The 113018-nt window shown below is 71.8% G+C and carries 101 protein-coding genes, 1 tRNA gene, 1 pseudogene and 1 riboswitch (1 of these 104 running past the window's edge); of the genes and pseudogenes, 43 read left to right on the plus strand and 60 right to left on the minus strand.

Features of this window, described 5'->3' with window-relative positions; genetic code table 11:
* Positions 1-462: 462 nt before the first annotated feature.
* Positions 463-1470 (minus strand): stage II sporulation protein M, encoded by a 1008-nt coding sequence (locus tag ACIRNI_RS22920; RefSeq protein ID WP_403553796.1) that lies wholly within the window; start codon positions 1468-1470, stop codon positions 463-465.
* 130 nt (positions 1471-1600) lie between these two features.
* Between ACIRNI_RS22920 and ACIRNI_RS22925 the strand changes: the two genes are divergently transcribed.
* Positions 1601-2482 carry an RDD family protein gene (locus tag ACIRNI_RS22925; RefSeq protein WP_403553798.1) on the plus strand — a complete coding sequence of 294 codons (882 nt, stop codon included), beginning with the start codon at positions 1601-1603 and terminating at the stop codon, positions 2480-2482.
* Positions 2483-2485: 3 nt separating this feature from the next.
* On the opposite strand, the gene ACIRNI_RS22930 is transcribed toward ACIRNI_RS22925, so the two are convergent.
* From ACIRNI_RS22930 to ACIRNI_RS22965, 8 genes are all read right to left on the minus strand, one after another.
* The gene (locus ACIRNI_RS22930; protein ID WP_403553800.1) at positions 2486-3100 is read right to left on the minus strand and encodes a hypothetical protein; all 615 of its coding nucleotides are present in this window, start codon (positions 3098-3100) and stop codon (positions 2486-2488) included.
* Between the two features lie 204 nt (positions 3101-3304).
* Positions 3305-4762, minus strand: a complete 1458-nt coding sequence (gene ahcY / locus ACIRNI_RS22935) for an adenosylhomocysteinase (RefSeq protein ID WP_403553802.1) — start codon at positions 4760-4762, stop codon at positions 3305-3307.
* Positions 4763-5076: 314 nt separating this feature from the next.
* Positions 5077-6048, minus strand: coding sequence for a cation diffusion facilitator family transporter (locus ACIRNI_RS22940; protein ID WP_403553804.1), 972 nt, complete (start codon positions 6046-6048; stop codon positions 5077-5079).
* Positions 6049-6147: 99 nt separating this feature from the next.
* Positions 6148-7329, minus strand: a complete 1182-nt coding sequence (gene manA / locus ACIRNI_RS22945; protein WP_403553806.1) for a mannose-6-phosphate isomerase, class I — start codon at positions 7327-7329, stop codon at positions 6148-6150.
* 50 nt (positions 7330-7379) lie between these two features.
* Positions 7380-8516, minus strand: coding sequence for an SIS domain-containing protein (locus ACIRNI_RS22950; RefSeq protein WP_403553808.1), 1137 nt, complete (start codon positions 8514-8516; stop codon positions 7380-7382).
* Between the two features lie 68 nt (positions 8517-8584).
* Positions 8585-8767, minus strand: coding sequence for a Trm112 family protein (locus ACIRNI_RS22955; RefSeq protein ID WP_355362308.1), 183 nt, complete (start codon positions 8765-8767; stop codon positions 8585-8587).
* Between the two features lie 250 nt (positions 8768-9017).
* Positions 9018-10385: a phosphomannomutase/phosphoglucomutase gene (locus tag ACIRNI_RS22960; RefSeq protein ID WP_403553810.1), complete on the minus strand. Its 1368-nt coding sequence runs from the start codon at positions 10383-10385 to the stop codon at positions 9018-9020.
* A 53-nt stretch (positions 10386-10438) separates the two neighbouring features.
* On the minus strand, positions 10439-10879 hold the full coding sequence (locus tag ACIRNI_RS22965; RefSeq protein WP_355362330.1) for a DUF3499 domain-containing protein: 441 nt from the start codon (positions 10877-10879) through the stop codon (positions 10439-10441).
* A gap of 242 nt (positions 10880-11121) precedes the next feature.
* On the opposite strand from ACIRNI_RS22965, the gene ACIRNI_RS22970 reads away from it, so the two are divergent.
* Complete coding sequence (locus tag ACIRNI_RS22970; RefSeq protein WP_355362304.1) at positions 11122-11529, plus strand: metallopeptidase family protein; 408 nt, start codon at positions 11122-11124, stop codon at positions 11527-11529.
* A gap of 16 nt (positions 11530-11545) precedes the next feature.
* On the opposite strand, the gene ACIRNI_RS22975 is transcribed toward ACIRNI_RS22970, so the two are convergent.
* The 3 genes from ACIRNI_RS22975 to ACIRNI_RS22985 form a co-directional block, all read right to left on the minus strand.
* The gene (locus ACIRNI_RS22975; RefSeq protein ID WP_403553812.1) at positions 11546-13087 is read right to left on the minus strand and encodes a DUF5719 family protein; all 1542 of its coding nucleotides are present in this window, start codon (positions 13085-13087) and stop codon (positions 11546-11548) included.
* The gene (locus ACIRNI_RS22980; protein WP_403553814.1) at positions 13084-16779 is read right to left on the minus strand and encodes a glycosyltransferase; all 3696 of its coding nucleotides are present in this window, start codon (positions 16777-16779) and stop codon (positions 13084-13086) included. The genes ACIRNI_RS22975 and ACIRNI_RS22980 overlap by 4 nt, the downstream gene beginning before the upstream one ends.
* A gap of 335 nt (positions 16780-17114) precedes the next feature.
* Positions 17115-17378: a WhiB family transcriptional regulator gene (locus tag ACIRNI_RS22985; protein WP_023588371.1), complete on the minus strand. Its 264-nt coding sequence runs from the start codon at positions 17376-17378 to the stop codon at positions 17115-17117.
* A gap of 684 nt (positions 17379-18062) precedes the next feature.
* Here ACIRNI_RS22985 and ACIRNI_RS22990 point away from each other — a divergent pair.
* From ACIRNI_RS22990 to ACIRNI_RS23000, 3 genes are read left to right on the plus strand one after another with little or no spacing between them, the layout of a single operon-like run.
* Positions 18063-18584 carry a cysteine dioxygenase gene (locus ACIRNI_RS22990; RefSeq protein WP_403553816.1) on the plus strand — a complete coding sequence of 174 codons (522 nt, stop codon included), beginning with the start codon at positions 18063-18065 and terminating at the stop codon, positions 18582-18584.
* Positions 18585-18597: 13 nt separating this feature from the next.
* Positions 18598-19554 carry a 2-phospho-L-lactate transferase gene (gene cofD / locus ACIRNI_RS22995; RefSeq protein ID WP_403553818.1) on the plus strand — a complete coding sequence of 319 codons (957 nt, stop codon included), beginning with the start codon at positions 18598-18600 and terminating at the stop codon, positions 19552-19554.
* Between the two features lie 2 nt (positions 19555-19556).
* The gene (locus tag ACIRNI_RS23000; RefSeq protein ID WP_403554116.1) at positions 19557-20870 is read left to right on the plus strand and encodes a coenzyme F420-0:L-glutamate ligase; all 1314 of its coding nucleotides are present in this window, start codon (positions 19557-19559) and stop codon (positions 20868-20870) included.
* Between the two features lie 47 nt (positions 20871-20917).
* Here the strand turns inward: ACIRNI_RS23000 and ACIRNI_RS23005 are convergent, their stop codons facing one another.
* The 3 genes from ACIRNI_RS23005 to ACIRNI_RS23015 all read right to left on the minus strand — a co-directional run bounded on the left by ACIRNI_RS23005 (position 20918) and on the right by ACIRNI_RS23015 (position 24595).
* Positions 20918-21889 carry a DNA-3-methyladenine glycosylase family protein gene (locus ACIRNI_RS23005; RefSeq protein WP_403553820.1) on the minus strand — a complete coding sequence of 324 codons (972 nt, stop codon included), beginning with the start codon at positions 21887-21889 and terminating at the stop codon, positions 20918-20920.
* A gap of 96 nt (positions 21890-21985) precedes the next feature.
* A complete protein-coding gene (locus ACIRNI_RS23010) occupies positions 21986-23068 on the minus strand; it encodes a sugar phosphate nucleotidyltransferase (protein WP_403553822.1) in 1083 nt (360 codons plus the stop codon).
* Between the two features lie 111 nt (positions 23069-23179).
* Positions 23180-24595 (minus strand): peptidoglycan recognition protein, encoded by a 1416-nt coding sequence (locus ACIRNI_RS23015; protein WP_403553824.1) that lies wholly within the window; start codon positions 24593-24595, stop codon positions 23180-23182.
* Between the two features lie 138 nt (positions 24596-24733).
* Between ACIRNI_RS23015 and ACIRNI_RS23020 the strand changes: the two genes are divergently transcribed.
* The 4 genes from ACIRNI_RS23020 (at position 24734) to ACIRNI_RS23035 (ending at position 30701) form a co-directional block, all read left to right on the plus strand.
* Positions 24734-25486 carry a TIGR03089 family protein gene (locus ACIRNI_RS23020; RefSeq protein ID WP_403553826.1) on the plus strand — a complete coding sequence of 251 codons (753 nt, stop codon included), beginning with the start codon at positions 24734-24736 and terminating at the stop codon, positions 25484-25486.
* A 168-nt stretch (positions 25487-25654) separates the two neighbouring features.
* Complete coding sequence (locus ACIRNI_RS23025; protein WP_403553828.1) at positions 25655-27007, plus strand: LCP family protein; 1353 nt, start codon at positions 25655-25657, stop codon at positions 27005-27007.
* 199 nt (positions 27008-27206) lie between these two features.
* The gene (locus tag ACIRNI_RS23030) at positions 27207-28964 is read left to right on the plus strand and encodes an LCP family protein (RefSeq protein WP_403553830.1); all 1758 of its coding nucleotides are present in this window, start codon (positions 27207-27209) and stop codon (positions 28962-28964) included.
* 30 nt (positions 28965-28994) lie between these two features.
* Positions 28995-30701, plus strand: coding sequence for an LCP family protein (locus ACIRNI_RS23035; protein WP_403553832.1), 1707 nt, complete (start codon positions 28995-28997; stop codon positions 30699-30701).
* A 69-nt stretch (positions 30702-30770) separates the two neighbouring features.
* On the opposite strand, the gene ACIRNI_RS23040 is transcribed toward ACIRNI_RS23035, so the two are convergent.
* On the minus strand, positions 30771-31811 hold the full coding sequence (locus tag ACIRNI_RS23040; RefSeq protein WP_355362277.1) for a glycosyltransferase family 2 protein: 1041 nt from the start codon (positions 31809-31811) through the stop codon (positions 30771-30773).
* 263 nt (positions 31812-32074) lie between these two features.
* Here ACIRNI_RS23040 and ACIRNI_RS23045 point away from each other — a divergent pair, with 263 nt between their 5' ends.
* Positions 32075-33442, plus strand: a complete 1368-nt coding sequence (locus ACIRNI_RS23045; RefSeq protein WP_403553834.1) for an LCP family protein — start codon at positions 32075-32077, stop codon at positions 33440-33442.
* A gap of 443 nt (positions 33443-33885) precedes the next feature.
* On the opposite strand, the gene ACIRNI_RS23050 is transcribed toward ACIRNI_RS23045, so the two are convergent.
* The 3 genes from ACIRNI_RS23050 to ACIRNI_RS23060 all read right to left on the minus strand — a co-directional run bounded on the left by ACIRNI_RS23050 (position 33886) and on the right by ACIRNI_RS23060 (position 37485).
* Positions 33886-36429: an ABC transporter substrate-binding protein gene (locus ACIRNI_RS23050; RefSeq protein ID WP_403553835.1), complete on the minus strand. Its 2544-nt coding sequence runs from the start codon at positions 36427-36429 to the stop codon at positions 33886-33888.
* 2 nt (positions 36430-36431) lie between these two features.
* Complete coding sequence (locus ACIRNI_RS23055; RefSeq protein WP_403553836.1) at positions 36432-36821, minus strand: hypothetical protein; 390 nt, start codon at positions 36819-36821, stop codon at positions 36432-36434.
* Between the two features lie 115 nt (positions 36822-36936).
* Positions 36937-37485, minus strand: a complete 549-nt coding sequence (locus ACIRNI_RS23060) for an acyl-CoA thioesterase (RefSeq protein ID WP_355362269.1) — start codon at positions 37483-37485, stop codon at positions 36937-36939.
* A gap of 118 nt (positions 37486-37603) precedes the next feature.
* Here ACIRNI_RS23060 and ACIRNI_RS23065 point away from each other — a divergent pair, with 118 nt between their 5' ends.
* Complete coding sequence (locus tag ACIRNI_RS23065) at positions 37604-38896, plus strand: LCP family protein (protein WP_403553837.1); 1293 nt, start codon at positions 37604-37606, stop codon at positions 38894-38896.
* 41 nt (positions 38897-38937) lie between these two features.
* Here the strand turns inward: ACIRNI_RS23065 and ACIRNI_RS23070 are convergent, their stop codons facing one another.
* Together ACIRNI_RS23070 and ACIRNI_RS23075 are read right to left on the minus strand one after the other, a co-directional pair.
* A complete protein-coding gene (locus ACIRNI_RS23070; protein WP_403553838.1) occupies positions 38938-39144 on the minus strand; it encodes a DUF397 domain-containing protein in 207 nt (68 codons plus the stop codon).
* Complete coding sequence (locus ACIRNI_RS23075) at positions 39141-39989, minus strand: helix-turn-helix transcriptional regulator (RefSeq protein ID WP_403553840.1); 849 nt, start codon at positions 39987-39989, stop codon at positions 39141-39143. Before ACIRNI_RS23075 ends, ACIRNI_RS23070 begins: the two co-directional genes overlap by 4 nt.
* A gap of 148 nt (positions 39990-40137) precedes the next feature.
* On the opposite strand from ACIRNI_RS23075, the gene ACIRNI_RS23080 reads away from it, so the two are divergent.
* The 3 genes from ACIRNI_RS23080 to ACIRNI_RS23090 all read left to right on the plus strand — a co-directional run bounded on the left by ACIRNI_RS23080 (position 40138) and on the right by ACIRNI_RS23090 (position 42369).
* A complete protein-coding gene (locus tag ACIRNI_RS23080) occupies positions 40138-40578 on the plus strand; it encodes an ATP-binding protein (RefSeq protein WP_403553842.1) in 441 nt (146 codons plus the stop codon).
* Between the two features lie 281 nt (positions 40579-40859).
* Positions 40860-41726, plus strand: coding sequence for a helix-turn-helix domain-containing protein (locus ACIRNI_RS23085; RefSeq protein WP_403553844.1), 867 nt, complete (start codon positions 40860-40862; stop codon positions 41724-41726).
* A gap of 49 nt (positions 41727-41775) precedes the next feature.
* The gene (locus ACIRNI_RS23090) at positions 41776-42369 is read left to right on the plus strand and encodes a Uma2 family endonuclease (protein WP_403553846.1); all 594 of its coding nucleotides are present in this window, start codon (positions 41776-41778) and stop codon (positions 42367-42369) included.
* Here the strand turns inward: ACIRNI_RS23090 and ACIRNI_RS23095 are convergent.
* Both ACIRNI_RS23095 and ACIRNI_RS23100 read right to left on the minus strand, forming a co-directional pair.
* Positions 42366-43817 (minus strand): hypothetical protein, encoded by a 1452-nt coding sequence (locus ACIRNI_RS23095; protein ID WP_403553848.1) that lies wholly within the window; start codon positions 43815-43817, stop codon positions 42366-42368. The genes ACIRNI_RS23090 and ACIRNI_RS23095 overlap by 4 nt on opposite strands.
* Before the next feature lie 133 nt (positions 43818-43950).
* A complete protein-coding gene (locus tag ACIRNI_RS23100) occupies positions 43951-44706 on the minus strand; it encodes a helix-turn-helix domain-containing protein (protein ID WP_403553850.1) in 756 nt (251 codons plus the stop codon).
* Positions 44707-44935: 229 nt separating this feature from the next.
* Between ACIRNI_RS23100 and ACIRNI_RS23105 the strand changes: the two genes are divergently transcribed.
* The 4 genes from ACIRNI_RS23105 (at position 44936) to ACIRNI_RS23120 (ending at position 48503) form a co-directional block, all read left to right on the plus strand.
* On the plus strand, positions 44936-45607 hold the full coding sequence (locus ACIRNI_RS23105) for a DUF4097 family beta strand repeat-containing protein (protein WP_403553852.1): 672 nt from the start codon (positions 44936-44938) through the stop codon (positions 45605-45607).
* 29 nt (positions 45608-45636) lie between these two features.
* The gene (locus ACIRNI_RS23110) at positions 45637-46599 is read left to right on the plus strand and encodes an ATP-binding cassette domain-containing protein (RefSeq protein WP_403553854.1); all 963 of its coding nucleotides are present in this window, start codon (positions 45637-45639) and stop codon (positions 46597-46599) included.
* Positions 46596-47393 carry an ABC transporter permease gene (locus tag ACIRNI_RS23115; RefSeq protein WP_403553856.1) on the plus strand — a complete coding sequence of 266 codons (798 nt, stop codon included), beginning with the start codon at positions 46596-46598 and terminating at the stop codon, positions 47391-47393. The genes ACIRNI_RS23110 and ACIRNI_RS23115 overlap by 4 nt, the downstream gene beginning before the upstream one ends.
* Before the next feature lie 144 nt (positions 47394-47537).
* Positions 47538-48503: an SUKH-3 domain-containing protein gene (locus ACIRNI_RS23120; RefSeq protein WP_403553858.1), complete on the plus strand. Its 966-nt coding sequence runs from the start codon at positions 47538-47540 to the stop codon at positions 48501-48503.
* A gap of 85 nt (positions 48504-48588) precedes the next feature.
* Here ACIRNI_RS23120 and ACIRNI_RS23125 read toward each other — a convergent pair whose 3' ends face one another.
* The 3 genes from ACIRNI_RS23125 to ACIRNI_RS23135 form a co-directional block, all read right to left on the minus strand.
* Complete coding sequence (locus tag ACIRNI_RS23125; RefSeq protein ID WP_403553860.1) at positions 48589-49182, minus strand: TetR/AcrR family transcriptional regulator; 594 nt, start codon at positions 49180-49182, stop codon at positions 48589-48591.
* Positions 49182-49502, minus strand: a complete 321-nt coding sequence (locus ACIRNI_RS23130; protein ID WP_403553862.1) for a DMT family transporter — start codon at positions 49500-49502, stop codon at positions 49182-49184. Before ACIRNI_RS23130 ends, ACIRNI_RS23125 begins: the two co-directional genes overlap by 1 nt.
* A 141-nt stretch (positions 49503-49643) precedes the next feature.
* Positions 49644-50801: an acyl-CoA dehydrogenase family protein gene (locus ACIRNI_RS23135; protein WP_355362221.1), complete on the minus strand. Its 1158-nt coding sequence runs from the start codon at positions 50799-50801 to the stop codon at positions 49644-49646.
* 179 nt (positions 50802-50980) lie between these two features.
* Between ACIRNI_RS23135 and ACIRNI_RS23140 the strand changes: the two genes are divergently transcribed.
* Together ACIRNI_RS23140 and ACIRNI_RS23145 are read left to right on the plus strand one after the other, a co-directional pair.
* Positions 50981-52324, plus strand: a complete 1344-nt coding sequence (locus ACIRNI_RS23140; protein WP_403553864.1) for a UDP-glucose dehydrogenase family protein — start codon at positions 50981-50983, stop codon at positions 52322-52324.
* A 141-nt stretch (positions 52325-52465) separates the two neighbouring features.
* Positions 52466-52840, plus strand: a complete 375-nt coding sequence (locus ACIRNI_RS23145) for a VOC family protein (RefSeq protein ID WP_403553866.1) — start codon at positions 52466-52468, stop codon at positions 52838-52840.
* A 16-nt stretch (positions 52841-52856) separates the two neighbouring features.
* On the opposite strand, the gene ACIRNI_RS23150 is transcribed toward ACIRNI_RS23145, so the two are convergent.
* The 4 genes from ACIRNI_RS23150 to ACIRNI_RS23165 all read right to left on the minus strand — a co-directional run bounded on the left by ACIRNI_RS23150 (position 52857) and on the right by ACIRNI_RS23165 (position 56954).
* Positions 52857-53945, minus strand: coding sequence for a dipeptidase (locus ACIRNI_RS23150; protein WP_403553867.1), 1089 nt, complete (start codon positions 53943-53945; stop codon positions 52857-52859).
* A 168-nt stretch (positions 53946-54113) separates the two neighbouring features.
* Positions 54114-55319 (minus strand): dipeptidase, encoded by a 1206-nt coding sequence (locus ACIRNI_RS23155; protein ID WP_403553869.1) that lies wholly within the window; start codon positions 55317-55319, stop codon positions 54114-54116.
* Positions 55316-55789: a 5-(carboxyamino)imidazole ribonucleotide mutase gene (gene purE / locus ACIRNI_RS23160; RefSeq protein WP_403554118.1), complete on the minus strand. Its 474-nt coding sequence runs from the start codon at positions 55787-55789 to the stop codon at positions 55316-55318. Before purE ends, ACIRNI_RS23155 begins: the two co-directional genes overlap by 4 nt.
* Before the next feature lie 46 nt (positions 55790-55835).
* Positions 55836-56954, minus strand: a complete 1119-nt coding sequence (locus ACIRNI_RS23165; RefSeq protein WP_403554120.1) for a 5-(carboxyamino)imidazole ribonucleotide synthase — start codon at positions 56952-56954, stop codon at positions 55836-55838.
* 158 nt (positions 56955-57112) lie between these two features.
* Between ACIRNI_RS23165 and ACIRNI_RS23170 the strand changes: the two genes are divergently transcribed.
* Complete coding sequence (locus tag ACIRNI_RS23170) at positions 57113-57640, plus strand: GtrA family protein (RefSeq protein WP_403553871.1); 528 nt, start codon at positions 57113-57115, stop codon at positions 57638-57640.
* 3 nt (positions 57641-57643) lie between these two features.
* On the opposite strand, the gene ACIRNI_RS23175 is transcribed toward ACIRNI_RS23170, so the two are convergent.
* A complete protein-coding gene (locus tag ACIRNI_RS23175; RefSeq protein ID WP_403553873.1) occupies positions 57644-58909 on the minus strand; it encodes an ATP-binding protein in 1266 nt (421 codons plus the stop codon).
* 23 nt (positions 58910-58932) lie between these two features.
* Positions 58933-59610 carry a response regulator transcription factor gene (locus ACIRNI_RS23180; RefSeq protein WP_355362203.1) on the minus strand — a complete coding sequence of 226 codons (678 nt, stop codon included), beginning with the start codon at positions 59608-59610 and terminating at the stop codon, positions 58933-58935.
* A 499-nt stretch (positions 59611-60109) separates the two neighbouring features.
* Between ACIRNI_RS23180 and ACIRNI_RS23185 the strand changes: the two genes are divergently transcribed.
* Positions 60110-61612 (plus strand): peptide MFS transporter, encoded by a 1503-nt coding sequence (locus ACIRNI_RS23185; RefSeq protein WP_403553875.1) that lies wholly within the window; start codon positions 60110-60112, stop codon positions 61610-61612.
* Between the two features lie 84 nt (positions 61613-61696).
* Here ACIRNI_RS23185 and ACIRNI_RS23190 read toward each other — a convergent pair whose 3' ends face one another.
* Together ACIRNI_RS23190 and ACIRNI_RS23195 are read right to left on the minus strand one after the other, a co-directional pair.
* Positions 61697-62089: an ATP-binding protein gene (locus ACIRNI_RS23190; protein WP_403554122.1), complete on the minus strand. Its 393-nt coding sequence runs from the start codon at positions 62087-62089 to the stop codon at positions 61697-61699.
* 572 nt (positions 62090-62661) lie between these two features.
* Entirely contained in the window at positions 62662-63030 is a 369-nt protein-coding gene (locus tag ACIRNI_RS23195; RefSeq protein WP_403553877.1) for an STAS domain-containing protein, read from the minus strand.
* Between the two features lie 231 nt (positions 63031-63261).
* Between ACIRNI_RS23195 and ACIRNI_RS23200 the strand changes: the two genes are divergently transcribed.
* Entirely contained in the window at positions 63262-64176 is a 915-nt protein-coding gene (locus ACIRNI_RS23200) for an RNA polymerase sigma factor SigF (RefSeq protein ID WP_403553879.1), read from the plus strand.
* A gap of 169 nt (positions 64177-64345) precedes the next feature.
* Here the strand turns inward: ACIRNI_RS23200 and ACIRNI_RS23205 are convergent.
* A pseudogene (locus ACIRNI_RS23205) lies at positions 64346-64541 on the minus strand (GNAT family N-acetyltransferase); the annotation flags it as partial.
* Positions 64542-64801: 260 nt separating this feature from the next.
* Here ACIRNI_RS23205 and ACIRNI_RS23210 point away from each other — a divergent pair.
* On the plus strand, positions 64802-65335 hold the full coding sequence (locus ACIRNI_RS23210; protein WP_403553881.1) for a hypothetical protein: 534 nt from the start codon (positions 64802-64804) through the stop codon (positions 65333-65335).
* Positions 65336-65688: 353 nt separating this feature from the next.
* On the opposite strand, the gene hutI is transcribed toward ACIRNI_RS23210, so the two are convergent.
* The 4 genes from hutI to hutU all read right to left on the minus strand — a co-directional run bounded on the left by hutI (position 65689) and on the right by hutU (position 71220).
* On the minus strand, positions 65689-66936 hold the full coding sequence (gene hutI, locus ACIRNI_RS23215; protein ID WP_403553883.1) for an imidazolonepropionase: 1248 nt from the start codon (positions 66934-66936) through the stop codon (positions 65689-65691).
* A gap of 86 nt (positions 66937-67022) precedes the next feature.
* On the minus strand, positions 67023-68363 hold the full coding sequence (locus tag ACIRNI_RS23220; protein WP_403553885.1) for a formimidoylglutamate deiminase: 1341 nt from the start codon (positions 68361-68363) through the stop codon (positions 67023-67025).
* On the minus strand, positions 68354-69544 hold the full coding sequence (locus ACIRNI_RS23225) for an allantoate amidohydrolase (protein WP_403554124.1): 1191 nt from the start codon (positions 69542-69544) through the stop codon (positions 68354-68356). The genes ACIRNI_RS23220 and ACIRNI_RS23225 overlap by 10 nt, the downstream gene beginning before the upstream one ends.
* A gap of 11 nt (positions 69545-69555) precedes the next feature.
* On the minus strand, positions 69556-71220 hold the full coding sequence (gene hutU / locus ACIRNI_RS23230; protein ID WP_403553887.1) for a urocanate hydratase: 1665 nt from the start codon (positions 71218-71220) through the stop codon (positions 69556-69558).
* Positions 71221-71344: 124 nt separating this feature from the next.
* Between hutU and ACIRNI_RS23235 the strand changes: the two genes are divergently transcribed.
* The 7 genes from ACIRNI_RS23235 to ACIRNI_RS23265 all read left to right on the plus strand — a co-directional run bounded on the left by ACIRNI_RS23235 (position 71345) and on the right by ACIRNI_RS23265 (position 76751).
* Entirely contained in the window at positions 71345-72727 is a 1383-nt protein-coding gene (locus ACIRNI_RS23235) for a diaminopimelate decarboxylase (protein ID WP_403553889.1), read from the plus strand.
* A gap of 39 nt (positions 72728-72766) precedes the next feature.
* Positions 72767-74128, plus strand: a complete 1362-nt coding sequence (locus ACIRNI_RS23240; RefSeq protein ID WP_403553891.1) for an APC family permease — start codon at positions 72767-72769, stop codon at positions 74126-74128.
* A gap of 142 nt (positions 74129-74270) precedes the next feature.
* Positions 74271-74702, plus strand: coding sequence for a hypothetical protein (locus tag ACIRNI_RS23245; protein WP_403553893.1), 432 nt, complete (start codon positions 74271-74273; stop codon positions 74700-74702).
* Positions 74699-75391, plus strand: coding sequence for a transcriptional regulator (locus ACIRNI_RS23250; protein WP_403553894.1), 693 nt, complete (start codon positions 74699-74701; stop codon positions 75389-75391). The genes ACIRNI_RS23245 and ACIRNI_RS23250 overlap by 4 nt, the downstream gene beginning before the upstream one ends.
* Positions 75388-75885, plus strand: a complete 498-nt coding sequence (locus tag ACIRNI_RS23255; protein ID WP_403553896.1) for a roadblock/LC7 domain-containing protein — start codon at positions 75388-75390, stop codon at positions 75883-75885. Before ACIRNI_RS23250 ends, ACIRNI_RS23255 begins: the two co-directional genes overlap by 4 nt.
* A gap of 2 nt (positions 75886-75887) precedes the next feature.
* Positions 75888-76259, plus strand: a complete 372-nt coding sequence (locus ACIRNI_RS23260) for a hypothetical protein (protein ID WP_403553898.1) — start codon at positions 75888-75890, stop codon at positions 76257-76259.
* A gap of 96 nt (positions 76260-76355) precedes the next feature.
* Entirely contained in the window at positions 76356-76751 is a 396-nt protein-coding gene (locus ACIRNI_RS23265) for a hypothetical protein (protein WP_403553900.1), read from the plus strand.
* Positions 76752-76760: 9 nt separating this feature from the next.
* Here ACIRNI_RS23265 and ACIRNI_RS23270 read toward each other — a convergent pair whose 3' ends face one another.
* Positions 76761-77324, minus strand: coding sequence for a hypothetical protein (locus ACIRNI_RS23270; RefSeq protein ID WP_403553902.1), 564 nt, complete (start codon positions 77322-77324; stop codon positions 76761-76763).
* Between the two features lie 90 nt (positions 77325-77414).
* A complete protein-coding gene (locus tag ACIRNI_RS23275; protein WP_403553903.1) occupies positions 77415-78254 on the minus strand; it encodes a MurR/RpiR family transcriptional regulator in 840 nt (279 codons plus the stop codon).
* A 264-nt stretch (positions 78255-78518) separates the two neighbouring features.
* On the opposite strand from ACIRNI_RS23275, the gene ACIRNI_RS23280 reads away from it, so the two are divergent.
* The 4 genes from ACIRNI_RS23280 to ACIRNI_RS23295 all read left to right on the plus strand — a co-directional run bounded on the left by ACIRNI_RS23280 (position 78519) and on the right by ACIRNI_RS23295 (position 81994).
* Complete coding sequence (locus ACIRNI_RS23280; protein ID WP_403553905.1) at positions 78519-78986, plus strand: hypothetical protein; 468 nt, start codon at positions 78519-78521, stop codon at positions 78984-78986.
* 94 nt (positions 78987-79080) lie between these two features.
* Entirely contained in the window at positions 79081-80502 is a 1422-nt protein-coding gene (locus tag ACIRNI_RS23285) for a hypothetical protein (protein ID WP_403553907.1), read from the plus strand.
* Positions 80503-80513: 11 nt separating this feature from the next.
* The gene (locus tag ACIRNI_RS23290; RefSeq protein WP_403553908.1) at positions 80514-81131 is read left to right on the plus strand and encodes a hypothetical protein; all 618 of its coding nucleotides are present in this window, start codon (positions 80514-80516) and stop codon (positions 81129-81131) included.
* A 23-nt stretch (positions 81132-81154) separates the two neighbouring features.
* Entirely contained in the window at positions 81155-81994 is an 840-nt protein-coding gene (locus ACIRNI_RS23295; RefSeq protein ID WP_403553910.1) for a histidine kinase, read from the plus strand.
* Positions 81995-82237: 243 nt separating this feature from the next.
* Here ACIRNI_RS23295 and ACIRNI_RS23300 read toward each other — a convergent pair whose 3' ends face one another.
* Complete coding sequence (locus tag ACIRNI_RS23300) at positions 82238-83626, minus strand: cystathionine beta-synthase (RefSeq protein ID WP_403553912.1); 1389 nt, start codon at positions 83624-83626, stop codon at positions 82238-82240.
* A 106-nt stretch (positions 83627-83732) separates the two neighbouring features.
* Here ACIRNI_RS23300 and ACIRNI_RS23305 point away from each other — a divergent pair, with 106 nt between their 5' ends.
* The 3 genes from ACIRNI_RS23305 (at position 83733) to ACIRNI_RS23315 (ending at position 87302) form a co-directional block, all read left to right on the plus strand.
* Positions 83733-84749 (plus strand): SGNH/GDSL hydrolase family protein, encoded by a 1017-nt coding sequence (locus tag ACIRNI_RS23305; RefSeq protein WP_403553914.1) that lies wholly within the window; start codon positions 83733-83735, stop codon positions 84747-84749.
* A gap of 142 nt (positions 84750-84891) precedes the next feature.
* A complete protein-coding gene (locus ACIRNI_RS23310) occupies positions 84892-86112 on the plus strand; it encodes an acetyl-CoA C-acetyltransferase (protein WP_356646085.1) in 1221 nt (406 codons plus the stop codon).
* A 344-nt stretch (positions 86113-86456) separates the two neighbouring features.
* Complete coding sequence (locus tag ACIRNI_RS23315) at positions 86457-87302, plus strand: hypothetical protein (RefSeq protein ID WP_403554126.1); 846 nt, start codon at positions 86457-86459, stop codon at positions 87300-87302.
* Here ACIRNI_RS23315 and ACIRNI_RS23320 read toward each other — a convergent pair.
* Positions 87286-87621 carry a hypothetical protein gene (locus ACIRNI_RS23320; protein ID WP_355362155.1) on the minus strand — a complete coding sequence of 112 codons (336 nt, stop codon included), beginning with the start codon at positions 87619-87621 and terminating at the stop codon, positions 87286-87288. The genes ACIRNI_RS23315 and ACIRNI_RS23320 overlap by 17 nt on opposite strands.
* 99 nt (positions 87622-87720) lie before the next feature.
* On the opposite strand from ACIRNI_RS23320, the gene ACIRNI_RS23325 reads away from it, so the two are divergent.
* A complete protein-coding gene (locus ACIRNI_RS23325; RefSeq protein ID WP_355362153.1) occupies positions 87721-87951 on the plus strand; it encodes a DUF4287 domain-containing protein in 231 nt (76 codons plus the stop codon).
* A 77-nt stretch (positions 87952-88028) separates the two neighbouring features.
* Here the strand turns inward: ACIRNI_RS23325 and ACIRNI_RS23330 are convergent, their stop codons facing one another.
* Entirely contained in the window at positions 88029-88907 is an 879-nt protein-coding gene (locus tag ACIRNI_RS23330; protein WP_403553916.1) for a Bax inhibitor-1/YccA family protein, read from the minus strand.
* A gap of 275 nt (positions 88908-89182) precedes the next feature.
* Positions 89183-89264 (minus strand) — tRNA-Leu (locus ACIRNI_RS23335).
* A gap of 396 nt (positions 89265-89660) precedes the next feature.
* On the opposite strand from ACIRNI_RS23335, the gene ACIRNI_RS23340 reads away from it, so the two are divergent.
* Together ACIRNI_RS23340 and ACIRNI_RS23345 are read left to right on the plus strand one after the other, a co-directional pair.
* Entirely contained in the window at positions 89661-90431 is a 771-nt protein-coding gene (locus ACIRNI_RS23340) for an ABC transporter ATP-binding protein (RefSeq protein WP_355362147.1), read from the plus strand.
* A gap of 71 nt (positions 90432-90502) precedes the next feature.
* Positions 90503-93043 (plus strand): ABC transporter permease, encoded by a 2541-nt coding sequence (locus ACIRNI_RS23345; protein ID WP_403553919.1) that lies wholly within the window; start codon positions 90503-90505, stop codon positions 93041-93043.
* 62 nt (positions 93044-93105) lie between these two features.
* Here ACIRNI_RS23345 and ACIRNI_RS23350 read toward each other — a convergent pair whose 3' ends face one another.
* The 15 genes from ACIRNI_RS23350 to ACIRNI_RS23420 all read right to left on the minus strand — a co-directional run bounded on the left by ACIRNI_RS23350 (position 93106) and on the right by ACIRNI_RS23420 (position 109673).
* Positions 93106-94401 carry a class I SAM-dependent methyltransferase gene (locus ACIRNI_RS23350; RefSeq protein WP_403553921.1) on the minus strand — a complete coding sequence of 432 codons (1296 nt, stop codon included), beginning with the start codon at positions 94399-94401 and terminating at the stop codon, positions 93106-93108.
* Between the two features lie 214 nt (positions 94402-94615).
* Positions 94616-95998, minus strand: coding sequence for an NAD(P)/FAD-dependent oxidoreductase (locus ACIRNI_RS23355; protein ID WP_403553923.1), 1383 nt, complete (start codon positions 95996-95998; stop codon positions 94616-94618).
* A 382-nt stretch (positions 95999-96380) separates the two neighbouring features.
* The gene (locus ACIRNI_RS23360; RefSeq protein ID WP_403553925.1) at positions 96381-97304 is read right to left on the minus strand and encodes an exopolyphosphatase; all 924 of its coding nucleotides are present in this window, start codon (positions 97302-97304) and stop codon (positions 96381-96383) included.
* Positions 97301-97831: a DUF501 domain-containing protein gene (locus tag ACIRNI_RS23365; protein ID WP_403553927.1), complete on the minus strand. Its 531-nt coding sequence runs from the start codon at positions 97829-97831 to the stop codon at positions 97301-97303. Before ACIRNI_RS23365 ends, ACIRNI_RS23360 begins: the two co-directional genes overlap by 4 nt.
* Before the next feature lie 14 nt (positions 97832-97845).
* Entirely contained in the window at positions 97846-98340 is a 495-nt protein-coding gene (locus ACIRNI_RS23370; protein WP_403553929.1) for a septum formation initiator family protein, read from the minus strand.
* A gap of 103 nt (positions 98341-98443) precedes the next feature.
* Positions 98444-99733, minus strand: a complete 1290-nt coding sequence (eno, locus tag ACIRNI_RS23375; protein WP_355361930.1) for a phosphopyruvate hydratase — start codon at positions 99731-99733, stop codon at positions 98444-98446.
* Positions 99734-99987: 254 nt separating this feature from the next.
* On the minus strand, positions 99988-100698 hold the full coding sequence (locus ACIRNI_RS23380; protein ID WP_356645331.1) for a transglycosylase family protein: 711 nt from the start codon (positions 100696-100698) through the stop codon (positions 99988-99990).
* Positions 100699-100701: 3 nt separating this feature from the next.
* Positions 100702-100872: riboswitch (cyclic di-AMP (ydaO/yuaA leader) on the minus strand.
* A 273-nt stretch (positions 100873-101145) separates the two neighbouring features.
* Complete coding sequence (locus ACIRNI_RS23385) at positions 101146-102084, minus strand: transglycosylase family protein (protein WP_403553931.1); 939 nt, start codon at positions 102082-102084, stop codon at positions 101146-101148.
* Between the two features lie 165 nt (positions 102085-102249).
* Entirely contained in the window at positions 102250-103539 is a 1290-nt protein-coding gene (locus ACIRNI_RS23390; protein WP_403553933.1) for a cytochrome P450, read from the minus strand.
* A complete protein-coding gene (locus ACIRNI_RS23395; RefSeq protein ID WP_403553935.1) occupies positions 103536-105416 on the minus strand; it encodes a hypothetical protein in 1881 nt (626 codons plus the stop codon). Before ACIRNI_RS23395 ends, ACIRNI_RS23390 begins: the two co-directional genes overlap by 4 nt.
* A gap of 31 nt (positions 105417-105447) precedes the next feature.
* On the minus strand, positions 105448-106407 hold the full coding sequence (locus ACIRNI_RS23400; RefSeq protein ID WP_403553936.1) for a nucleoside triphosphate pyrophosphohydrolase: 960 nt from the start codon (positions 106405-106407) through the stop codon (positions 105448-105450).
* Positions 106408-106416: 9 nt separating this feature from the next.
* Positions 106417-107052: a SurA N-terminal domain-containing protein gene (locus ACIRNI_RS23405; protein WP_403553938.1), complete on the minus strand. Its 636-nt coding sequence runs from the start codon at positions 107050-107052 to the stop codon at positions 106417-106419.
* Positions 107053-107416: 364 nt separating this feature from the next.
* Positions 107417-107947, minus strand: a complete 531-nt coding sequence (locus tag ACIRNI_RS23410; protein WP_403553940.1) for a hypothetical protein — start codon at positions 107945-107947, stop codon at positions 107417-107419.
* A gap of 275 nt (positions 107948-108222) precedes the next feature.
* Positions 108223-108681, minus strand: coding sequence for a GtrA family protein (locus tag ACIRNI_RS23415; protein ID WP_403553941.1), 459 nt, complete (start codon positions 108679-108681; stop codon positions 108223-108225).
* Positions 108678-109673, minus strand: a complete 996-nt coding sequence (locus tag ACIRNI_RS23420) for a glycosyltransferase family 2 protein (RefSeq protein WP_403553943.1) — start codon at positions 109671-109673, stop codon at positions 108678-108680. The genes ACIRNI_RS23415 and ACIRNI_RS23420 overlap by 4 nt, the downstream gene beginning before the upstream one ends.
* Before the next feature lie 138 nt (positions 109674-109811).
* On the opposite strand from ACIRNI_RS23420, the gene ACIRNI_RS23425 reads away from it, so the two are divergent.
* Together ACIRNI_RS23425 and ACIRNI_RS23430 are read left to right on the plus strand one after the other, a co-directional pair.
* Complete coding sequence (locus tag ACIRNI_RS23425; RefSeq protein ID WP_403553944.1) at positions 109812-112250, plus strand: YfhO family protein; 2439 nt, start codon at positions 109812-109814, stop codon at positions 112248-112250.
* A 10-nt stretch (positions 112251-112260) separates the two neighbouring features.
* On the plus strand, positions 112261-113018 hold the 5' portion of the coding sequence (locus tag ACIRNI_RS23430) for a class I SAM-dependent methyltransferase (RefSeq protein ID WP_403553946.1). 61 nt of this gene lie beyond the right edge of the window; 758 of the gene's 819 nt are visible here — the first part of the coding sequence; the start codon lies at positions 112261-112263; the stop codon falls past the right edge of the window.

Below are 113018 nucleotides of genomic sequence, written 5' to 3' on the forward strand. Positions count from 1 at the left end.
AAGGAACCTCGCCATCCGAAGATGGACGGGGTATCAACTAATCTGGCGTTGATTTTTGGCACGCTGTTGAGTTCTCAAGGAACGGACGCTTCCTTCGTACTCACCCTCTCGGGCTTTCCTTCGGGCGCTTCCCTTCGGTGTTTCCAACCTTACCAGATTCTTTTTCCGTTCCGTTTCCGGTCGGATTCAGTTTCCGGTGGCCGTTGGAGGGCCTTTGCCTTTCGGCTGTTCCGACTTTATCAGAATCATTTGGGCCGACCTAATCGGCTTCGTGATTCGAATGGGAATCGGAGTGGCTCCGCGGGAATCGCATTCCCGTAGTGGAGCGAGATCGAGATTAACTCCTGCGCTCGAGCTTGTCCAGCTCCACGCAACCGTTTAAATCTACCTCCCCACCAGCTCCGTGTCAACGGGTCCGGCGGGCGATGAGGAGACTAGCAGGTCAGAGGGGCTGCTCGCACATCAAGCGGCCGTCGGGAGTTCGGCGCTGCGTTCGGCGGCGTCCACGTCGCCCGTGTCGCCGGCTCGGGCCGCGCGGCCGCCGAGGACGTAGACGTACAGGAGAAACGCCAGCTCAGCGGCGATGCCGATGGTGATGCGGGCCCATGTCGGAAGGCCGGAAGGGGTAACGAAGCCTTCGATCACGCCGGATACGAAGAGGACCAGCGCCAGGCCGATGGCCATGCCGACCGCGGCGCGTCCCTGCTGGGCGAGGGCCGTGCGACGGGACTGGGGGCCCGGGTCGATGAGGGTCCAGCCGAGGCGGAGGCCGGTGCCGGCGGCGACGAAGACGGCGGTGAGTTCGAGCAGGCCGTGGGGGAGGACCAGGCCCAGGAAGGTGTCGAGGCGGCCGGCGGAGGACATCAGGCCAATGCCGATGCCGAGGTTCAGCATGTTCAGGAACAGGATTCCGAGCACCGGGAGGCAGAGGAAGGCCCCCAGGACCAGGCACAGGGCGGCGGCCTGGGCGTTGTTCGTCCAGACCTGGGCGGCGAAGGAGGCGGCCGGGTGGCTGGAGTAGTACGTCTCGTACTGGCCGCCGGGGCGGGTCATCTCCCGCAGTTCGGAGGGGGCGGCGATGGCTGACTGGACCTCGGGGTGGGTGCCGATCCACCAGCCGATGATCGCGGCGACGAGGGTGGAGAGGACGGCCGTCGGGATCCACCAGTGGCGGGAGCGGTAGACCGCGGCCGGGAACCCGGCCGTCAGGAAGCGGACGGCGTCGCGCCAGGACGCACGGCGGGTCCCGGTGACGGTCGCGCGGGCGCGGGCCACGAGCTGGGTGAGTCGGGCCGTGAGCATGGGGTCGGGCGCGCTCGACTGGATCAGGGAGAGATGGGTCGCCGTGCGCTGGTAGAGGGCGACGAGTTCGTCCGCCTCGGCGCCGGTGAGGTGGTTGCCGCGGCGCAGGAGCTGGTCCAGGCGGTCCCACTCGGCTTGGTGGGCGGTGACGTAGACGTCGAGGTCCATGATCGGCTGCTGCTCCAGGCACTCGGTGCGTACGGGCGTGCGTGCGGGTCCACTGCGGCGGCGCGCTGATGGTCAGCTTGGCAGACTGGGGTTCGAAGGGGTCGGGGAAGGGCGAAGAAGGGTGGGCGGCATGAGCGGGGTTGTGACGGGGGACGCCGTCGTACTCGGGTTGCAGCCCGCCAGGCTGCCGAGCCGGGCGCTCGCCCTGCTCATCGATCTGGTGGTGGTGTGGGCGGCGTATCTGCTCATATCCGTGGGGCTGGCGATCGCGACGGCGTCGCTGGACGAGGCGGCTGTCATGGCCGTGTCGATAGCAACGTTTCTGCTCGTACTGGTGGGTGCGCCGATCGCGGTGGAGACGCTGACGCATGGGCGCTCGCTGGGGAAAGCGGCGTGCGGGCTGCGCGTGGTGCGGGACGACGGGGGGCCGATCCGGTTCCGGCACGCGTTGGTGCGCGGGGCGATGGGGGTGGTGGAGATCCTGATGACCTTCGGGGTCGTCGCGTGTATCGCCTCGCTGGTGTCGGCGCGGGGGCGACGGATCGGCGATGTCTTCGCGGGGACGCTGGTGGTACGGGAGCGGGTTCCCGCGGCGCGGGCGACGGCTGTGCCTCCGCCGCCGCCTTGGCTGGTGGGGCGGTTCTCGCAGCTTGATCTGTCCGCGGTGCCGGACGACCTGTGGCTGGCGATCCGGCAGTACCTGACGCGGATGCGGCAGCTCGACCCGCAGGTGGGGCGCGAGCTGGCGGAGCGGCTCGCCGACGATCTGGTGGCGAGGACGGGGACGCCTCCGCCGGCGGGGGTACCCGCGGCGGACTATCTGGCCGGTGTGGTGAGCGAGCGGCAGGCGCGGGAAGCTCGGCGTGCTTTCTCGCCCGCTGGTACTGCTCCTGCTGCTGGTGGTGGTGCGGGCTCGGGTGTACGTGCCGTTACGGGCCCGGGGGCCGGCGGCGGTGTGGAGGGCGCCGGCGAGCGGAGCGCACGGGCGACGGGGTTCGCGCCGCCCGCGTAGGGCTCAGGAGAAGACCGACGGCGGGGTGTCGAGGTCTTCCAGCTCGATTCCGGGGGCTGCGAGCACGACGTCGCCGGCGATGTGGATCATGTGCTGTTCGCCTGTGTCGAGGGCGCTGACCTGGTACTCGTCCACGGTCAGGGGGCCGTTGTCAGTGGTGTGCGCTTCACTGTTCACCAGGGCCCACGACTGGTCGACGGTGAGCGGTGCGAGCACCGGGTCCGTGAACGCCAGGAGGCGGACGCGGGTCGCGGGGGAAGAGGGGGTGAGGCGCAGGAGACGCGAGATCGCGATGAGGAACGCCGGTGAGGTGCCGGTGAAGGCATGGGCGCGCACATTGCCTTCGGTGGCATGCGTGCCGGTGGGGTCGGTACGGACCCAGGTGACGCCGTCGAGGGCGGCGCCGCGGACCTGCCAGCTCGCGGCGTGCAGCTCCAGGCGGATGGGGCGGCCGAGTTCGTCGATGGCGAGGTCGACCGAGCCTGCATGAGTGCCGGAGGGGGTGGTGATCTGGGATACGTAGCGCCAGCCGGAAGGGCCTGGGGCGCAGTGGAAGTGCTCGTCGCCGAGGGGGGTGTGATCGTGCGGATCATGGAGCGAATAACGGCCGCGGGGCATGGGTCTTCGGGTCCTTGGGGTCGGCGTTAAGGAGCCCGCGTACGAGGCAAGCCCCCGACACGGGGGTGCGGGGGCCTGCCTTGGTGCGTGCTGCTGCTCTGACCGGCTGAGCCTGCTACTGCTCCCTGCTGCCTGCCCCGGCCGCTGCCGATGCACCAGTGCACGGGTGTCTTCGGCGGTGGCCGGTGGGCCGGCGCGTAGGGATCAGTAGCGGTAGTGGTCCGGCTTGAAGGGGCCGTCGACCTCGACGCCGATGTAGGCGGCCTGCTCGGGGCGGAGCTTGGTGAGCTTCACGCCGAGCGCGTCGAGGTGGAGACGGGCGACCTTCTCGTCAAGGTGCTTCGGCAGCACGTAGACGTCGGTCGGGTACTCCTCCGGCTTCGTGTACAGCTCGATCTGGGCCAGGGTCTGGTCCGCGAAGCTGTTGGACATCACGAAGGACGGGTGGCCGGTGGCATTGCCCAGGTTCAGCAGACGGCCCTCGGACAGCACGATGATCTTCTTGCCGTCCGGGAAGGTCCAGGTGTGGACCTGCGGCTTGACCTCGTCCTTGACGATGCCCGGGACCTTCGCGAGGCCGGCCATGTCGATCTCGTTGTCGAAGTGACCGATGTTGCCGACGATCGCCTGGTGCTTCATCTTGGCCATGTCCGAGGCCATGATGATGTCCTTGTTGCCGGTCGTGGTGATGAAGATGTCGGCCTGGTCGACGACCTCGTCGAGGGTGGTGACCTGGTAGCCGTCCATCGCCGCCTGGAGCGCGCAGATCGGGTCGATCTCCGTGACGATCACACGGGCGCCTTGGCCGCGCAGGGACTCCGCGCAGCCCTTGCCGACGTCGCCGTAGCCGCAGACGACCGCGACCTTGCCGCCGATCAGGACGTCGGTGGCGCGGTTGATGCCGTCGACGAGCGAGTGGCGGCAGCCGTACTTGTTGTCGAACTTCGACTTGGTGACCGCGTCGTTGACGTTGATCGCCGGGAACAGCAGGGTGCCGTCGCGGTGCATCTCGTACAGGCGGTGGACACCGGTCGTGGTCTCCTCCGTCACGCCGCGGATCTCCGAGGCGAGACGGGTCCACTTCTGCGGGCTCTCCGCCAGGGTGCGGTTCAGCAGACGCAGGATGCAGGCGTACTCCTCGCTGTCCGCGGTGGACGGGTCCGGGGCCTCGCCGGCCTTCTCGAACTCGACGCCCTTGTGGACCAGGAGGGTGGCGTCACCACCGTCGTCCAGGATCATGTTCGGGCCGCCGGTCGGGGTGTCCGGCCAGGTCAGCGCCTGCTCTGTGCACCACCAGTACTCCTCCAGCGTCTCGCCCTTCCAGGCGAAGACCGGGATGCCCTGGGGGTTGTCCGGGGTGCCGTTCGGGCCGACCGCGATGGCGGCGGCGGCGTGGTCCTGGGTGGAGAAGATGTTGCAGGACGCCCAGCGGACCTGCGCGCCCAGGGCGACCAGGGTCTCGATGAGCACGGCGGTCTGCACGGTCATGTGCAGCGAGCCGGTGATGCGGGCGCCCGCCAGCGGCTGGGCCTCGGCGTACTCCTCACGGATCGCCATCAGCCCCGGCATCTCGTGCTCGGCGAGGGTGATCTCCTTGCGGCCGAACTCGGCCAGGGAGAGGTCGGCGACCTTGAAGTCCTGTCGGTTGGCGACAGTCGTCATTGTTGAGCTGCTCCTCGTGTTGGGTCGAGGGTGGGTACGGCTGGCTCTGCGTGTGACGGGCACAAGGATGCCCGGGCACGCGCAGTGCAGTCGTCGGAGGCCCTCTCTCCCTCGGCCGGTCCGTCGGGGACCGCCCGACCGCCATCAGCAGCGACGTCTGGCTGTGTCACGAATCTACACCGATCGGTCCGGCGTCCCACAGTCCGGCCGGGTGTGGGATTCGGCCACTTCCGGCCGTGAGCGCGGCGCGAAGGCCCCCGCGCGCGGCTGCGTGCGGGGGCCTTCCGGGGGTTTCGGGGCTTTCGGGGCGACGATCAGTGGGCGGTGCCCGGGCCGCCGGGGGCATTGACGGGGTCGGCGCCCGCCGCCGCGGCGGTCTCGTTGTAGATGTCCGGCTCCAGGTAGATCACGCGCGCGATCGGGACGGCGGCGCGGATCCGCTCCTCGGCGGCGTCGATGGCCGCCGCGACCTCGGCGGCGGTGTTGTCGTGCCGGACGGCGATCTTCGCCGCGACCAGCAGCTCCTCGGGGCCGAGGTGGAGCGTACGCATGTGGATGATGCCGGTGACGGTGGTGCCGTCGACCAGCGACTCCTCGATCTTCTTCACCTCGTCGACGCCCGCCGCCTCGCCGAGGAGCAGCGACTTCGTCTCGGCGGCGAGAACGATCGCGATCAGGATCAGCAGGATGCCGATGCAGAGCGTGCCGATGCCGTCCCAGACGCCGTCACCGGTCACCAGCGCCAGGCTCACGCCCACCAGGGCCAGGATCAGGCCGACCAGCGCGCCGAGGTCCTCCAGGAGGACGACGGGCAGCTCCGGGGCCTTGGCGCGGCGGACGAACTCCTTCCAGGAGAGGTTGCCGCGGATCTGGTTCGACTCCTTGATGGCCGTACGGAAGGAGAACGTCTCGGCGATGATCGCGAAGACGAGGACGCCGACCGGCCAGTACCAGGCCTCGATCTCGTGCGGGTGCTTGATCTTCTCGTAGCCCTCGTAGATGGCGAACATGCCGCCGACCGAGAAGAGGACGATCGAGACGAGGAAGGCGTAGATGTAGCGCTCCCGGCCGTAGCCGAAGGGGTGCTGCGGCGTGGCCTCGCGCTGTGCCTTCTTGCCGCCGAGGAGCAGCAGGCCCTGGTTGCCGGAGTCGGCGAGGGAGTGGACGCTCTCCGCCAGCATCGACGACGAACCACTGAAGACGAATGCCACGAATTTGGCCACCGCGATCGCGAGGTTCGCGGCGAGCGCCGCCACAATCGCCTTGGTTCCGCCTGACGCGCTCATGCGTGCGGGTGTCCCTTCGTTGGTCCTTGCGGGGGGTGGTGGTTCGTACGGCCGCACATTGTTGCAGCAGCCGGGGCGGAGGGTGCGTCAGGCCACCGCTCACGCCACCACGGTGGCGCGGAAGATCGTGCCCGTACCCGACAGTTCGGTCTTTTCACCGGCCGGGACGAAGACGGACTGGCCCGGGGTGAGGGTGAGGGCGTTCGCCCGGGGGGCGCCCGCGGTGGCGAGGAGGATCTGGGGGGTGTGGGCGGTGATGTCGACGGGGGCGGCGCCTTCGGCCCGTACGTAACGGGAGAGGCGGAAGTCGTCGACCGGCGTCTCGTAGACCTCCTCGCCGGACACGGGCGAGACCTCCGGGCGCAGGATCAAGGGGTTCCCGGCCTCGAAGCGGACGACACGGAGCAGCTCCGGGACGTCGACGTGCTTGGGGGTGAGGCCGCAGCGCAGGACGTTGTCGGAGTTGGCCATGATCTCGACGCCGAGGCCGCTGAGGTACGCGTGCGGGACTCCGGCGCCGAGGTAGAGCCCCTCGCCCGGCTGGAGCCGTACGTGGTGGAGCAGCATGGCGGCGATGACGCCCGGGTCGCCGGGGAAGTGGTGGGCCAGGGTGGCGTACGGGGCGTGGGGGCCGCCGAGGCGTTCGCAGGCGGCGGCGGCTTCGGCGACGGTGGCCGCCATCTCGGTGCGGTCGGCCGACAGCACCGCCGTGAGGACCTCGCGCAGGGCGGCGTCCGCGGGGTGGGCGTGCAGGAGGTCGGCGTACGGCTTGAGGGAGTCGACGTCGAGGGCGGCGAAGAGCTCGGCGGTGTGGTCCGGGTCGCGGAAGCCGCACAGTCCCTCGAAAGGGGTGAGGGCGCAGAGCAGTTCGGGTTTGTGGTGGGCGTCCTTGTAGTTGCGGTGCGGCGCGTCGAGGGGGATTCCGGCGCGCTCTTCGGCGGCGTACCCCTCCTGGGCCTGGGTGAGGTCGGGGTGGACCTGGAGGGAGAGGGGGGCGGCGGCCGCGAGGAGTTTGAGGAGGAAGGGGAGGCGGGGGCCGAACGCGGCGACGGTGGCCGGGCCGAGCTCCCGCTCCGGGTCGGCGTCGATGAGGGCGGAGAGGGGCAGCTGTTCACCGGCTCCGGCGCCGCCGGTGCGGGTGACGCGGGAGGGGGCGCCGGGGTGGGCGCCCATCCACACCTCGGCCTGGGGCTCGCCGGTGGGGGCGGTGCCGAGCAGTTCCGGGATGGCCGTCGTGGAGCCCCAGGCGTAGGGGCGGACGGTGTTGGAGAGGCGGTCCATGGTCTTCGCTTTTCTCGGGCTTTTCTCGTCCGTCGCGTGGGTTGCCGGGTCTAGGGGGTGGGGGAACCCGACGCCAGTGCCAGGTAGACGGCCGCGAAGTCCGTCACGGCGAGCAGCTCGGCCAGGGCTTCGAGCTCGGTGCCCTCGTCCGGTTCGAGTTCGCTGACGGCCGTGTCGTGGCTGAGCGCGAGTTCGCGGGCGGCCGGTGCGGCGGTGAGGCCGCCCACGGAGTGGTCGCGCAGCAGCACGACCCGTGCCCGCAGGGCCTGCGCCTCCTCGACGCGGTCGCGGAAGAAGTCGTCGAGGTCGGCGCCGGCGGCGTAGTCGCCCTCTAGGAGGATGCCGTGGGCCGGGAGCGCCTCGGGGAGCTCGGCGGCGAGGGCGGGGCGGCCGGCGAGCTCGGACAGGACGGCGGCGAAGCGGCGGCCGACCGGGGCGGCGGTCGTCCCCTCGGTCCAGACGAGGGGCAGCGTGTCGGCGAGCTCGGCGGCGAGCGTCTTGGCGGGGTTGCTGTACGTGGCGACGGCCGGGCCGCAGCGTTCGGCGGTGGTGTCGAGGCGGTCGGCGACCTTCTGGACGGCGTCCGCGGGGGCGGTGATCAGGCCGACGCGGTCGAGGAGCGCGAGCAGCGGCGTGAACAGGGCCCAGAGGGCGCCGGAGCTCGCCGCGTGCGTCTCCTGGGAGAGCTCGTGGGGCGTGGTCGCCATCGGGACGACGAGGCCGTGGCGGTCGCCCACGGCCTCGGAGAGCGGGGAGCTCTGCGGGGCGACGGCGACGACGGTGGCGCCGCGGCGGTACGCCTGCTCGGCGAGGAGGGCGAGGCCGGGTTCGCTGCCGTCGACGGTGACGATGAGGAGCAGGTCCACGGAACCGGCCCACCCGGGGAGCGCCCAGCGCAGGGCGCCGGCGGCGGGCGCCACTCCGGTGGAGTGCAGGTGGGCGACGGGTGCGGAGGCGCCGGCGAGGGCGGCGACCAGGTCCGCGACGCCGGCGGCGGCGGTGCCGGGGCCCGCGACCAGCACGGCGCGCGGGCGGCCCTCCGGCTGCAGCTCGGTGACGCCCGCCTCGGCGGCGTGACGCGCGGCGGTTCGTACGCGCGCGCCGGCTTCGGCGGCTTCGCGCAGGAAACTGCGGGTGTCGGCGCGGGCCAGGGCGTCCGGGTCGTCGAGCAGCGACTCGTCGAGCATGGGGTGGGGCCTCCGATCGCCGTGCGGTGAGTGGGGCAGGGTGGCCGGGCGGGTGGGTGGCGGGCCCGTCAGGCCGGGCGGCGGGCCTCGTCGACCAGGAGCACCGGGATGCCGTCCCGTACGGGGTACGCCAGTCCGCAGTCCTTGCCGGTGCAGATCAGCTCGGGGGTCTCGTCCGCGGTGCGGTCGCTGAGCGGCGCGTGGCAGGCGGGGCAGGCGAGGATCTCGAGGAGGCCGGCTTCGAGCGGCATGGGGTGGGTCCCTTCGAGGGTGTCGAGCGTGGTGGTGACCGCGGGATGGTGACCGCGGGGTGTGCGGCGGCTGTGCGATAACGCCACGTCAGCCTACCGCTGGGGGGCGGGCGACGCGGTTTGGCGGGGCGGACCTGGGGTTTCCCCCATCCCGCCCCTTCCCCGAACCGGCGGGGGCAAGCCCCCGGGCCCCCAGGCCGGTGCCCGGCTTACGCGGCGGACCCTGGCCCCCGCCGCGGGCAGCGCGCGGTCAGGCGCCGCGGATCAGGGCCAGGACCTCGTCGCGGAGCTTCGTCATCGTCGGCTCGTCCCTCGCCTCGACGTTCAGGCGGAGGAGGGGCTCCGTGTTGGAGGGGCGGAGGTTGAACCACCAGTCGGAGGAGGTGACCGTGAGGCCGTCGAGGTCGTCGAGGGTGACGTCCGGGCGGGAGGCGAAGGCCTCGCGGACCACGGCGGTGCGGGCGGCCTGGTCCGGGACGGTGGAGTTGATCTCGCCGGAGCCGGCGTAGCGGTCGTACGAGGAGACCAGCGCCGACAGCGTGCCGTCCTGGCCGCCGAGGGCCGCCAGGACGTGGAGGGCGGCCAGCATGCCGGTGTCCGCGTTCCAGAAGTCGCGGAAGTAGTAGTGGGCGGAGTGCTCGCCGCCGAAGATGGCGCCTGTGCGGGCCATCTCCTCCTTGATGAAGGAGTGGCCCACGCGTGTGCGGGCCGGCGTGCCGCCGTTCTCGCGGACGACCTCCGGGACGGACCACGACGTGATCAGGTTGTGGATGACCGTGCCGCCCGGGTGCTTGGCGAGCTCGCGCGCCGCCACCAGGGCCGTGATCGCCGACGGGGACACCGGCTCGCCGCGCTCGTCGACCACGAAGCAACGGTCGGCGTCGCCGTCGAAGGCCAGGCCCAGGTCCGCGCCTTCGGCCACGACGCGGGCCTGGAGGTCCACAAGGTTAGCCGGGTCCAGCGGGTTCGCCTCGTGGTTGGGGAACGTGCCGTCCAGCTCGAAGTACATCGGTACGAGCGTGAGGGGCAGGCCTTCGAAGACGGTGGGGACGGTGTGGCCGCCCATGCCGTTGCCCGCGTCCACGACGACCTTCAGGGGGCGGATGGACGCCAGGTCCACCAGCGACTTCAGGTGCGCGGCGTAGTCGGACAGGGTGTCGCGCTCGCTCACCGTGCCGTGGCGGTCCGCCGCGGCCGGGGCGCCCGCCGACAGCCAGGACTCGACGAGCTCGCGGATCTCGGCGAGGCCGCTGTCCTGGCCCACCGGTGCCGCGCCCGCGCGGCACAGCTTGATGCCGTTGTACTGGGCGGGGTTATGGGACGCCGTGAACATCGCGCCCGGCAGGTCGAGCATCCCCGACGCGAAGTACAGCTGGTCCGTGGAGCAGAGGCCGATCAGGGTGACGTCGGCGCCCTGGGCCGCCGCGCCCCGGGCGAAGGCGCCGGACAGGCCCGGCGAGGAGGGGCGCATGTCGTGTCCGACGACGATCGCCTCCGCGGCCGTCACCCGGACGAACGCCGCGCCGAAGAGCTCGGCCAGCCCCTCGTCCCACTGATCCGGCACCACCCCGCGGACGTCGTACGCCTTCACGATCCGTGACAGATCAGCAGCAGTCACTGCCCAACCCTCCTGCAAGCCTTCAAGCCTTTGAATGAGGAGGAACAACCTACCTACGAGTCGGGGGAGCGCAGTACGCGGAGGTGGCCTCGGCGGCCCACCTCGACCGGATCGCCCGCCCGGCCGCCGGGCTTGCCGCCCGCCTGGGCCTGGGCGGCGCGCTCCCGCTCCTGCGGGCGGGCGGCTTCCCGTACGGCGTTGGCGAGCGCCTCCAGGTCGTCACCGCTGGGGCGGGCGGGGGCGGAGCCGTCCGAGAGGCGGACGACCTCCCAGCCGCGCGGCGCGGTCAGGCGCTCGCTGTGCTCGGCGCACAGGTCGTAGCAGTGGGGCTCGGCGTAGGTGGCGAGCGGGCCGAGGACCGCGGTCGAGTCGGCATAGACGTACGTCAGTGTCGCGACGGCAGGGCGGCCGCACGCGGTGCGCGAACAGCGACGTACAGGGCTCACGATGTTGGACGGTACCGCACTCTTGAGCGGGCCGCGACGACTCTCCACCACGTCACTCGGCCGTGTCGCGGTGTGACGTCCGGCACAGGGCCCTCCGCGGCGGCTTCGCTGACCTGCGCGGGAGGGTGATCGGCCGGGATCCGCGCCGCCGCGCGGGCCGACGCCGGGCGGAACGAATGCGGTCAATACCGGCCGTCTCCACGGGCGACCCCCGTGCCGAATCGATCCCAAGCTTGGCCGGAATGTTCAATAAGCGACAGGGGGGAGGGGGGAGCTACCCTGCGTGAGTGATGGACAGTTCCGTACCGCCCCGCCGCCGCGATCGACACGGCCGCGGCATGCGCGGGCCCGTGGCCCCGCCCCAGGTACCGCTCTCCGCCACCCGCGCGGACACCTTCCGGGATCTGGTGCAGGACTCCGTCGAGCGGCTGGAGCGGCGCTGGCCGCAGCTGGCCGAGGTCGACTTCCACGTCCTGGAGGTGCCCGAGTCCCCGGAGGAGTCCGTACCGCTGGGGGTCTCGCTCCCGGCCGGCCGCGACCGGCCCGCCCGGATCGTCGTCTACCGGCGGCCGGTCGAGCTGCGCGCCAAGAGCCGCGACGAACGGGCCCTGCTCGTCCACGAGGTCGTGGTCGAGCAGGTGGCCGATCTGCTCGGGCTCGCGCCGGAGTCGGTCGATCCCCGCTACGGGCAGGACTAGTGCCGGCCAGTACGGGCTAGTCCTCCAGTACGGACAGGTCCTGGCGGGCCGCCGGGACCTCCACCGTTCCCCGGTCGTCCGTCAGCGTCTGCACGGTGAACATCGGCACGCCGTCGTCCGGCACCGCGAGCATCCGCGCCGCGTGGACCGGGCCGCCCGACACCGTCTCGACCGTCAGGGCGTACGAGCCCTTCAGGCCGGCCGGCACCGGCGGCTCGACCGGGAGCGTCGTACCGGCCTTGACCGTGTAGGTCTTGCTCGCCGGCGTGCCTCCCTCGGTGCCCGCCGACGCCGTCACCTTGACCTGGGCGGTCGCGCTCGGCGCGGTGAGCGCGAGGGTGGTGCCCTCGGCGCGGTTGTCGGCGACGGTCGCCCGCTGCCCGACCGGGCCGGTCGCCGGGATGAACGCGACCTCCTGCTTGTCCCCCTTGCCGCGTACGACGCGCAGGGCCGCGACCACGGGCGTCGCCTGCCCCTTCCCGGCCGGGGACAGGATCAGCGAGCCCGCCTCGCCGCGCGTGACGTCCTTGAGGTCGACGGAGGCGGTCATCCCCGACTTGACGTGGAGCTCGCGGGCGGCGGCCGGGACGATCGTGCCCGTCCCGGTCGCGAGCTGGACCTTCAGGTCGGCGTCGTCCTCACCGGGCGCGTACGCCACCAGCCGTACGGACGTGGCGTCCGCCGGGATCCCCGGCAGCACCAGGGTGGCGGCCGGGTCGGTGGAGGCGGGCAGCCAGTCGCTGCCGGCCGTCTCGTCGGCCGAGCGCACCACCGCGCCGACGCGGCCGCTGCGAGTGGTGACGTGGACGGTGACGTCGGGGACGGCCGGGTCCGTCGTCAGGGTGGACAGCAGCACGGGGACGCTGGACCGGGCCGGGACCGGGATGCCCTCGGCGAGCTGGGACTTCACGGCGCCGTTCGGGCCGAACAGCTCGATGTCGGCGACGACGGCCGTGTCGTCGGGGTTGGTCAGGTGGACGTAGTCCTGGCGCTCCTTGGCGGTGGAGGCACCGGGAAACCAGAAGTCGGTGTCCGGGGCCGTACAGCCGACGCCGAGCAGGCCGCGCGCGCCGCCGGCCGGGACCGTGGTGGTCTGCTGGGTGGTCCAGCCGGGGGCGAGGCGGCCGGAGGCGGTACCGACCAGGGCGGGGGCGTCGCCGCCGTTCGCCTCGGCGGAGACTGGGTTGCCGGGCTGGGCGAGGGCGACCACGGCCTTGTCGGCGGCGGCCGGCTTCTTCGCGGTCGGCTCGTCCTTCTTCTTCGGCGCCGCCGTCGTGTCGTCGCCCGCGGACGCCGTCGCCGGCTTCAGCTCCGCCCGGCCCGCTTCGGCACCCGAAGCGGGACCCGCCGGCGTGAACGACGTGTAGACCGTCTCCGCCACCTCCGAGGTGCTGGGGGCGGGGCACAGCAGGGTGGAGCGCTCCACGGGGAGCCGCGTCGGGGCCTTGGCGGCCGGGGCGGACGCGGCGCCTCCGTCGGGCTCGGTGAGCACGGCGAAGCCGGTGACGGCGGCGAGGGCGGTGGCGGCCGCGAAGAGGGAGAGGGTCGTCCGGTTCACTGGTTGCTGCTCCCGTCGGGACGCTGCTCGTTCTCGTACTCGTAGCCCTGCGGGGTGCCGTTCGGGTCGTACGTGCCGTACGCGTCGTACGTGCCGTACTGGTTCTGCTGGTAGGGGCCCTGGCCGTAGGTGGCCTGCCCCTGTCCGTACGGGTCGTACTGCTGCTGGTCGTACTGCTGCTGCGGGTACTGCTGCTGCGGGTACTGCTCGTACTGCTGTTGCGGATACTGCTGGTACGGGTCGTACTGCTGCTCAGGCTGTGCGTACGGGTACGGATCCGGAACGGGATTCGCATCCGGTACGGGCGCGGGCGCGGGCTCGGGCTCCGGGTCGGGAACCGGGGCCTCCGCCGCTTCCGCCGCTGCCCGCAGGCGGCGCGCCCGGCGGCCGTCGCCCGTGATGTCCTGGGCCGGGATCGCGACGGGCTCCTCGGGGAGGTCGTCGTCGACGTCACGGCGCCGCCCCGGCAGGGCCAGGATCAGCAGCACGACGGCGAGGAAGCACTGGCCCCAGATCCACGCCCGGTGGGTGAGCGGGGTTGCGTACGTCAGGTCGAGGCGGCCGCCCTCGGCGGGCAGTTCGAAGCCCTGGGCCCAGCCGTCCACGGTGGTCTTCTTCAGGGCGCGGCCGTCGAGGGTGGCCTGCCATCCGTCGTCCGCGCGGTCGGCGATCCGCAGTACGCGGCCGGGGCCGCCGGACGGGATCTCGGTGTGCGCTTCGACGGGCCCGGAGGCGACCGGGAGGCGCTCGCCCTTGCCGTCGCCGGACGTGCCCTGGCCGGCCTTGTCGTCGCCGCCCGGGACGATGGTGGCGCGCGCGACCTGGCGGTCGACCCGCCACAGGGCGCTGCCGTCCAGCTGGCTGAGGCGGCTCAGGCCGGGCGTGGCGTCCAGGACGCGGCTCATCTGGCGCGGCGCCCCGTCCCGGACGAGCACGTACCGGATCGCGAAGCCGCTGAGCTGGTCGGACTGGTCGGCGCCGGAGCCCGCCACGAGGTGCGCGACGACCTTGTCGAGGCGGGCGTCGCCGCCGCCGGCCTCGGTCAGCTCGGCGTCACCGAGGCGGGCGCCGGAGCCGCGGACCAGCGTGTACGCGACCTCGCCCGGCGACGTACCGCCGAGGACCAGCGTGCGCGGCTGGTCGCGCGTGTCGGACTCCTCCGCGACGAACGCCGGGACCTGCACCGGGTCGCGCCGCTCCAGGGGTCCGGCGGCGCCGCCGGCCATCCAGCCGGCGGCGGAGAGGACCGGGCCGACGGCGGCGGCGAGCGCGATGAGGACGGCGACGGGCTGACGCCAGCCGAAGCTCTGCGCGGCGACGCGCGTGCGGCCGCCCTCCGCGCCGAGCATGCCGGCGGCGATCAGGGCGGCGCCGTACACGAGGGTCGCGGGGCCGGCCCAGCCGGATCCGGTCGGACCGGAGCCGTTGGAGATGACGGCGGTGACCAGGCCGGTGATCGCGGTCACCCAGGCCGTACGGACGGCGAACTGCCGCTCCCCGCGCAGCAGGGCCGCCAGCGCCGCCAGGACCAGGCCGATCAGGACGAGCCCTCCGACGGTCTTCGGGCCGCCCGGGTCGGCGCCGAGCAGGTCGAGCGCCGTCGCCGTCCCCGTACGGACGTCCGTGCCGGCCTCCCGGAGGAAGGCGGACGGGTCGGTCAGCAGCGACAGCGACCAGGGGGCCAGGACCAGCAGCGGGGTGGCGACGGCCGCCAGGAAGCGCAGGGCGTACGCGGTGATGTCGTCGCGCCGCAGGGCGAGCACGGCGATCCCGAGGACCACGGCGAGCGGCCACACGACGGGCGTGAAGGCCGTCGTGAAGGTGAGCAGGAGGGCGTACGCCCAGGTCGCGCGCCAGCTGCCGCGCGGCGCGTCCGTGCCCGTACCGCCTCCGCGCAGCCCGTGGGCGGCGACGGCGGCGCGCGCGAGCAGCGGCAGCACGACGGCGAGGACGGCGGTGCCGAGGCGTCCGGTCGCCAGGGCGCCGGTCGCGGCGGGCAGGAAGGCGTAGGCGATGGCGCCCCAGGCGCGCAGCAGCCGGGACTCGACGAGCGAGCGGGAGGCGAAGTACGCGGTGATGCCGGCCAGCGGCACCGAGCAGACGAGCAGCACGGTGAGCGCGAGGCCGGTGGAGCCGAGGAACAGCCCGGACAGCGCGGCGAGCACCGCCAGGTACGGGGGCGCGGTCTGGGTGCCGCCGGTGGAGAGGGGGTGCCAGGCGTCGGCGTACCGGCTCCACAGCTCCCCGACTCCGTCGGGGGCGGGCAGCAGGGCGCCGCCCGCGAGGGAGCCGCCGCCGAACAGGCCGCGGCAGGCGACGACGGAGACGAGCAGCAGGAGCGCGAAGAGGACCGGACCCGGCTTGCGGGCGATCTTCTTCAGGCGGGCGAACTGCTCGATCTCCAGGTAGTCGGCGTCGTCGCCGCCCGGCCCGGACTCGACGGCGCCGTGCCGGGAGCCGCCCGAATCGGCTTCGGTGCCCCCGAAGTTGGACATGACCTGTTCGACGGTGGCGCGGACGGTCGCGCCGGGCGGCGGGAACAGCGGCCGCAGTTCGGCCGGTTCGACGGCCCTGCTCTTTCTTCTGCGGCGGGCGGCGATGATCCGCTCGGGCCGCAGCAACGTGCCGAAGAGGCCCATCACTTCGTCGACGGCCTGGCCGGGCGCCTTGCCGACGATGTAGGCGAGGGTGCGCAGGAGGGTGCCGACGACGAGGCGGAGCAGGACGTACGGCAGCGCGGCGCCGCGCGCGTTGGCGAGCAGGGTGTAGACGGCGCCCGCCTTGTCGACGCGGTGGGGGCTGGCGACCGAGCGGCCGACGCAGTCGACGGTGCGGCGCTCGCGGGCGGAGGCCTCGGCGTGGCGCAGGACGGCGTCGGGGGCGACGAGGACGCGGTGGCCGGCGGCGTGGGCGCGCCAGCACAGGTCGACGTCGTCGCGCATCAGGGGCAGGCGCCGGTCGAAGCCGCCGAGCCGCTCGAAGACGTCCCGGCGGACGAGCATGCCGGCGCTGGAGACGGACAGGACGGAGCGGACCTGGTCGTGCTGCCCCTGGTCCTGCTCGCGCCGGTCGAGGCCGGTCCAGCGGCGGCCGCTGTTGGCGATGGAGACGCCCACTTCGAGCAGCTGCCTGCGGTCGTACCAGCCGCGCAGCTTGGGCCCGACGATCGCGGCGTGCTCGTCGGCGTCGGCGACGCGCAGCAGTTCGGCGAGGGCGTCGGGGTCGGGGGCGGAGTCGTCGTGGAGGAGCCACAGCCACTGGACGGGCTCGCCGTGCGGGAGCTCCGGCAGGTCGTACGCGTCGTCGCGCCAGGTCCGGCTGACCGGGTCCCAGCCGCTGGGCCGCTTCAGGTACGGCAGGTCGTCGGGGCCGAGGACGGGGGCCGTGCGGGCGGCTTCCTCCACGGCGGCGCCGAAGCCGGTGCGGCGGGCGAGGTGCAGCACGCGCTCGTCGCCGATGGCCTCGGTGACCAGCCGTGCGGAGTCGTCGGCGCTGCCGGTGTCGGCGGCGACGACGTTCTGTACGGGGCGTTCCTGGCCGAGCAGCCCGGCGAGGACGTCCGGCAGCCAGCGTGCGCCGTCGTGGGAGACGAGCACGGCCGTGACGACGTGGCGCGGGAATTCCGGCCCGCCCGCCGAGGAGGCGGCGGACGCGGCGGAAGCGGGGGAAAACGCGGCTGTGGTCGCGGACATCGAGGTACGGGCCCTCCGGCCGGGGGTCGCCCGCTGGGGGCGTGGGAGCGTCTCGGACGGAGCCCCACACTAATGGCTGACACGACGGCGGTCCGCCGCCTGTGGACAGAGCACGGGCGGCGGACCGTTCCTCACGTCTTTTCGTCGGCCTTTTCCCCAGCCACGCGGCACGTCTCTTTGCGTCTTTGCGTACGCGTGTGCGCCATGGGGTCGTACGACGGGGCTCGTGCCCCGCTCCCGAGCGACCGGGCCCGGTACGGTCGCCTGCGGTCGGGATGTGGACCGGATCCGGTCCGGACGGGACCGGGATGGGGCCGGATGAGGCCGAGCGGCGCTCAGACAGCGGCTTTCTTCAGCCGTCGGCGCTCACGCTCGGACAGCCCGCCCCAGATTCCGAATCTTTCGTCATTGGCGAGCGCGTACTCGAGGCATTCCGAACGGACTTCGCAGGCGAGACACACCTTCTTCGCCTCGCGCGTGGAACCGCCCTTCTCGGGGAAGAAGGACTCCGGATCGGTCTGGGCGCACAACGCGCGCTCCTGCCAGCCGAGTTCCTCGTCCGCGTCCTCGACCAGCAGTTCCTGGAACAACTCGGTCATGTGCGCCCCTCGTCTGTCATTGCGTCCCCGCGTATGTCGCCCCGCTTTCCCGTTTTCGGGCGAACGACACGGGTGAAATTACAAGTGCGGTGCTCCGGGCCAGTCAAGCCGAGATCTGCTATTGAGCCCGGTATTCACTCTGCGGAACCAAAGCTATGCGGAAAGTGTTCAAATCATCAAAAATGAGACACATGCCGCCTCCGCACCCGCACCCTTGTCTTTCGGCACGTCTGCACCCCTCGTCAAGGGAGACGTCCACGACTTCGATCTTGTTGCGATCGAGACGGTGAAGCGACCCGGATCACAGTCCGGTCACGAGACCGCGACGACGTTTGCGCGGGCGGTTGCTGCGCCATGTGTCCGGCTTCGCGAGCGCACAAACCTTTCTCCGGACGGAGTAACCGGATGAGGTGAAACATTGCGGCCAAACCGGGCATTGGGTTGACAGCGGGATATCGGGCCGGTCACCTTTGACGCATGCCAGCGACCACAGCGCCCTCCGCGACCCACGCCCGTGGGTTCCGCAGCGCTGCCCCGACGCGCCTCGGCGCGCAGTGTCGCTGTCGTTGTCGCTGTTGCTGTTGATGCCGTAGAGCTCCAGCCACCGCCGCCTCCCCCGCGTTCTCACGCGTGCTCCGCCGTCTTTGCGTACCGCTTCTTTATGCCGAGGGACCACCCCACTCCATGAACAGCGACAGCGACCTCCAGATCGCCGGCGACATCCTCGCCGTCCAGCACCTGCTCCAGCCCGCCAAGGCCCACCCCTCCACCGTGGCCGAGTTCGCCGGGCTCGCCCGCTCCATCGCCGCCGACCGCGCGCAGTGGGAGCCGCTCGTCCGGTACGACGCCACGACCCGCTGGTACCACCGGCTCCGGACCGGTCCCGGCTACGAGGTGTGGCTGCTGTCCTGGGTGCCCGGACAGGGCACCGGACTCCACGATCACGGCGGCTCCTCCGGCGTACTGACCGTCCTGGCGGGCGAACTGACGGAACGTACGGAGCGGGCGGAGGGGGGCGCGCGGAGGCTGTCGCAGGGTGCGCAGCGGATTTTCGCGCCCGGGTACGCGCACGATGTCGTCAACGACTCGCTCGAACCGGCCGTCAGCCTGCACGTCTACTACCCGGGCCTGACCGAGATGCCGATGCACGTGTCAGATGCGAGCCAGTCGTGCTCCCCGGCGACGCAGGATGTCGTACCCGCCTGACACACTGCTGCGTATGCGCATTGTGGCTCTGGCCGGTGGCATCGGCGGTGCCCGTTTCCTGCGCGGCCTCAAGCAGGCCGCGCCGGACGCGGACATCACGGTCGTCGGCAACACCGGTGACGACATCCATCTGTTCGGGCTGAAGGTCTGCCCCGACCTCGACACGGTGATGTACACCCTGGGCGGTGGCATCAACGAAGAGCAGGGGTGGGGGCGCGCGGACGAGACCTTCACCGTCAAGAGCGAGCTCGCCGCGTACGGGGTGGGGCCCGAGTGGTTCGGGCTCGGCGACCGCGACTTCGCGACGCATATCGTGCGGACGCAGATGCTGGGCGCCGGCTATCCGCTGAGCGCCGTCACCGAGGCGCTGTGCGCGCGGTGGCAGCCGGGCGTGCGGCTGCTGCCGATGTCCGACGACCGGGTCGAGACCCATGTCGCCGTCGAGATCGAGGGGCAGCGCAAGGCGGTCCACTTCCAGGAGTACTGGGTGAAGCTGCGCGCCTCCGTCGACGCGCAGGCGATCGTGCCCGTCGGCGCCGACCAGGCCAAGCCGGCGCCCGGGGTGCTGGAGGCCATCGGCGAGGCGGACGTGGTGCTCTTCCCGCCGTCCAACCCCGTCGTCTCCATCGGGACCATCCTCGCCGTGCCCGGCATCCGCGAGGCCATCGCCGACGCGGGCGTGCCGGTCGTGGGCCTCTCCCCCATCGTCGGGGGCGCGCCCGTGCGCGGCATGGCGGACAAGGTGCTGGCGGCGGTGGGCGTCGAGGCGACGGCCGCGGCGGTCGCCGAGCACTACGGCTCCGGGCTGCTCGACGGGTGGCTCGTCGACACGGTCGACGCGGGCGCGGTCGAGCGGGTCGAGGCGGCCGGGATCCGCTGCAGGGCGGTGCCGCTGATGATGACCGACGTCGACGCGACGGCGCGGATGGCGCGTGAGGCGCTGGACCTCGCCGAGGAGGTGCGTGCGTGAGCGTGACGTCACCGCCGTCGTCACCGCCGTCGTACCGGGTGTGGGCCGTGCCGGGGCTGCCGGAGGTCCGGCGGGGGGACGACCTCGCCGGGCTGATCGCGGCGGCGGAGCCGGGGCTGGCCGACGGGGACGTGGTGATCGTCACGTCGAAGATCGTCTCCAAGGCGGAGGGGCGGGTCGTCGCCGCCGAGGACCGCGAGGCGGCGATCGACGCCGAGACGGTACGGGTGGTGGCGCGGCGCGGGACCCTGCGGATCGTGCAGAACCGGCAGGGTCTCGTCATGGCGGCGGCGGGTGTGGACGCGTCGAACACCCCTGCCGGGACGGTGCTGTTGCTGCCCGAGGACCCGGACGCGTCGGCGCGTGCGATCCGGGAGGGGCTGCGGGCCGCGCTCGGTGTCGACGTGGGGGTCGTCATCACCGACACCTTCGGCCGCCCCTGGCGCAGCGGGCTGACCGATGTCGCGATCGGAGCTGCGGGGGTGCGGGTGCTGGACGACCTGCGCGGTGGCACCGACGCGTACGGCAACGCGCTGGTGGCGACGATCGTGGCGAGCGCCGACGAGCTCGCCGCGGCCGGTGACCTGGTGAAGGGCAAGGCCACGGGGCTGCCGGTCGCGGTGGTGCGCGGGTTGCCGCACCTCATGGACGATTCCCCTGACGGCGCGCGGGCGCTGGTGCGGGACGCGGCGAGCGACATGTTTCGGCTCGGCACGTCCGAGGCGGTACGGGAGGCGGTGACTCTGCGGCGGACGGTGCGGGAGTTCACGGACGCCCCCGTGGACCCGGGCGCGGTGCGGCGTGCGGTGGCCGCGGCCCTGACGGCGCCCGCGCCGCACCACACCACGCCGTGGCGCTTCGTCCTGCTGGAGTCCGCCGAGTCGCGGCTGCGGCTGCTGGACGCGATGCGGGACGCGTGGGTCGCGGACCTGCGCGCGGACGGCCTCGGCCAGGAGGCGATAGCCCGGCGGGTGCGGCGCGGTGACGTGCTGCGCCGGGCGCCGTACCTGGTGGTGCCGTGCCTCGTGGCGGACGGCGCCCACACGTACGGCGACGCGCGGCGGGACGCGGCGGAGCGCGAGATGTTCGTGGTCGCGGCGGGCGCGGGCGTACAGAACTTCCTGGTCGCGCTCGCCGGTGAGGGGCTCGGGTCGGCGTGGGTGTCGTCGACGATGTTCTGCCGTGAGGTGGTGCGGGAGGTCCTGGAGCTGCCGGACGCGTGGGACCCGATGGGGACGGTGGCTGTCGGGCGGCCGGCGGCGGCCCCGCGGGAGCGGGCGGAGCGGGAGGTGGGGGCGTTCGTGGAGGTGCGGTGAGCGTTCCGCCGTTCCACACACGAGCCAAGGCCTCACACGACAGGGCCTCAGAGTGTCGTGATGTCCCTCGGCGTCATCCTCGGGGCCCGGCGCGGCGGGGTGTGGCCGCTGAGCAGGATCAGGCGGGCGGCGCGGTGGCGCTGGCCCGCGTAGGGGGCCAGGAGCTCCAGCATCTCCGCGTCGTCGGCGTCGCGGTTGTCCGCCAGGGCGTGGCCCACGATGCTCGGCAGGTGGTAGTCGCCGACCGTGACCGCGTCGGGGGCGCCGTTGCTGCGCTGGACCACCTCGGCGGAGGTCCAGGGGCCGATGCCCGGGATGAGTTCCAGGCGACGCTGGGCCTGCTCCGGGGCCATCGCCGCCGCTTCCTCCAGGCGGCGGGCCACCCGGACCGCGCGCAGGATGGTGGCGGAGCGCTTGGAGTCGACGTTCGCGCGGTGCCACTCCCAGGACGGGATGAGCGCCCAGGTGCGGGGCTCCGGCATGACGTACAGCCGGTCGTTCGGGCCCGGTGCGGGCTCGCCGAAGCGGCGGACCAGGACGCGCCAGGAGCCGTACGCCTCGTCCGTCGTGACCTTCTGCTCCAGGATCGACGGGATCAGCGACTCCAGGACCAGGCCGGAGCGGCCCAGCCGCAGGCCCGGGCGGCGGCGGAGCGTCGCGGCGAGGAGGCGGTGCCGGGGTGTGAACTGCGCGGGGTCGTCGTCGGCGCCGAGGAGCGCCGGGAGGCCGTCGAGCAGCCACTCCGCTCCCGGACCCCACGCCTCCGCCTCGACACGGCCGCCGCGTACCGCCACCCGCAGTGTGCCGGGGCCCGCCGGGGTGCGGCTGGCCCGCCAGACCGCGCCGTCGGGTGACGTACGGAAGGTGGGGTCCCCCGGGCCGCGCCGCAGCGGGGACAGGACCAGCGCCACGTCCAGCGGCCACGGCGGCGTCCAGGTGCGCGTCCGGGCGGCGGCGCGCGGTCCGGAAGCCTGGGCCGGTACGGCGGCGGCCGGGCGGGGGGCGTAACGACCGGCCACGGGAGGAGTCCTTCGGAGGTTCGGGGGCCCTTCGAGCTTAAGGCCTGTCTTTCGGATCAGGCCTGAGTCCCCGCGCGGTCGCGCCCCCGGCCGCCGCTACTGGTCCGACGAGAAGCGGATCGTCCCGTCCGGGATGTGTGCCGCGCACCACACCCGTACGCCGTCGCGCAGCTCGTTGTCCGCGCCCACGTGCGCGCCGTCGCCGATCACCGCGCCGTGCAGGACCGTGCGCGCCCCGATCCGCGCTCCCTCGCCGATCAGCGAGTCGGTGACGACCGCGCCCTCCTCCACGACCGCGCCGTCCAGCACCGCGCTGCCGTCGATCCGGGCGCCCGCCCCGACCGTCGCGCCCGCGCCGATGACGGTCCCGCCCGTCAGCTTGGCGTCCGCGGCGACCGTCGCCGTCGGCAGCACCAGCCGGTCGCCGCAGCGGCCGGGCACCGCGGGCGACGGCGCGCGGCCCAGCACGAGGTCGGCGGAGCCCCGGACGAACGCCTGCGGCGTGCCGAGGTCCAGCCAGTACGTGCTGTCCACCATGCCCTGGAGGTGTGCGCCGTCCGCCAGCAGGTCGGGGAAGGTCTCGCGCTCGACGGAGACGGGGCGCCCGGTCGGGATGGTGTCGATGACGGACCGCCGGAAGACGTACGCACCCGCGTTGATCTGGTCCGTGACGATTTCCTCGGGCGTCTGCGGCTTCTCCAGGAAGGCCGTGACGCGGCCGGTGGGATCCGTCGGTACGAGCCCGAAGGCGCGCGGGTCCTCGACGCGGGTGAGGTGCAGCGAGATGTCCGCGCCCGACGACCGGTGGGTGTCGACGAGCGCCCGGATGTCGAGGCCGGTCAGGATGTCGCCGTTGAAGATGAGGACCGGCTCGTCCGGCCCCGAGTGGAGGCGCGAGGCGACGTTGCGGATGGCTCCGCCCGTGCCGAGCGGCTCCCGTTCGGTGACGTACTCGATGTGCAGGCCGAGCGCCGAGCCGTCGCCGAAGTACGGCTCGAACACCTCGGCGAGGTACGAGGTCGCCAGCACGATGTGCTCGACGCCGGCCGCCCGCGCGCGGGCCAGCTGGTGCGTCAGGAACGGCACGCCGGCCGCCGGGACCATCGGCTTGGGCGTGTGGACGGTCATCGGCCGCAGCCGGGTTCCTTTGCCACCGACCAGGAGGATCGCTTCTGTCACCAGTCGTCTCTGCTTCCTGCTGGGGCCGGTCGATGGAGGGATACACCGGTCATATGACCGATACGACCGGACAGTGTATGCAGACCGTTCGGTACAGCCGCCCCCGGTTCGTCATCGGCCCTGGTACTTGGCCGACGAGGCCCGGGCCGTGCCGAGCTTGCCGTAGAGGCGGTCACCCGGGCAGTCGGTCGAGAACCCGTCCCTGTGACCGGAGATGACGTTCAGCTTGACTTTGGTTCCCTTCGGGTAGAGGTTTCCGCCGCCGGACGTCAGGGTCGACTTGCCGCGTGGATCCTTCCCGTGCAGGCCGAGCTTCCACGCCGTGAGCCGTGCGACGGCGGTCACCGAGGCGGCGGGCGGCGTGCTGGAACTGTACGTGCCGAGCACGGCGATGCCCATGCTGTTGCTGTTGAAGCCCAGGGTGTGCGCGCCCATCACCGGCTTGGCCACGCCTCCCGCACGGCCTTCGTAGATGTTTCCGCACTTGTCGACGGCGAAGTTGTAGCCGATGTCACGCCAGCCGCTGCTCACCACGTGGTAGCGGTAGATACTACGGAGGACGGAGGGGGCCTCCGCGCAGGTGTAGTTGTTGCCGGTGGCGCTGTGGTGCAGGAACGCCGCCTGGACGGACTTGGTGTAGACGAAGTCGCGCTCGCGCAGCTTCTCGTCGGCGCCCCAGCCCTTGCGGGTGACGATGCGGGGGCGCGGGCCGATGTACGGCTTCGCCACGACTTCGGTGTCGGTTTCCGCTCCGGAGTCGAGACTCGCCTCGGTCTCCTCCTTGGTGAGCTCGGGGATCTCGAGGGCGCCGATGACGGCGAGGTCGGCGTTGACGGCGGAGCTGGCGGCCTCTTCGGGGGTGAGGGTGGCGCCGGAGGTCTGGTCCTGGTTGGTGTCGGCGCCGGTTCCGGTGCCGGTGCCGGTGGTGGGCGTGGTGCCGGTTCCGGTACCTGTGCCCGTTCCCGTGCTGGGGTTTTCCGGGCCGGGCGCCGGGGTGCCCGTGCCGGGCGGCGGGTCGTCACCCGGGTCGACGAGCTCGATGCGCAGACCCCTCGGCAGAGGCGCCACCGGACCGCCGGCGCGTGGCGCCTCGGACCGTACGCGGACCTCCACGCCGTCCGAGTCGCCCACCCACAGCGGCGCGGTGGAGCCGCGCACCGAGGCCGACTCGCGCTCGGGCGTACCGAGGTCGGCGGCGTGCGCGTGGTTGTGCGTCTCCACCGCCTGCCAACCGGACCACTTGCCGGTGCCGGTGGCCCGGGTGCGGACCTGGACGGTGCCGTGCAGTTCGTCGTCGGGGTCGTCCCAGACCACGCCGACCAGCGAGAACGGCCTGACGTCCCGTCGCAGAAGCCCTTGCTGGGGCACGCCCGGGGCCCGTTCGGCGGTGAGGGGCACCAGGGGGAGGGACTGGGTGGAGCCGGGCAGCGACGCGTCGTCGGCGCGCGCGTCACCCGACAGCGGGGGCAGTACGAGGGCGGCGGCGGCACACGCGACGCCGATCGAGGATGCAAGGAAGGCACGCATGAGGCGATCGTGGACATTCCCGGCGTGATGCGCTTCTCGGGGAAACGCCCTGAAAAGTGACGGCCCATCGGTCCGGACGGTGGACGGTGTCACCGGGACGGCCGCACCCGCGGGCCCCGCGCGCGTACGCTTGCCCGGGTGAACGCCAGCGACCGTACCCCCGCCGACCTGCTGCGTTCCGCGCTCGCCGCGGACCCGGCACGCCCCTTGGTCACGTACTACGACGACGCCACCGGTGAGCGCGTCGAATTGTCCGTCGCCACCTTCGCCAATTGGGTGGCCAAGACATCGAACCTCCTCCAGGACCACCTGTCCGCCGAGCCCGGCGACCGGGTCGCGCTGTTGCTGCCCGCGCACTGGCAGACCGCGGTGTGGCTGCTCGCCTGCGCGTCGGTCGGTGTCGTCGCCGATCTGGGCGGCGACCCCGCCACCGCGGACCACGTGGTGGCCGGTCCCGACCGGCTCGACGAGGGGCGCGCCTGCCGCGGCGAGCGGCTCGCGCTCTCCCTGGCCCCGCTCGGGCGCCGCTTCCCCACGGCGCCGGAGGGGTACGACGACTACGCCGTCGAGGTCCCCACGCAGGGCGACGTCTTCCGCCCGTACGCGCCCGTCGACGCGGACGCGCCCGCGCTGACGGTCGCCGGTGCGGAGCTGACGGGCAGCGACATCGTGGAGCGGGCGCTCGCGGACGCGCGCCGGCTCGGGCTGCGGGCGGGGTCCCGGCTGCTGTCCGGGCGCGGGTACGACACCTGGGAGGGCGTGTCGGCGGGGCTGTACGCGCCGCTGGCGGCGGGCGGGTCGGTCGTCCTGTGCCGGAACCTCGACCGGCTGGCGGCCGAAGGGCTGGAGAAACGCGTCGAGAGCGAGCGCATCACGCACCGCGCGCTCTGAACGGGCGCTCCGGCCCGCCGGAGCCACCGAATACGCCGCACGTGCACCCGTCCGGCGCACGGTGCGCCCGCTCCTCCGGGTGCCGGGGCCGACTCCGATGGATGATCGTCACAGACCACCTCGATCCTCCTCGATCGGCCCGACGGTGCATGAAGGACGGACCACGACGTGACGGACAGCACTGGCACGCCCGCCGAGCCGCCCCGCAGGGGCGGATCCGAGCCGCCGCGTGCCAGTGCCCCGTCGAAGAAGCGCAAGAAGAAGCGGCCCCGCGCCACCAGTGGCAGCCCCCGCACCGCCGCCGCACCCTCCACACCCGCGACACCCGACGCGGCCGCCGCTCCCCCGCCGCCCGCCGGGCATCCCGCGCGGCGCTGGTTGCGTTGCGGCGCCTTCGGGGCCGCGCTGCTCGTGCTGGGGGCCGCCGGGGGCGGCTGGTGGCTGTACCAGAAGCTGGACGGCAACATCACCACCGACACCTCCGCCGCCGGCGAGCTGGAGCGGTACGAGCGGGAGCGGCCCTCCTCCCTCGTGCGCGGGGCGCGGAACATCCTGCTCATCGGCTCCGACACCCGCGTCGGCGACGGCAACGCCACGTACGGCGACGACGCCGACGGCCAGCGTTCCGACACCACGATCCTGCTGCACCTGGCGGCCAACGGGCGCGGACTGACCGCCGTTTCGCTGCCGCGCGACCTCATGGTGCACATCCCCGCCTGCGGCAAGCGGGACGGTACGCGCACCCGGCCGCACTTCGCGCAGTTCAACTGGGCGTACCAGCTCGGCGGTACGGCGTGCACGATCCGCACCGTCGAGAAGATGACCCGCATCCGCGTCGACCACCACATGGTGATCGACTTCCGCGGCTTCAAGGACATGGTGGACGCCGTCGGCGGCGTACGCGTCTGCGTCACGGAGCCGATCGACGACCCGGACGCCCGCATCAAGCTCAAGCCCGGCGCCCAGACGCTGCGCGGCGAGCAGGCCCTCGGGTACGTACGGGCCCGCAAATCGCTCGGCAACGGCAGCGACACCGAACGCATGGACCGCCAGCAGCAGTTCCTCGGGGCGCTGGTCAACAAGGTGCAGAGCAACGGCGTCCTGCTCAATCCGGCGCGCCTCTACCCGGTGCTGGACGCCGCCACGAAGTCCATCACGACCGACCCGGGGCTGGACTCCCTGAAGGACCTGTACGACCTGGCGCGCGCCCTGCGGAGCGTACCGACCGAGAAGGTGCAGTTCCTGACCGTGCCACGGCAGCCGTACAGCGGTGACCCCAACCGGGACATGCTCGTGCAGCCGAAGGCCGACACCCTCTTCAAGCGGCTGCGCGACGACGCGCCCGTCGTGGTGGTCCCGACCGACCGGCGGCCGGGCCGCGGGCAGTCCGACGAGGACGAGTCGTCCAGCCCGTCCGCGACGCCGACGTTCGCGGGGACGAACGCGGCCACCGGGGCCTGTGGGCAAAAAGAAGGCAAGGGAGTGGGCAAAAGTCGGGACACCGGGGGCGGCGGTCTATGACGATTGAGCGGAATGCCCGGTTGTAAGGGCCGTGGAATTTGTCACGGGCGTCGCCCGGCGCTGAACTGAGCGGATAGTGTGACGCGATCCGGTTGCTGAGACAGGCCGCGAGGTCGCGCACAACCGGTTTTTCGAGCCGAGCGTCTCCTTTCCGGGGGAGGGGCGTCTCGAGTGGCACCGACGGAGGACTCAAGCAACCGTGGATGCGCAGAGCCGTGGGCGGGTGGACGACATCGATCCCGCAGACCAGTGGGTACTCAACCCGGACACCGGCAACTACGAACTGCGACTGGGCGAATCCGCACAGCAAGCCAAGGTGACCCCGCCCCGCGGCCCCCGTGGTGCCCGTGAGACCCGTAGCGCCTCCTCCGCCGATTCGTCTTCTTCCCCCGCTTCGCGCACGACAACCGCCCCCGGCCGCTCGGTCCCGGGCCAGCGCGGCCGGCGCAGCGCCAACGCCGCGGACGGCGGCGGTGGCAGTGGCCGCCGCAAGCGCAAGCAGAAGCAGTCCGGCAAGAAGAAGGCGCTGCTGTGGACGGCGGGCGTCATGGGCGTCGTGGTCGTCGGGGCGTCGGTCGGCGTGTACCTCATCTACGACCGCCTCAACGGCAACCTCAACACGGTGGACGTGGGCGACGCGGCCAGCGGCGGCTCCCTCAAGGACGGGCCGATCAACATCCTGCTCATCGGCTCCGACGTGCGCACCGGCGAGGGCAACGAGAGCTACGGCAACCGGGAGAACACCACCGGTCACGCCGACACGACGTTCCTCTTCCACGTCTCCGAGGACCGCACCAACGCGGCCGCGATAAGCATCCCCCGCGACCTGAAGGTCGACATCCCGGACTGCCCCACGAAGCAGCCGGACGGCTCGACCAAGGTGATCCCGGGTTCGCCGTACACGAAGTTCAACGAGAGTTACGGCGTGAACGGCCGGGACCCGGGCTGCACGATGCGCACGGTGAAGCAGATCACCGGTGTGCCGATCGACCACTTCATGATGGCCGACTTCAACGCGGTCAAGACGCTCACCACCGCGATCGGCGGCGTGGACGTCTGCCTGACGAAGCCCATCAAGGACAAGAGCTACTCCCAGCTGGACCTGCCGGCCGGCGAGCACACCCTCCAGGGCGAGCAGGCCCTGGCCTTCCTCCGCAACCGGCACGGCCTCGGCAACGAGAGCGACCTCGACCGGATCAAGATGCAGCAGCAGTTCGTCGCGTCGATGATCCGGAAGATGAAGGAAGACACCCTCGGCAGCCCGTCGAAGATGCTGGACCTCGCGGACGCGGCGACCAAGGCGCTCACGGTGGACAGCGGCATCGGCGACATCCCGAAGCTGACCGCCCTCGCCAAGGAGCTGGGCGGGATCAACCTGAAGAACATCTCGTTCATGACGGTCCCGGTGAAGGACAACCCGAGGGAGACGGTGAAGGCGACCGTGGTCCTCGACGAGACCAAGGCGCCCGATGTCTTCCGCATGTTGCAGAATGACGTCTCCTTCACCGAGGTGAAGAAGAAGGAGAAGGAGAAGTCGGACGCGGCCAAGAGCAAGCAGGCCGCGCTGCTCAAGGGCCCGCGGGCCGAGGCTTCCGACGTACGCGTCGACGTCTACAACGGCAGCGACACCGTCGGTGCCGCGCAGTCGACGCTGCTCTGGCTGCAGAACGACCAGGGCGTGCTCAAGGCGTCGAACAAGAGCAACGCTCCTGAGAAGATCGCCAAGACGACATTGGAGTTCGCACCGAACCAGGCCGATCAGGCCCGCAAGCTCGCGGACTTGATGGGTCTGCCCGCCTCGGCGCTGAAGCAGGGGACGCAGGACGCCGAGGGGCTCCAGGCGATGGTGCTGACGCTGGGCGGCGACTTCAAGGGCGCAGGGGTGCCCATCGCCGCTCCGACGAAGGTGCCGGACGTGGAAAAGGTAGAGGCGGACAAGCAGGTGTGCGCGCAGTGACGCGAACCTGACGTGACAGGGGGACCTGGGGTGGGACAGAGCCGCGTACGCGGGGAGGGGACACGACACCGCGTACCGCACGCCCGTGACCTCGGCTGGGACGACAGCCTCTACGAGGAGGACGGAACGAGGAAGAAGGGCGCCCCCGCCGGCGATGAGGATGGCGACGGCGATGGCGCGCCCGGCCCTTCCCCGGCCGCGGCAGCTGCGGATGCAGCTGCCGCCAAGCAGGGCACGAAGAAGGGCAAGAAGAAGGGCAAGCGGCGCGTCGGGCGCTGGGTGGCCGCCGTGCTGGCGCTGCTGATACTCGGCACGGCCGGCGCCGGTTACGTGTACTACGAGCACCTGAACAGCAACATCAAGAAGGACAAGCTCAACCTCGGCAAGAACAAGATGGCCGAGCACAAGGTGAACGCCGCGGGCCAGACCCCGCTGAACATCCTGCTCATCGGCTCCGACGCCCGCGACTCCAAGGAGAACCAGGCGCTCGGCGGTGCCAGGGACACCTTCAACAGCCCCCCGCTCGCCGACGTGCAGATGCTCATCCACCTCTCCGCCGACCGCAGCAACGTCTCCGTGATCAGCATGCCGCGCGACACCATGCTGAAGATCCCGGAGTGCACCGACCCCGAGACCGGCAAGGTCTACCCGGCGCGTGAGTGGGCGCAGACGAACGAGTCGCTCGGCCGCGGCGGCCCCGGATGCACGGTGGCCACCTGGTACGAGCTGACCGGCATCACCATCGACCACTTCATGATGATCGACTTCGCGGGTGTGGTGTCGATGGCGGACGCCGTCGGCGGCGTACCGGTGTGCGTGGACAAGAACATCCACTCGCGCACGCGGGACGGCAAGGGCTCCGGTCTGAAGCTCGCGAAGGGCACGCACCCCATCCAGGGCGAGCAGGCGCTGCAGTGGCTGCGCACGCGGTACGGCTTCGGCGACGGCAGCGACCTCTACCGGGCGCGCGCCCAGCACATGTACATGAACTCGATGGTGCGGGAGCTGCGCGCCAACGCCAAGCTGACGGACCCGAACAAGCTGCGCAAGCTCGCCGAGGCGGCGACCGAGGCGCTCACCGTCGACGAGGGTCTCGGCACCATCACCAAGCTGTACGACCTGGGGCAGGAGCTCAAGAGCGTCCCGACCGAGCGCATCACGATGACGACGATGCCCAACGTCTACTCGACGCGCCTGCGGGGCAAGGTCGAGCCCAAGCCGGGCGAGGCGGAGCAGATCTTCGAGATGATCCGCGAGGACATCCCGTTGGACGGCAAGGCGTCCAAGCGCAAGCAGCCGGCCGCCTCCAAGGACCCCGCGGCGCCGGTCGCCGAGACGGAGGTGATGGTGCAGAACGGCACCTACACCCCGCAGCTCGGGTCGGCGAAGGGGCGCGCGACCACGATCGCCGAGGTGCTGTCCGGCAAGGGCTACACGCTGGCGAAGGCGGACGCGGCGACCAATCCGCAGGAGAAGACGGTGGTGCGGTTCCCCAGCGCGGAGCTGGAGGGTGACGCGCAGGCGCTCGCCAAGGCGCTCGGCATCCCGGCCTCCGCGGTGAAGAAGTCCGCCGACGTCACGCGCATCACGCTCGTCGTGGGCGCGGACTGGCGCGAGGGCGACACCTACCCGAAGTCCGCGGGCAAGACGGACGGCAAGACCCCGAAGTCGGCGAACCCGCTGAGCGCGGGCGACACGACGACGTGCATGGAGGTCGACCCGAACTTCACCTGGTAGGGCGGGCCGGCACGACGAAGGGCCCCGGGAGGCTGCTCCCGGGGCCCTTTCGTACGCGTACGGAGGCGGTCAGCCGGCCTTCGCCGTCACCGCCGGGCGGCGGCTCGCGATGACCTTCTTCGCCAGTGAGCGCGGGCTCGTCAGGAAGCCGTACCCCCACGACATGTGCATCGTCGCCAGCGCCACCGGGATCTGGAGGCGGGCCTTCAGCGGCAGGCCCCGGCCCGCCGGGAGGGAGCCCGCGACGATCGCCGCGAGGTAGCCGCCGGGGATGACGAAGCCCAGCGGGGTGAGGGTCGCGCCGACGACGACACCCGCCGCGATGGCGCAGACGGCCGTCGGCGGGGCGAGGTAGCGGAGGTTGATGGAGCCCTGGTGGTAGCGGGCGACGACATGGCGCCAGCGGCCGTAGTCCTTGTACTGCTTCGCGAGCGCGCGCACGCTCGGCCGCGGCCGGTACGACACCTTCAGCTCCGGCGAGAACCAGATCAGGCCGCCGGCCTCGCGGATGCGGAAGTTCAGCTCCCAGTCCTGGGCGCGGATGAACTCCTCGTTGTAGCCGCCCTGCTGTTCCAGCGCCTCGCGGCGGAAGACGCCGAGGTAGACGGTCTCGGCGGGGCCGGCCTCGCCGCCCGTGTGGAAGGCGGCGTTGCCCACGCCGATCTTCGAGGTCATGGCGGCGGCGACCGCGTGCTCCCAGTCGTTCTCGCCCTCGGCGTGCATGATGCCGCCGACGTTCTGCGCGCCGGTCTCCTCCAGGAGGCGGACGGCGGTCGCGATGTAGTTCGGCGAGAGCATGCCGTGCCCGTCGACCCGCACCACGATGGGGTGGCGGGAGGCCTTGATCGCGGCGTTGAGGGCCGCGGGGGTCCGCCCGGTGGGGTTCGGCACGGTGTGGACCCGGCGCTTGTCGGACGCGGTCTCCCGTACGAGCTCGGCGGCGATCTCGTCCGTGCGGTCCGTGGACGGGCCGAGGGCGATCACCACCTCCATCTCGCCGTCGTACTCCTGCTCGAGGATGTGACGGACCGAGGTGCGCAGATGCCGCTCCTCGTTGAGGACCGGCATGATCACGGAAACCGGGGGCAAGGGCGGAGGCGTCGCGTTCATATCGCCCGCCACGTTACCGCGAACGGGCGACACCGGTGCGCGCCGCCCGGACGATGCGGCCGGGCGCTGATCGTATGGGCCTACTGTGCTCATGATCCCCCTGTACGCCCGCGGAGGTGTCCTTCGTGCCCACGCCGCCCCGCCGTCCTGCCGGCCCCAGGCCGCCCGCGCCCGGGCGGCCGAAACGGCCGGGTCCGGGACCGGGGCCGGGGCCGGGTCCGGGGCCGAGTACCACCGGCCGGGCGCCCCGGCCTCGGTGGGGCATGCGGATGGTGACCACTCTCTCGGTGCTGGTGCTGGGCGTGGGCGGGATCGGGCACGCCGTGGTGACCAGCCTGGACACCGGTATCGGCCGCGTCGACCCCTTCCGCGACATGAAGAACCGGCCCTCGGCCGGCCACGGCACGAACATCCTCGTCGTCGGCACCGACGGCCGCGACAAGATCACGCCCGCCGAGAAGATGCGGTACCGGCTGGGCGGCGCCGGGTGCCGCTGCACCGACACGATCATGCTCGTCCACATCTCCGCCGACCGGAAGCGGGCCAGCACGGTCTCGCTCCCCCGCGACTCGTACGCCGAGATCCCCGAGCACACCGACACCCGCACCGGTGAGCTGCACCCCAAGCACCCGGTGAAGCTGAACGCCGCGTACGCGGAGGGCGGGCCGCAGCTGACCGTGCGGACCGTGGAGCACATGACCGGTGTGAAGGTCGACCACTACCTGGAGATCGACTTCACCAGCTTCATGCGGACGGTCGACGCGGTCGGCGGGGTGCGGATCTGCACCGCCAAGCCGATGAAGGACACCTACACCGGCCTCGCCCTGCCCGCCGGCACCCACGAGCTCAACGGCGGCCAGGCGCTCCAGTACGTACGCTCCCGCCACATCGACGGCGCCTCCGACCTGGGGCGGATGCAGCGCCAGCAGCGTTTCCTGGCCGCGCTGATCGACCGGGCGACGAGCGAGGGCGTGCTGCTGAACCCGGTGCGGTTCCAGGAGGTGGTGGGCTCCGTCCTCAGCTCCGTACGAGCGGACGAGGGATTCCGTACGGAGGAGATGCTGGCGCTGGCGAAGGCGATGCGCGGCTTCAAGGCGGCGTCGTCGGAGTTCACGTCCGTCCCGGTCGCGCAGGCGAGCTTCCCGGTGAAGGGGCTCGGCTCGACGGTGCGGTGGGACCCGGTGAAGTCGAAGAAGCTGTTCCGGGCGCTGCGCGAGGACAAGCCGCTCGCGCCCTACGCGACCCGCAGCTCCGTGCGCAAGAAGCTCGTGGAGGTCTCGCCCCAGCAGATCCGGGTGCAGGTCTACAACGGCACCCGCGTCCACGGCCTCGGCGCGCGGGTCGACTCGGCGCTGCGGGCGACGGGCTTCCGCACGACCCGCGCCCCGCTGAACTGGGCGCGGCGCGACGTCCACCGCACCATCGTCTGGTTCGACCCCCGCTGGGACCGCTCGGCCCGCTCCCTCGCCACGGCCCTCCCGGGCGCGGAACTCCGCCCGGTCCCGGGCCAGGGCGCCCTGCTGAAGGTGACGGCGGGTACGAACTTCACGGGCGTGCTGCCGGTGCGGGCGGAGAACGCGTTCCAGGGGGAGTTCGGGGTGGTGACGGGGGACCAGGTGATCTGCGGGTAGGGGTGCGGGGTTCTACTTCCTTTTTCTGGCCTGTACGACTCCGAAGATGACGAAAGCCAGGACGGCGATTCCGAACAACACCCAGAGGGGGACGCCGTTGAGCCCCTTGTAGGCCAGCACATCAGAGTCGATGGATGATCCGAGCATCATCGGCCTCCTCTCTTTCTGCTCCTGACAACAAGGAGTACGCCGATCGCCAGGCCCACGACGAGGACCGCGACAGCCAAGGCGGTGGGCAGACTCGCGTATCCGGACCGTGCGAGGTCCATGGCTTCTCCTTTCCGAGGTGGTTCCGGTCAGGTCGAGGGCCCAGTAGCTCTTCCGCCGGTGCGCATGGAGTCGAGTGTGCCCCCGGGTTCGCGGACGAATCCGGTGTCGGTGCCGGCGGGGGCCGCGTCGCGGGCGGGTACGCGCCGGTGAAGACGGACTGAAGCGTGCGGTTGTCAGCCGACGCCGCGTACGCCGAGGGAGACGTAGTCGTAGGCGCCGTAGGCGTCGGTCGTGTAGACGTTGGTCAGCCGGGGGCCGCGCCAGAGCAGGCGCCGGTCGTGGAGGAGCGGCAGGTAGTGGGCGCCGTCGGCCAGCCTGCGGTTGATTGCGGCGTAGGTCTTCGCCGCCTTGTCGGGGTCGGTCTCGGCGATGGCCTGGTCGATGAGCTGACGGAGGACCGCGTCGTCGACCTCGGCGAAGTTGTAGGAGTCTGTCACCCTGTCGTCGATCAGCGGCCGCAGGAAGCCCTGGCCGGTCGGGAAGTCGGCGCCCCAGCCGCGGATGACGAGGCCGTAGCCCTTCTCCTTGATCGTCTTCCGGAAGGCGGTCGGGTCCGCCACCAGCGCGGCGTCGACCTTTTCCATGCGCGCCGTGATGCCGACCGCTGCGAGCGACTGCCTGAGGACCTCGGCCGTGTGCTCGTCGGAATCCCTGTAGCTCCGGACGGCGATGGTGGTGGTGAAGCCGTCCGGCCGGCCGCAGGCCTTCAGGGCCTTCAGCGCGGCGGGCCGGTCTCCCTTGGCGTTGCGCCGGACGCCGTACGGGTCGTACGCGGGGTCGCTGCCCTTGATGAAGGGCGGCAGCATGTGGGGCGCGATGTCGCCGCCGTCCTGCGGGCCGCCGCGCGTTGCTTGCACGTCCACGCGATTGACCGCGTACAGGACCGCCTTGCGGCAGTGGAGGTTGTCGAACGGCGCGACGGTCTGCGGGAGGGCCACGTAGGAGAGGAAGCCGCTTCGCGGGTTGTCCAAGTGCGCCCTCAGTTCGCGAGCTTGGGCGACCCCCGGCGCCATCCCTGCGGCGTTCAGGTCGAGGTCGGCCTTCCCCTCGCCGAGCAGGTGCTCCGCCTGCTGGCTCTTGGCGACGAAGGTGACCGTGATCCGGTCCGGCAGCGCGGCACGCATGGTGTCGGACGCCCTCTGCCACTTGGGGTTGCGTTCGAGTGTGAGCGACTCGTTCGGGTTGTGGGTGGCGAACTTGTACGGGCCGCTGGAAAAGGGGTGGGAACCATAGACGGCGCCGGTGTCCTTCTCCTTCTTCACCGGGGACCCGGCCGGCATCGCCAGCATGTGCTCGAAGTCGCCGTTGGGCTTGTTCAGTCTGAAGCGGATGGTCCTGGCGTCGGGCGTCTCGATGGCCTTCAGGGTGTCGAGGAGGTAGCGCGGGCCGCCGGGGAGGGCGTCCTGGTTCCGGGCGCGCTCGATGCCGTGCTTGATGTCATGGGAGGTGATGTCGGAGCCGTCCTCCCAGGTGATCCCGGGGCGGAGCGTGTAGGTGTACGTCTTCCCGCCGTCGGTGACTTCCGCCCGGTCGGTGGCCAGGTCGGGCACCAGCTCGGTGCCCTGGGCTCCCGGCTCCGGGGCGTACGTGACCAGTTGGCGGGTGTAGAAGCGGGCGAAGTTCCACGCGTAGGTGTAGTACATGCGCTGGGGGTCCCAGGAGTCGGCGTCGCCGACGGCGACGAACCTCAGCGTGCCGCCCGGGGTGCGCGAAAGGTTGGCCACCTTGTCGGTGGCGGCGCCGTACCCCGCGCCCGCCGCCTTGTCGGTGCCTTTCGGTGCGGCGTCGTCCCGCCAGGCGATGAGGGCGGGGATGCCGGCGGCGAGGAGGACGACGGCCACGGCCGCGCCGAGGGCGATCCGGTGGTGCCGCCTCTGACGCCGTGGTGCCCGCACCTCAGGCGGACGCGGCGGCTGCGGCGGCTCCGGCTCCGGCTCTGGCTCTGGCTCTGGCTCTGGCTCCAAGGGCTCCGGTACGAGCAACGCGCGGTTGCGCGCCAGCGCGATCCGGCCCCCGGCGTTGCGGTTGCGCTGCTGCGGCAGCGGCCGTGCCTTCGCCGCCAGCCTCCCGTACACGTGCCGGTACAGGGTGTCCATGTCCAGCAGTTCCGGGCCGTCCGGAATGCCCTCCGTGAGCGCCGTGATCAGCTCGCCGGTGAAGGCGGTGTACGTCTCCCCCGGCGGCGACAGCGCCTTGCGGGTCTCCGCCGAGGCGGCCAGCAGCGAGGTGCCGTCGATGCGCGCGTGGTCGGCCACCTGGTCCGTGGCGCTCATCCCGCCCACCAGCGCCCGCCCGCTGTAGCAGCAGTCCAGGATCACCACCTTGCGGCGGGCCCGTACGCGCGGGTCCAGCAGCGCCCGGCGCACCCAGTCGTACGGCAGCGCCGTGTACAACCGCTCCTGGTCGGAGTCCGGCAGGGCGAGGTACAGCTCGTCGCTGTACGGGTCGGTGAGCCCGTGCCCGCCGAAGTAGACGACCAGGGTGTCCTCGGCGCTCTGGGCCACGCGCGTCAGGGTGTCGAGCAGCGCCTGGGCGCTCGCCGGCTGCGCCAGCGTGACGCAGTGCGACGGCGGCAGCCCCCACAGGTCCGGATCGGTGAACGCCTGCGCCAGCCCCGTCAGGTTCCGCTCCACGGCGGGCAGGTCCGTCAGCGTCCGGTACGCGTGGACGCCGATGAGGACGGCCCGCGAAGTGGCCGGATCGGGCAGAGCCGTCATGGCTAAGGCCGGTCCGTCCCGTCCGTGCCGGCGCCGGAGTCCGGTTCGGTGCCGCCGAGCGCGTCCACGATGCCGCTCACCTCGTCCGGTGAGCCGTTCTCGACGGTGACGGTGACATCGCCCCGCGTGATCCGCACCACCGGGGCCGTGGCCGTACCCCTGGAGCCCCGCCATGTGGCACACGCCACCGCCAGGCTGCTGAGCGCGATGCTGTTGGCGACGACGGCGTTGATGATCTCGAAGGCGCCGCCCATGTCCCCGGCCCGCTCGGGGCCGGGCACAAGGGTGACAGTGGTGTGCCGGGCCACGTCCGGGTCCTGGGCGAGCCATCGGTACAGCGAGGCGACTATGCGGTCGTCGCCCCCTGTCTGGACCACGATGTCGACCTGCATGCGCGTGCCCTCCGTCCCCCACCCGGGCGGCCCGCCACCCGAACAGCACCAGGAGCACCGATCCTATCGACAGTGACCCCGGTCACGGGCTGGATCCGGCGGCGCGGAAAGGTCCTCAGTCCTCGATGCCCTCCGCCGCGCGCTTCTCGCGCAGCTCCTTGATCGCGCGGCGGCGCGCCAGGCGATGCGTACGGCGGATCTGGGCCTCCTGGTAGCGGCGCTTGTCGCGCTCCGTCTCCGGTATGACCGGCGGTACGGGGCGGGGCTTGCCGTCCGCGTCGACGGCGGCGAAGACGAGGTACGCCGAGCCGACCTGGGTCGCGGGCGTCGACTCGTTCCAGCGCTCGGCGAGGACGCGGACGCCGACCTCCATCGAGGACCGGCCGGTCCAGTTCACCTGGGCCTTCACATGGACGAGATCGCCTACGCGGACCGGCTCCAGGAACACCATCTCGTCCATGGACGCGGTCACGGCCGGGCCCCCGGAGTGACGGCCCGCGACGGCGCCCGCCGCGTCGTCCACCAACTTCATGATCACGCCGCCGTGCACCGTCCCAAGGAGGTTGGTGTCACTGCCGGTCATGATGTGGCTGAGGGTCGTACGGGAGGCCGACGTGGGCTTTCCCTCCAGCTGGACGCCCTGCGGCGGGGCCTGATCTGTCATGCCCTCCACCCTATGCCCGAGTACGTTACGGCTTCATTGCATCAGGTTCGCTACAGGCCCGCTGCGGAATCCCACCCGCCCTGTCGGGCCGACCGGGGCGGCCTGCACACTGGTCCGCATGAATGACTGGCCTGAAGGATGGTCCGACGACCGCAACGCCCGTTACGGCCGTGGCAGCGCCGATGCCCAGCCCGAGGGCGTACGGTCCATGCCGCATGTGCGGCGCCGCCCGGGGGTGCCGCCGCAAGCGGTCCCGCCGCAGCCGGTGGGCTCCCCGCAGGCCGCCGTACCGCCGCAGGCGCCGGCGGCGTACGACAGCGGTTACAACACAGGCCAGGTCTACGGATCGCCCCAGGGCCCCCGAGTCGGCGGTCCTCGCGGTGGCGGGCCCCGCGTCCCCGACCGGGGCTCCGTGCGCGCCCCGGGCCCGGCGCCCGACTGGCGGCGCCGGATCAAGATCGGTTCCGTCGTGGCCCTGGTGGCGGTCCTCGGCACCACCATCGGTACGTACTTCTGGGCCGACGGCAAGATACGCCGCGAGGTCGACCTCGCCAAGGTCATCGACCGCCCGGCGGAGGGCGACTGCACCACGTACCTGATCGTCGGCTCCGACAGCCGCGAGGGCATGACCGCCGACGACAAGAAGCGGCTGCACACCGGCTCCGCCGACGGCAAGCGCACCGACTCGATGATGATCCTGGCGGCCTGCTCCAGCGGCAACACCATGATCTCGCTGCCGCGCGACTCGGACGTGGAGATCCCGTCCTTCGTCGGCTCGCAGTCCGGCAAGACCTTCCCGGCCCAGGGCCGCCGCGTGAAGCTCAACGCCGCATACGCCGAGGACGGCCCGGAGCTGCTCGTACGGACCGTCGAGCACAACACCGGGCTGCGCATCGACCACTACGCGGAGATCGGCTTCGCCGGTTTCGCCAACATCGTCGACTCGCTCGGCGGCGTCGAGATGAACATCGAGAAGGGCTTCAAGGACAAGAAGTCCGGCGCCGACTTCCAGGCGGGCAAGCAGACCCTCAACGGCGAGCAGGCCCTCGCCTTCGTCCGCACCCGGTACGCCTTCGCCGAGTCGGACCTCGCCCGCACGAAGAACCAGCAGAAGTTCCTGTCGGCCCTCGCCAGCCAGGCCGCCACCCCGGGGACCATCCTCAACCCGTTCAAGCTCTACCCGACGATGGGTGCCGGGCTGGACACGCTCATCGTCGACAAGGACATGTCGCTGTTCGACCTCGGCGAGATGTTCTTCGCGATGAAGGGCATCAGCGGCGGCGAGGGCACGTCGATGAACATGCCGATCAACGGCAGCCGTGGCGGCAACCTCGTCTGGGACAAGGCGAAGGTGCAGCAGCTGGTGAAGCAGATCCAGAACGACGAGAAGGTGACCGTCACCGAGAAGTGAGCGTGCGTCCGCGCCCGGCACACCGGGCGCGGGTTCGCGCGTCAGCTCCCGGACGCGTACGTGACGAAGTCCGCCCACGCGGCGGGAGCGAAGCCGAGCTGCGGGCCGGGGACGTTCTTGGAGTCCCGGACGTGGACCGCGCCGGGAGCGGCCGCCACCTCGACGCACTCCGGGCCGTCGTTGCTGCTGTAGCTGCTCTTGAACCACTCGAGGGCGGAGCCCTCTGCGCCCGAGGTCTTGCGGGTCATGTCTCTCCCAGCGCTTTCTCGATGAAGGCCAACGACTCCCGTGGGCTGAGAGCCTGAGCCCGAATGATTCCGTACCGCAGCTCGACGATCCGGACCTCCTTGGGGTCCGAGACCAGGCGGTTGGACAGCTGGCCTTCCCAGTGTGCCACCGCCGTACCGTCCTCGAACATCAGTAGTTGGAACTGGCCGCCCATCCCGGCGTGGTCCTCCCGCTCGGTCGGCATCACCTGGATCTCGACGTTCCGCAACTGGCCGACTTCCAGCAGCCGTTCGAGCTGGCGACGCGCCACCATCTTGCCCCCGAGCGGGCGCTTGATCGTCACTTCCTCCAACACGAACGTCAGCGTGGTCAACGGATGCCGCTCGAAGATGTCCTGTCGCGACATGCGCGCCGCCACATAGCGGTCGACCTGGTCACGACTGAACGACGGCCGTCGCATCCCGTACAGCGCTCGGGCGTACTCCTCGGTCTGCAACAGGCCATGCAGGTTGTGATTGCTGTACGCACCGAGCTCGACGGCGTCGCGCTCCAGTCGCGCCAGGTCCCGTACCTTCTTCGGGTACCTCGCCTCCGCGATGTCCTTCTTCATCGCCGACAGCCTGCCGCCCGCCTGAAGGACCTCGTCCACCTTGTCCAGGAACTCCGGCTGGGGGATGCGCTTACCGGCCTCTACCTTGTAGACCAGGTTCTCGCCGTAACCGATCGCCTTGGCCAGGTCCACCGCGCGCATTCCCGCGGCCTCGCGCCAGAGCCTGATCTGGCGGCCCACCACCGCGATCACCGCTCCCCAGTCGTCGTCCTCCAGGTCGACGTCCAGGTCCGGCTCTTCCACGCCCTCTGTCATACGACACCCGCCTTCGCCCGTGCCCGTACCCTGCCCCCGCTCGACGCCGCCGTACTGGATGGACAGGGCCGTACACCCCCTGGACAGTCACTCTCCGTACAGGCGTCGCTTCTTTCAGCGTAAGCGCGGAACGGCCACTCTGAGTCATGTGACTCTGGAAATCACCCGAACCGAACGTTCCACTCCCGCACGGCAGTTCACCGTGCTGCTCTCCCCCAACCGGCGGGGCGCCCGGCTCGCCAGGCTGCTCACCTCGGCACAACTCGGCTCCTGGGGCGTGGAGTCGGAGACGGCGGCGCAGATCGTCGCCGAGCTCGCCGCCAACGCCACGGCGCACGGCCGCGTGCCGGGCCGGGACTTCCGGTTGGACCTGACCGTGGAGGACGACGGCAAGCGGCTGCGGATCGAGGTCACCGACACACGGTGTGAGCGGCTGCCGCCCAGGCCGGGAGCCGTCGTCGTACCGGCCTCCGACGCGGAGGCGGGGCGGGGGCTGCTGATCGTGGAGGCGCTCGCGGACCGGTGGGGCGTGGCGCTGGGGCCCGTGCCGCGCAAGACCGTCTGGGCCGAGCTCGACCTCCTACCGTGACCGGCTTCACCGGGTCGCGGTTTTCCACGACCCGGTGGAGCGCGACGCGGTGTCGCACGACACAAAAGCTTTTAAAGACCCTGGAAAGAACCGGGGAAAGAACCCTTCCCACCCCACCCTGCCCCTGGCTCACTCACACGGGTGAGGTTTCCCGATTGGGCTGGATTTCGGGCGGGTTAGCGGGCATATGCTCGCCGCGACAACACCAGACATGCGACGGCCCCCGCCGGGACGGGCATCCCGGACGAGGGCCTGACCACCGAGGAAGAGACCACTTCCCGATGGACATTCAGCAGGTTAGCGCGCCCTCGCGCGCCTCGTCCCGTGCTTCCGGACGCGTCACCGTCTCCGGGGTGACCCACGTGAAGTCCGCGCAGCGCAGCCGCTTCACCGTCGTGGGCAACCACCTCGCCCAGCACCGCGAGATGTCGATGGCCGCGATCGGGCTGGCGGTTCACATCCAGTCGCTGCCCGAAGGGGCGAAGGTCGGCATCAAGGCGCTGGCGGAACGCTTCCCGGACAGCGAAGCCCGGATCGCGGAGACGCTGCGGGAGCTGGAGGAGTTCGGCTACCTGGAGCGCACGCGGGTGCGGCTGCCCAGCGGCAAGCTGGTCACGCGGACGGTCTCGTACAACCAGCCGCGTGCGGTGTCCGCACCCCAGGAGCCCGAGCCGCTGCCGCCTGTACCGGAACCGGAACCCGAACCGGAGCCCGAGCCCGCGCCCGCGCCCGCGCCCGTAAAAGCTCCTCCGCCACCGCTTCCTCAGCCCCAGGCCCACGACCTGGAGCGCCACCGCGTGGCCACCGACCTCCTCGCCGGGCTGCGGCGCGACGAGCCCAGGCTGCTCCTCGCCGAACACGACGTACGCCGCCTGGCTCCCGCCGTGGCCGCCTGGCTGGACCGGGACGCCGACCCCGACGCCGTACGCCACGCCCTGACGGCCAACCTCCCCGCGCACCTGAAACAGCCCGCCGCACTCCTCGCCTACCGACTCACGGCGCTGCTACCGCCTCCACTCCCCGCCGCTCTTGCGGGACCGAGACGGCCGGACCCGCTCCAGAACTGCGACACATGCGACCGCGCCTTCCGCTCCCCGGAACCGGGCGACTGCCACAGGTGCAAAACGGGCTTCGCCGAGGCGGCCTAGCATGAAGGGGACCCCTACGGCCCGGTACGGAGGACAAGGAGCGCGCACGATGACCATCGCCCCCGACGACGCGCAGCGCGATGCCCGCCAGTACCAGGTCATGCGGGACTTCGTTCAATCGATGGACGACACCCTTCCCGGCAAGTTCGAGATCACCAAGGAAGGGATCGTCCACGACATGATGTCGCCCGCCAAACCGCACGAACTCACCGTGCTGCGGGTACGCAAGCTCCTCGAGAAAGTCCTTCCCGACGACTTGGTGGCCCATACCGGCACACCGGACGTGGAGTGCGCGCCCGAGGGCATCATGCGGCACCCCGACGTGATGGTGATCGCCGAGGCGGAGATGGAGGGCGAGGGGTCCTTCGACCCGCGCACCGTCCTCGCCGCCATCGAGGTCGTCTCGCGGTCGAACCCGGACAACGACTGGGTGGGCAAGATGCGGGACTACCCCCTGCTGGGCATCCCGGTCTACGCCGTCTTCGACCCGCGCACCGGCTCGGGGGCCGTGCTCGGCGACATCCACGCCACCCCGTCGGGACCTCGATACGCCACGCGCAAGGAGTTCGTGTACGGCGAGGACGTCACGATCGGTGAGTGGACCATCCCGACCGGGGGCCTCCCCCGGTACGCCTCCGCCTAGCCGGAGCGCCGCTCGTACACCGTCACCCGGCGCCCCCGAACCTGTTCGTCCGCCACCGCTCTGAAGTGCTCCCTCAACACGGCCGTCTTCACCTTGTCCCGTTCCGCCGAGACCGGCCGGGCCACCTGGGCCGCGTCCGTGACGAGCAGTATCCGGCGCTGGGCAAGCATCGCGGCGCGTATCCGGGCCGGGGTGGCCTCCTCGCCCTTCAGGGTGCCGGAGGCGACCGGGGTCTGGGCCAGGGCTATGTCGCGCAGGCCGGTGAAGGCGTCCGGGGAGACGAGGGCGGTGTCGCGCCGGGCCGCCGGTACGAAGAGGACGGCGTCTCCCGGGTGCTTGAGGCGCCGCACGTCCGCCGCCACCGACAGGACGTCGTCCACGCGGCTGGCCGGGGACCGCTTGGCGAGCGACTGCGGCAGCAGAGCCACCACCGCCACCGTGACCGCGAGCGGGACGAGCCACGACGACGCTTTCGGGAAGCGGGGCCCCAGGGCCCGGACGGCCGCGCCCAGTGCCGTACCGATCAGCAGGGCCAGCCCCAGCAGGCTGAAGAGCACGTACCGGTCGAGGAACAGCGGCTGGAACAGGGACAGTCCGATCAGGCCGAGCTGCGGTACCGCCAGCAGCGGTAGCCCGACGGCCGCCACCGACAGGCGGCCCGCACGCGGGCGGTCCAGCAGGGCGCCGAGGCCGCCGATCGCCAGGAGGACCGCCGGGCCGATCAGCATGTGCCAGGTCAGCGGCGGGATCCAGGACACCTGGCCGGACTGGGTCCGGCTGAAGAGGACCAGCGGCAGCGCGCCCGCCACGGCGACGGCCGAGGCCGCCGCCCAGCGCGCCCAGGTACCGCGCCCGGCCCTCGTCCAGGCGAGGGTCGCCGCGTGGGCGAGGAGCATCAGCAGCGACAGCCAGTTCAGCAGCGCGCAGAGCAGGACGGTGGCGCCGTACGCCGTCCAGTGCGCGGCCGAGGCACGTCCTTGGAGCGCGGTCACCAGGAGCAGCGTCGCGATCCCGGTGCCGGCGGCGACGAGCGCGTACGGGCGCCCCTCCTGGAGGTAGAACTGCACGGCAGGCAGCAGCCCGAGCGCCAGCCCCGCGCCGAGGCCCGCCCAACTCCCGGCCAGCCGACGGCCGATGACCGTCACACAGGCCGCCGCCACCGCCATGGCGAGCACGGAGGGCAGGCGGAGGGTCGTGGTGCCGGCGCCGAAGCACGTGAACAGGCCGTGCATCAGCAGGTAGTACAGCCCGTGTACGACGTCGACCTGCCCCAGCATGTGCCAGATCTCGCAGGTGGACCGCCGGGCCACCTGCCAGGTCGCGGCCTCGTCCCGCCACACGCTGTGCTGCCGGGACAACCCCCACAGGCCGAGGGCGACAGTCCACAGAAACGGGATCGCCCAGAGGGGCGGAGGGCGCCGCCGGGGACGGGCTATCGGGGGGTTCATACGGTTGTTCTAGGCGACGGTAACGATCTCCAGGTAGTCGGTGAGGGCGTGAACACAATCACCGGTCGGGCGAGCAACCTCGGGGCGGCAGGATCCGTCGAGCCGGGCGAACGCCGTGGCGACCGGGCCGTCTTCAGCGATCCGACGCCAATTCGGCAGTGCCGTCCGGGGCCGTCTCCGTACTGGTGAAGAGAACCTCGCGGGCCTGCTCCGCGGCGCGGGCGATGGTTTCGCCGATGAAGTCCGTGAAGCGGGCGATGTTCTCCAGGCGGGCGGCGGCGGGGGTGTCGGGGCCGAGGATGCCGACGCCCTGGCGCGCGACCTCGGCGAGCTGGGCGCTGGACCGGGCGGCGGCCATCGTCGACTGGTACCAGACGTCGTTGTCGACGACGTAGCGCTCGCGGCGGCGTTCGTCGTCGCGTTCCCGGCGGAGGAGGCCCTGGCTTTCGAGGAACGCGACCGACTTGGAGACGGACGCCGGGCTGACCTGGAGGCGCTGGACGAGTTCGGACGCGGTGAGGCTGCCCGCGTCGGTGGTGAAGAGGCAGGTCAGGACGCGGGCCGTCATCTTGGGCAGGCCCTGTTGCATGAAGAGGGTGGTGAACGTCTCCTCGTACTCGCGCACGGCTTCGGGGTCGCGGCCGTGGGCCTGCGGGGGCGCCTGCCGCCCCCTGGGCGCGGCCTGGCGGCGCCGGTGGGCGCGGCGTTCGGTGGCGCGGTGGGCCAGGTCGGCGCGGTAGGCGACGGGGCCGCCGTTGCGCATGACCTCGCGCGTGATGGTGGAGGTCGGGCGGTCGAGACGCCTGGCGATCTCCGCGTACGCGAGGCCGTCGGCCAGCCCTGACGCGATCTGCTGGCGTTCCTGCTGGGTGAGTCTGCCTCCCGGCATCACGGTCCCCCTTCTCATGGGCCTCGGATGCCTCCACTGTAGCTTTCGTTCTTCATCCAATGCAACGAGCGCCCTGCCTGACGTTGCGTTACTTCTTTACCCGATGCAACGATTTATGCGCTCTGACGTGCAGTTTTCTTGGTTTTACGCAACGACGCTGTTGCCGAGTTCGTGAACGCAACGTAGCTTTTGCGTTGTCGGAAACACCGCGAAGCACAAGGAGAGCATCATGCAGAAGTTCGACACCCCCGCCCCGGTCACCGTCGTCGTCCACATCCCCGCCGGCCGCCTTCAGGTCATCGCCGCCGACCGGACCGACACCATCGTCGAGGTCCGGCCCGCCAACCCCACCAAGAGCCGCGACGTCAAGGCCGCCGAGCAGATCACCGTCGAATACGGCGACGGCGTCCTGCGGGTCGATGCCCCGGCGGCGAAGAACCAGTACTTCGGCCCCTCCGGGTCCGTCGAGGTGACGGTGCAACTGCCCACCGGCTCCCGCGTCGAGGGCAAGGCGGCCAGCGCCGAACTCCGGGGCGTCGGACGGCTCGGCGACGTCTCCTTCGAGGGGGCGCACGGCACGGTCAAGATCGACGAGGCCGCCGGCGCCCGCCTCACCGTCCTCGCCGGTGACGTCTTGATCGGACGCCTGGGCGGCCCGGCGGAGATCAGCACCCTGAAGGGCGACATCCGGATCGCCGAGGCGGTGCGCGGCACGGTCGTGCTGACGACCCAGATGGGCGATGTGTCGGTCGACGCCGCCCGCGGAGTCTCCGCCTCCCTCGACGCCGGCACCGGCTACGGCCGGATCCACAACGCGCTCAAGAACGCCGACGGCGCCGCCGCCGGCCTGAACATCCGCGCGACCACCTCCCACGGCGACATCACCGCTCGCAGCCTCTGAGCCGCGGCCCACCAAAAGGAGCGCTCACCATGACCAACCTGGCCATCGCGGCGAACGGGCTGCGCAAGTCCTACGGGGACAAGGTCGTCCTCGACGGTGTCGACCTGTCCGTCCCCGAAGGAACGATCTTCTCCCTGCTCGGTCCGAACGGCGCCGGCAAGACCACCGCCGTGAAGATCCTCTCCACGCTCGTCACCGCGGACGCCGGCTCCGGCGCGATACGCGTCGGCGGCCACGACCTCGCCGCCGATCCGCAGGCCGTACGCGCCGCGATCGGCGTCACCGGACAGTTCTCCGCCGTCGACGGCCTGATCACCGGCGAGGAGAACATGCTCCTCATGGCGGACCTGCACCACCTCTCCCGGCGCGAGGGGCGGCGGGTCACCGCCGAGCTGCTGGAGCGTTTCGACCTGGTCGACGCGGCGAAGAAGCCCGCCTCCACCTACTCCGGCGGCATGAAGCGCCGCCTCGACATCGCGATGACCCTGGTCGGCGACCCGCGGATCATCTTCCTCGACGAGCCGACCACCGGCCTCGACCCCCGCTCCCGGCACACCATGTGGCAGATCATCCGCGAGCTGGTCACGGGCGGCGTCACCGTCTTCCTCACCACCCAGTACCTGGAGGAGGCCGACGAGCTCGCCGACCGGATCGCCGTCCTCAACGACGGCAGGATCGCGGCGGAAGGCACCGCCGATGAGCTGAAGCGGCTCATCCCCGGCGGACACGTCCGGCTCCGCTTCACCGACCCGGCCGCGTACCGGAGCGCGGCCTCCGCACTGGGCGAGGCCGCCCCGGACGACGAGTCCCTCGCGCTCCAGGTCCCGAGCGACGGCAGCCAGCGCGCGCTGCGCTCCGTCCTCGACCGGCTGGACTCGGCCGGCATCGAGGCCGACGAGCTGACCGTGCACACCCCCGACCTCGACGACGTCTTCTTCGCCCTCACCGGCGGCGGCGTCTCCTCCGACAAGCCCAAGGAGGCTGTCCGATGAGCTCCCTCTCCCTCTCCCTCTCCGTACGGGACTGCTCCACGATGCTGCGCCGCAACCTCCTGCACGCCCGGCGCTACCCGTCGCTCACGCTGAACCTGCTGCTCACGCCGATCATGCTGCTGCTGCTCTTCGTCTACATCTTCGGCGACACCATGAGCGTGGGCCTCGGCGGTGGCGGTCCCGACCGCTCCAGATACATCGCGTACATCGTCCCCGGGCTGCTGCTGATGACCATCGGCAGCACGGTGGTCGGGACCGCGGTCTCCGTCTCCAACGACATGACCGAGGGCATCATCGCCCGCTTCCGCACGATGGCGATCCACCGCGGGTCGGTGATCATCGGACACGTCATCGGCAGTGTGCTCCAGGCGATCGTCAGCGTGGTCCTCGTCGGCGCCGTCGGCGTGGCCATCGGCTTCCGCTCCACCGGTGCCACCGCCCTGGAGTGGCTGGCGGCCTTCGGACTGCTCGTACTCTTCGCTCTGGCGCTCACCTGGATCGCGGTCGGCATGGGCCTGGTCAGCCCCAACGCCGAGGCCGCCAGCAACAACGCGATGCCGCTGATCCTGCTGCCGCTGCTGTCCAGCGCCTTCGTGCCTCTCGACGCGATGCCCGGCTGGTTCCAGCCGATCGCCGCGTACCAGCCCTTCACCCCGGCCATCGAGACCCTGCGCGGCCTGCTCCTCGGCACCGAGATCGGCCACAACGGCTGGCTGGCCGTGGGGTGGTGCCTGGGCTTCGCGGTACTCGGCTACGCCTGGTCGACCTCGAAGTTCAACCAGGACCCGAGGTAGCCACGATGACCCGCGGGCCACGGCCCGCACCTCGTCCCCCACCCGAGGGCGGCGTACACCGGCGCGAGTGTCGGCGTACGCCGCCCTGTGCTGTGGGCTGTGACGATGCCCCTCGGCCCGGTGAGGCGCCCTTACAGTGGCCCGATGTCAAGAAGACAAGTCATACGTGCGATCGCGGGGTTGTGGCAGGAGGCGGAACGGCTGGACCGCCCGGCCGCCGCGCTCCGCGTGCCCGGCATCGCCCCCGGCGAGGTGCGGGAAGCCTTCGGCGGGCCGGTGCCCGATGACGTCGCCGTGTGGTTCGGCCACGCCAACGGTGTTGCGTGGCGCTCCGGCCAGACCCGGGACGACGCCGCGCTCGTCCCCGGGTACGAGCCCCTCGCCGTACGGGACGCCGCCGCCCTGCGCGGTTCATCCGCCGAGCAGTGGTTCCCGCTGCTCGGCACCGGAGGCGGCGACTTCTACGCCGCCGTGCCCGCGCCGGGCGCCGGGGCCTCGCCCGTCGTCAGCGTCATGGCCGGCGAGGAGCCGAGGCCGGCGTACGGCAGCGTCGAGGACATGGCGGACGCGTTCCGGGACCTCTACCGCGCCGGGGTGTTCTTCGTCGCCGAGGACGGCACCTTGGACGCGGACGACGAGCTGTGGATCGCGATCGAGACGGCGGGCACCCGGCCGAGGCTCGACCACCTCCGGCGCGCGGCGGACGGCGCCGTACGCCTCGACCTCCGCGACATCGACGTCCCGGCGGCCTGTGCGGCCTACGCGGAGGCCGGGTACGGCGTCACCCTCCAGCTGGTGGAGTTCCTCGCGGCCTACGGCGAGCTGACCCTCGGCTGGACACCCCGCTTCGGGCGCGGCACACCGGTCCTCACCGTCTCCGTCGAGGCCGCGATCGACGACTTCGCACCGAACATGCGCTACTACGCCCGGCGCCTCGGCATGCCGGTGCTCCCGGTCGGGACGGCCTTCGAGACCTACGAGACGGTCCTGCTCGCCGAGAACGGAGACATCCTCTTCGCCGGGGACGCCGGGATGCAGCGCGTGGGGCACGGCTTCGAGGGGGCCGTGCGGGCGCTGATCTCCGGGGAGTGGGACAGGACCTTCTTCTGAGGCCGCCGCCGGGGGCCGGGCTGGAGGCGACGGGAGCGCGTACACCTCGTGCAGCTGGAAGAAGCCGCTCTCCAGCCACACGGCGTCATCGGCCCGGACCCGCCGGCGCAGCGGGCCCGGGCCCGGCCCCCGTGCCGAGTACGCGCGCGAGCGCGTTTCGGGCGTACTCCTCGTCGTACTCCCCGCCGGTCAGCAGCACGTTCAGGCAGATGCCGTCGAGCAGCGCGACCAGGGCGCGCGCGGTGCGCGGGTCGGTGCGCTGGGCGAGGAGTTCGACGAGGTGCTCGCACCACTCGGTGGCGACCGCGCGCAGGGCGGGGCGGCGCAGCGCGGCGAGGTAGAGCTCGTACTCGAGCTCCACGCCCGCGCGGTCGCCGCCCAGCCACTCGCCGGTCAGCCGGGCCAGCTCGGCGGCGAGGTCGCTGCCGGGGTCGGCGAGGGCGTCGCCGTGTTCGCGTACGACCTGGGCGAAGCCCTCGTTGGTCTGGCGGAGGGCCGCCACGAGCAGGTCGTCGAGGCTCGTGAAGTGGTACGTCGTCGAGCCGAGCGGCACATCCGCCTCGGCGGCGACGGTGCGGTGGCTCAGCCCGGCGATGCCCGCGCGGCCCACCACCCGGATCGCGGCGTCGATGATCCGCCGGCGCCGCTCGGGGTCGTACCGCCGCGTCGCCGCCGCCATCAGTGCGCCCCGCCGAGGTTGAGCAGCACGACACCGACGATCACGAACGCGATTCCGGCGAGCTTGGCGAGCCCGGCGGACTCCCCGAGGAAGAGCATCCCGATCGCGGCGACGGCCGCGGTGCCCACTCCGGCCCAGATCGCGTACGCCGTGCCGACCTGCATCACCTTCAGGGTCTGCGCGAGCAGCGCGAAGGCGACCAGATACCCGGCCACCGCCCCGAGCGAGGGCCACAGCCTGCTGAACCCCTCGCTGTACTTCATGGCGGTCGTCCCGGCGACCTCCGCGGCGATGGCCGCGGCCAGCAGTCCGTATCCCATGTGTACGAGTGTACGCATCGTTGTGTACGGGCGTACGCAACGGCGGGCGCGGGACCCCCGGCCCCCGTGACGCGGCGCGGCCCCGCACCGGCGCACAGTGCGGGTGCGCCGGGGCGGGGCCGAGTCGAGCAGGGCCGGGGCTTACGGCAGGTTGCGCGCCATCACGATGCGCTGGACCTGGTTCGTGCCCTCGTAGATCTGGGTGATCTTGGCGTCGCGCATCATCCGCTCCACCGGGTAGTCACGGGTGTAGCCGTAGCCGCCCAGCAGCTGGACCGCGTCCGTGGTGACCTCCATCGCGATGTCGGAGGCGAAGCACTTGGCCGCGGCGCCGAGGTAGGTGAGGTCGGCGTCGCCGCGCTCGGAGGCGGCGGCGGCCTGGTACGTGAGGGCGCGGGCGGCCGAGATCTTCATGGCCATGTCGGCGAGCATGAACTGGATGCCCTGGAAGTCGGCGATCGGCTTGCCGAACTGCTTGCGCTCCTGGACGTACCCCTTGGCGTAGTCCAGCGCGCCCTGGGCGATGCCGAGCGCCTGGGCCGCGATGGTGATGCGGGTGTGGTCCAGCGTCTTCATCGCGGTGGCGAAGCCGGTGCCCTCCTCGCCGATCATGCGGTCGGCGGGGATGCGGACGTTGTCGAGGTAGACCTCGCGGGTCGGGGAGCCCTTGATGCCGAGCTTCTTCTCCGGGGCGCCGAAGGAGACGCCTTCGTCGGACTTCTCGACGACGAAGGCGCTGATGCCCTTGGAGCGCATCGAAGGGTCGGTGACGGCCATGACCGTGTAGTACTCGGAGACGCCCGCGTTGGTGATCCAGCGCTTGACGCCGTTGAGCACCCAGAAGTCGCCGTCGCGGACGGCACGGGTCTTCATGCCCGCGGCGTCCGAGCCCGCGTCCGGCTCGCTGAGGCAGTACGAGAACATCCCCTCGCCCTTGGCGAGCGGGCCCAGGTACTTCTTCTTCAGCTCCTCCGAGCCGGAGAGGATCACCGGGAGGGAGCCGAGCTTGTTCACGGCCGGGATCAGGGAGGACGAGGCGCAGGCGCGCGCGACCTCCTCGATGACGATCACGGTCGCGAGCGCGTCGGCGCCCGCGCCGCCGTACGACTCGGGGACGTGGACCGCGTGCAGGTCGGCGGCGACGAGGGCGTCGTGCGCCTCCTGCGGGAAGCGGGCCTCCTCGTCCACCGCGGCGGCGAACGGCGTGATCTTGGCCTCGGCGAGCGAGCGGACGGTGTCCCGGAGCATGTCGTGCTCCTCGGACGGGCGGTACAGGTCGAAATCAGGCGTTCCCGCCACGATCACTCACTCCCCTGGGCGTGTGCTAACTACCGTTAAGTAACCCGAATTTTAGTGCGCCGGAACCGGAATGGCATAGGTGACCTTGCTGACAGCACGGCTCCGGCGAAAACGTGCCCGGGGCGGGGCGCGGCTATGCTCGGGCGCGCACCGCCTCCCGCTCGTCAATGGAGAACCGCATGGCCCTCAAGATCACTGTGATCGGCACCGGATACCTCGGCGCCACCCATGCGGCGGCCATGGCGGAGCTGGGGTTCGAGGTGCTGGGCCTCGACGTCGTACCCGAGAAGATCGAGATGCTGGCCGCCGGGCGCGTCCCGATGTACGAGCCGGGCCTGGAGGAGCTGCTGCGCAAGCACGTCGCCGGGATCGAGGGCTCGACCGGGCGGCTGCGCTTCACCACCTCCTGGGAGGAGGTCGGCGCCTTCGGCGACGTCCACTTCGTCTGCGTGAACACTCCGCAGAAGCACGGCGAGTACGCGTGTGACATGCGGTACGTCGACGCCGCCTTCGGCTCCCTCGCCCCGCACCTCAAGCGCCCGACGCTGGTCGTCGGCAAGTCGACCGTGCCGGTCGGCAGCGCGGAGCGGCTGGCCCGGCTGCTCGCCGAGCGGGCGCCGGTGGGCGCGGACGCGGAGCTGGCGTGGAACCCGGAGTTCCTGCGCGAGGGCTTCGCCGTGCAGGACACGCTGCGCCCCGACCGGATCGTGGTCGGCGTGGAGAGCGCGGCGGCCGAGAAGCTGCTGCGCGAGGTGTACGCCACTCCGGTGGAGGAAGGCTCGCCCTTCGTGGTGACCGACTTCCCGACGGCGGAGCTGGTGAAGACCGCCGCGAACTCCTTCCTGGCGACCAAGATCTCCTTCATCAACGCCATGGCGGAGGTGTGCGAGGCCGCGGGCGGCGACGTCGCCAAGCTGGCGGAGGCCATCGGCTACGACGAGCGCATCGGCGCGAAGTTCCTGCGCGCCGGCATCGGCTTCGGCGGCGGCTGCCTGCCGAAGGACATCCGCGCCTTCATGGCGCGCGCCGGCGAGCTGGGCGCCAACCAGGCCCTGACCTTCCTGCGCGAGATCGACTCCATCAACATGCGGCGGCGCGGCCAGATGGTCGGCATGGCGCGCGAGGCGCTCGGCGACGGGACCTTCCTCGGCAAGCGGGTCGCGGTGCTGGGCGCGGCGTTCAAGCCCGACTCGGACGACGTCCGGGACTCGCCCGCGCTCAACGTCGCCGGGCAGATCCACCTCCAGGGCGGCCAGGTCACCGTCTACGACCCCAAGGGCATGGACAACGCGCGGCGCGTCTTCCCGACGCTGGCGTACGCGGACAGCGCGCTGGAGGCCGTGCACGGCGCGGACGTGGTGCTGCACCTGACGGAGTGGCGCGAGTTCCGCGAGCTCGACCCGCGCGAGCTGGGCGAGGTCGTCAACAGCCGCCTCATCCTGGACGGCCGCAACGCGCTGGACCCGGTCCGGTGGCGCGAGGCGGGATGGACGTACCGGGCGATGGGCCGCCCGCGCGCGTAAGGCGACCGCGGGGGATCGACGAGCGTCGCGGCGCAAAGGCCCTCGACGCCGACGACCGCGACCGCACGTGGCGGGTTGACGCGGACCGCGCTGGGCACCCGTTCCGCCCCTGCGCCCGCTGATCCGCCAAGGAGGACGTCCATGGGCTTCGCCACACTCGCCCTGACCGCGATCGACTGCCCCGCACCGCGACGGCTCGCCGAGTTCTACGCCGCGGTCCTCGGCGGCGAGATCACCATCGACCCGGGCGAGCAGGACACGTGGGTGGAGCTGCGCCTGCCCGACGGGAAGCGGCTCGCCTTCCAGGGGGCACCCGGGCTCCAGCCGCCCGAGTGGCCCCGGGCCGACCGCAACTCCCAGCAGTTCCACCTCGACCTCGACGTCCAGGACCTCGACGCGGCCGAGGAGCGGGTGCTCGCCCTCGGCGCGAAGGCGCTCGACGCCGACGACCGCGACCGCACCTGGCGGGTGTACGCGGACCCGGCCGGGCATCCGTTCTGCCTCTGCCGCGCCTGATCAGGGCCGCACCTGATCAGGCGCCCCGCGCCACCGCCTCCGCCTCCCGTACGACCCGTGCCGCGTTGCCCCAGGTCAGCGCGGCGATGTCCGTCTCGGGCCAGTCGCGGTGCAGGAGCTCGGCGATGAGGTTCGGGTAGCAGGAGGCGTCTTCCAGGCCGATGGTGTGCGGAGCGTGGGTCGCCATGCCGTACGAGCCCGCGAGCCCCAGGCACTCCGGCCCGGCGACCTCGCGGACGTGCTCCAGGTGGTCGGCCACGTCCCGCAGCGTGGCCGGGGCCTCGCGCAGCCGGGCGACCTGGTCGGGCGCGAAGCTCACCATGCACACGCCGCCGTTGGCGTGCAGGCGGCGCAGGACGTCGTCGGTGACGTTCGCCGGGTGCGGGGTGAGGGCGTACGCGGCCGAGTGGGAGAGGATGACCGGCGCCTTGGTGACGTCGAGGACGTGGCGCATCGTGTCGGTGGAGGCGCCGGACAGGTCGACGAGCATCCCGAGGTGGTTCATCTCCCGGACGACGTCCTGCCCGAAGGGCGTCAGGCCGTCGGGCCCGGCGGCCCAGCGGGCGCCCGCGACACCGGCGCTGCGTACGCCGAGGGCGTGGTACGCGCGCAGTGTGCCGAGCGAGTCGCCGAGGGCGGCGCCGGAGACCGGGCCGAGGAGCGAGGCGATGCGTCCGCAGTCGCGGGCGGCGGCCATCTCGGCGGCGGTGAGGGCGAGGCGGAGGGCTTCCGGGCAGGACTCGATGAGGGTCCGTACGGCGTCGATCAGGTCCAGGGTGCCGCCGATCAGGCGGTCCGCCGCGTACGAGCGGGGCACGTGCAGCGACCAGAACTGGGCGCCGACGCCGCCTGCCCGGATGCGGGGTATGTCGGTGTCGAGCGCGGCCTCACCGTGCTGGAGGGCGTGGTGGTGCGTGCGGTCGAGCTCCTGGGCGAGGGTGTTGTGCCCGTCCACGACGAGCTGCGCGGCGAGCAGGATCCGGGCCCGCGCGAGGTCGGTCTCAGCGGGCGTGGGGGCTTCGGCGGCGGTGACGCCGCCCGTCGGGCCGTCGGGTGCACCGGCCGTGGCCGGGGCGACGTAGGGAAGGTCCTGCAGGTCTGCCATGACGGGGGCTCCGGCTCCGTGAACGGCGTTGCGAGCCATAGGGCCACGGTGGCACGGGGGGAGCCGGGGGTCGCGGCGGTGTACTGCGTTCGGGTGTACGCCCCCCGCGTCCGGGGCCGGGGGCCCGTCCGGGGCGGGGGCCCGTCCGGGGCGGGGGGCGTACGGCCCTCAGCCGTCCAGCGACTCCAGCGTGGCGTTCGACGGCGGGCGACGGGAGGCCAGGTCCCGGGAGACCGCTTCGGCGTCGCGCAGGGCGCGGACCGGGTTCGACCACGTGAGCATCGCGATGTCCGTGCGGGACCACTTGCGGGACAGGAGCTCCGCGATGAGGTTCGGGTACGCCGAGACGTCCGACAGGTCCGAGGGCGTGAAGGCCGTGCCGTCGAAGTCGCCGCCGATGCCGATGTGGGCGATGCCCGCCACCTCGCGCATGTGGTCCAGGTGGTCCGCGACGGTCGCGGCGGTCGCCATCGGGCGGGGGTGCGCCGCCTCGAACGCCTCGTGGACGCGCATCGCGTCCGGCGTCGTGGCCAGCGGGTGGAAGCCGTGCTCCCGCATGTTCTCCTCGGCGCGCCGGGTCCACTCCACCGCCGCCGGGAGAACGAACTTCGGTACGAACGTGACCATGGCCACGCCGCCGTTCGCCGGCAGCAGCGCCAGCACGTCGTCCGGGATGTTGCGCGGGTGGTCGCAGACCGCCCGGGCCGAGGAGTGGGAGAAGATCACCGGCGCCTCGGAGGTGGCCAGGGCGTCGCGCATCGTCGTGGCGGCGACGTGCGAGAGGTCCACCAGCATGCCGAGGCGGTTCATCTCGCGGACGACCTCGCGGCCGAAGGCCGACAGACCGCCGACGCCCGGCTCGTCGGTCGCCGAGTCGGCCCACGCGACGTTGTCGTTGTGCGTCAGCGTCATGTAGCGGACGCCGAGGGCGTACAGCGCCCGCAGGGTGGCGAGCGAGTTGTTGATGGAGTGGCCGCCCTCGGCCCCCTTGAGGGAGGCGATGCGGCCGGCCGCCCGCGCCGCCTCCATGTCGTCGGCCGTCAGCGCGGGCGCGAGCTCCGCCGGGTGGCGGGCCAGGAGCTGGTCGACGCAGTCGATCTGCTCCAGCGTGGCGCTGACCGCGTCGTCGCCCGTCAGCTCGCAGCGCACGTACACCGACCAGAACTGCGCCCCGACCCCGCCGGCCCGCAGCCGGCGGAGGTCGGTGTGGAGCCGGCCCGTCTGGTCCGCCGCGATGTCGAGGCGGTCCAGGTCGTACCGCGCCTTCGAGCGCAGCGCCCAGGGCAGGTCGTTGTGGCCGTCCACCACGGGGAAGTCCCCCAGCAGCTCGCGCGCCTCGGCGAGGAGCTCCTCGGACGGGCCGGAGGCCGTCACTTGCCCACCTTCGAACGCAGCCGCCTGCCCTTCTCCGTGGCCTGGTCGTTCAGGTCCTGCTGGAAGTCGGACATGCGGGCCAGCAGCTCCGGGTCGGAGGTCGCGAGGATCCGCGCGGCGAGCAGACCGGCGTTGCGCGCGCCGCCCACCGAGACCGTCGCCACCGGCACGCCCGCCGGCATCTGCACGATCGACAGCAGGGAGTCCATGCCGTCGAGGTACTTCAGCGGGACCGGGACGCCGATCACCGGCAGCGGGGTGACGGAGGCGAGCATGCCCGGCAGGTGGGCCGCGCCGCCCGCGCCCGCGATGACCGCCTTCAGGCCGCGGTCCGCCGCGCGCTCGCCGTACGCGATCATCTCGCGCGGCATCCGGTGCGCGGAGACGACGTCGACCTCGTAGGGGATCTCGAACTCGTCGAGGGCCGCGCCCGCGGCCTCCATGACGGGCCAGTCCGAGTCGGAGCCCATGACGATGCCCACGAGGGGTCCGTTCTGCCCGTTGGGTCCGAGTGCGTTACTCAACGATCGTTCCTCGCAGATAGTCGGCGGCGTGGCGCGCGCGCTCCAGCACGTCGTCCAGGTCGTCACCGTAGGTGTTGACGTGCCCCACCTTGCGGCCGGGCTTCACGTCCTTGCCGTACATATGGATCTTCAGCTGCGGGTCGCGGGCCATGCAGTGCAGGTACGCCTGGTACATGTCCGGGAAGTCGCCCCCCAGCACATTGCACATGACGGTCCACGGGGCGCGCGGGCGCGGGTCGCCCAGCGGGAGGTCGAGCACGGCCCGCACGTGGTTGGCGAACTGCGAGGTGACCGCGCCGTCCTGGGTCCAGTGGCCGGAGTTGTGCGGCCGCATGGCCAGCTCGTTCACGAGGATGCGGCCGTCGCGGGTCTCGAAGAGCTCGACGGCGAGGTGGCCGACGACGCCCAGCTCCTTGGCGATGCGCAGCGCGAGCTCCTGCGCCTGCCCGGCCAGCTCGGGCGAGAGGTCCGGCGCCGGGGCGATCACCGTGTCGCAGACGCCGTCGACCTGCCGCGACTCGACGACCGGGTACGCCACGGCCTGGCCGTGCGGGGAGCGGACGATGTTCGCCGCGAGCTCGCGGACGAAGTCGACCTTCTCCTCCGCCAGGACCGGCACCCCGGCCCGGAAGGGCTCGTGGGCGTCGGCCTCGGAGCGTACGAACCACACGCCCTTGCCGTCGTACCCGCCGCGCACCGTCTTGAGGATCACGGGGAAACCGTCGCCCTCGGCCGCGAAGGCCGACACGTCGGCCGGGTCGGCCACGATGCGGTGGCGGGGGCAGGGAGCGCCGATCGCGTCGAGCTTCGCGCGCATCACGCCCTTGTCCTGGGCGTGCACCAACGCGTCGGGCCCCGGGCGGACGGGGATGCCGTCAGCCTCCAGGGCCCGTAGGTGCTCGGTCGGTACGTGCTCGTGGTCGAAGGTGATCACATCGCAGCCGCGCGCGAACTCACGCAGCGTGTCCAGGTCGCGGTAGTCGCCGATGACGACATCGCTCACGACCTGCGCCGCGGAGTCCTGGGGAGTGTCACTGAGGAGCTTGAATCTGATGCCGAGGGGGATACCCGCCTCGTGGGTCATCCGGGCCAGCTGTCCGCCGCCCACCATGCCTACTACCGGGAACGTCACCCTCTTAGGGTATCCGGCCCCGGGAAGGGCCCCCCTCCCCGGGGAAGGGGTCCGTTCCGCTCCCCGAGCGACGCCGACGGGCCCTGGTTAGCATGGCTTGGTTGACCCACTCGACCGGACGGGGCTGTGAGATCACCATGAGTGAACGGGGCGCACTGCGGGTGCGGCTGGACCGGCTCGTCCGCGAGATCGCCAAATTCGGGGTGGTCGGCGGCCTCGGACTGCTGGTCAACATGGCGGTCTTCAACCTGGTGCGCCACACCACCGAGATCCCGGTGGTACGGGCCAGTCTGATCGCGACCGTCGTCGCCATCGCCTTCAACTACGTGGGCTTCCGCTACTTCACGTACCGGGACCGTGACAAGAGCGGCCGTACGCGCGAGCTCTCGCTCTTCCTCGCCTTCAGCGTGGTGGGGATGGTCATCGAGAACGGCGTGCTGTTCGCCGCGACGTACGGCTTCGGCTGGGACAGCCCGCTGCAGAGCAACTTCTTCAAGTTCTTCGGCATCGGCGTCGCCACGCTCTTCCGCTTCTGGTCGTACCGCACCTGGGTGTTCCGTACGCTGCCGGGCGCCGAGGCCGCGCCGCCCGCTGCCGAATCGTTCCTGGAACAGCGGCGGCACCGCGACGAGCCCGCCGCCGAGCCGGTGGGACCTCGCCGGTAAAGCTCACCGCACCGTCGGCGGGTGGTCCTCGCGGCGGGGCACCTCGCGGCTCAGGAAGAGCGCGAAGACCGGCGGCTGCTGCTGGAGCAGCTCCAGCCGGCCACCGTCCGCCTCCGCGAGGTCGCGGGCGACGGCGAGGCCGATGCCGGTCGAGTTGCGGCCGCTGATGGTCCGCTCGAAGATGCGCGCGCCGAGGTCGGGCGGGACGCCCGGGCCCTCGTCGGTGACCTCCACCACCGCCTGGTTGCCGATGACGCGGGTGCGCAGCGCGACCGTGCCGCCGCCGTGCATCAACGAGTTCTCGATCAGCGCGGCGAGCACCTGGGCGACCGCGCCGGGGGTGCCGACCGCGCGCATGCCGACCTTGCCGGAGCGGACGATGGCCCGCCCGGCGCTGCGGTAGGCCGGGCGCCACTCCTCGATCTGCTGCTTGACGACCTCGTCGAGATCGAAGGCGATCGCCGAGCCGGTGCGCGGGTCGCGCGAGTTCGTCAGGAGGCGCTGGACCACGTCCGTCAGCCGCTCGACCTGGGTGAGCGCGATGTGCGCCTCCTCCTTGACCGTCTCGGGGTCGTCGGTGACGGAGATCTCCTCCAGCCGCATGGAGAGCGCGGTCAGCGGCGTACGCAGCTGGTGCGAGGCGTCGGCGGCCAGCCGGCGCTCGGCGGTGAGCATGCGGGCGATCCGCTCGGCGGAGGCGTCCAGGACGTCCGCGACCCGGTCCAGCTCGGGCACGCCGTACCGCTTGTGGCGGGGCCGGGGGTCGCCGGAGCCGAGCCGCTCGGCGGTCTCGGCGAGGTCGGTGAGCGGCGAGGCGAGCCGGTTGGCCTGGCGTACGGCGAGGAGGACGGCGGCGATCACCGCGAGCAGCGCCACGGCGCCGATGATCAGCAGCGTGCGGCCGACCTCGGCCGCGACGGTGGAGCGCGGCTCCTCGACGGTGACGGTCTCGCCGCGCTCGCCCTCGGCGGTGCCGCGGATGACGCTGCCCTCGGGGCGCTCGCCGATCTCGATGGGCGGGCGCCCGGGGATGCGGATCACGGCGTACCGCTTGGCGCCGCTCTGCTCGGCGAGGATGTCGGGGTTGACGGGCTCCCCGCCGATCAGCCGGCTCTCCACGATGGAGATCAGGCTCACCGCCTCGGAGTCCACGCTCTCCTGGGCGCTGCTGCTGATGGTGCGGGTCTCGACGATGACGAGGGAGACCCCGAAGACGGCGATGACGACGAGCACCACCGCGAGCGTGGAGTTGATCAGTCGGCGGCGCACGGTCCGTACCTAACGTTGAGTGCCTAGCTCTTTTCGAAGCGGAAGCCGACGCCGCGCACGGTGGCGATGTAGCGCGGGTTCGCGGCGTCGTCGCCGAGCTTCTTGCGCAGCCAGGAGATGTGCATGTCGAGGGTCTTGGTGGAGGACCACCAGGTGGTGTCCCACACCTCGCGCATCAGCTGGTCGCGCGTGACGACCCGGCCGGCGTCCCGGACCAGGACCCGCAGCAGGTCGAACTCCTTCGCCGTGAGCTGGAGCTCCTCGTCGCCCATCCAGGCGCGGTGCGACTCGACGTCGATGCGTACGCCGTGGGTGGCGGGCGCCGGGGCCGGCTCGGCGGAGCCGCGCCGCAGCAGGGCCCGGACCCGGGCGAGGAGCTCGGCGAGCCGGAACGGCTTGGTGACGTAGTCGTCCGCGCCCGCGTCGAGCCCGACAACGGTGTCGACCTCGTCGGCGCGGGCGGTCAGCACCAGGATCGGCACCGTGTGGCCGTCCGCGCGCAGGCGCCGGGCCACTTCGAGCCCGTCCATGCCGGGCAGGCCCAGGTCCAGTACGACGAGGTCGACCCCGCCCTTGAGTCCCGTCTCGAGCGCGGTCGGTCCGTCCTCGCGCACCTCGACCTCGTACCCCTCCCGCCGCAGGGCGCGGGCCAGCGGTTCCGAGATGGATGCGTCGTCCTCGGCGAGCAGTACACGGGTCATGGGCTGATGGTAGTCCGCGCGGGGTACGCGCCGGAGTGGGATCGGCGCTTGATCACCATCCCCTGGGACTATGGGGTGTCATTCGGTTGATCACCTTCGATTATGGGCAGATGGTTCCATGCATCCCTGTGATCCATGTCTCAAGTCCTTCCATATCCGCCACTGTCGTGTCGTATGGTGGCGAGACGCCTGATGCAGTACTCCGGGACCTTTGGCCCGCCAAGAGCGCCAAGGGTCTCTTTTCTGCCCGGGGCCGGCCCTGCCAGCCTTGAGGCAGTGAACGAACTGTGGGCCGGGCCCCGATGCGCGACGACGCGCCTGTCGGGGCGTGGATCCCGGTGCGTCCGATCCCTCGCCTCCGTGTGCGACACGGGGGCGAACCCCTGTCCGGGCGTCGGGGGGACGGGGGCGGAACGCGCGCCGGTGCCGGCCGCGCCCCCCACCGGGCGCGTCACGCTCACGAAGCGGACGGCGCGTCCCGAGCAAGCAAGGATCGACCATGGCGTCCAGCCTGACGAGGGACCCGGCCGGCAGCACCGCCGGCCTTGAGAAGACGTTCCTCGGCCACCCCCGCGGTCTGGCCAACCTCTTCATGACCGAGATGTGGGAGCGCTACAGCTTCTACGGCATGCGGGCTCTGCTCGTGCTCTACCTGTCGGCCTCCGTGGCCAAGGGCGGCCTCGGCTTCGACACGGCGACCGCGGTCGCCATCTACTCCGTCTACAACGCGATGGTGTACCTCCTCGCGCTGCCCGGCGGCTGGTTCGGCGACCGGGTGTGGGGTGCCCGCAAGACGGTGGCGATCTCCGGCACGATCATCATGATCGGCCACTTCCTGCTGGCCCTGCCGATGGAGATCTCCTTCTTCATCGGCCTGGCGTTCATCGCCGCCGGCTCCGGTCTGCTCAAGGCCAACATCTCGACGATGGTCGGCCACCTGTACCGGGACAAGAACGACCCGCGCCGGGACGGCGGCTTCACGATCTTCTACATGGGCATCAACCTCGGTGCCTTCGTCGCCCCGCTGACCATCGGCTACGTGGGCCAGAAGATCAACTGGCACTACGGCTTCGCCATGGCCGGCGTCGGCATGGCCCTCGGCCTCGCGTTCTACTTCCTGGGCTTCCGCAACCTGGCTCCGGAGTCGAACCAGGTGCCCGCGCCGCTGTCGGACACCGAGCGCGCCGCCATCATCAAGAAGGCGCTGATCTGGCTGGCCGTCGCGGTCGTCGCGTACGGCATCGCCGGCCTGGCCGGCATGCTGACCATCGACTGGGTGCTGTGGCCGCTGACCATCCTCGGCCTGGTGCTGCCCGCCTGGTACCTGATCCGCATCAAGCGCGACACCGACCTGGACCAGGTCGAGCGGTCCCGGATGTCGGCGTACGTCTGGTTCTTCGTCGCCGCCGCCGTCTTCTGGGGCATCTACGACCAGACCGGCTCGACCCTGAGCCTGTTCGCGGAGCACAACACCGCGGGCTCCCTCTTCGGCTTCGAGTTCCCCGCCAGCTGGTTCCAGTCGCTGAACCCGCTGTACGTGATGGCGCTGGCCCCGGTCTTCGCCTGGCTGTGGGTGGCGCTCGCCCGCCGCTCCAAGGAGCCCAGCACCCTGGTGAAGTTCACGCAGGGCCTGGTGCTGATCGGCGCCTCGTTCTTCGTGATGATGCTGGCGCAGGCCGCCTCCGCGGGTGGCGTGATGGTCACCCCGCTCTGGCTGTGCTCGGTCTACCTGATCCAGACCGTCGGTGAGCTCACCCTCTCGCCGGTCGGCCTGTCGCTGACGACGAAGCTGGCGCCGCAGAAGTACGCCTCGCAGATGATGGGCGTCTGGTTCCTGGCGGTCACCGCCGGTGACTCGGTCATCGCGCTGCTCCAGCTCATGGGCGCGCCGACCGACACCACGTGGTGGTTCGCGAGCCAGGGCGCGCTCGCGGTGCTCGCCGGTGTCGCGATCTTCATGTACCGCCGGAAGGTGCAGCCCCTCATGGGCGGCGTGCACTGACCCACGGCACGACACGGCACGAAAAGGGCCGCCGTACCGGATGCTTCCGGTACGGCGGCCCTTCGCGTTTCTTCGTACGGAGGGTTACGCCGGGGCCGCGAGTTCCGCCCAGACCGTCTTGCCCGGGGCGTCGTCGGCCCGGACGACCCCCCAGTCGAGGCACAGGCGCTGCACGATGAACATGCCGTGTCCGCCGGGCCGTCCGGCGCGGTGCGGGGTGCGGGGCTCGGGCTGGCCGGCGCCGCGGTCCTCGACCTCCAGGCGCAGCACCTTGGCGTCGAGCGAGACGCGCAGCTCCTCGGGGCCCTCGGCGTGCAGGCAGGCGTTGGTGACGAGCTCGGAGACGACGAGCAGGACGTCCTCGGCGGCGGCGCGGCGGTCGGCGGTGGCGGCGGGCAGCCAGCCCCAGTCGTAGAGCGCTTGCCTGGTGAAGTCGCGCGCGAGCGGAACGATCCCGCTGGCGCTGCCGAGGGACAGCCTCCGGAACCGACCGCCCTCGGAGGCGGGACGCGGCGAGGCGGCGTCCGGCGAGGCCGGGGTGCCGGACGGCGGGCCGGACTGCGCGCCCGACGGCGTACCCGACGCGGCGCGCGCCCTGGCACCGGAGCCGGGCGGGGTGCCCGGTGGTGTGCCGGGCGGCGTGCCCGGCCCGGTGGAGGAGGAGGCGCGGACCGCGGTCCCGCCGGCTGCCGCGGCCCGCTGCGCCGTGGCGTCGACACCCTTGACGGGGCCGGCGACAGGTTCGGCACCCGCGCCGACGCCCGCGCCGCCCGGCTCGCCGCCGAGGCCGCTCGGCGGATGCTGCTGGGTGCTGCCCATCAGCGCTTCACCTCACCGATTCACCAGTTCGCCATTGCCAATAAGTTTCGATACGGAGAGTCGCGGAGTCCCACCCGTCACGCCCTCGCGCAGGTTCTTCTGCCCGGAGTTGCGGGTACGACACCCGGTTCGTCACGCGATGCGCGTGAGCAACCCGACCGCCGCTGCCGGCCGTCGCGGCAGGGCCTGACGGCACTGCGGGCGCGGCGGCTCGGGAAGGGTGGGCCAAGTCAGTCGGCGAGCGCCGCTTCCAGGGAGTCGTGCACGGTGAAGACCGCTTCCGCGCCGGTGATCTCGAAGACGCGGGCCACCACGGGCTGCATTCCGGCCAGATGGACTCCACCCCCTGCCGCCTCGGCCTTGAGCCGGGCCCCCAGCAGGACGTTGAGGCCGGTGGAGTCGCAGAAAGCAAGCTGCGAGCAGTCCACCACCAACCGTGAACGCCCTTGCGCCAGCGCGGCTTCCAGCGGTTCGCGCAGCAGATCCGCGGTGTGGTGATCCAACTCACCCACCGGTGTGACGATCTCACTGCGGCCCACCGTCCGGACCCCGACGCTGAGCCGGCCCTGATTCGCGCTGCCGACCGTCCCGCGGTCCATGCCGCCCCTCTTCGCCGATGCCGTTGAGTCGGTAGAACCCTACGCCCTCCTTCGATCGGCCGGTAGTCGGACTCCCCCGTTAGTCAGACATATGGGACAATTGACACTTGCAACGACCTAGGAAGAGCGGGTAGGCCTAGTAGGGACACTCATCGACCCACCCAGCCGGCTTTGGAGGCGCCGCACACCGCAGCGACGCAATTCGGCATCGGCGGCCTTATGCCGAGAACGATGGAGGAGACCATGTCACCCCGGCTCGACGAAACGCGTACCCCCGACGCGGCGTCGGCAACTCCGCCCGAACTCATCCACACCCCCGACCATCCGAGCGGTCCGAGCGGTCTGAGCGACCTGCCCGAGATCCCGCCGTACGACGAGGTCGCGGCGCTCGACGCGCGCGCCCTGTCGAAGACGCTTTTCGCCCGCCTCGAGACGCTCGAAGAGGGCACGCACGAGTACGCGTACGTCCGCAACACCCTCGTCGAGCTCAACCTCGCCCTCGTCAAGTTCGCCGCCTCCCGGTTCCGCTCCCGCAGCGAGCCGATGGAGGACATCATCCAGGTCGGCACCATCGGCCTGATCAAGGCCATCGACCGGTTCGAGCTCGCCCGAGGGGTCGAGTTCCCCACCTTCGCGATGCCAACCATCGTCGGAGAGATCAAGCGCTTCTTCCGCGACACCTCGTGGTCCGTGCGCGTCCCGCGCCGGCTGCAGGAGCTCCGCCTCGACCTGGCGAAGGCCGGTGACGAGCTCGCCCAGCAGCTGGACCGCGCGCCGACCGTCGGTGAGCTCGCCGAGAAACTCGGCATCACCAAGGAGGAGGTCGTCGAGGGCATGGCGGCGAGCAACGCGTACACCGCGAGCTCGCTCGACGCCCAGCCCGAGGAGGACGACACGGAGGGCGCGCTCGCGGACCGCATCGGCTACGAGGACAACGGCCTGGAGGGCATCGAGTACATCGAGTCCCTCAAGCCGCTGATCGCCTCGCTGCCCGCCCGCGACCGCAAGATCCTCTCCCTGCGCTTCGTCGCCGGCATGACGCAGTCGGAGATCGGCGAGGAGCTCAACATCTCGCAGATGCACGTCTCGCGGCTGCTCTCCCGCACCCTGGGCAAGCTCCGCAAGGGGCTGACCGTGGAGGAGTGACACCGCCCCGTCACCCCCTTCCCCCGTGTCCGAAGGGCCCGTTTCCGTCAAGGGATGGGCCCTTCGGCCGTCTTGACGGAGTCGTCCCCCCGGGGCGCGTTGTCGACGACGACGATCTCGTGGTCGGGGTGGTCCTGGGCGAGGAGCGAGTCCAGGGCGCGGGCGAGCTGTCCGGCGCGCGGGTGTGGTGCGGTCCGCGCACCAGGGTGGTGATCCACTCGCGCGCGAACCGGGCGGCGGCCGGTACGGCGGTACTGGGCGGACTTCCACGCCATGAGGCCGCGCAGGGCGGCCGCGTCTCGCTCGTCGAACACGAACCGCACCTCCCCGGCCTGACGGGCAAGGCGCCGCTCTTGGCGAGCGGTCCCGGCTCCCCAGTCTCCCCCTGAGCCTTGCTGGACGAGACGGTACCGGGCCAAATCCCTCCGCGACAGGGCTACTTACGCATGGTGATGAAGTGACGCGTGACGATCGCCTGACGGGCGCGGCGTCGCTGGTTCGGGTGATGGGCCCGAACCGGTCGCATGGGGGGCGCTTCCTCGGAACACAGATGGTGATCGACGGGGGTGCGCGGAAAGCGGCGTGGCCCGTTCGGTCGAGTGTCGGTGTGATCGAAGGAGAAGATATGTTCGCGTTTCGCCGTACTGTGGTCGCCGCTGTTCTCGCCTCTGTCGGTATCGTCTCGCTCGCCGCCCCCGGGGCTCAGGCCGACCCGGCGAACACCCCGGCTGTCGCGGCTGCGAGGGCGGCCGCCGCGGTCCCGGTGGACACCCCTGTTCACCTCATCGAGAACGCCAGCAACCGCGGCGTCACGATCGAGGTGTACGCCAACTGGGACTACGCGCTGCTGACCAACGACAGCGGCAGCAAGGGGACCAAGGTCATCTTCCGCCAGCAGGGAGACGGTTACACCATCGAGAGCACCAGCGGTCACTGGGGCGGATACACCTACTGGAGCGGCGTCGGCAACGGCGTCAGGCTGGACACGCGCGAGAACGCCACCGTCTTCCAGGTGGTCCCGTCGTCCCGTGGATTCCTGATCGCGGACAAGCACAAGAACTACGCCACCTACCCCTCCGGCGGCAAGGGCTGGCTCCAGCTGTTCAACACGGTGCTGCCCAACTTCCGCGAGTTTGCCTACTTCCGCGTCGAGCAGTAACCAGCGCCGGCGCCCGGCCGTCCGGGCGCCGGCGCCGGACTGGCCGCGCCGAAACGGACGCCGGGGTGCCCAACTGGGCAAGGTTCGCCAGCCCGGTCGTGGTCGCGGTCCAGGCGCCGCGCGACGGTTGCACGAGACGGTGCTGGACGGCTCCGGGGTCGAGCTCGTGCTGCTCAACCGGTCCACCCGGAGAGCGAAGCGGCACTGGCGGCGTACCGGACGTGGGGTTACCGCAAGACAGGCGAGGCGCGGCCATGGCAGGGCGCGGAACTCTACGACGTGATGCTGCTCGATCTCCGTTGAAGCGGGCGGCGGGCGTCTCCCGCGGTTCCGGAATGTACCGCGCCCCAGAGCTACAGCACCCGCTCACCGCCGCGCCAGACCGCCGTGGCCAGCGGGACGCCCGGGCGATAGGCCAGGTGGACGTGGGAGGGGGCGTCCAGGAGGACCAGGTCCGCGCGGGCGCCGGGGGTGAGGCGGCCGATGTCGTCGCGGCGCAGGGCGGCGGCGCCGCCGGCGGTGGCGGACCAGAGCGCCTCGTCGGGGGTCATGCCCATGTCCCGTACGGCGAGGGCGACGCAGAACGGCATCGAGGAGGTGAAGGAGGAGCCGGGGTTGCAGTCCGTGGACAGGGCGACGGTCACCCCCGCGTCGAGCAGGCGGCGCGCGTCCGGCCACTCGGCGCGGGTGGAGAACTCGGCGCCGGGGAGCAGGGTGGCGACCGTGTCGCCGCTGGCGAGGGCGTCCACATCGGCCTGCGTGAGGTGGGTGCAGTGGTCGGCGGAGGCGGCGCCGAGCTCGACGGCGAGCTGGACGCCGGGGCCGTACGACAACTGGTTGGCGTGGACGCGCGGGTGCAGGCCGCGCGCCTTTCCGGCGGTGAGGATGGCCCGGGCCTGGTCCCCGTCGAAGGCGCCCTTCTCGCAGAAGACGTCGATCCAGCGGGCGTGCGGGGCGCACGCCTCCAGCATCGGGCCGGTGACGAGGTCGACGTAGCCGGCCGGGTCGTCGGCGTAGTCGGGAGAGACGATGTGCGCGCCGAGGTAGGTGACCTCGTCGGTGTGGCGGGCGGCGATGCGCAGGGCGCGGGCCTCGTCCTCGACGGTGAGGCCGTAGCCGGACTTGGTCTCGAAGGTGGTCGTGCCCTGGCCCAGGGCCTCGCGCAGATAGCGGGTGAGGTTCGCTTCGAGGGCCTCGTCGGTGGCGGCGCGGGTGGCGGCGACGGTGGTGCGGATGCCGCCGGCGGCGTACGGCTGCCCGGACATGCGGGCGTTGAACTCGGCGGTGCGGTCGCCCGCGAAGACGAGGTGGGAGTGGGAGTCGACGAAGCCGGGGACGACGGCCCGGCCGCCGGCGTCGACCCGATTGTCAGTGGCGGGTGCTTTGCTGGATTCACCGATCCAGGAGACGCGGTCGCCGTCGATGACGACGGCCGCGTCCCGGATCAGACCGAGGGGAGATCCGTCACCGAGGGAGGGGTCGTTGGTGACCAGGCTGGCGATGTTGGTGATGACGGTCGCCGTCGCCGCGACGGCGCTGTTCGTCGTGGCGGGGGCGGGCGTCGCCGCGGGGGTGTTCGTGGTCTCCGGACCGCTGCTCATGGTGAGGGATGCCTCCTTCGGTCGTGCGGGCGTCGGTCGTGCTGCCGGTGGTGCCGCCGGTGCCGGGACCGGCGGCGTCGGTCGCGTCAGTCGCGCAGGGCGGCGATCGCGTCCGCCAGTGCCCGGGGGACGTCCGGAACCAGGGCGTGGGCCCCGTCCCGCACGACATGGCGGCCTCCCACGACCGTATGGCGCACATCCGCTGCCGACGCGGCGAATACCGCCGTCTCAGCTGCCAGACGCGGTGGCGGCCCCGCTGTCCTGACCGAGTCGAGCGCGATCGTCGTGAAGTCGGCGAGCGCGCCCGCCTCCAGGCGGCCGGCGTCGGACCAGCCGAGGGAAGCGTGGCCGTCGGCGGTGGCGGCGCGCAGCAGCGCGGCGGCCGTCCAGTGGCCCCGGGTGCGGGTGCGCAGGCGCTCGTCGAGCTCCATCGCACGCGCCTCCTCCAGCAGGTCGATCACCGCGTGGCTGTCGCTGCCCAGCGACAGGGGCGAGCCGGCCCGCTGGAGGGCGGCGGCCGGGCCGATGCCGTCGGCCAGGTCGCGCTCGGTCGTCGGGCACATGCAGGTGCCGGTGGCCGAGCCGCCGAGCAGGGCGATGTCCTCGTCGGTGAGGTGGGTGTTGTGGACGCCGGTGGTGTGGGCGCCGAGCACGCCGTGGTCGGCGAGCAGGCGGGTGGGGGTGCGGCCGTGGGCTGCCAGGCACGCCTCGTTCTCCGCCGTCTGTTCGGAGAGGTGGACGTGCAGGGGCGCCCGGCGCTCGGCGGCCCACTGGGCGACCGTGGCGAGCTGGTCGGCGGGGACCGCGCGTACGGAGTGGATGGCGGCGCCCACGCGGGCGTGCTCCCGCTCCTTGAGGAGCGCGGCGCGCTCCGCCCACGCGTCCGCCGTGCCGTCGGAGAAGCGCAGCTGGTGCTCGTTGGGCGGCTCTCCGAAGCCGCTCGACAGATAGGCCGTGTCGAGCAGCGTGATCCGGATGCCCGCCTCGGCGGCCGCCGCGACGAGCGCCTCGCCCATGGCGTTGGGGTCGGCGTAGGGGGCGCCGCCGGGCGCGTGGTGCAGGTAGTGGAACTCACCCACGGCGGTGATGCCGGCGAGGGCCATCTCGGCGTACGTCGCCCGCGCGAGCGCGTGGTAGGAGTCCGGGGTGAGCCGCTGGGCGACCCCGTACATGACCTCGCGCCAGGTCCAGAAAGTCCCGCTGCCGACCTGCACGGAGCCGCGCAGGGCCCGGTGGAAGGCGTGGCTGTGCGCGTTCGCCAGGCCCGGGAGCGTCAGGCCCCGCAGGACGGCCGCGCCCGGCGGCGGGGTGGCGACGCCGGTGCGGACGGCGGCGATCCGGCCGTCCGCTGCCACCTCCAGGGCCACGCCCGACTCGACCGCCGGGTCCAGCCAGGCGCGCTCCAGCCAGTACGTGGTCACGCGCATGCCAGTCCCTCCAGTACGTCGGCGAGGGCGCGGACGCCCGCCACGCAGTCGTCCTCGGTCGCGGACTCGGCCGGGGAGTGGGAGACGCCCGTCGGGTTCCGCACGAACAGCATGGCCGTCGGGATGGAGGCGGACAGGATGCCCGCGTCGTGTCCGGCGCCGGTGCCGAGGACCGGGATGCCGCCGCCGAGGATCTTGGCGAGCTCGTCGCGCAGCGCGTGCTCGAACTCGACGACCGGCGTGAAGGACTCCCGCACGACCGTGAGGTCGATCCCGTGCCGGTCGGCGTACTCGCGCGCGGCCCGTTCGATGCCGGTCACGACGGTGTCCAGCGTCTCCTGGTCGGCCGCGCGCGAGTCGAGCCAGCCGCGCACCAGCGACGGGATGGCGTTGACGCCGTTCGGCTCGACCGCGATCTTGCCGAAGGTGGCCACCGCGCCCGCCAGCTCCGCCTCGCGGCGGGCGGCGAGCACCGTCTCGGCGTACGTCAGCATCGGGTCGCGCCGGTCGGCCAGCCGGGTGGTGCCGGCGTGGTTGGCCTCGCCGTGGAAGTCGTACCGCCAGCGGCCGTGCGGCCAGATGGCGGAGGCGATGCCGACCGGGTCGCCCGACAGGTCCAGGGCCCGCCCCTGCTCGACGTGGAGCTCGACGAAGGCGCCGATGCGCGCGAGCCGCTCCGGGTCCGGGCCGATGGCCTCCGGGTCGTACCCGGCCGCCTCCATGGCCTGCGGCAGCGTGACGCCGTCGCCGTCGCGCAGCGCGTACGCCGCCTCCTTGGTCAGCTGCCCGGCCGTGAGCCGGGAGCCGACGCAGGCGAGGCCGAAGCGGGCCCCCTCCTCGTCACCGAAGTTGGTGACGGCGACCGGCCGGCGGAACTCCACACCCCTGTGGCGGAGTTCGTCCAGGGCCGCGAAGGAGGACACCACACCCAGCGGGCCGTCGAAGGCGCCGCCGTCCGGGACCGAGTCCAGGTGCGAGCCGGTGACGATCGCGCCCTCGCCGAGGGGGTCGCCGAGCCAGGCCCACTGGTTGCCGTTGCGGTCGGTCTCGTACGTCAGGCCGCGCGCCTCGGCCTGCGCCCGGAACCAGGCGCGGCAGTCGCGGTCGGCCTCGGTCCAGGCGTAGCGGCGGTAGCCGCCGCTGTCCCGGTTCCGGCCGACGGGCGCGAGCTCGGCCCACATCTCGTGGAAGGTCACGCCTGGTCACCCTCGCGCATCGGGACGCGCACGCCCTTCTCGTCGGCGACGTTCTCCGCGATGTCGTACCCGGCGTCCACGTGCCGGATGACGCCCATGCCCGGGTCGTTGGTCAGCACGCGGCGGATCTTCTCGCCCGCCAGCGGCGTGCCGTCGGCGACCGTGACCTGGCCCGCGTGGATCGAGCGGCCCATGCCGACGCCGCCGCCATGGTGGAGGGAGACCCAGGAGGCGCCGGAGGCGACGTTGACCATGGCGTTGAGGAGCGGCCAGTCGGCGATGGCGTCGGAGCCGTCGAGCATGGCCTCGGTCTCGCGGTACGGGGAGGCGACGGAGCCGCAGTCGAGGTGGTCGCGGCCGATGACGACCGGCGCGGAGAGCTCGCCGCTCGCGACCATGTCGTTGAAGCGCTCGCCCGCGCGGTCGCGCTCGCCGTAGCCGAGCCAGCAGATGCGGGCGGGCAGGCCCTGGAAGTGGACGCGCTCGCCGGCCATCTTGATCCACCGGGCGAGGGACTCGTTCTCGGGGAAGAGGTCGAGGATCGCGCGGTCGGTGGCGGCGATGTCCTTGGGGTCGCCGGACAGGGCGGCCCAGCGGAAGGGGCCCTTGCCCTCGCAGAAGAGGGGCCGGATGTAGGCGGGGACGAAGCCGGGGAAGGCGAAGGCCCGGTCGTAGCCGGCGAGCTGCGCCTCGCCGCGGATGGAGTTGCCGTAGTCGAAGACCTCGGCGCCCGCGTCCATGAAGCCGACCATGGCCTCCACGTGACGGGCCATCGACTCGCGGGCCCGCTGGGTGAAGTCGGCGGGCTTCTCGGCGGCGTACGACGCCATGTCCTCGAAGGCGACGCCGACCGGCAGGTACGCCAGCGGGTCGTGGGCCGAGGTCTGGTCGGTGACGATGTCGATGGGCGCGCCCATGGCCAGCAGCTGCGGGACGAGCTCGGCGGCGTTGCCGAGGACGCCGATGGAGAGCGGCTTGCGGGCGTCGCGGGCCTCGGTGGCGAGGGACAGCGCGTGGTCGAGGGAGTCGGCCTTCACATCGAGGTAGCGGTGCTCGATGCGGCGCTCGATGGCGCGCGGGTCGCAGTCGATGCAGATGGCCACGCCGTCGTTCATCGTCACGGCGAGCGGCTGGGCGCCGCCCATGCCGCCGAGTCCGGCCGTCAGGGTGATGGTTCCGGCCAGCGTGCCGCCGAACTTCTTCGCGGCGACGGCGGCGAACGTCTCGTACGTGCCCTGGAGGATGCCCTGGGTGCCGATGTAGATCCACGAGCCGGCGGTCATCTGCCCGTACATGGTCAGGCCGAGCTGCTCCAGGCGCCGGAACTCCTCCCAGTTGGCCCAGTCGCCCACCAGGTTGGAGTTGGCGATGAGGACGCGCGGCGCCCACTCGTGGGTCTGCATGACGCCGACCGGGCGGCCGGACTGGACGAGCATCGTCTCGTCCTGCTTCAGCGTCCGCAGCGTACGGACCATGGCGTCGAAGGAGCGCCAGTCGCGCGCGGCCTTGCCGGTGCCGCCGTAGACGACGAGCTTGTCGGGGTGCTCGGCGACCTCGGGGTCGAGGTTGTTCTGCAGCATCCGCAGGGCGGCTTCCTGCTGCCATCCCAGGGCGCTCAGTTCCGTACCGCGCGGGGCCCGTACGGGGCGGGGTCCTGACATGGGGATGCCTCCTCGAAACGACTGCACGAAGACGTGTTGCAGAATCAGTTATTCACATACTGGCCTGCTGAATAGAAGTAGTCAACGGCTGCGGTCGCCCACACCGGGTGATTGGCTGGAGGACATGGCTTCAGACCGTCGCGACCAGGCGCCGCCGCCGGACGCCGTACGAGCACTCCGCGAAGCCCGAGCGGCAGCGCGCGACCAGGCCGTACGAGCCGCCGTCGACCACGCCCTCCTCACCGAGCGCGAGCCCGTCGCCGCCCTCCTCGACCTCGACGGCGTCCGCGCCTCCGCCGCCGCCCTGCGCGCCGCCTTCGCGGACGTCACCGACGCGCCCGTCCTGCACGCCTTCGCCGTCAAGGCCTGCCCGCTCGTCCCCGTCCTGCGCCTGCTGTACGAGGCCGGGCTCGGCGCCGAGGTCGCGAGCCCCGGCGAGCTGGCCCTGGCCCGCGCCGCCGGGGTCGACCCGGCCCGGATCGTCCTCGACTCGCCCGCCAAGACGCCCGCCGACCTGCGCGAGGCCCTCGCCCTCGGGATCGCCGTCAACGCCGACAACACGCAGGAGCTGGGCCGTATCGACGCCCTGATCGGCAAGACGCCCCCCAGCACCTCGCCCCTCGGTCTGCGCGTGAACCCGCAGATCGGCGGCGGCACCATCGACGCCCTGTCCACCGCCACCCCCACCTCCAAGTTCGGCGTGGCGCTGCGCGACGAGGGCGCCCGCGCCCGCGTCGTACAGGCCTACCTCGACCGCCCCTGGCTCACCCGGCTGCACACCCACTCCGGCTCCCAGGGCCTGCCGCTGTCCCTCCTCGTCACCGGCGTCCGCGCGGCGTACGAACTCGCCGAGGAGATCAACGCCGCCACCGGGCGCCGCCAGGTCGACACCCTCGACATCGGCGGCGGCCTCCCGGTGAACTTCGCCTCCGACGAGGAGACCCCGACGTACGCGGAGTACGCCCGCCTCCTCGCCGCCGAGGTGCCGGGGCTGTTCGACGGGCGCTACGGCCTGGTGACCGAGTTCGGCCGGTCCCTGCTGGCCAAGCACGGCACGGTCCTCGCCCGCGTCGAGTACGCCAAGACGTCCGGCTCCCGGCCCATCGCCGTCACCCACGCGGGCGTCCAGGTCGCCACCCGTACCGTCTACGACCCCGTCTCCTGGCCGCTGCGGATCGCCGCGTACGACGCGGAGGGGCTGCCGAGGACGGGCCCGGCCGTCGACCAGGACGTGGCGGGCCCCGCCTGCTTCGCGGGCGACCTCCTCGCCGTCGCGCGCCCGCTGCCCCTGCTGCGGCCGGGCGACGTCGTGGCGGCGCTGGACACCGGGGCGTACTACTTCGCGCACCACTACGCGTACAACTCCCTCCCCCGCCCCGGCGTGTACGGCTACACCGCCGACGGTGACGGGACGGTCCGCTTCGCGACCGTGCGGCCGCCGCAGACGGTGGCCGAGATCGTCGCGGAGGCGGGCGGCGGGCACCCGGACGCGCTAGTGACGCACTGACCGCCGACTGACGCCGCACCCGCCGGGCAGATGTCCCCCATGGCAACGCACGCACCCGAGCAGGGTCCTGACACCGGAGACGAGCCCACGCTCAAGCGGGCCATCGGGCCGAAGCTGCTCATCCTCTTCGTCATCGGCGACATCCTGGGCACCGGCATCTACGCCACCACCGGCAAGGTGGCCGGCAAGATCGGCGGCGCGCTCTGGCTGCCGTTCCTGATCGGCTTCGTCGTCGCGATCCTGACGGCGGCGTCGTACGTCGAACTCGTCGGCAAGTACCCGAAGGCCGCCGGAGCGGCCCTCTACACCCAGAAGGCGTTCAAGGTCCCCTTCCTCACCTTCATCGTCGCCTTCATGGTGATGTGCTCGGGGCTGTCGTCCGCGAGCGCCGCCGCGCGGGCCTTCAGCGGGGACTACCTCGCCGAGTTCACCGGGGGCGCCGTCCCGCCGACGCTGATCGCCATCCTGTTCATCCTCGCCCTCGCGGCGCTCAACCTGCGGGGCGTGTCGGAGTCGGTGAAGACGAACGTCGTCCTCACCGTCGTGGAGCTGACGGGCCTGCTCGTCATCCTCACCATCGGCGCGTGGGCGGTCCTCACGGGCGAGGGCGAGCCGTCGCGCCTCGGCGACCTCTCGGCGACCGGCACGGGGTACGCGCTGCTCACCGGCGTTCTCGGCGCGACCGCGCTGGGCTTCTTCGCCTTCGTCGGGTTCGAGGACTCGGTCAACATGGCCGAGGAGACCCGCGACCCGGTGCGCACCTTCCCCCGGGCGATCTTCACCGGCGTCGCGGTCACCGGCACCATCTACGTCCTGGTGGCGCTGGTCTCCTCGCTCCTCGTCGACCACCGCACGCTGGAGAAGTCCAGCGGGCCGCTGCTGGAGGTGGTCAAGGCGGGCGGGCTGGACTTCCCGCCCAAGGCGTTCGCGCTGATCGCGCTGTTCGCCGTCACCAACTCGGCGCTGATCAACATCATGATGGCCTCGCGGCTCTGCTACGGCATGGCCAACGAGCGGATCCTGCCGCGCGCCATGGGCCGCGTGCTCGCCGGGCGGCGCACGCCGGTCGTCGGCATCGTCTTCGTGTCGCTCCTGGCCATCGGGCTGGTGTCCACCGGCGAGATCGAGGGGCTCGGCGACACGACCGCGTTCCTGCTGCTGTGCGTCTTCGCGGTGGTCAACATCGCGGTGCTGGTCCTGCGCCGGGACCGCGTCGGGCACGCGCACTTCCGTACGCCGACGGCGCTGCCGATCCTCGGGGCGGTCACGTCCCTGATCCTGGCGAGCCCGCTCGCGGACCGGGACGCGGACGTCTACATCCGGGCGGGCGTGCTGCTGGCGATCGGCATCGGGCTGTGGGCGGTCAACAAGGTGGTGATGCGCGCACGCGGCGAGACGTGAGGCCCGAGTGTGAGGCGGACCCTATCGGGTGGCGGGCATGTTCCGTTGGAAAATGCCAGAACTCCCGCCGCGCGGGCGAACGTTGCGTAACGTCGCCGTCACTGCCGTGTCCACGCAACGGGGATCAGGGAGGCGAGCCCGCGTGCCCGGAATCGATGAGTGCCTGCTCCACGCCATGACCGTGCCGGGCGCGCGGGGAGCGGCCCTCGTCGACTGGACCAGCGGTCTGGCGCTGGGCGTGATCGGGGACTCGCCCGTGGGCGACCACGAGACGACCGCCGCCGAGACGGCCGAACTGGCGCGGGCGGCGGCCGAGTACGAGTCGTTCGCCCGGCCCGGCGCGGGGGACGAGGAGTTACGGGAAGAGGGGCCGGGCGGCGGCGAGTTACCCAAGGGGCCGCCCGTCGAGGACGTCATCGTCACCACCCGCTCCGGCTACCACGTCCTGCGCTTCGTCGAGACGACCTTCGACAGCAGCGTCTTCCTCCACCTCTGGCTCGACCGCTCCACCGGCAACCTCGCCCTCGCCCGCATCCGCCTGCGCGACCTCGCCGAACGGCTGGTCCTCGGATGACCGTCGCCTCCCCCCTGCTGCTCCGGCTGGCCGCCGAGTCCGCCACCGGCGCGCTGCTGCGCGACCACGGCACGCTCCACCTCGTGGACGGCCGCGTGGTCCACGCCGAGAGCCCCGCCGCCCCCGGCCTCGACGTCCTGCTCACGGCCGGCGGCCGGCTCCCGCCCGACCGGCGGCTCGGCGACGGCGAGCTGGAGATCTGCCGCCTCGGCGCCCTGTTCGACGCGGCGTTCTTCGCGCTGACGCCCGGCAGCGGCCCCACGCGCTTCCGGTACGGGCCCGTCGAGCGGCCCGGTCCCCTCGCTCCGGTGCGGCCCGTCCCTTTGGCCGACGTGGAGCGCGAGACCCGGCGCCGCCGCGAGCTGCTGGACGGCGTGTGGCCGTACCCGGCCGTCGACACCGCGCCCGTGGTGGCCCGCCCGGCGGCCCCCGGCCAGACCGTCACCCTCCGGCAGCGCGCGCTCCTCGCGTACGCCGACGGGACGCGTACGCCGGCGGAGCTGGCCCGCGCGCTGGGGCGGCCCGCCTTCCACACGCTGCTGGAGGTGCGGCGGCTCGCGGCGGCGGGGCTGATCGCGACGCCGCTGGAACCGGCGCCCTCGCCCCCGCGCTGGCTGCCGCCGACCGTCCCCGACCCGGACACCGCCCTGCTCCGCCGGCTCCGCGACGCCCTGGAGGCCCACCTGTGACGAAGACCCGCACGGCAGCCCACGCCCACGCCGAAGCGCAGGCCCAGGTGCTCGGCGAGCTCAGACGCCTGCGGGCCCGGCTCCCGCAGCTGACCGGGGCCCTCGCGGCGAGCGTCGACGGCCTGGTCCTGGCCCACGACACGGGCGGCGACACCGGAATCGCGGAGGGCGTCGCCGCGCTGACGGCCGCCGCGCTCGGCGTGGCCCAGCGGCTCACCGACGCGACCGGCCAGGGCGGCTTCCGCGAGCTGCTGGTCCGCGGCGAGGAGGGCTACGTCGCCACGTACGCGGCGGGCGGCTCGGCCGTCCTGACCCTCCTCGCGGAGCCCCGCGTCAACGTCGGCCGCCTCCACCTGGAGGCCCGCCGCTCCAGCGCCCGCATCGGCAGCGTGGTCGACGCCGCCCTCGTACCGCAGCAGCGGCCGCCCGCGCGGCCCCCGATTCCGCCCCGCCCGTCCCACACACCGCCGTCCCACACACCGAAGGAAGCATGAGCATGGCCAACGTCGAAACCGCCCTGAAGGAAACCACCACGATCGACGGCGCCCTCGGTGCCGCACTCGTCGACTACACCAGCGGCATGGCCCTCGGCACGATAGGCGGCGGGAAGGACCTCGACCTGGCGATCGCCGCGGCGGGCAACACCGACGTCGTCCGCGCCAAGGTCCGCACGATGGAGATGCTCGGGCTCAAGGACGAGATCGAGGACATCCTGATCACGCTGGGCACCCAGTACCACCTCATCCGCCTCCTCAAGAGCCGTGGCGGCGCGGGCCTGTTCCTCTACCTGGCCCTCGACAAGGAGCGCTCCAACCTGGCGATGGCCCGCCACCAGCTCCGCCGGATCGAGGCCGAGCTGGAGGTCTGAAACCCGCCCGCGGCCCCTCGCGGAACCGTCGCGGAACCGGCGACCGGATCACTGCCGTCCTCCCCGGCACATGGCGAAGGGGCGGGAGTGGTGAGGGTGACGGTGCCGGGAACGGACGGGAAAACCGGGGGTGGCCGGGGGCCGAGGGGTGGCGGCGTCTGGCTGCCCGGCGTGGTGAACCTCGCGCTCGGCGTGCCCGCGATGATTCCGCTGCACCTCGCGTGGTGGCTGTGGACGGAGTACCTGCCGATGGACTGCCGCAGCGTGGCGGAGGCGGCCCGGCCAGGGCTCACGAACTGCAACTACACCACCCTGGACCACGCGGGTCCCGCGATGTTCCTGCTCGTGGTGTCCGGGCTGCTCGCCCTCGGGCTGGTGCTCCTCGTCGACGTGCTGCTGCCGCTGCGGCGCGGCAGCCGGCGGGGAGTGTGGCTCGGCACGGCCGTGCTGGTCCCGGTTCCGTTCGCGGTGACCCTCGCACTGGCCCTCTGATACGGCCCGTCAGCGGCGGCGCCGCGCCCCGCCGGGTGCGGCGTCGCCCGCGGCGATGCCCGTGGTGCGGTACGCGCGCACGGGCCTGCCGACCGGGCCCTTGGCGAGCCAGTCGGTACGCACCCACAGCAGTGTCTCGCGCCGGTGCTCCCAGCGGCCCAGCCAGACGGCCTTCAGCCACAGGCCCGCACCGGCACCGGCCAGCCACAGCCCGCCCGCGCCGGGCAGTACGAAGGAGAGGCCCAGCGCGGCCAGGAAGGCGCCCAGCAGCCACCAGCGGCGCGAGCGGCGCCAGGCGCGGGCGGTCACGGCCCGGTCCTGGAGGAAGTCGGCGCGCGCGGCCCGGGTGGCCTCCGCGGCCAGGCGCGTGTACCGCGCGCGCCGCGCCAGGGCCACCGCCGCGGCCGTCACCAGGAAGAGCGCGGCCCCGGCGAGCAGTCCGATGCGCCGCCCGGTCAGCCCGGGCACCAGCGCCCCGAGCCCGGCGGCCAGCAACCCCGGCCACCACAGGGGCGCCACCCCCGCTCGTACGACCACGGCCACTCTCGCCAGCGCCTGCCCGCCCCGCGCCACGTCCGCCTCCTCAACTCGCCGCTGCGACACCGATGCGTCTGTGCGGCGGAAGGCTAACGCCCTTCCCTTAACGTCTCCTGAGAATCGCCGCTAGTCGACGAAGAGACCGCGCGCGGCCGCCCCCGCGTCGAACTCCTCCAACCGCGCCTGCGCGTCCGGCAGCCCGTCGCACATCGCCTCCAGCAGCACCCGCCCCAGCATCATCGGCGCGCACGCCGTGTCGAAGGCGAGTCCGGTGCCGACGGCCGCCGGGAGCAGGACGTCGCTGTGCTTGGCGACCGGCGCGAACGCCGAGTCCGCGACGGTCACCACCGTGAGGCCGGCCTCCCGCGCGTACGCGAGCGCCTCGACGACCTCCTTGGGGTGGCGGGGCAGCGCGAAGCAGAGCAGCACCGTGGCCCCGGCCCGTACGGCGCCGTCGACGCGGTCGACGAGCATGGTGCCGCCCTCGTCCAGCAGCCGTACGTCCGGGTGGACCTTGGCCGCGAAGTACGCGAAGCCGCGCGCCTGCGAGGAGGCGGCCCGCAGCCCCAGCACGGGCAGCGGCCGCGAGGAGGCGAGCAGCCGCCCGGCCCGCTCGACGGGCTCGGGGTCGGCGAGCAGCCCGGCGAGGTGGCGCAGGTTCTCGATCTCGGCGTGGACGGCCTGCTGGTACTCGTTGAACTCCGACGCCCCGGCCGCCACGGACTGGGCGGGCGCCACCTCGCGCAGGTACTTGCGCAGGCCCGGGTAGCCGTCGAAGCCGAGGGCGACCGCGAAGCGGGTCACGGACGGCTGGCTCACCCCGGCCAGCTCGGCGAGCTCCACGCTCGACAGGAACGGCACATCGGCGGCACGCCGCACCATCCAGTGCGCGATCCTGCGCTGCGTCGGCGTCAGCCGGTGCCCTTCGAAGAGCGCCTGCAGCCGCGCGGCGGGATTGTCGCTCATCCCGTCCCCCTGATCCTTCACCGGCGTGTTTATTCAGTCACCGCCGTGACTGAATAAACCATATGCAAGAGGCGCATGCCGGGGGAAGCGGGGCTCGGTACCCGGTCCGCGCCGGCGCCGCGCACGAACCGCGCTGATCGCCTCGTGACTTCAATTCGCCCTTGTTGAGACCGAGTTATCGCGATGAAGCCCTATAAGGGTCCCGGCCTACCGTCTCCAAGCCCCACGCCGGCGGACATACAATGCGACATCACATTGTGATCAATGATCAACAGCATCGGGGGATGCGCCATGGGGTTCGACCAGGAATGGGCCCAGCTGCGGGACGAGGCGGCGGCCAGGCAGGCAACATCGATGCGGCTCAATCAGCTGCCCGCCGATCCGGGCGGCGGCGGCGGAGTCGCAGGCCCGGGCGGCATCTTGGAGTCTTCACCCGCCGAGAAGCGCGCGGCCGCCAACACCATCGACAACTCCCTGGTGAAGCAGACCACGGACGCCACGAACTGGGCGGACGAGGCCACGACGGGCGCCATCGGTTCCCTCAAGGGCTGGGAGACCGCCGCCGGGCTCAAGACCGTGGAGTCCACGTGGGACAAGCAGGTCAAGACGCTCATCGGCCGACTGCACCATGAGAGTCGCGCCCTGCGGAGCACCGTGGTCACCCTGGGCGGGGTCGACTCCGGCCGCGGTCAGCGGATCAACAGCGTCCCATCGAGTTTCAACTCGTACTGAGCGCCGTCACGGCGCTCGTACGACTTCGATGCCGATGCCGATGCCGATGCCCCGTCGCCCGTAGGGAAACAGAATGCTGACGTACCACGAAGTCATGTCCACGGACTTCGGCCCTCTGAACACCGCTGCCGAGAAGTGGCAGTCGATGGCGGCCGAAATCCACAAGGTCGAGATCGCCTACCGGGACAACGTCGAGAAGATCAGGAACTGGCAGGGTCAGAGCGAGTTCGCGGCGCGCACGAACTTCGCCGCGACGCGCTACGAGTACCAGGCCGCCCAGACCCAGGCCAAGGCGACCGCCACGTTGCTGCGTAACGCCCACCAGCAGTTCGTCGAGCTGAAGAAGCAGCTGGAGAACGCCCGCGCCGACGCCGTCAAGGCCGGCATGAAGGTGTCCGAGCAGGGCAACGTCGCCTACGACTGGGACAAGCTCACCCCGGCCGAGCGCGAGGCCGCCCGCCACGACCCGGACCACGCCCGCTCCGTCCAGGAGAGCGAGCAGTCGTGGGCCGATTACATCAAGGCGTGCGTCAAGGCCGTCGACGACGCGGACAAGGACCTGAAGAAGGACCTGGAGGCCGTCGTCAAGGACAGCTACGGCGCCAAGAACGACGAAACGCTCGGCACCGGCTTCAACGGCGACGCCGGGAAGGTCTCGGTGGCGGACGACCAGCAGAAGCAGGACCGTACGCAGCTCGCCGCGCTGAAGATCCGCGACAACGAGACCCTCGAGGACTACCTGCTGCGCCTGCAGCGCACCGGTGTGGAGAAGATCAGCGGCAGCAAGGAGATCGCGGACCTCTTCGCAGCCGTCCAGAAGGGCACGATCACCGCCGGGGCCTTCGCCAGGGCTATCGGCAAGAGTGGCTCGTCCGGCTTGAAGCTGTACAAGTACCTGAAGGAGAACAAGCCGATCACCGCGGCCGGCACCTTCCTGGGGAGCCGCATCAACGCGCGGATCGCCTCCGCCGCCCCGGGCAGCTTCTGGAGCCGTATGCCACCCAATCTGGTGGGCGCCCTCACCGGCTCGGACGAGGCCGCCAAGCTCGCGTACGCGAGGGCCGGCTCCGCCTTCGTCCCCACAGCGGCCGAGGCCAGCCTGATCACCGTCGCCAGGAACGGCGGTCTCGCGGAAGCGGCGAAGACCGCGGGCTGGCTTCGTGGCGCCGGTGTGGTGGGTGGTGTCGCGGCAACCGCCTACGGCATAGCGAACCTGTCCACCTACAACGCGGACATGATCAAGGCCGACCCGGCCAAGTTCGCCTCGGACCTCAGCGGCACGGCCTTCAACGGCTCCCTGACCGCGCTCACCGTGGCACCCAGCCCGGTGACGCTCGGTCTGACGATCGGCACGGGCGTGGTGTACGCCGGCTGCTTGATCTGGGACAACCACGAGGCCATCGGCGACGGGATCGAGAAGGCGGGCGACTGGATCGGCGACAAGGCCTCGGACATCGGGGAAGACATCTCCAGCGGTGCGAAGAAGCTGGGCAGCGCCCTCAATCCGTTCGACTAGCGAAAGATCCCATGCACACCACCATCACCCCGTTCACGCTCACCTTCTGGAAGGGGGAGCGGTATCCGGGCACGCCGCTGCAGCGCGCCTGGCAGGGTACGTCTCCGGAATACGGGGACATCCGCGTCCTCTGGCCCGCGCCTCCCCACGTCGACGAGCGCATCGCCACACAGGTGAGCGGTGGTCTCATTCCGACGGCCACCTTTGAGACCCGCGGCATCCACGCCGAACTCGTGGGGATGCCGACCCTGAACCGCGCGACCGCGCGCGTGGGCGACGGCCTCGTGTCACTGAGCCGGAACAGATTCGCCATGACGAAGAGGGGCCGTTCCCTGCGCATGACGTACTTGGGTAACCACTACAGGCTGACGGCGATCGACCGGAAGGCGTACACGTTCTCGCGGAAGCCCGACGCCGACGACCCCGGCGTCGTCCTCACGGTGCGGCAGTCGGGGCTCGGGAAGAACAAGAAGGTCTCCGTCCAGGCGAACGGCCGGGTCCTGCCCACCGATCTGGCCCTGGCGGTTCTCTTCGCCGGAGTCGACCGGGCCGTTCTCACCCGGGGAGGCGTGGTGCGTGCCGGCTTCTCGAGGCTGTCCCACTTCTGGGCCGAGACCTACACCCCCTGACCGCGACTAACAAAAGAGTACGTATGCCTTCGTTCGACATTTCCCGGTCCCGGTTCCGCCTGGCCGACGATCACCTCATCGTGCTGTGCGAGCTCGCGGCCGGGAACGAGGTGCCCGAAGATCTGGCCACCGCCCGTAAGGAGCTGGTGGACAGCGGCCTGATCAACCCGGGTGGTGAACTGGTCCCTTCACTCCTGCCGCTGCTCAAGACGGTCCTGAATCCCGGGGTGGTCATCTCCCTGGAGGCGGCCGGCCGGCAGGGAGACCTGCGCCACGGCATGCTCATCGGTGAGGACCACGTCGTCGCCCACGAGGCGTGGCCGGGGGAAGCCGAGGCCGAGTACTCCTGCGTCCAGCCGAAGATGCTGGTCTGGAAGCTCGCCGACATGGTGAACCTTCAGCAGCCCCGGGTCTCCCCCGCCACGCCCCTCTCCGTCCTGGAGACCACTGTGGGCACGATCGAGGCGGGATTCGCCGGACTGGACGGCGCGGCCCGGGCCAGGTCCGGCGAGGAAGAGCGGGACCTCGTGCACCGCTCCATGGCGGCGACCGGCACGCTTGCCGAGCCGTCCCTGACGTTCCTGTCCGAGCTGATGTGCGAGCTCCGCTCCAGCTGGCGCATGACGGCCGCCTGGCGGGGAACTTCCGAGGGCCTCCCGGGCGTCTCGGCGCGCGGCTTCGCCGTCTGGGACTGCGGCCCCCTGGGCTACTGGCTGCGGGAGCTCCCCGAAGAGCCCGTGCCCGCCGAGAAGATCACCCCGGGCGGCCCCTTCCGGCTCGTCCGCGTCGACGCGAAGACCATCTGGGCGAGGATCACCGAGCTGCTCCCGGACGACGCCGAGATCCGCGGCGCCGCGGCCTGACGCTGAGGAGAAGTGTCCGCGTGAGAGCCGCGGGGACCGCCGCACCCCCGTTGCCGGGGGGCGGGACGACGGCGGTCCCCGCGGGGGACACGGGCCCGGGTCAGGGCCGGTCTCCGCGTCCGCGGCGTACGGGAGGTCCGGGAGCCGCTCCGGAGGTTCCTGACGCCGACAAGGACAACAGTGCACGAGCAGTGTTAAGCGGGTGCTGCCGCGACATGACGTGCTCGTACCGTTTGCGCGAAGCTACTGCTTGCGGTCCTTGGCGAGGAACGACAGCAGGTCCTGACGGCTCACCACACCGGTGGGCTTGCCCTCGACCAGCACGATCGCCGCGTCCGCCGTGCCGAGCACGGACATCAGGTCGTCGACCGGCTCGCCGGAGCCGACCTGCGGCAGCGGCGGGCTCATGTGCTTCTCGAGCGGGTCGTCGAGGGAGGCCCGCTTGGTGAACAGGGCGTCCAGCAGCTGGCGTTCGACGACGGAGCCGACGACCTCGGCGGCCATGACGTCGGGGTGGCCGGCGCCCGGCTTGACGATGGGCATCTGGGAGACGCCGTACTCGCGCAGGACCTCGATGGCCTCGCCGACGGTCTCCTCGGGGTGCATGTGGACGAGCTTGGGGATGTCGCCCTCCTTGTGCCGCAGGACGTCCCCGACGCTGGCGGACGGGCCGGCCTCCTCCAGGAAGCCGTAGTCCGCCATCCACTCGTCGTTGAAGATCTTCGAAAGGTAGCCCTTGCCGCTGTCCGGCAGCAGCACGACCACCACGTCGTCCGGGCCGAGCCCCTCGGCCGCCCGCAGCGCCGCGACGACGGCCATGCCGCAGGAGCCGCCGACGAGCAGGCCCTCCTCCTTGGCGAGGCGCCGGGTCATCTGGAAGGCGTCCTTGTCGGAGACCGCGATGATCTCGTCCGTGACGCTGCTGTCGTACGCGCTGGGCCAGAAGTCCTCGCCGACGCCCTCGATCAGGTACGGACGGCCGGAGCCGCCGGAGTACACCGAGCCCTCCGGGTCCGCGCCGACGACGCGGACCTTGCCGCCGCTGACCTCCTTCAGGTAGCGGCCGGTGCCGGTGATGGTGCCGCCGGTGCCGACGCCCGCCACGAAGTGGGTGATCTTCCCGGACGTCTGGTCCCACAGCTCGGGACCGGTGCTCTCGTAGTGCGAGCGCGCGTTGTTGGGGTTCGAGTACTGGTCCGGCTTCCAGGCGCCGGGCGTCTCCCGTACGAGCCGGTCCGAGACGTTGTAGTACGAGTCCGGGTGCTCGGGGTCGACCGCCGTGGGGCAGACCACGACCTCGGCGCCGTACGCCCGCAGAACGTTGATCTTGTCCGTGGAGACCTTGTCGGGGCAGACGAAGACGCACTTGTAGCCCCGCTGCTGGGCCACGATCGCCAGGCCGACGCCCGTGTTGCCGGACGTGGGCTCGATGATGGTGGCGCCGGGCTTGAGCTCACCGCTCTGCTCGGCCGCCTCGATCATGCGCAGGGCGATGCGGTCCTTCACCGAACCGCCCGGGTTGAAGTACTCCACCTTGGCGAGGACGGTTGCCTGCAGGCCCTCGGTCACACTGTTGAGCTTCACCAGCGGGGTGTTGCCGATGAGGCTGATCATCGAATCGTGGAATTGCACCGTAGTTCTCCGGGGTCTCCGTAATGGTCCCGCCAGCGTATGCGTAGGACGAGGCGGTTACGGGGCAGTTAGCTCATGAACCGGCCTGGAGGAGGTGGCTGCCCCTATGTCGAGGGCGAGGGTGGCGCGACGGATCGCCGCGGGAGCGGCGTACGGCGGCGGGAGCCTCGGGCTGCTGGGTGCGGCGGCGGTGGGGGTGCTGCTGGCGGAGGTCCAGCTGGCGAAGCGTTCCGTGGGCGGCGGGGTGGCGCCGCTGCCACCGGCGGCTGACGGGCTGTACGGCCGTGGTTTCGAGGGCGCCGAGCCGGTCAGGCTCGCCCTTCTGGGTGATTCTACGGCGGCGGGCCAGGGTGTGCGGCGGGCCGGCCAGACGCCGGGCGCGCTGCTGGCCTCGGGCCTCGCGGCGGTCGCGGAACGCCCCGTCGAGCTGCGTAACGTCGCCCTGCCCGGCGCCCGCTCCGACGACCTGGAACGCCAGGCCACGCTGCTGCTCGCGCACCCGGGGCGGGTCCCCGACGTGTGCGTGATCATGATCGGCGCGAACGACGTGACGCACCGGATGTCGCCGACCCAGTCCGTGCGGTACCTGTCGACGACGGTGCGCCGGCTGCGCACGGCGGGCGCGGAGGTGGTGGTCGGCACCTGTCCCGACCTGGGCACGATCGAGCCGGTCTACCAGCCGCTGCGCTGGGTGGCGCGGCGGGCCTCGCGCCAGCTGGCCGCCGCCCAGACGATCGTGGTCGTGGAGCAGGGCGGCCGTACGGTGTCGCTCGGCGACCTCCTGGGTCCGGAGTTCGAGGCGAACCCGCGCGAGATGTTCGGCGCCGACAACTACCACCCCTCGGCCGAGGGGTACGCGACGGCGGCGATGGCCGTCCTCCCGACGGTCTGCGCGGTGCTGGGCGTCTGGCCGGAGGAGGAGCGGCTGGAGGCGGACCGCCACGAGGGCGTGCTGCCGGTCGCGCAGGCGGCCGCGGAGGCCGCGGAGGAGGCCGGTACGGAGGTCACCCCGGCCCGCGCCCCCTGGGCCCGCCTGAAGCACCGCCGGCGCCGTCGCCTGCCCCTGGTCACGGACCCGTCGCCCACGCCGGAGCCGCCGGACACCCATGGGCGCCACGTGTGAGCGCCACGCACCGGCGCGTACGCCTGAGCGAGCGCTTAGAAATGCGGCGCTCGTCACACGTTCCGTGCAGTGACCTGCGCGGTACGTGCGGGTAACTTCACCTCACAGGTCCGCCATCCGCCTCACCGCACCTGGAGCCCCGATGCCCGAAGCCGTGATCGTCTCAGCCGCCCGCTCCCCCATCGGCCGGGCCTTCAAGGGCTCGCTGAAGGACCTGCGGCCGGACGACCTGACCGCCACGATCATCCAGGCCGCGCTCGCCAAGGTGCCCGAGCTCGACCCGCGCGACATCGACGACCTGATGCTCGGCTGCGGCCTGCCCGGCGGCGAGCAGGGGCACAACCTCGGCCGTATCGTCGCCGTGCAGATGGGCATGGACCACCTGCCCGGCTGCACCATCACCCGCTACTGCTCCTCCTCGCTCCAGACCTCCCGCATGGCGCTGCACGCCATCAAGGCGGGCGAGGGCGACGTCTTCATCTCGGCGGGCGTCGAGATGGTCTCCCGCTCCGTGAAGGGCACCAGCGACGGCCTGCCCGACACCCACAACCCGCTGTTCGCCGAGGCCGAGGCCCGCACCGCGGCCCGCGCGCAGCAGGAGGGCGCCGACTGGCACGACCCGCGCGAGGACGGGCTGCTGCCCGACGCGTACATCGCGATGGGCCAGACCGCCGAGAACCTGGCCCGCCTCAAGGGCGTCACCCGCCAGGACATGGACGAGTTCGGCGTGCGGTCGCAGAACCTCGCCGAGGAGGCCATCAAGAACGGCTTCTGGCAGCGCGAGATCACCCCGGTGACGCTGCCCGACGGCACGGTCGTCTCCCAGGACGACGGCCCGCGCGCGGGCGTCACCCTGGAGGGCGTGCAGGGCCTCAAGCCGGTCTTCCGCCCCGACGGCCTCGTCACCGCCGGCAACTGCTGCCCGCTGAACGACGGCGCCGCCGCGCTCGTCATCATGTCCGACACCAAGGCGCGCGAGCTGGGCCTGACCCCGCTCGCCCGGATCGTCTCCACCGGCGTCTCGGGCCTGTCGCCCGAGATCATGGGCTACGGCCCGGTCGAGGCCAGCAAGCAGGCGCTGCGCCGCGCCGGGCTGACCATCGGCGACATCGACCTGGTCGAGATCAACGAGGCGTTCGCCGCGCAGGTCATCCCGTCCTACCGGGACCTGGACATCCCGCTGGAGAAGCTGAACGTCAACGGCGGCGCCATCGCCGTCGGCCACCCCTTCGGCATGACGGGCGCGCGCATCACCACCACGCTGATCAACAGCCTCCAGTTCCACGACAAGCAGTTCGGCCTGGAGACCATGTGCGTCGGTGGGGGTCAGGGCATGGCGATGGTCATCGAGCGGCTGAGCTGAGCTGTAGCGGAGGGTAGGGGTCGCCTGAGGAACGAAGGCGGCACCTGCCCGCAGCGGTAGCGAAGCGAAGCGCGACCAAAAGAGCGAGCGACTGAGCTGAGCGGGGCTGAGCTGAGCAGTTAATCCCACCGCGTCCCAGCCGTGACCGAATCTCCCCCAGGATGTGACCTACATCCCGGGGGAGATCCGTTTGTGCAGGTCAGCCTGTCGATCAGGTAAATACACGAGCCAAAATACCTGTCCAATTCGTGACGTAATGCACTGACAGGGGGCGCGCGCACACGACAAGCTGATGTAGGAAGTGCGGGGGATCGATTGAAACCGGGAGTAAGTCAGTGAGCGCCATGTCTCTCGCCCTGCTGATGACGACGGCCACCGCCACGGCCGTGGGCGCCGCCGCCCTGCACGCCGCGCACGGGCTGCGCAAGCAGGTGGCCGCCCTGCGCGCCGATCTGGCCGCCGCGCACGATCTCGCCGGCCGCGCCCCCGCCGTCCCCCACGCCCGCACCACCACCGACGACATACGCGCCGCCGTCGCCGAGGCCCTGGCCGAGGAGCGCGAGCGCGAGCTCGCCGAGGCGCGCGCCTTCTGGGCCGCCCAGGAGGCCCGTGACGCCGCCGACGCGCCCGGCACGCTGCTGGGCGGCGGCCTGTCCGGCCTGTCCGACGACGGCCCGTTCTTCGTGCCGCGCCAGGCGGACTTCGTGGGCCTGGAGGCCCTGGACCTCGACGGCGACCGCGACGACGCGGATTACGCCGAATACGCCGCCGAGTACGAGCTCCCCGAGTTCCCCGACGACTCACCCGAGCTGGCCGCCGCCCGGCGCCGCCACCCCTCGCACCCGGACTTCGTGCCGGTCCAGACGCCCGTCGTCACCGACCACGAGCGCACCGTGGCCCGCCTGGAGGAGCTCGCCGCGGCCCGGACGGCGCTCACCGACGTACGCCCCGGCCCCCTCGGCACGCTCGACGTGTACGTCTTCGCCGACGGTACGACGCTGTGCATGACCCCCGGCCACCGCGAGACCGCCGAGCGCCTCGCGGACGCGCTGCGCAAGGGCGCCGCACCGGTCCTGCTGGGCGGCTCGGGCGTCTCCGGCGCGTACGCCCTGACCTTCGCGTGCGGCGAGGGGGACGGCGGCGCCGAGAACGTCTACGTCCTCGCCGACCGCGTCATAGCCTCGCTCTAGCCGCCGCCCGCTCCACCAGCTGCACGGCCTCGGCCAGCTGTTCGGCGGCCGCGGCGCCGGCGGACGAGGGCGTCCGCAGAACCTCCGCCAGATCGTTACCGGCCACCACAAGTTGGTCCGCGACCGTGAACACCCCCGCGTCGGGCATGGTCCGCGGCTCCGCCGCCGGGTCCTCCAGGCGCTGCGCGCGCAGCGCCAACTCCCTTGCCAGCGCGAGCCCTTCGGCGGCCGCGCCCCGCTGGAGGCGGCTCTGCGGGGCGGCCCGCAGCCGGTCGGCGAAACGTTCCACGGCACGGGTCAGTTCAGTCGTGTCCACCACGCCGCGACCCTATGCGCCGGTACGGCACTGTTGCCAATACGCGAACGCTCAGGCACGGTGACGTGAAGGAGCACACGCGCACAGCGTCCGGAGGCGCCGATGTCCCAAGTCTTCTCCGAAGAGACCCACCGCAATCTGCTCGCGCGCATTCCCGCCTGCACCGGCCGTGAAGTGGCCGACTGGCTTCGCACCGTCGAGGAAGGGCCTTCCCTCCTCCGCTTCGAGGAGAAGGTCAGCTGGCTCCGGGGCGAGCACAACCTCGCGTACGGGCACGCCAAGGCGATCATCCACGAGTACGACCTGCGCCGGGCCGCCCGCAAGCTGCTCTGACGGCACACGGAACAGACGGGAAGGCCCCGTACCGGCGACTGCCGGTACGGGGCCTTCCGTGTGGTGCGGGGGTGGCGTCAGTCGTCGCCCTGCAGGATCGAGATCAGCCGCAGGAACTCCAGGTAGATCCACACCAGCGTCATGGTGAGGCCGAAGGCCGCCAGCCACGACTCCTCGCGCGGGGCGCCGTAGGTGATGCCGTCCTCGACCTGCTTGAAGTCCAGGGCCAGGAAGCACGCGCCGAGGACGATGCCGATGACGCCGAACATGATGCCGAGACCGCCGCTGCGGAAGCCGAGGCCGTCACCGCCGCCGAAGAGGGCGAACAGCGCGTTCACCGCCATCAGCAGGATGAAGCCGAGCGCGGCCGCCATCACGAAGCCGTAGAAGCGGCGGGTGACGCGGATCCAGCGCATCTTGTACGCGATGAGCACGCCGGCGAAGACCGCCATGGTGCCGAGCACCGCCTGCGGGACCGCGCCCGGCGTGACGTACGTGGAGACGGCGCTGGAGATGACGCCGAGGAAGACGCCCTCGAAGGCCGCGTACGCCAGGATCAGCGCGGGCGACGCCTTGCGCTTGAAGGCCTGGATCATCGCGCAGACGAAGGCGACCAGGGCCGCACCGATGCCGATCCCGTACGACTTGCCGATGTTCGCCGGGTCGACGGGCAGCAGGAGCCAGGCGAGCGTCGCGGTGACGAAGACCGTGCCGAGCGTGATGCCCGTGCGGGTCACCACGTCGTCGATCGTCATGGCCCCCGTGCGCGCCGGTGCCTGCGGGGCGCCGAGCTGCGCGGTGTCCTGCGCGTAGGGGTTGGTGGCGTAAGGGTTCGTCGCGTACGGGTTGGTTCCAGCGGCGGGGCCCCCGGCCGGCTGCTGCGCGTTGAAGCCCGCGTAGCCGCCGTTGTCGCGGCTGAACCCCCGTCGCGAGAAGACCGGGTTGCTGCTCCTCATCTCACTCCTCCATGGCCGCCGTGCGCGGCCTTGAGACAAGAGTAATGGGGACGCAAAGGAAACACCCTAGTGCTCGGGGAGGATCTTTGGGGCCGGAACGCGCAAAACGGGCCGGTCTATGATCGCCGCGCGCAGCGCCGTCGCCCTGCGCAGCCTGCCGGCCGGGGTGCGGCTGCGCCTCTGGACTGGGTCCCGGCCGGCACGGGTGACCGTGTGCGTGCGGAAACCCCCGCACGAAGGGTCGTGGGACCGCTCCCGGCGGTGCGGTCGGTGAGTGCCCGGAGCCGGACTCGAACCGGCACGGCCCAAAGGCCAGCGAGGTTTAAGCTCGCCGTGTCTGCATTCCACCACCCGGGCGCGGCGCGCGGCTCCGCGTTGGCACATGAGCCTATCCGGGCGCTTCCCTCGAACAGCGGAACGCTGGCCCGATGTTGTCTTATTTTATTGACGCTTGAGGGAGCGTCAGCGCAGGTGAACGGTGTGGCGCGGCAGCCGGACCGGACTCGCGGCAGCAAAGAACTGCGCAAAGGAATGACGGAAAGTCGCCGCCTCGGTCCGCTGCGTGGGCCGCCGGGCCGGGCGGCGGAGCGGTTCTCAGGGGTCGCGTCATACCTCAGGAGGAGGGGCGGGCCCCCCGGTCCGACTCCAGGCTGCCCCGGATACGGGCACGGGGAGGGACGTCCGGCGGGGTGGTCGGCGCGGACGATGGACAGGTCCTCGATTCGAACCGCCGTTCCCGACAGGAGCACCCTCGTGACCACCACCCCCCTCGCTCACCGCACCACCGCGGTGGCCGCCCGCGCCACGGATCTGTCCAAGGTCTACGGACAGGGTGAGACGCAGGTGGTCGCCCTGGATCGGGTCACCGTGGAGTTCGGGCAGGGCGAGTTCACCGCGATCATGGGCCCCTCGGGGTCCGGCAAGTCGACCCTGATGCACTGCGTCGCCGGCCTGGACACCTTCAGCTCCGGCTCCGTGCGCATCGGCGAGACCGAGCTCGGCTCCCTCAAGGACAAGCAGCTCACGCAGCTGCGCCGGGACAAGATCGGCTTCATCTTCCAGGCGTTCAACCTGCTGCCGACGCTGACGGCGGCCGAGAACATCACCCTCCCGATGGACATCGCGGGCCGCAAGCCCGACAAGGAGTGGGTGCGCAAGGTCATCGACATGGTGGGCCTGTCCGGCCGCCTCTCCCACCGCCCGGCGCAGCTCTCCGGCGGCCAGCAGCAGCGCGTCGCGGTCGCCCGCGCACTCGCCTCCCGCCCCGAGATCATCTTCGGTGACGAGCCCACCGGAAACCTGGACTCCCGCTCCGGCGCCGAGGTCCTGGGCTTCCTGCGCAACTCCGTGCGCGAGCTGGGCCAGACGGTCGTCATGGTCACCCACGACCCGGTCGCCGCGTCGTACGCGGACCGCGTGATCTTCCTGGCGGACGGCCGCGTCGTCGACGAGATGCTCCGCCCGACGGCGGACGGCGTGCTGGACCGCATGAAGGAGTTCGACACCAAGGGCCGCACCAGCTGACCAGCCGACCAGCTGACAGCCGACCGGGCCGGCCGGCCGCCCCCGTACGCACCCACCCCAGGACTCACCTCATGTTCCGTACCGCCCTGCGCAATGTGCTCGCGCACAAGGCCAGGCTGCTGATGACCGTGCTCGCCGTCATGCTCGGCGTGGCCTTCGTCTCCGGCACCCTGGTCTTCACCGACACCCTCTCCCAGGCCTTCCGCAACCAGACCGCCAAGGGCTACGACGGCATCGCCGTCGCCGTCACCTCGTACGGGCAGGGCCCCGCCGGGGAGGGCGAGAAGCAGCAGCCCGGCATCTCCGCCGCCACCGTCGAGCGGATCGCGAAGCTCGACGGCGTGGCCTCCGCGTCCGGCCGCGTCGACGGCTTCGCGGGCGTCGCCGACCCCAGCGGCAAGCTCATCGGCAACGGCTGGACCAACAAGGGCTCCAACTTCGCGCCCGGCGAGGACGGCAAGGACGAGCGGTACGCGTTCGTCGACGGCACCGGCCCGGTCAAGCCCGGCGACATCGCGCTCGACAAGGACACCGCCGCCAAGGGCACGTACAAGGTCGGCGACACCGTGCGCGTCGCGACCAACGGCCCCGTGCACACCTACACCCTCTCCGGCGTGTTCACCACCGACGACGGCCAGGTCAGCGCGGGCGGCAGCCTGGTGCTCTTCGACACCTCCGTCGCGCAGAAGCTCTACCTCCAGCCCGGGTACTTCCAGAACGTCACCGTCACCGCCGCCCCCGGCGCCTCCGACGAGAAGATCCTCGCCCAGGTCGAGCCGCTGCTCCCCGAGGACGCGGAGGCCCGGACCGGCGCCGCCCTCGCGGCCGAGGAGGCGAAGATGATCGAGGAGGGCATGAGCGGCATGAACCAGGCGATGCTCGGCTTCGCCGCCATCGCGCTCTTCGTCGGCGTCTTCCTGATCTCCAACACCTTCACCATGCTGGTGGCCCAGCGCACCAAGGAGCTCGCGCTGATGCGCGCCGTGGGCGCCTCGCGCAAGCAGATCACCAGGTCGGTGCTGATGGAGGCCCTGCTGGTCGGCGCCATCGCCTCGGCGGTCGGCCTCGCCCTCGGCCTGGGCCTCGCCGTCGGGCTGCGCTCCGGCATGAACGCCTTCGACCTCAAGGTCCCCGGCGGCCCGCTGGTCGTCTCCCCGACCGCGATCCTCTCCGGCATCGCCGTCGGCGTCCTCGTCACCGTGATCGCCGCCTACCTGCCGGGCCGCCGCGCCGCGAAGATCCCGCCGGTCGCCGCCATGAGCAGCGTGCACGCGGCGCCCACGACCAAGTCCCTGGTGGTGCGCAACAGCATCGGCGCGGCCGTCACGCTGCTCGGCTCGGCCGTCATCCTGTGGGGTGTCGCCGTCGGCAAGGACGGCAAGTGGATCGTGGCCGGCGGTGCGTTCCTCGCGCTGGTCGGGCTGATCATCCTCATCCCGCTGCTGTCCCGCCCGGTCATCGCGCTCATCCGGCCGCTGCTGATCCGCCTCTTCGGCGTCTCGGGCAAGCTCGCCGGCCAGAACGCCGTGCGCAACCCGCGCCGCACCGGTGCCACCGCCTCGGCGCTCGCGATCGGGCTCACCCTGGTGACCGGCCTGTCCGTGATGGGCGTCTCGATCGGCAAGGCCGTGGACCGCAGCACCACGGACCACATCACGGCCGACTACATGATCCGCATGGCCGGCGAGGGCATGAGCATGGACCGGTCCGCGCTCACCGCCGTACAGAAGGCGAAGGGCGTGACGGCGGTCTCGCCGCAGCAGGCCTCGTTCCTCACGCTGGACGGCGTGGACCGCTCCGTGTCGGGTGTCGTCCCGGGCGACATCGAGAAGGTCATGAACATCACGGTCGTCGACGGCTCGCTGGCCTCGCTCGGCCAGGGCCGGATCGCGGTCGAGGAGGAGACGGCGAAGAAGCACGGCTGGAAGACCGGCGACACCCTGCCGGTGACGTACGGCGACGGCAAGAGCGGCAAGCTCGCCATCGGTGCCACGTACGAGAAGAACGACATGGTCTCCACCGTCATGGCCCCGCTGTCGGTGCTCGACCCGCACCAGCCGAAGCCCTACCTCCCCGAGATCCTCGTGAAGATGGACGGCGGTGAGAGCGCGGCCGCCGAGCAGGCGCTGGTCGACGCGCTCGGCCAGAACCCGGCCATCAAGGTCATGGACAAGCAGGACATCCGCGACGAGTTCGGCGGCATCATCAACATGATGCTGAACATCATGTACGGCCTGCTGGCGATGGCCCTGATCATCGCGGTCCTCGGGGTCGTCAACACCCTCGCCATGTCCGTCTTCGAGCGACAGCAGGAGATCGGCATGCTGCGGGCGATCGGCCTGGACCGCCGCCGCGTCAAGCGCATGATCCGCCTGGAGGCCGTGGTCATCTCGCTGTTCGGCGCGCTCGTCGGCGTCGCGATGGGCACCTTCCTGGGCTGGGCCATCGGACAGACCCTCAAGGACTCGATCCCCGGGTACGCGATGGTCGTGCCGTGGGACCGGATCGGGATCTTCCTGGTGCTGGCCGGCCTGGTCGGCGTCCTGGCCGCGATGTGGCCGGCGCGCAGCGCGGCGAGGCTGAACATGCTGAGCGCGATCAAGGCGGAGTAGCGCCTGACCCGATCGGCCGAAGGGCCGGGTTCCCGCAGTGCGGGGGCCCGGCCCTCGTGCTGTCAGCCGCCCCAGACCCGCGCCCGCAGCGGCATGCCCGACGCCCCGCTCTCGGGCGTCTTCACCGCCAGGATCTGGTTGACGCCGATGCGGTTGCGCTCGAAGGAGACGGCGGACGCCGCCATGTAGAGGCGCCAGACCCGGGCCCGGCCGGGCGAGGTGACGCGCTGCGCCTGGGCCCAGTGGGCCTCCAGGTTGGCCACCCACTGGCGCAGGGTGAGGGCGTAGTGCTCGCGGATGGCCTCGATGTCGCGCACCTCGAACCCGGCCTCCTCCAGGGTGGCGGTGGTGCGGCCGACGGGCGCGAGCTCGCCGTCGGGGAAGACGTACGCGTCGATGAACGGATCCACGTGGTACGCGGTCTCGTCCGGCTCGGGGCGGCGCGCGATCTGGTGGTTGAGGAGCCGGCCACCCGGCTTGAGCAGGGCGTACAGGTCGTCGGCGTACTCGCGGTAGCGGACGGCGCCGACGTGTTCGGCCATGCCGATGGAGGAAATCGCGTCGTACGGCCCGTCCCTGACGTCCCGGTAGTCCTGGACGCGGATCTCGATCCGGTCGGTGAGGCCCTCGTCGGCGATGCGCTTGCGTGCGAAGACCGCCTGTGCGGTGGAGAGCGTGACGCCGACGACTCTGGCGCCGTACTCGCGGGCCGCGTGGATGGCCATGGAGCCCCAGCCGCAGCCCACGTCGAGCAGCCGGTCGCCCTCCTTGAGGCCGAGCTTGCGGCAGACCAGGTCGAGCTTGTCGCGCTGCGCGTCCTCCAGGGTGCCGCCCTGCGTCCAGTACGCGCAGGAGTAGACCATGGAGGGGCCGAGGACGAGCTCGTAGAAGTCGTTGCCGACGTCGTAGTGGTGGCTGATGGCCTCCTTGTCGCGCCGCTTGGTGTGCAGCGGCCCGGTGCGCCGCCGGACCTCCTCGGCGGGCGGCGCGGGGGGCGGCCAGGGCCCGGCGATCTTCACCAGCCCGCGGATCGCCGCCCGGACCCGCGGGTCGCGTACGGCGTGGACCGTGTCCTTCGCGTCGGCGCCGCGCTCCCAGATGAAGCCGGCGAGCCGGTCGAGGGCCTCGTACAGATCGCCGTCGACGTCGATCTCCCCGGCCACCCACGCCCGTGCCAGGCCCAGCTCCCCGGGCTTCCACAGCAGCCGCCGCAGGGCCCGGCGGCTGCGGAGGACGAGCACCGGGGCGTCGCCCGGAGGGCCCGCCTCGCTCCCGTCCCAGGCCCGGATCCGGACGGGCAGGGGAACCCCGAGCAGGTCCTCGGCGAGAGTGGTGAGCCGCGACGCGGCGTCGGCCATGGTGCACACCTCCGTGACGTTCGATCCCAGAAATGCTCGTCACCACGTAAACACCGACAGCGACGGGATGCAGTCCCGGAACGACGCAATGGAAGGGCAAAAACCGCGGTGGGCGGCCCCCTGGACAGCACGAAGGGGCCGCCCGCACCACGGATGGCGGGCGGCCCCTCGGGAGCCGGACGTACGGCCGGTCCGGCTCAGCGCTGAGCGTGCGTCAGGAGGCCTTGGCCTTCTGCGGCGGCGTCGCCGAGGAGGCCTGCGGCGCCGGCTTGGCCGCCTCGTAGAACTCCTCGCGCGGCGACTCGATCGCGCCGAGCGAGACGACCTCGCGCTTGAGGAACATCGCGAGCGTCCAGTCCGCGAAGACGCGGATCTTGCGGTTCCAGGTCGGCATGGCCATGCCGTGGTAGCCGCGGTGCATGTACCAGGCGAGACGGCCCTTGAGGCGGATCTTCATCTTGCCCATGACGATCATCGCGACGCCCTTGTGCAGGCCGAGACCGGCGACCGCACCCTTGTTGGCGTGGCTGTACTCCTTCTGCGGGAAGCCCCGCATGCCGGAGATCACGTTGTCGCCGAGGACGCGGGCCTGGCGCAGCGCGTGCTGGGCGTTCGGCGGGCACCAGGCGTTCTCGTTGCCGGCCTTGCGGCCGACGAGGTCCGGGACCTGGGCGTTGTCGCCCGCGGCCCAGATGTAGTCCGTGCCCTTGACCTGGAGCGTCACGTCGGTGTCGACGTGGCCGCGCGGGCCCAGCGGCAGGCCGTAGCGGGAGAGGACCGGGTTCGGCTTCACACCGGCGGTCCAGACGATGGTGTTGGAGTCGACCTCCAGGCCGTTCTTCAGCACCACGTGGCCGTCGACGCAGGAGTCCATGGAGGTGTTGAGGTAGATCTCCACCCCACGGCTCTCCAGGTGCTCCTTGCCGTACTGGCCGAGCTTCGGGCCGACCTCGGGGAGGATCTTGTCGGCGGCGTCCACCAGGATGAAGCGCATGTCCTCGCGCTTCACGTTCTTGTAGTACTTCGCGGCGTCGCGCGCCAGGTCCTCGACCTCGCCGATGGTCTCCGCACCGGCGAAGCCGCCGCCCACGAAGACGAAGGTCAGCGCCTTGCGGCGGACCTCCTCATCGGTCGTCGAGTCGGCCTTGTCGAGCTGCTCGAGGACGTGGTTGCGCAGGCCGATGGCCTCCTCGATGCCCTTCATGCCGATGCCCTGCTCGGCGAGGCCGGGGATCGGGAAGGTGCGGGAGACCGCGCCGAGCGCGATGACCAGGTAGTCGAACGGCAGCTCGTACGCCTCGCCGACGAGCGGCGAGACCGTGGCGACCTTGCGGTCCTGGTCGATGCTGGTGACCCGGCCGGTGAGTACCTCGGCCTTGGGCAGCACGCGTCGCAGCGGGACGACGACGTGCCGCGGCGAGATGCTGCCGGCGGCGGCTTCGGGCAGGAAGGGCTGGTAGGTCATGTACGACCGGGGGTCGACGACCGTGACGGTCGCCTCGCCGTAGCGCATCTTCTTGAGAATGCGCCGAGCTGCGTACAGGCCTACGTACCCACCGCCTACTACGAGGATCCTGGGACGCTCCGTGGTGCTCATGCCATCGAGTATCCACCCGCCGGAGGGGGGTCGCTCGTGCGCCCCTTCACAAGCTTCCGGGGGACCTCTGCTACACTCCGCCGCCCACGTGACCGAGGTCATGGCGCCGCAGGGGAACCGGGGTGTAAGCGAAGACGTTGTTCACCCCCGTTGAACTGGGACAGAGAGCACCTTGCAACGGTGGACCACACCGGAGTTCACACCTGCGAAACATAGGTGAGGTGCCCCTCGCGGGAGCGAGAAAGGGCCCCGAAGGGGCCCTCGGAGGCCCCGAAACGCCCCCACGGCCCCCCTCTGGGCCCTTTTCCTTGTGAAGAACTTCACGAACTTTCCCGACGGGCTGTCCGGAGCGACTTCCGCCCGGGTGACCGACGGCCCCGCGTCAGACCAGCGAGAGGGCGATTCCGTCCAGAATGTCGTGTTCGGAGACCACGACCTCCCGCGCCCCGACCCGGTCCATGACGGCCAGCAGCACCAGCGCCCCGGCGGCGATGACGTCCACCCGGCCCGGATGCATCACCGCGATCGCGGACCGCTCGTCGTGGGTGGAGGCGACCAGGCGACCGGTGACCTCCGCGACCTGCTCGTAGGAGATACGGGAGCGGTGGATCGCCGCCGAGTCGTACTCCTCCAGCCCCAGCGCGATCGCGGCCACCGTGGTGACCGACCCGGCCAGCCCGACCAGCGTCCCGGCCTCGCGCAGCGGAACGGTCTCCTCCGCGAGGTCGAGGGCCGCCTCCACGTCCGCCCGGATCGCCGCGACCTCCGCCTCCGAGGGCGGGTCGCTGCGCACATGACGCTCGGTCAGCCGTACGCAGCCGATGTCGACGGAGCGGGCCGCACGCGCGTGCGAGCGGCCGACCACGAACTCCGTGGAGCCGCCGCCGATGTCCACGACCAGGTACTCGCCCTCGCCGGGGCTGGTCAGCTCCTTCGTGGCCCCGGTGAAGGAGAACTCCGCCTCCTGGTCACCGGTGACGACCTCGGGCTCCACGCCCAGGATCTCCCGCACGCCCCGGACGAAGTCGTCCCGGTTCTCGGCGTCGCGCGAGGCCGAGGTGGCCACGAAACGCAGCCTCTCGGCGCCGTACTCCTTGATGACGCCGGCGTACTCGCGGCACGCGGCGAAGGTGCGCTCCAGCGCCTCCGGGGCGAGCCGGCCGGTGCGGTCGACGCCCTGGCCGAGGCGGACGATCGTCATCCGCCGGTCCAGGTCCGTGACCTGACCGGTCGTCGGGTCGACGTCGGCGACGAGCAGGCGGATCGAGTTCGTACCGCAGTCGATGGCGGCGACCCGGGTCGTCACTGCGCGTCCTCCCGGTGAGCGCCGACGCACGGGCCCTTGGCCCACCACTCCGGCAGCATCGCCAGCGCCTCGTCGCCCAGCGGGTTCACACCCGGGCCGGCCACGAGGGAGTGGGCGACGAGCACGTGGAGGCACTTCACCCGGTCCGGCATGCCGCCCGCGCTCGGGAAGCCCGCCAGGACCTCGATGGCGTCGCGGCGCGCGATGTAGTCCTCGTGCGCGGCCCGGTAGGCGGCCGCCAGCTCGGGGTCGGACTGGAGCCGGTCGGTCATCTCCTTCATGACGCCGTTCGCCTCCAGCGTGCCGATCGCGGAGTTCGCGCGCGGGCAGGTGAGGTAGTACGTCGTCGGGAACGGCGTGCCGTCCGGCAGCCGGGGCGCGGTCTCCACCACGTCGGGGTTGCCGCACGGGCAGCGGTGCGCGATGGCGCGCAGCCCGCGCGGCGGGCGGCCGAGCTGTTCCTCGAACGCCGCGACGTCCGCCTCGGTGGGCTCGGTGCGTTCGGTCTGCGGAGGGGGCGTGTCCATGCCTGCCTTGGGTTCTACTTGCGGTCGGTGCGATCGGTGCGGGTGGCGGGGTCGGTGCGGTCGGCGGTGTCCACGCCGTCCCAGAGGTTGGAGTACCAGGGGCGGTCGGCCGCGCCCTGGTCGCTGCGGCGCTGGCGCACCGCGTCGGGGTCGATGACCGTGTAGCCGGTCTCCCCCGGGCGTACGTAGTGCAGGTGCTCGCGGGCGAGGCGCCTGATGTACGCGTCGTCCTGGAGCCGCGCCTTCTCGTCGCGCAGCCGCTCGACGCGCTCGGCCGCCTCGGTCGCCAGCCGCTCCTGCTCGGCGATCTCGCTCTGCTGGGAGACCCACTGGCGCATCGGGTACGCCAGGGCCACCACCATCGAGCAGACCACGAGCGCGAGGAAGGCCGCGCGGCCGGTGAGCCGGGAGCGTTCCTGACGGCGGGTCTGGGAGCGGTACACGCGGGCGGCGGTCTGCTCCCCGAGCAGCCGCAGCCTGGTCGCGGTGGAGAACCGGTCCCGGGCCATCCTCGCTCCTCCCCTGCACCCCGTTACGTACGTACGTCCCCGGACACGGTACGGGACCGCGGCCGGGGACGTACGTAACCGGGCTACTGAGGGCCTATCGGCCTTACTCGCCCGAGAAGCGGAAGCGCGGGAAGGCGCTGCGGCCCGCGTACACCGCCGCGTCGTCGAGGATCTCCTCGATGCGCAGCAGCTGGTTGTACTTGGCGACGCGCTCGGAGCGGGCCGGGGCGCCGGTCTTGATCTGGCCGCAGTTGGTGGCGACGGCCAGGTCGGCGATGGTGACGTCCTCGGTCTCGCCGGAGCGGTGGGACATCATGCACTTGAAGCCGTTGCGCTGGGCCAGCTCGACGGCGTCGAGGGTCTCGGTCAGCGAGCCGATCTGGTTGACCTTGACGAGCAGCGCGTTGGCGGCGCCCTCCTCGATGCCGCGGGCCAGGCGCTCCGGGTTGGTGACGAACAGGTCGTCGCCGACCAGCTGCACCTTGGCGCCCAGCTTCTCGGTGATGGTCTTCCAGCCGTCCCAATCGTCCTCGAACAGCGGGTCCTCGATGGAGACCAGCGGGTACGCCTCGACGAGCTCGGCGTAGTAGTCGGTCATCTCGGCGGCCGAGCGGGACTTGCCCTCGAACTCGTACGCGCCGTCCTTGTAGAACTCGGACGCGGCGACGTCGAGCGCCAGCGCGATGTCCTTGCCCGGGGTGTAGCCGGCCTGCTTGATGGCCTCGAGGATGAGGTCGAGGGCGGCGCGGTTGGAGTCGAGGTTCGGGGCGAAGCCGCCCTCGTCGCCCAGGCCCGTGGACAGGCCCTTGTCCTTCAGGACCTTCTTCAGGGTGTGGTAGACCTCGGCGCCCCAGCGCAGGGCCTCGGAGAAGGACTCCGCGCCGATCGGCGCGATCATGAACTCCTGGATGTCCACGTTGGAGTCGGCGTGCGAGCCGCCGTTCAGGATGTTCATCATCGGAACGGGCAGCAGGTGCGCGTTCGGGCCGCCCAGGTAGCGGAAGAGCGGCAGGTCGGACGCCTCGGAGGCGGCGTGCGCGACGGCGAGGGAGACGCCGAGGATGGCGTTGGCGCCGAGCGACGACTTGTCGGGCGTGGCGTCCAGGTCGAACATCGCCTGGTCGATCAGCCGCTGCTCCGTGGCGTCGTAGCCGACGAGCTCCGGGCCGATCTGCTCGATGACGGCGAGGACGGCCTTCTCGACACCCTTGCCGAGGTAGCGGTCCTTGTCACCGTCGCGGAGCTCGAGGGCCTCGAACGCACCGGTGGAGGCACCGGACGGGACGGCAGCACGGCCGGTGCTGCCGTCGTCGAGGCCGACCTCGACCTCGACCGTGGGGTTGCCTCGGGAGTCCAGGATTTCCCGGGCTACGACGACGTCGATGGACGGCACGAGCATCTCCTTCTGGGATGTGACGCAATGTGTGACGCGAGCGGTGCAGGGTGCAGGGTCTCTTTGGCCTTGCGCCGTGCGACAAGAGCCTATCCGGCCGGGGGGCCGGGGCCAGCCGACGCCCGCCTCGTGGGACGAAAAACGACCCGAGGGCCCTGTTTACGGGGCAAAAGCCCACAATGTTTACCCGCCGGTAACCGCGAAGGCCCCGGCCCGCCGCCGCAGGGGCGACTCGGGCCGGGGCCGTCGGGGGGTCAGCTCAGGTGGAGCTGCTGGCCCGGGTAGATGAGGTCGGCGTCCTCGACGATGTCCTTGTTCAGCTCGAAGAGCTTCTGCCAGCCGCCTTCGACGTTCTCCGCCTCGGCGATGGTGCTGAGGGTGTCGCCGGCCTTCACCTTGTACTCGCCGTCGCCCTTGGCGACCTTCTTGCCGGTCGGGGTGGTGACGGTCTTCTTCGCCTCGGCCTTGGGCGCGGCCTTGGGGGCCTCCGCGGCCTTGGGCGCGGCCTTCGGCGCGGTGCGCTGCTCGCTGCGGGTGGTGGGCTGCTCGGCCGTGCGCTCGGCGGCGCCGCCGTCGTACGCGGCGTTGGACAGGCCCACGCCGCACACCGGCCACGCGCCCTTGCCCTGGCCGTCCAGGACCTTCTCGGCGATCTCTATCTGCTGCGCCTTGCTGGCCTGGTCGGCGGTGGCGGCGTACGCGGTGCCGCCGTACGCGGCCCAGGTGGAGGCCGAGAACTGCAGGCCACCGTAGTAGCCGTTACCGGTGTTGATGGACCAGTTGCCGCCGGACTCGCACTGGGCGACCTTGTCCCACTCGGCGGAGGTGGCCGCCGAGGCGGAGGTGGCGCCCATCAGCGGGGCGGCCACGGCGACGCCGGTGATGCCGGCGAACGCGGCGAAACGGACCGCCTTGGAGGGGCGACGGTGCTTGGCCTTGCCGGAAACCTTGCTGGAAAACAGCATGGAGATTCTCCTCACCGACGCCTGCGAGGTGAGCTGTCGGGTTAGGGCTGATGAGCTGCCCCGCCGCGCGACTCGCGCGGCCTCACCCCAAGCCGGCTCACGGACCGTCCTTCGACGGCCGGGGGTCGGCACCTACCTTGGGTCCCCCGCTCCTGCCTTCGGCGCATGACGCGACGACTGTTCCCTTGCGTCCGGCGGCAGGATTCGGCGTACCGGTCGAAGGGGCCCGCGATGGCGAGCGATAAAGACCGTAATCACAGAGCCCGGTGAAGTTCAAAGACGGACATCCGGGTCAATCCGCCCCTACCGCCCTGCGCTTGACGGACGTTTGCGCAGGTGAGGGGCGGATCGGACACATCGTGCGTTCGTGAGGCGCCAGTTGGCACAAAGAGACCCATGTCTCACTGGCGCAGATCCGGACATAGGGGCACCAATACCCCCCGCCAACTAGCGCTGCGCGGGGGCCAGATCGAGGCTTTGGCCGGGGAGGATGAGGTCCGGATCGGCGCCCACGGTCTGGCGGTTGGCGTCGTAGAGGGCGGTCCAGCCGCCTTCGAGGTCCTTCGCCGCGGCGATGGCGGAGAGGCTGTCGCCGGGACGGACGGTGTAGGTGCCCGGCTGGGCGTCCGCCAGGTCGCGTGTCGCGCCGTCACCTCGGGAGGTGCGGCCGTCCGTTTCGCGCCCACTGACCGAATTGTCGGTACTCGTAGGGTTCCCGGCTTCCGGCGCGGCCGGATCGGTCGCCGTCGGGTCCGTCGCCGCCGGGGACTCCGCGGAGGGCTCCGCCGGGTCGGGCGCGCCGCGGTGCTTGCCCTTGCCGGGGACGGGCGGGGCGGCCGGGGCCGCCGTCTCCGGTGCGGCTCCCGGCGTGGTGGGAGCGGCAGGCTCGGCCGGCTCGGTCGGCAGGAGGCTCTCGACCGGGTCGGCGGGGGCCACCGGCTCGGTGGGCTCCACCGGCTGGCCGGCGTCGGCCGGAGCGGACGCGTCGGGAGCGGCGTCCGGGGTGGCCTCGGGCGTCGCGGTGCCGGAGGACGCGCCGGGCGTGGCACCGGGCTCGGCGTCCGGCTTCGCGCCGGTGGCGCCGCCCAGGCCCACGATGGGGGCGCAGGTCTCCCAGGCCTTGACGCCCGTCGCGGCGTAGACCTGCTCCGCGACGGCTATCTGCTGCGCGCGGCTGGCGAGGTCGGGGCGCAGGGCGTACTGCTTGCCGCCGTACGCGTCCCAGGTCTCCTGCGAGAGCTGGAGTCCGCCGTAGAAGCCGTTGCCCATGTCGGCGCTCCACGCGCCGCCGGACTCGCACTCGGCGACCCGGTCCCACGTGTGGGCGTCGACGGCCGACGCGGAGCCGGCGCCGAGCAGCGGAAGGGCGATGGCGGATCCGGTCACCCCTGCCGCGACAACGATGGCGGGGGCCTGACGGGGTCGACGGTGCCTGCCGTTCCCGGAGCGCATGCGGTGTGCCTTTCGCGTGACTGCTGAGGTGACGGTGAACGTAGCGGCATTCGAACGCTAGTCACAAGTCGATGCAGGGGAGATTACGCGAAGATCACATTACTGACGGATCGTCATGCTCGGTGGCCCGCTGGAACCCTCCCCAAAGGGGGTGAACTCAACCGGGAGCGTGCGCAGTCCACGCATAATGAGCCCCCCGCGCCACCGCAAATCCGCAGGATCCACCGCGAGTCGGAGGTCCGGCAACCGGGTCAGCAGCGTCGCCAGCGCGGTCTGCCCTTCGAGGCGGGCGAGCGGCGCGCCGAGGCAGTAGTGGATGCCGTGCCCGTACCCCAGGTGCTGGTTGTCGCGCCGCGCCAGGTCCAGGGTGTCGGGCTCCACGAACCGCTCCGGGTCCCGGTCGGCGGCCGCGAGCACCACCAGCACCGGATCGCCCGCCGCGATGCGCTCCCCGCCGATGGTGAGCTCCTCCGTGGCGAACCGCCACGTGGCGAGCTCCACGGGCCCGTCGTACCGCAGCAGTTCCTCGACCCCGGTCTCCAGCAGCCCGTGCTCACCGGCGGCGAGGGACTCCTGGAGCCTGGCGCGCTCGCCGGGGTTGCGCAGCAGGGCGTACACGCCGTTGCCGATGAGGTTGACCGTGGTCTCGAACCCGGCGAAGAGGAGGATGAAGGCCATCGCCGCGGCTTCGTTCTCGGTGAGGTGCTCGCCGTGGTCGCTCGCCCGGATCAGCCCGGAGATGAGGTCGTCCCCGAGGTCCTCGCGCTTGCGGTGGATCAGCTCGGCCAGATAGCCCCGCATCTTCTTCACCGACCGCGCGACCCCGCCGCGCGGCCCGCCGCCGTGCCGGATCATCATCCCGGCCCAGTCCCGGAAGTCGTCCTGGTCCTCGGGCGGGACGCCGAGCATGTCGCAAATCGCGTAAATGGGGAGCGGGAACGCGAACTCGTGAATGAGGTCGGCGCTCCCTTTTGTAGCGAAGTTGTCGATCAACCGGTCCGTCAGCTCCTGCACCCGCGGCGCGAACTCCGCCACCCGGCGCGGCGTGAACGCCTTCGAGACGAGCCTGCGCAGCCGCGTGTGGTCCGGCGGGTCGATGTTGAGCAGGTGCGTCATCAGCTCCGCCTTCCGCTCCCCCGGAATGCCGGTCTTGCCCTTGGCGTGCGCGGGCTCGTCATGATGCGCCGGGTTCTTGCTGAGCCGCTGATCGGCGAGCGCCTGCCGCGCGTCCGCGTACCGGGTGACGAGCCACGCCTCGACCCCGCTGGGCAGCTTGGTGCGGTGCACGGGGGCGTGCTCGCGGAGCCAGGCGTAGGCGGGGTACGGGTCGGTGGCGAACTCCCAGGTGAAGAGCTCGGGGGCAGGGTTCGCGTGGTTCGGGGCGTTCACCCCTCGACGGTATCCGCCCCGTCCGCCTCGGCGGCGAGGGCCTTCTTGGCCACGGGGTGACCGGCTTCGGCGGCTTTACGCATCCATGCGCGTGCCTCGTCCAGCTTGCCCTCCTTGGCGCGGAGCCACGCGAGGCGGAAGGCACCGTAGGAGTCGCCGAGAGTTAAGCCGTGCAGGTACCAGAAGCCGGCGTCGCGCGTGTGGCCGCGCTCTTCGAGGAGCACGCCGAGATGGACGGCGTCCAGTCCGTGGTCAGCGGCACGGCTCCGGAGGTACTCCTCCGCGACGCGCTCGGATCGCCCCCCGCCTTCAAGCATCGCCAGTCTCTGGGTGTCCCCGGCGTCGACAGCCCGGCGGAAGAGGAGCCTGGCGAGGAGTTCCTCACCCCGGTAGCGGTGCAGGACGCCGAGGCGGCCGGCGACTCCCTCGTCGCCCCGGTCGAGCGCCGCCAGGTAGAGGTTGAAGGCCTTGTCGTCCTCGCCCATGCCCACGTACAGGTCAGCGAGCCGGTGCGCCGCCTCGGGATCCTCGGCATCCGCCGCGACTCCCAGCCAGTGCATCGCCCGGTCGCTCAGCAGCTTCCCCAACTCCAGCGCCGCCTTCGCGTCGCCCGCCCCGGCGGCGGTCTCCAGGTACGGCTCCGCCTCCCGCGTCTCGCCGCGTTCGGCGAGCCGCCTACCCAGCTCGCTGCAAGCGCCCTTGTGCCCCGCGTCGGCGGCCTTCCGGAACCATGTCTCATCGTCGTCGAGCCGCGCGAGGCGGTACATGGCCTCCGTGTCCCCCACTTCCGCCCTCTCCCGGTAGTGGACGCTTGCGAACGGCCCCACGGCCTCGGGGTCGTACGCGAGGGCGGCTTCCCAGACCGCGTCTGGTGTCAGGGGAACGGCATCCGTGTTCAGCACGTTCACGTGGAGCGCACCGTACGCACGCCAACTGCCCTCCGCCTCCTCCACGAGCAGGCCCGTGACTCCGAGCCGGGGCCGGGCCGCCCAGGCGAGAGCGTCCTCGAAGGACTCGCCGGAGGCGGCATCGGCGTCGTACAACTCGTGCACCTCACGCAGCAGCTCCACCGGTAGCGGTCCCCTGATCCCGCAACGGTCCAAGTCGATGGCAGCCCTGACCAGCCGGTGGCCACGCGGGTGGTTGGCCGGACGCTGAGCGCGCTGCCACTCTGCCCACAAATCGGGGCCGAGACCCAGGTACTGCGTCACGCCGGTCCGGCCTCGTCGCTCGAATGCGAACCAGTGGCCCGGGTCGTCGCTCTCCCACAGCCGCGTGAGCTCCGCCTCACTCCACTCCAGGCCCAGCTCCACCGTCCGCGCCCGGCTCAGCACCCGTGCGTACGCCGACGAGCCGAAGCGGTTCTTGTCGTACGCCTCGTCGGACATCGTCGCGACCACTGGCACGCCGAGGCTCATGAGCCGGGCCAGCAGGCCCGCGTCGAGGCCCCGCTCGTGGAGGTGCTTCTCCAGCTCGTCGAGCCACAGCACCCAGGGGCCACCGGTATGCCGGGCCAGCACCCGCAGGTCGGCGCCCGGCGGTGGGACGCACACCTGGTGGTCCGGCAGTGCGCGGACCATCGCCGCCCACGCGGTCGTGGTCTTGCCGGACAGGGGCTCGCCGGTCACGACGACCAGCCCGCTCAGCTCCGCCAACTCGGCGTCGCGGTCGCGCTCGACATAGGTGCCTTCGTGCCGCGCGCCCAGCGCCACGGGGTCCGTCTCGCGGACCGGCAGCCAGAGGAACGGGTCCGGCGGCGCGGCCGCACCGACGTGGACCGTGCCGATCGAGCCGGACTGGACGATGGCCGACGCCGTACCGCCCGACACCTCATTGCGTACGACGGGCACCTCAGCTGCCCGCGACTCCTCGTCCATTCCCCCGCCCCATCCGTCCCGTGAGGGAACGCTACCGGCGCTCCGCCGCCCGGATCGCGTCCCGGTACGCCCGCCCCGCCGCCCGCAGCGCCGCCTCCGGGTCGATGCCGTCTGCCTCGGCGCGGACCGCGAGGGCGAGGAGTTCGTAGCCGATGCCCTCACCCGAGGGCAGAGGGACGTCGAGTCCGGCGTTGCGGACCCGGCTCGCGAGCTTGGCGGCGAGGGCGAGGCCCGGCTGGCCGAGGGGGACGCCGTCGGTCACGGACTCGCGCTGCTTCTCGATCGCCTTCGTACGGAGCCAGTGCTCCTTGACCTCCTCCGGCGTCTCGGCGCGCTCCTCGCCGAAGACGTGGGGGTGGCGGTGGATGAGCTTGTCGACGATGGTGCCCGCGACGTCGTCGATCGAGAACGGCTCCTCGTCGTGCTCCTGCGCGATCCGGGCGTGGAAGACGACCTGGAGGAGGACGTCCCCGAGCTCCTCGCGCAGCTCGTCGCGGTCGCCGTCCTCGATGGCCTCCACGAGTTCGTACGCCTCCTCGATGCCGTACTTGGCGAGGCCCTCGTGGGTCTGCCGGGACGACCAGGGGCACTCGCGCCGGATGCGGTCCATGACCTCGACCAGGTCCAGCAGCCTGGCTCCCGGCAGGTCGTACGAGCCGGGGAGGAGCTCCAGGTCCGGCATGGCCACGCGGCCGGAGCCGGCCAGGCGGGCCAGCCCGTCCGTGAGGGCGCTGTCGCCCTCGCCGGACGGGAGGACCACGATCGTGCGGCCGCCTGCGCAGGCGTCGACGAGCTCCTGCGCGGTGGGCGCAGCGGTCTCGACGGCGACGCCCGCCTCGCGCAGGTACGGCAGCTGGGGGTGGTCCGCGTCGGCGCACAGCACCCGGTCGGCGGCGTGCAGCGTCTGCCACGCGGGCCAGGACAGCAGCCCGGGCGCGACGCGGTGGCTGGCGGTGAGCAGGACGATACGGCCGGGGGTGTCAGCGTTCACCCCACGAACCTACATCTGCCGCTGGTCGCCGAGCTCCCGGATCCAGGGGGCCCGGTACTCGCCCAGTTGGATCTTGTCGTTGTCCCAGGCGCCGTACCGGGGGTTCACCTCGATGTCGAGCGCCTTGGAGGCGGCGGCGAAGACCTCCGTGAGCTTCTGCTGCCCCTCGGGCGTATTGGTGGCCCCGAGCTTCTCGGCGATCTTGTTCATGAGGACGTTGCGGCGGACGACGTCGTCGATCTCGTCGGGCGCCACGCCCTGCTGCTGGAGCAGCATCGCCGCCAGCTGCTCCTCGCCACCGGTCTGCCGGGCCGCCGAGCGCCGGGTCTCCTGGAGCTCCTTGCGGCTGGCGGTGATCCCGTGGTCGGTGGCGACCTTCTCCACCACCCGATCGAAGATCATCCCGTTGAGCTTCTCGCGGTTGAGGTCCCCGGTCGCCTTGATCAGCTCCGCGGCCTGCGGAGACGCCTCCTGCGCACTGCGCACGTCCCTGACCTGCGCCTGGAGTGCGGCGACCTCGATCCGCTGCCCGTCGATGACGGCCGCGGCCCCTGGGTGCGCCTCGCTCCCGCAGGCGGTGAGCAGCGGCCCTGCGACCAGCAGGGCGGCGGATACGGAGAGCGCGCGTCGATGCAGGCGGTGCAAAGGAGCCTCCCGGCGTGGGTCAGTTCAGCAGGTGGGACGCGAAGCGTCTCGTTGAGGGGTGGTGGTCGGGTGACGGGTGGGCGGAACGACCTTGCGGTGATCGATGGTAGGCAGTGGACGTGGTCTGGGCCACTACTTCGGCACCACTGCCGTGGCCGATTCGGTCGTCGCCGGCTCTTCCGGCCGCTTCGGACAACGATTCACCGGCCCACCGGTCGCGCAAAAGGGATACGCGGGAGAACGGGCGTGGCCCGGCCGGAATCTCCGGCGGGCCGATGGAGCACACGGCGCAGGTCGACCGGACGGACCGGACCGGCGGCGACCACGTGGCACCGCCCGGCCCGGATGTCACCGACTGCGCACGCTACTTGCAGAACTTGTCCGCGGCGAGCTTCGCACCCGCGTTGTAGCCCTTCTCGTAGTTCGGATCCAGGGCCGTGAGGTTCTTCGGAGTCTTGGCGTTGCAGTTCTTCTTGATGGCGTTGAAGCCGTCGGTGTGACCCTTGCGGTACTGCTCCTTCGCCTTGTTTTCCTTCTTCTTCTTGTCGTCCTTCTTCTTCTTGTCCTCCTTCTTCTTGTCCTCCTTCTTCTCGTCCGGCACGTTGGCCTTCGCGCACGTCACCTTGGCGAATTTGGACGTCACGGTGTAGGTGTCGTTGGGCAGTCCGGTGAACTCGAACCCGCCACCCGGCAGCGTGGTGGTGGTGCCCACCACGGCGCCCTTGGAGTTGGTGGCCGTCACCTTCTCGTTGTCCGGGAAGCCGCTCCCCGAGACGCCGAACGTCTTGCCCGCTCCCTTGGTCACCTGGCAGGTGATGGCCGGTGCCGCGGACGCCTCCGCGGCCAGGGCGCCGACGCCCACGCTTCCGGTGAGGAAGCATGCCGCTGTCGCCACCGAAATGATCCTTCTCTTCATCGCTTGTCTCCCATCGCGCGCACGCAGCCGGGACTACCGGCATGTGGCCTTGGAGCATGTGTCTGCTGATGTGAGACGGCCGGAGGGGGTGCGGGCCGGCCGGGCCCGGCCCGGTCCCGTCGCCCGCGGCCGTGGAGCACCGCGCTTCGGGTGCGGCACCGCCCTCTGGCCGCGTCGCCGGGCGACTGCGCGGTGCGCGGCCCACTGATGTGCACGAGGGTTACCGGTGCGAGTTGTCCTCTTCAGGATCTCGCTCATACCTCGCCATGTCGAGCGCAGGACACAGCCTCGGCCGGCCCCGCCGGAGGAGCGCTCGGCGGCTCGGGCCGCAGCATGATCGTCCGCGAGACGACGAAGGTGATCGGGATCGCCGCCGCGGCCGCCACCAGGGGCGCGTACCGGCTGGAGAAGCCCGCCACGTCGACCAGGAGCCAGACGCCGGTCGTCGTGATGACGAAGTTGGCGGCGTTGGTGAGCGGGAACAGCAGGAACTTCCGCCAGGTCGGTCGGGTGCGGTAGGTGAAGTGGCAGTTCAGGAAGAAGGAGCCGGTCATGGAGAGGAGGAAGGCGACGACGTGCGCGGCCACGTAGGGCAGGCTCAGGGACAGGAACAGCAGGTAGAAGCCGTAGTACGTGGCGGTGTTCACCACGCCCACGAGCGCGAACCTGACGATCTGGCCCCTGATCCTGCCCATCCGGCCCTGGACGGTCATCGGCGTACGAGCTCCCCTGGCTGGTCTGGACGGTGCGGCCGCCGGGGTGGCGGCGCGGCGGTGTTCGACGCCTTCACCAGGAAGTGCGGGCGGCGTTTCACCTCGTAGTAGATACGCCCCACATACTCCCCGACGACCCCCAGCATCACCATCTGGACCCCCGCGAGCGCCGTCACCGTGACCAGGAGGGTGACGTAGCCGGGGGTGTCGACGCCGTTCACGAGGGCCGCGCCGACGATCCAGGCGGCGTACACGGCGGCGACGGAGACGAGCAGCAGGCCGAGGTGGAGCGCGGCGCGCAGGGGGCGGTCGTTGAAGGAGAGCAGACCGTCGAGGCCGTAGTTGAGGAGCTTGCGGAAGGTCCACTTCGAGCGGCCCCGCTCGCGCGCCGCGTTCTCGTACGCGAGCGTCGTCGTGCGGAAGCCGACCCAGGCGAAGAGGCCCTTGGAGAAGCGGTTGTACTCGGTGAGCTCCAGGACCGCGTCGACGGTGCGGCGCGACAGGAGGCGGAAGTCGCCGACGCCGTCGACCAGCTCGACGTCGACGAGGCGGTTGATCAGCCGGTAGTAGGCGCGGGCGGCGAGGGTGCGGGTGACGCGGTCGCCCGTGCGGGTGCGGCGGCAGACGACCTGGTCGAAGCCCTCGCCGTGCAGCTCCAGCATGCGGCGCAGCAGCTCGGGCGGGTGCTGGAGGTCGGCGTCCATGAGGACGACGGCGTCCCCGGTCGCGTGGCGCAGGCCGGCCAGCATGGCGGCCTCCTTGCCGAAGTTCCGGCTGAAGGAGACGTAGTGCGTACGGGAGCGGGGGTCGCGGGCCGCCATCTCCTCCAGCAGCGGGAGCGTACGGTCGTGGCTTCCGTCGTCGACGTAGACCAGCTCGAAGTCCGTCCCGGTTTCCGCTGCGAGGCGTTCGAGTTCCGTGGTCACGCGGGCGTGGAAGCGGCCGATGATCTCCTCTTCGTTGAAGCACGGCACGACAATCGAGATCAGCACGGAAGTACGACAACGGACGCGCGTGTCACCGGCGGGCGACGCACATGGCGGTCCGGCGACCATTGAATGAACTGGCGTACGAGGCCCGCTTTTCGGGGGCGGAGCGCTGGCATATTCGGCGCCATCATGCAGGCCATCATGCGGAGAGACGCCTCCGCCTTCCGGGCGAGTGTGCTCGCCGGGCTGCTCACCGCGCTCGCGGTCTGCGCCGGTGACGCCGTCGCCCGTACGTTCCCCTTCGGGCCGCGTACGCGCGCCGTCAACGACCTCGGCAACCAGTTCGTACCGTTCCACGCCCACCTGTGGGACCTGCTCCACGGGCGGGCGGACGGCGGGCTGCTGCTGAACTGGCAGTCCGGGTACGGCACCGCCTTCCTGCCGGACCTCGGCACCTATCTGTCGAGCCCCTTCGCGCCGCTCGTCGGGCTCTTCCCGCGCGACGAGATCGACCTCGCGGTGTACGTGATCACGGTCCTGAAGACGGCGGTCGCCGCGGGCGCCATGGCCGTCCTGCTGCGCGCGCGGCGCGCCCCCGGCCCCGCCTGTGGCCCCTGGTGGGGCGCGGCGATGCTCGGCGCGTCGTACGGGCTGTGCGGCTGGGCCGTCGTCGAGGCGTCGTACAACCCGATGTGGCTGGACGGGCTGATCGGCTTCCCGCTGCTGTGCCTGGTGGGCGAGTGGGTCCGTACGGGTCGGCGCCCGCTGCTGGGCCCGGCGGTGGTGGCGATGGTGTGGGTGGCGAACTTCTACACCGCGTACATGGCCACGCTCGGCGCCGCGCTGGTCCTGCTCGCGCGCGGGGCGGGTGGGTGGCGAGTGCTCGGCCGGGCGGCCGGGACCGTGCTGCTCGGGATCGGGCTGGCGGCGCCGGTGCTGGTGCCGGTGTTCCTGGGGTCGCGGCACGCGTATCCGGGGTGGACGCGGGAGTTCCGGGCGGCCGGGTGGGCGGAGGTGGCGGCGCGGACGCTCCCGGCGACGTACGGCTTCTTCACCCCGGCCCTCTTCGTCGGGACGGGCGCGCTGCTGCTCGCGGCGGCCCTGCCGTTCCACCGCAAGGTGCCGGTGCGGGAACGGTGGGCGTTCTCCGGGCTGGTGGCCGGGGTCCTGCTGTCCTCGCAGTGGGAGCCCACGCACCTGGTGTGGCACGTCTTCGCCACACCCAACGGCAGTCCGTACCGCCAGACGTTCGTGTTCGCCGGGGTGGTCGTCATCGCGGCGTGGACGGCCGTGTCGTACGGCTGGCCCGGGCGGCGGGCGCTGCTGGGCGGGACGGCGGTGCTGGGCGTGGTGGCGGTGGGCGCGGCGTTCGGGGGCCTGGCGACGGTGTGGTCGTACGCGCTGTTCGCGGGCGGGCTGGCGGCCTCGGTGGGCGCGGTGGCCGTCGTACGCCGCCAGCCTCGGCGCGCGGTCGTCGGCGCCGGGCTGCTGGCGGGCGCGCTGGCCGTGCAGGCGGCGGCCACCACGGCGTACGCCGACCGGGAGCGGCCGGCCCGGCTGGACGACTACCCGGCGTGGGGCGCGGAGCACGCGGCCCGGGCGGCGGCGGTGGCCGGTGGGGACGGGTGGCCGCGGTACCGCACCGACCCCGGGCGGCCGCAGCTGACCGGTAACGATCCGCTGCTGGTCGGCGGGCAGGGCTCCGCGTACTACAGCAGCCACACGCCCGCCGTGCTGACGCGCACGCTGGCGGCGCTCGGCGGCGGCTGGACGTCGAACGGGCGGAGCGTGCAGTCCCTGGACAACCCGGTGACGGACGCGCTGTTCGGGGTGGGCGCGCGGTGGCGTGATGCCGCCGTGCCGCGGACGACGGACGTTCTGCCGCTGGTGACGGTCCGGGCGCGGACCGGGGAACTCCGGTACGGGGAATCGCCGTTCCGCAACCAGGAACTGTTGCTCGGGTCACGCGTCTACGACCTCCCCGCGGACGGCGCGTGTCCGGTCGGCAGCGACGTCTTCGTGTGGGCGCCCGACTTCACCGGGACGGCGCGGCTCGGCACCGCGGGCGGCGGCCCGTCCGTCGAGCTGCGCGGCGGCCTGCCCAAGCGGCGCGCGGCGATGGCGCCGCTCGGTACGCAGCGCACGGCGGGCGCGCGGGTGGTGCTGGAGGGCCGTGGCACCGTCCCGCCGTCCGGGAGCGTCGGGTGCCTGGACCGGGCGCGGCTGGCGGACGCCGTGGCGCGGCTGCGGGCGACCGCGGCGGTGGCGGTCGACGTTACGCCCGACGGCGTGCGCGCGCAGCTGCCGCCGGGCGCCCGCGCCGGTACGGCGGTCCTGGCGGCACCGCGCATCGCGGGCTGGCGGTGCGGAGGCCGCCCGGCGGACTCGTACCTGGGCCTGGTCGCCGTACGGGTGAGGGCGGGTCAGACGTCCGTGAGCTGTGCCTTCCGGCCACCCGGCCTGCGGGCGGGGGCGGCGGGCGGCTCGCTCGCGGCGGCGGTGTGGGCGGGCTGGGCGCTCGTACGCCTGCGGGAACGCGTACGGCTGCGGCGGCGCGGCCGCGTGGCGTCGGCTGCGCGCCACCAAGACTTCACCGGAGCAGCACCGTCCCGTGGCCCGCGCGGGGGCGGTGCGGCGTAGCTTGCGGCGCATGCCCTCTCTTCTGAGCAACCGGCTGGCGAAGCGGGTGCTGAAGCCCGCGTTCGCCCTGGTCGAGCAGCGCCTGGAGCGCGCCACGACGGCGTTGCAGTCGGACCTGGACGCCCTGCACCACGAGGTGGCGGACCTGCGGCGGCAGAGCTACGGGCTCGGGCTGCTCCTCGACCGGGCCGGGCGGGACGGCGACCGGATGCCCACCGCGACACAGGTCGACGCGCTGGTGCGCGAGGTCGGCGCCGTCACCGGGGAGCGCGGCGAGCGCGTGCGGCACGACATCACCGTCGCGTACCGCCACCTGGTCGCGCTGGAGGCGCTCGGGGCCGGCGGGCTCGGCGGGTCCGTGTCCGACGTGTGCGGACGGCTCGCGGCCGTGCCGCTGCTCGCGCCGCCGAACGGCGAGGTCCTCGAAATCGGCACCCGGCACGGCCTATTCGCGGCGGCGCTGCGGCGCATGCTCCAGCGCGGCGGCCTCGACGCGCGGCTGACGGTCGTCGACCCGCTGGACGGCGCGCCCGCCCGCGAGGACGTCGTACGCGGAAACCTGGCGCTCGGCGGCGGGCGCCCGGCGGACGACGCGGCGCGGCTGGTGCGCGGCTCCTTCGCGGAGGCGTGCGTACGGGACGCGGTCGCCGACCGGCGCTACGGCGTGATCGTCGTCGACGGCGACGGCCATGACCTGGCGGCGGTGCGGGAGCTCGCCGCACCGGGCGCCGTCGTGGTCACGGCCGTCGGCGGCCCGCCCCGCCCGGC

This window comes from Streptomyces sp. NPDC093546 (assembly GCF_044765045.1).
Taxonomy (GTDB): Bacteria; Actinomycetota; Actinomycetes; order Streptomycetales; family Streptomycetaceae; genus Streptomyces.

What these genes read in the sequence shown, in the direction of transcription:
- ACIRNI_RS23180 (WP_355362203.1), bottom strand. Translation starts at nt 59,610, where the DNA reads ATGACCCGTGTACTGCTCGCCGAGGACGACGCATCCATCTCGGAACCG.
- ACIRNI_RS23355 (WP_403553923.1), bottom strand. Translation starts at nt 95,998, where the DNA reads ATGAGCACCACGGAGCGTCCCAGGATCCTCGTAGTAGGCGGTGGGTAC.
- ACIRNI_RS23185 (WP_403553875.1), top strand. Translation starts at nt 60,110, where the DNA reads ATGGCGTCCAGCCTGACGAGGGACCCGGCCGGCAGCACCGCCGGCCTT.
- ACIRNI_RS23125 (WP_403553860.1), bottom strand. Translation starts at nt 49,182, where the DNA reads ATGGCGGCGGCGACGCGGCGGTACGACCCCGAGCGGCGCCGGCGGATC.
- hutU (WP_403553887.1), bottom strand. Translation starts at nt 71,220, where the DNA reads ATGTCAGGACCCCGCCCCGTACGGGCCCCGCGCGGTACGGAACTGAGC.
- ACIRNI_RS23085 (WP_403553844.1), top strand. Translation starts at nt 40,860, where the DNA reads ATGGACATTCAGCAGGTTAGCGCGCCCTCGCGCGCCTCGTCCCGTGCT.
- ACIRNI_RS23365 (WP_403553927.1), bottom strand. Translation starts at nt 97,831, where the DNA reads ATGGACACGCCCCCTCCGCAGACCGAACGCACCGAGCCCACCGAGGCG.
- ACIRNI_RS23195 (WP_403553877.1), bottom strand. Translation starts at nt 63,030, where the DNA reads ATGGACCGCGGGACGGTCGGCAGCGCGAATCAGGGCCGGCTCAGCGTC.
- ACIRNI_RS23050 (WP_403553835.1), bottom strand. Translation starts at nt 36,429, where the DNA reads ATGACGGCTCTGCCCGATCCGGCCACTTCGCGGGCCGTCCTCATCGGC.
- ACIRNI_RS23100 (WP_403553850.1), bottom strand. Translation starts at nt 44,706, where the DNA reads ATGCCGGGAGGCAGACTCACCCAGCAGGAACGCCAGCAGATCGCGTCA.
- ACIRNI_RS23210 (WP_403553881.1), top strand. Translation starts at nt 64,802, where the DNA reads ATGTTCGCGTTTCGCCGTACTGTGGTCGCCGCTGTTCTCGCCTCTGTC.
- ACIRNI_RS22970 (WP_355362304.1), top strand. Translation starts at nt 11,122, where the DNA reads ATGGACAGTTCCGTACCGCCCCGCCGCCGCGATCGACACGGCCGCGGC.
- ACIRNI_RS23075 (WP_403553840.1), bottom strand. Translation starts at nt 39,989, where the DNA reads ATGACAGAGGGCGTGGAAGAGCCGGACCTGGACGTCGACCTGGAGGAC.
- ACIRNI_RS23330 (WP_403553916.1), bottom strand. Translation starts at nt 88,907, where the DNA reads ATGAGGAGCAGCAACCCGGTCTTCTCGCGACGGGGGTTCAGCCGCGAC.
- ACIRNI_RS22990 (WP_403553816.1), top strand. Translation starts at nt 18,063, where the DNA reads ATGAACAGCGACAGCGACCTCCAGATCGCCGGCGACATCCTCGCCGTC.
- ACIRNI_RS23150 (WP_403553867.1), bottom strand. Translation starts at nt 53,945, where the DNA reads ATGGCAGACCTGCAGGACCTTCCCTACGTCGCCCCGGCCACGGCCGGT.
- ACIRNI_RS23170 (WP_403553871.1), top strand. Translation starts at nt 57,113, where the DNA reads ATGAGTGAACGGGGCGCACTGCGGGTGCGGCTGGACCGGCTCGTCCGC.
- ACIRNI_RS23120 (WP_403553858.1), top strand. Translation starts at nt 47,538, where the DNA reads ATGTCAAGAAGACAAGTCATACGTGCGATCGCGGGGTTGTGGCAGGAG.
- ACIRNI_RS23325 (WP_355362153.1), top strand. Translation starts at nt 87,721, where the DNA reads ATGTCCCAAGTCTTCTCCGAAGAGACCCACCGCAATCTGCTCGCGCGC.
- ACIRNI_RS23130 (WP_403553862.1), bottom strand. Translation starts at nt 49,502, where the DNA reads ATGGGATACGGACTGCTGGCCGCGGCCATCGCCGCGGAGGTCGCCGGG.
- ACIRNI_RS23105 (WP_403553852.1), top strand. Translation starts at nt 44,936, where the DNA reads ATGCAGAAGTTCGACACCCCCGCCCCGGTCACCGTCGTCGTCCACATC.
- ACIRNI_RS23045 (WP_403553834.1), top strand. Translation starts at nt 32,075, where the DNA reads ATGCGGATGGTGACCACTCTCTCGGTGCTGGTGCTGGGCGTGGGCGGG.
- ACIRNI_RS23070 (WP_403553838.1), bottom strand. Translation starts at nt 39,144, where the DNA reads ATGACCCGCAAGACCTCGGGCGCAGAGGGCTCCGCCCTCGAGTGGTTC.
- ACIRNI_RS23260 (WP_403553898.1), top strand. Translation starts at nt 75,888, where the DNA reads ATGGCCAACGTCGAAACCGCCCTGAAGGAAACCACCACGATCGACGGC.
- ACIRNI_RS23295 (WP_403553910.1), top strand. Translation starts at nt 81,155, where the DNA reads ATGCCTTCGTTCGACATTTCCCGGTCCCGGTTCCGCCTGGCCGACGAT.
- ACIRNI_RS23110 (WP_403553854.1), top strand. Translation starts at nt 45,637, where the DNA reads ATGACCAACCTGGCCATCGCGGCGAACGGGCTGCGCAAGTCCTACGGG.
- ACIRNI_RS22920 (WP_403553796.1), bottom strand. Translation starts at nt 1,470, where the DNA reads ATGGACCTCGACGTCTACGTCACCGCCCACCAAGCCGAGTGGGACCGC.
- ACIRNI_RS23290 (WP_403553908.1), top strand. Translation starts at nt 80,514, where the DNA reads ATGCACACCACCATCACCCCGTTCACGCTCACCTTCTGGAAGGGGGAG.
- ACIRNI_RS22930 (WP_403553800.1), bottom strand. Translation starts at nt 3,100, where the DNA reads ATGCCCCGCGGCCGTTATTCGCTCCATGATCCGCACGATCACACCCCC.
- ACIRNI_RS22980 (WP_403553814.1), bottom strand. Translation starts at nt 16,779, where the DNA reads ATGTCCGCGACCACAGCCGCGTTTTCCCCCGCTTCCGCCGCGTCCGCC.
- ACIRNI_RS22985 (WP_023588371.1), bottom strand. Translation starts at nt 17,378, where the DNA reads ATGACCGAGTTGTTCCAGGAACTGCTGGTCGAGGACGCGGACGAGGAA.
- ACIRNI_RS23275 (WP_403553903.1), bottom strand. Translation starts at nt 78,254, where the DNA reads ATGAGCGACAATCCCGCCGCGCGGCTGCAGGCGCTCTTCGAAGGGCAC.
- ACIRNI_RS23395 (WP_403553935.1), bottom strand. Translation starts at nt 105,416, where the DNA reads ATGGACGAGGAGTCGCGGGCAGCTGAGGTGCCCGTCGTACGCAATGAG.
- ahcY (WP_403553802.1), bottom strand. Translation starts at nt 4,762, where the DNA reads ATGACGACTGTCGCCAACCGACAGGACTTCAAGGTCGCCGACCTCTCC.
- ACIRNI_RS23285 (WP_403553907.1), top strand. Translation starts at nt 79,081, where the DNA reads ATGTCCACGGACTTCGGCCCTCTGAACACCGCTGCCGAGAAGTGGCAG.
- ACIRNI_RS23165 (WP_403554120.1), bottom strand. Translation starts at nt 56,954, where the DNA reads ATGGTGGGCGGCGGACAGCTGGCCCGGATGACCCACGAGGCGGGTATC.
- hutI (WP_403553883.1), bottom strand. Translation starts at nt 66,936, where the DNA reads ATGAGCAGCGGTCCGGAGACCACGAACACCCCCGCGGCGACGCCCGCC.
- ACIRNI_RS23220 (WP_403553885.1), bottom strand. Translation starts at nt 68,363, where the DNA reads ATGCGCGTGACCACGTACTGGCTGGAGCGCGCCTGGCTGGACCCGGCG.
- ACIRNI_RS23145 (WP_403553866.1), top strand. Translation starts at nt 52,466, where the DNA reads ATGGGCTTCGCCACACTCGCCCTGACCGCGATCGACTGCCCCGCACCG.
- ACIRNI_RS23415 (WP_403553941.1), bottom strand. Translation starts at nt 108,681, where the DNA reads ATGACCGTCCAGGGCCGGATGGGCAGGATCAGGGGCCAGATCGTCAGG.
- manA (WP_403553806.1), bottom strand. Translation starts at nt 7,329, where the DNA reads ATGGACCGCCTCTCCAACACCGTCCGCCCCTACGCCTGGGGCTCCACG.
- ACIRNI_RS23060 (WP_355362269.1), bottom strand. Translation starts at nt 37,485, where the DNA reads ATGACAGATCAGGCCCCGCCGCAGGGCGTCCAGCTGGAGGGAAAGCCC.
- ACIRNI_RS23200 (WP_403553879.1), top strand. Translation starts at nt 63,262, where the DNA reads ATGGAGGAGACCATGTCACCCCGGCTCGACGAAACGCGTACCCCCGAC.
- cofD (WP_403553818.1), top strand. Translation starts at nt 18,598, where the DNA reads ATGCGCATTGTGGCTCTGGCCGGTGGCATCGGCGGTGCCCGTTTCCTG.
- ACIRNI_RS23140 (WP_403553864.1), top strand. Translation starts at nt 50,981, where the DNA reads ATGGCCCTCAAGATCACTGTGATCGGCACCGGATACCTCGGCGCCACC.
- ACIRNI_RS23235 (WP_403553889.1), top strand. Translation starts at nt 71,345, where the DNA reads ATGGCTTCAGACCGTCGCGACCAGGCGCCGCCGCCGGACGCCGTACGA.
- ACIRNI_RS23280 (WP_403553905.1), top strand. Translation starts at nt 78,519, where the DNA reads ATGATCAACAGCATCGGGGGATGCGCCATGGGGTTCGACCAGGAATGG.
- ACIRNI_RS23055 (WP_403553836.1), bottom strand. Translation starts at nt 36,821, where the DNA reads ATGCAGGTCGACATCGTGGTCCAGACAGGGGGCGACGACCGCATAGTC.
- ACIRNI_RS22950 (WP_403553808.1), bottom strand. Translation starts at nt 8,516, where the DNA reads ATGCTCGACGAGTCGCTGCTCGACGACCCGGACGCCCTGGCCCGCGCC.
- ACIRNI_RS23015 (WP_403553824.1), bottom strand. Translation starts at nt 24,595, where the DNA reads ATGCGTGCCTTCCTTGCATCCTCGATCGGCGTCGCGTGTGCCGCCGCC.
- ACIRNI_RS23370 (WP_403553929.1), bottom strand. Translation starts at nt 98,340, where the DNA reads ATGGCCCGGGACCGGTTCTCCACCGCGACCAGGCTGCGGCTGCTCGGG.
- ACIRNI_RS23090 (WP_403553846.1), top strand. Translation starts at nt 41,776, where the DNA reads ATGACCATCGCCCCCGACGACGCGCAGCGCGATGCCCGCCAGTACCAG.
- ACIRNI_RS23240 (WP_403553891.1), top strand. Translation starts at nt 72,767, where the DNA reads ATGGCAACGCACGCACCCGAGCAGGGTCCTGACACCGGAGACGAGCCC.
- ACIRNI_RS23315 (WP_403554126.1), top strand. Translation starts at nt 86,457, where the DNA reads ATGTCTCTCGCCCTGCTGATGACGACGGCCACCGCCACGGCCGTGGGC.
- ACIRNI_RS22940 (WP_403553804.1), bottom strand. Translation starts at nt 6,048, where the DNA reads ATGAGCGCGTCAGGCGGAACCAAGGCGATTGTGGCGGCGCTCGCCGCG.
- ACIRNI_RS23345 (WP_403553919.1), top strand. Translation starts at nt 90,503, where the DNA reads ATGTTCCGTACCGCCCTGCGCAATGTGCTCGCGCACAAGGCCAGGCTG.
- ACIRNI_RS23350 (WP_403553921.1), bottom strand. Translation starts at nt 94,401, where the DNA reads ATGGCCGACGCCGCGTCGCGGCTCACCACTCTCGCCGAGGACCTGCTC.
- ACIRNI_RS23380 (WP_356645331.1), bottom strand. Translation starts at nt 100,698, where the DNA reads ATGCTGTTTTCCAGCAAGGTTTCCGGCAAGGCCAAGCACCGTCGCCCC.
- ACIRNI_RS23310 (WP_356646085.1), top strand. Translation starts at nt 84,892, where the DNA reads ATGCCCGAAGCCGTGATCGTCTCAGCCGCCCGCTCCCCCATCGGCCGG.
- ACIRNI_RS23225 (WP_403554124.1), bottom strand. Translation starts at nt 69,544, where the DNA reads ATGTGGGCCGAGCTCGCGCCCGTCGGCCGGAACCGGGACAGCGGCGGC.
- ACIRNI_RS23115 (WP_403553856.1), top strand. Translation starts at nt 46,596, where the DNA reads ATGAGCTCCCTCTCCCTCTCCCTCTCCGTACGGGACTGCTCCACGATG.
- ACIRNI_RS23425 (WP_403553944.1), top strand. Translation starts at nt 109,812, where the DNA reads ATGCGGAGAGACGCCTCCGCCTTCCGGGCGAGTGTGCTCGCCGGGCTG.
- ACIRNI_RS23065 (WP_403553837.1), top strand. Translation starts at nt 37,604, where the DNA reads ATGAATGACTGGCCTGAAGGATGGTCCGACGACCGCAACGCCCGTTAC.
- ACIRNI_RS22925 (WP_403553798.1), top strand. Translation starts at nt 1,601, where the DNA reads ATGAGCGGGGTTGTGACGGGGGACGCCGTCGTACTCGGGTTGCAGCCC.
- ACIRNI_RS23095 (WP_403553848.1), bottom strand. Translation starts at nt 43,817, where the DNA reads ATGAACCCCCCGATAGCCCGTCCCCGGCGGCGCCCTCCGCCCCTCTGG.
- purE (WP_403554118.1), bottom strand. Translation starts at nt 55,789, where the DNA reads ATGGGCTCCGACTCGGACTGGCCCGTCATGGAGGCCGCGGGCGCGGCC.
- ACIRNI_RS23250 (WP_403553894.1), top strand. Translation starts at nt 74,699, where the DNA reads ATGACCGTCGCCTCCCCCCTGCTGCTCCGGCTGGCCGCCGAGTCCGCC.
- ACIRNI_RS23305 (WP_403553914.1), top strand. Translation starts at nt 83,733, where the DNA reads ATGTCGAGGGCGAGGGTGGCGCGACGGATCGCCGCGGGAGCGGCGTAC.
- ACIRNI_RS23040 (WP_355362277.1), bottom strand. Translation starts at nt 31,811, where the DNA reads ATGAACGCGACGCCTCCGCCCTTGCCCCCGGTTTCCGTGATCATGCCG.
- ACIRNI_RS22955 (WP_355362308.1), bottom strand. Translation starts at nt 8,767, where the DNA reads ATGCCGCTCGAAGCCGGCCTCCTCGAGATCCTCGCCTGCCCCGCCTGC.